The sequence below is a fragment of the Streptomyces sp. CY-1 genome, assembly GCF_047218265.1.
Lineage (GTDB): Bacteria > Actinomycetota > Actinomycetes > Streptomycetales > Streptomycetaceae > Streptomyces > Streptomyces niphimycinicus.
Genome location: NZ_CP178393.1, coordinates 2,404,231 through 2,516,284, shown reverse-complemented (window position 1 = coordinate 2,516,284; position 112,054 = coordinate 2,404,231). Strand labels below are relative to the sequence as shown.

The window sequence follows — 112,054 nt, the reverse complement described above, 5'->3', positions numbered from 1 at the left end:
CGAACCCCAACTGCGCGACAACCGATGGCTGATCGGCCAGAAACAGCGCTTCGACCGCACCACCGCCGAGACCCTCCTCGGACACCCGTTGCGCTCGATCCCTGACGCGATCGAGCAGACCGGACGCAGCCTGGCCGAACGCCAGCTCATCTGAACTCCGGGACGTGACTGCGCACCTGCTCCCCGTTCTACTGACGTTGTTGCCGTGATGTCGTCAAGGTGAGGCCGGTTTCGGCGAGACATCCGTCGACGAGGTTGCTGCGGTACTGGATCTGGCGGAGACCGTGCCGAAGCGCGCTCATGAGGTGGTCGGGGTCGGTGAAGGCGGTGTTGGCCTGGCTGCTGCGTCGCAGCAGTGACCAGATGCCTTCGACGGGGTTGAGGTCGGGTGCATAGGCTGGGAGGAAGTAGCAGGTGATCCAGTCGTGGGTGTCGATGAACTCCCGCAGTCGGTGGTCTCTGTGCACGTTCAGGTTGTCCCACACCAGCACGATCGGTGCGCCGAGTTGCTGGTGGGCGGCGATGAGCAGGTCGCGATAGTCAGTCCTGGTGAAACTGCGTCTGCCGCCGTGCTTGTGGTCGACGTGCCGTTTGGGCCGGTAGATCAGGTGTGAGCGTTCGCCCTGCTTGTAGCAGGCCAGGGCGGCGATGGAGAAGCGGCGCCGGGAGCGTCCCCGCACCCGGATGACGGGTGTGTGTCCGCGCCTGGCCCAGGTGCGGGCGGTGGGCGGCGTCATCGAGAAGCCGGCCTCGTCTTCGAAGCACAGCCAGGCCCCGAGCGCCGCCACGGCGTTTCCACCTGGAGCCATATCTCCTTCACCCACCCGGTGACGGCTTCCTCGTCGCGCTCGGTCGCGCGGCGGGCGGGGACCTGGTGGCTGAAGCCATGCCGGTGCAGCATCTGCGCGATGGCCGACAGCGTCATGCTCTTGTGGAACCGGCGCCCGATCAGCGTCCTGATCCGCGCCGGCGTCCACGTCTGGTCCGGCCAGCCGTGCGCTACCGGCCCCCTGGCCAGCTCCTGCTCGAGCACGGCGAACAGTGCCTCACTCAGCTTGGGCCTGGACGCCTGCCCCTTCGATTCCAGGACCGGTGTTCCGCCGTGCTCCCATGCCTGGTGCCACCGCTGTACCGACCGCACGCTGACACGTAACTCCCTGGCCATCGCGGCGTTGTCGTCTCCCAAGGCGAATAACTCGGCCGCCTGCATCCGGATGTGCTCGCGAAACGCCCGTCGCTCTGTGGTCAGCCCGCCCCCTTGCGGATACCTCATGTGACCGGCCTACTGCGACAACCTCAGCTTGTCGATCCCCACGACATCACGCCAGCAAGGTCAGTAGCGGGTTCCGCCTGAGCTGTCCACCCCCATGCATTGGCGCCCATGGCGATGGCATAGGGCGACCGGCCCGGACACAACGGGCCTGGTCGGTACTGCTGACGGGCGGCGCCTCACCGCAGGTCAGGCGCCGGATTCCGGGTGAGGGGACGAGGAGTGCCGTTCTGTGTGACGAGGGGCAGCAGGCGATGGCGGACGCGCTCGCTGAGGGCGACTTCCGTCTTGGTGCGAACGACGCCCGGCATCTTGATCAACTGCTGGATCACGTCTTCCAGATGGTGGTTCTCGCGCGCCACGACCCGGCACAGGAGATCCCCCTCGCCCGCTATGGTGTGCGCCTCGATCACCTCGGGTATCAGGATCAGCCGTCCTGTGACCTCGTCCAGATGGCCCTGTGCCAGGTGGAGGTGGACGAAGGCGAGCACGGGATAGCCCATCCGCGCGGGGCTCAGATGCGGAGCCAGATCAGCGATCACGCCCTCGCGCTGCAGGCGTGTGAGACGGGCCTGCACAGTGCCCCGTGCCACTCCGAGGATCCGCGCGTACTCGCGCATGCCGGCGCGCGGCTCTTCCAGCAGAAGGCGGAGGAGTGCGGTGTCGAGGTCGTCCATGGCTGTACCGATGGCCTTTCCGCTGTCGGCTCGATGAGCCTCCGATGAGCTATTGGCTCAACCTACTCCCGGCTCTATTGACATTTCTAGATACCGCTTGCCTACTCTTTGGTCCACTTGCGCAGTCATTCAAGGCGGGGAGAGTGCCGGTCTGCCATACTGGGAGCGCGGCGTGCGGGCGCTTACCGGCCGGCTTGAGGACCGAAGTGGGGACGGAAGGCCAGATCCAGTGGATTAGAGGCGTCCGCGTCCAGTCGTACCCGCATTCCCCGGCGCACGGCTGAGGGGGTTACGCCGATGACACGAGCACGCAGCGAAAAGCCCTCCTGCATATGGATCACCGAGTAGGTCCGTCGAGCATTGTCGTGGAAGACCGATGTGGCGTGCAGGACATCCCCGATGCCCTCGCTCAACACCCATCCCAGGCGGGACGACCTGCATATAGGGCACAACATGCGGCGGAACGCGGGCGCTGGCACCAGAGGCAGCGTTGGAAGTAGAGATTCCCCTCGCTGAAGCCGTTGAAGCGTGCGCCCTCCGCTGACCGGGGAAGCTCTGATGGCCAACTCGTCGCTGTGGTTCTTATGTCGAACATGATGATATCTCCCGGCCGTGAATGGAAATCAACGAGAGTCCCTTGTTTCACTGATTACCATCTTGGTCTTTCTGCGGGCAACCCCCGGCAGCAGCCACTGCTCGGCCACACACTTCACACGACAGCGAGCTGAACTCGGTCGAGGTCGACTTGGATGTGCCAATGGCCTTTTGAGGCCAAGAGATGTCCATCGCTCACTGGGCCGGTGGCCCAGTGACGAGACTTTCTCGTTGACGCACGTCCATAGGCGGCCCATAGCATCAGTTCAATTGGCCCCAGCCTTAATGTCCGAGGTCCTTGAGAGTCAGGTGATGTTTGGATGTCCGCAGCGGTTGTCCAGGCGGCGACGGATGGTGGTTTCACGCTCGACGACCGTTATCTGAGGGAGCGGGGGACGGTCTATCTCACCGGCGTCCAGGCTCTGGTGCGTGTCCTCTTCGACCGGATCAGGCATGACCGGCGGTTGGGACGGGATACGGCGGCCTTCGTTTCGGGGTACGAGGGCTCGCCCTTGGCCGGCTTCGATCTGGAGTTGGCGCGACGCTCCGCGTTGCTGACCGAGCATGCCATCTCCCATCAGCCGGGGCTGAATGAGGAGCTGGCGGCGACATCGGTGATGGGCAGCCAACTGGCGGGCGAGGCGGGCCGTATGGGGCCGGACGGGGTGGTCGGGCTCTGGTATGGCAAGTCCCCGGGGCTGGACCGCGCGGCCGACGCCTTCCGGCACGCCAACCTGGTGGGTGTCCCGGGCATCAGCGGTGTGCTCGCGCTCGTCGGTGATGATCCGGTGGCCAAGTCCTCGACGGTGCCGTGCGCGTCCGAACGCGCCTTGGCGGATCTGGCGTTGCCGGTGTTCTACCCGGCGGATACGCAGGACATCCTGGATTACGGGCTTCATGCCGTGGAACTGTCCCGGGCCAGTGGCGTCTGGGCCGCGATGAAGGTGGTCACCAACGTGGCGGACGCGGCCGGCACCGCGACCGTCGACCCCGGCTGGCGCCCTCCGGTCCTGGCCCCACGCGGCGGCGCCAGTCCGTACGGCCATCGTCCGAGCGCCCATCTGCTGGGCAGCAGCCTCGCCGCGCTGGAACGCAGCCTGTACACCGTGCGGCTGCCGCTCGCCGCCGAATACATCCGTGCCAGCGGCGTCAACCGTTTGATCAGCGGCACCTCCGCCGACCGGGTCGGCATCGTGGCGGCGGGGAAGCCGTACCTGGATCTCCGGCAGGCGCTGCGCGACCTGGGACTCGACGAGAGGGACCTGGCGCGTTACGGGATCCGGTTGCTCAAGCTCGGTGCGATCCACCCCTTGGAGCCCACCATCATCAGGGAGTTCGCCGGTGGACTCACCGAGATCATCGTGGTGGAGGAGAAGCGGTCCTTCATCGAGGCGGCCATCAAGGACATCCTCTACGGAGTGCCCGGCGCGCCCGCCGTGTACGGCAAGGCCGGTCCGGACGGTGCGACGCTCTTCAGCGAGATCGGGGAACTGGGTCCCGAGGTGATCGCGGCCGGGCTCGCCCGCCGCCTGACCGCGCACGGGGAGATCGGCTCCGTCAGCGCCTGGCGGACGAGGCGCCGCGGGGAACGGATCTCCCTGCCCCTGCTGACCCGGACGCCGTATTTCTGCTCCGGCTGTCCACACAACTCATCGACGAAGGTTCCCGGCGGCTCGCTGGTGGGAGCCGGTATCGGCTGCCACACCATGGCCGTGTTCATGGATCCCGCGCAGGTGGGGAACGTGGTCGGGCTGACCCAGATGGGCGGTGAGGGCGCCCAGTGGATCGGGATGGCCCCGTTCGTCGGCGACGAGCACTTCGTGCAGAACATCGGCGACGGCACGTTCACGCACTCCGGCAGCCTCGCGGTACGGGCGGCCGTCGCCGCCGGGGTCAATATCACCTTCAAGCTCTTGTACAACTCGGCCGTCGCGATGACCGGCGGTCAGGAGGCGGTCGGCGGTCTCCCCGTCGACCGGCTGGCCGCGCTGCTGCTCCTGGAGGGGGTGGCGAAGGTGGTCATCACCAGCGACGCCCCGGAGCGGCTGCGCAGGGCCGGGCTTCCGAAGGGAGTTGAGGTACGCCATCGCGACCGGCTCCTGGGCACACAGGAGGAACTGGCCGCCATACCCGGGGTCACCGTGCTCATCCACGATCAGGAGTGCGCGGCCGAGAAGCGGCGGAAGCGCCGCCGCGGCAAGGCGGCCACCCCCGACACCAAGGTGGTGATCAACGAGCGGGTCTGCGAGGGGTGCGGGGACTGCGGTACGAAGTCCAACTGCCTGTCCGTCCATCCGGTGACCACGGAATTCGGCCGTAAGACGGAGATCAACCAGTCCTCGTGCAACCTGGATTACTCCTGCCTCGACGGTGACTGCCCGTCCTTCCTGACCGTCGTCCCCGGGCGCCCCGGGCGCCCCGGGCGTCCCGGGCGCCGCCGGGAGCTGCCCGACCTGGCCGCCGAAGCGCTGCCGGCGCCTGAGCGGCGGTCCGTCCGCGAGGACTTCACGGTGCGCATCACGGGCGTGGGCGGCACCGGCGTGGTCACCGTCGCCCAGGTCCTCGCCACCGCCGCGGTGATCGATGGCAAGCAGGTGCGCACCCTCGACCAGACGGGGCTGGCGCAGAAGGGCGGCGCCGTGGTGTCGGACATCAAGATCACATCAGAGGTGGTGGAGCAGGCGGCGAAACTCGCCACCGCCGAATGCGATCTCTACCTGGCCTGCGACGCTCTCGTGGGCGCCGATGCGCAGTACCTGGCGGCGGCCGACCCCGGCCGGACGACCGCGGTGGTCTGCACGACCGAGATCCCCACCGGCCGGATGATCATCGACCCCACGGTCACCTTCCCCGAGGAGGGCCGTATCCGCTCGGCCATCGACGCGGCCAGCGCGCATGCCGTGTATCTGGACGCCCGCGCGCTGGCGGAGGCGCTGTTCGACGACGACCAGTACGCCAACGTCCTCCAGCTCGGCGCCGCCTTCCAGACCGGAGCGCTCCCGCTGACCGCGGAGGCCATCGAGCGCGCCATCACGCTGAACGGCACGGCTGTGCGACGCAACCTTCAGGCATTCCGGCGGGGCCGTCAGCTCATCGACGACCCCGAGGCGTTCACAGCCGCCGCCACGCCCGGCCCGTCCGCCACGGCTACGGCCGCAGCCGGGCGGGTTCACCCGGCCGCCGGGCGGGTGCGGGCGATGGTCGGCGCGGAGCCCGGCTCCGAACTGGCACGTCTGCTGGACATCCGGGTGCCGGACCTCATCGCCTACCAGGATGTGCGGTACGCGGGCCAGTACGCGGAGTTCGTCGAGCGGGTCCGCCGCCACGAGCGGACCTCCACCGCGGTCACCGAGGCGGTGGCCCGCAACCTCTACAAGCTCATGGCCTACAAGGACGAGTACGAGGTCGCCAGACTCTCCCTCGAGCAGACGCTGACCCAGGACATCGAGGCCCGGTTCGGTAGCGGGGCACGGTACTCCTACCGGCTGCATCCTCCGGTGCTCAGGGCACTCGGCATGAAACGGAAGATCAGCCTGGGCCCCTGGTTCCGCCCGGTGTTCCGGACCCTCCGCGCGATGCGCAAGGTCCGCGGAACACGCCTGGACCTCTTCGGCTACGCGCACCTGCGCCGCGTCGAGCGCGCGCTGATCCAGCAGTACCGCGACACCATCCTGGAAGCCCTGTCCACCGCACGGCCCGCCGCAGATCTCGACGCCGTGGTGGAACTGGCGGAACTCCCCGACCTGGTGCGCGGCTACGAGCAGATCAAGCTGGACAACATCAACACCTACCACCGGCGGCGGTCCGACCTCCTGGAGAAGCTGCGGCCGACCCCCGTACACCCCTTCCCCTGAGAGCCGGTCGTCGTCGTAGCGTCGTAGGACGAGGATGTCCTCGTAGGGACGACAACGGAACCGAGGCTGAGAACTTCTATTCCTTGAATAGAAGTTCTCAGCCTCGACGTATGCGAGCTCTCGTTCACTCCGTTATGCATGTCGCTCTGGGGGACGCGCTGGACGCGCGGTGCGCCGTACCGTCACGCGCTCCGGCGCCCGAAACGACAGCAGGCCCGGCATGGGGGGCGGCTCCGCCTCCGCCAGCTCCACGTCCGGGAGCAGGGACGCGGCCATGCGCAGCGCCACGACTGCTTCGGTAAGGGCCATGAGAGCTCCCGGGCAGCGGTGCCGGCCGACGCCGAACGACAAATGCCGTCGGCTGTTCGGCCGATGCGGGCAGAGCCTCGCGGCATCGGGGAAGACCTCGGAATCGGAACCCGTACCCATCAGCATCAAGAGAAGCTCGCCCCCAGAGGGAATCCGGACACCCGACAGATGCACATCCCGCGTGGCCACTCTCCGCCAGGTCGTGACCGGTGGCTCACGGCGTATGACTTCCTCCACCCAGGCTTCACCGAAACCGTCGTCCGTCGCCAGCCGTGACCAGACGCCCGGGTCGGCTGCCGCTCTGCGCAGCACGGTGGAGATCAGTTGGGCGGTCGTGGACTGGCCGGCGATCAGAACGAAGAAGCACACGGCCACCGCGGTCTTCCGGTCGAGCGCAGCGCCGTTCGGCTGGCGATGCTCGCGCAGCGCGCCGAACAGACCGTCTACGCAGCGACCATCAGTGAACCGTGTCATCAGCCAGCGGTAGAAGTCTCCCACCTGCTCGGCCAGGTGCACCTGGCGCTCCACTCGGGGGCGCCCGTAGAACAGTTCCAGCGCCGCGTCGCTCCAGGCCACCAGTCGCTGCGGGCTCACGCCCTCTATACCGAGCACCCGCATCATCACCCTGCACGGCAGCCGCCGTGCGTACCCGGCGGAGAGGTCGTACACGGAACCCGCGGCGATATCGGCTTGTGCCTCGGCCAGCAGCTCCCGTGCACACTGCTCGATCAGGGGTGCTGTGGCGGCCACTTTGTGCGTGGTGAAGAACCGCGTCACCAGCCGTCGTAGCCCCGCGTGACTGGGGCCGCCATTGTTGGCGAGGGCCGGCGGCAGTGCGAACCCGGCCTTGGCGAGAGCGCGCAGGGCGGGCACCGATAGACATGTGATCGCCTTCTGAGTGTTGTCCGGCAGGTAGGACTCCGGGTCCAGAAGCACCCGTCGCACATCGTCGTACCGACTGACCAGCCACAGGCCCGTGCCCGGGTCGTGGTGAACCGGCGCGGAGTCCCGCAGAACCTCGAGCGTGGGAAACGGGTCGGCGACGAAGGGCTCCCCGAAGAGATCCAAAGACGCGAGCCCGTTTCCATTATCGACGTTTGGGGCAGAGCCACCGGCCATCCCGTACTCCAGAGTTAGTTAACGTTAACTAGCGTAAGATTATCGGGCCGCCGTTTGGGCTGTCCAGATTCGCCTCGGGCGGACCGCCGTTCCAGGATCTGGCGGACGCCGAGGTGCCCCGTGGACCTTGATCGGCCCTGGAGGGTCGCAGCCACGATGAGGGCGCTGGTGAGCGGAAGCGGGGCGGCGGCGAAACCGGCCGAGCAGCGCGACCACTGTCCAGCGCGTCCTGCATAAAATAGTGTGCCAAGCTGTTCATATCGACTCGGCTACTGCCGGACGTCCGATCCGCCGACCGGATGACGGTGAACGGGGATGTTCATGACGTGGCGTTCGACCGTCTTGGTCGCAGCGAAGAGGCTCTGACCGAAGTCCGCGTTCGTTCGCCCGGCGGCTATCAGCGCGAGGATCGCGGACTCGTGCGAAGTCAAGAGTGGTGTGGCACAGGCAGAGCCGGGGTGCTCGATGCGGGAAGTCACCGACTTGTCGCGGGCGAGGCGCACGAGCAGCCCCACGACTTCCTCCGCAGCGAGATTCTTGGCGACGGCGCCGGCCGCTCCGTGTTCCGCCGTGTGTGCTGAGGCGTTCACTCCCAGATCCGACATGCCGACGACCGTCGTGTTCGGCGACATTCGCCTGATCTGCCGCATCGACGCACTCGCCCCTTCGGGATCCGCGTCGATGTCGATGAGCACGACATCGGGACGCGTTTCCACCGAGCAACTGCGCGCGCTCGCGCACGAATCGCAGCCCGAGGCCACCGTGGTTGCGCAGGTGGGCCGGGTCGAAGCCGACACCGCCACCACCCACGAGTTCGCCGAGGCCCTGATTGCCTTCCTGTGAACGGCGAGCGCGGGCATCGGAGCGAGTGCATGGAAATGACCGTAGTCAATGTCATAGACTAACTTCGTGAGGTGAGCTTTGGGGGTGGGCTCTGTCGAGAGGGCCGGCAGCCTCGGCGCGCCCCCTCCCGCAGGATCCCACCTCGTCCCCAGGCCCCCGCGCGAAGGATCTGCTGTGAAACCAGCCACAGGACACAAACCCGAGCTGTTCCTCACCCGGCTACATCAACTGGTCGACATCGAGACCCCGACAGGCCACTCACCGGGACTGGACGCGACCTATGAGCTGCTGACGGAGTGGTCCGACGGTCTACTCGGAACGCTCCACCGTGAGGTCCGCGAGGGCGTACCCCACTTGTACCGGGAGGAGAAGGACCGCTCCGGGGCCCCACCGGTCCTTCTCCTCGGGCACGCCGACACCGTGTGGCCGCTCGGTACTCTCGCCGACTGGCCGTTCCACGTCGACGGCGCGCGGGTCACCGGACCTGGGGCGTTCGACATGAAGTCCGGGCTGGTGCTCGCTCTCGAGGCGCTGGAGCTCGCGGGCGAAACCGACCACGTCCGGCTGCTGGTGACGGGCGATGAGGAGCGCGGCTCCCTCACCTCGCGCGACCTGATCGAGGACGTGGCGCGGGACTGTTCCGCCGTGCTTGTCCTGGAACCCAGCTTGGACGGGGCGCTCAAAACCGCACGCAAGGGCGGCGCCATGTTCGAGGTCACGGTGAAGGGGCGGGCGGCCCACGCCGGCCTGGAACCGGAGCGCGGGGTGAACGCCTTGGTCGAGCTGTCCCACCAGGTGCTTGCGATCGATGCCCTGGGCGACCCCGCTCAAGGGACGACCGTTACGCCGACCGTCAGCAGGTCCGGTAGCACCAGGAATACGATCCCGGAGAGCGCGACGGTCGAGATCGACGTACGGGCATGGCATCGCGAGGAGCTCGTACGGGTGGAGAAGGATCTGCGGACCCTGCGGTCCCGGACCCCCGGTTCGCGGCTCGAACTCGCGGGCGGCATCAATCGCTTCCCCCTGGAACACAGCATGTCCGCCGGCCTGCTGGAACTGGCGCGGGCACTCGCACGGGCGGAGGGGCTGTCACCCGTGACCGAAGTCAAGGTCGGCGGCGCGTCCGACGGGAACTTCACCGCGGCGCTCGGCATCCCCACCCTCGACGGACTGGGGCCGGGCGGCGGCGGGGCGCACGGGCGCGACGAATGGGTGGACGCCGACTCCGTGCGGGAGCGGGCTGCCCTGGTCGCCGCCCTGATCTGCGCCCACGCCTGCCCGAGGTAGGGGGCGGGAGAAAGTCCGTCGGCCGGAGCGGGAGCGACGGCCGACGGACCCTCGGACGGCGTACGGGAGCGAACCCAACGGCGCGTTCGGTACGTCAGGACGCCGACGCGGACAGGACGGCCACCCGTGTTTCGACGGCGTCGAGAAGCATTTCCACCGCCTGGTCGAAAACATGCGGGTCGCCGATGGAGGTCAGGTGGTCGGACATCGAGGCGATGCGCGGATAGACCTCCGGGGAGAGGCTGCGGTACTCGACCTCCCAGGCCAGCGCGTCACCGCGCCGGGTGTTGTCGTCGAGAGCGTGCAGCCCCGACTCCATGCTGGACAGCGCGCGGATGACGTTGCCGAAGACTCGCATCGTCGACGTGGCTTCCTCCGGCGGCAAGCCCGCCCGTACCAGCGCGTCCAGCGCGAACTCCACGTTCTTGAACTCGGCGGGCCGGCGCGTGGTGCGCGCGGCCATTTGGAGAGCGAACTGGGGGTAGCGCAGGTAGTGGTCGTGGATGTGCCGGGCCATGACGCGCAGGTCGTCGCGCCAGGAGTCGGTGGCCTCGAGCTGCCCGCCGTAGGAGCCCGCACGCAGGCTGTCGATCAGTTCGAGAACCAGCTCGTCCTTGTCGCGGAAGTGCCGGTAGATCGAGGTCGGATGGGCTTCGAGTTCCTTACCCAGGGCCTGGAAGGTCAGCCCATCGAGACCGTCCCGCACGGCGATGGTCTCCGCGGCCTCCAGGATCATTTCACGGCTCAGGCTGTGACGGGCCCGCCGCCCGGGCCTCGGCTTCTTCGCTGTCGAGCGCTTCCCGTCCTGGCTCGTGCTCATCAGGGCCTTCCCTCCGTCCGACGGGGCGATGAAACCCCATTAGGGACGACTCTGCCCGAAGCCTGACTCACGAAGCAAGTCATCGTCATTGACTATAGGGTTGTCGACACCTCTTGCTGTGGCTGGATCCGCTCCCTACGATGAGGCCGCACAGCGCCCGCCAGGGCCGTATGGAGGGAAGGTGATGGCGATGGGCCAACACGAGAACGGCCGCCCGCGGACCCTCGTGGGACCCCGGAGGGCTACCGCCGCAGCCGCCCTGTCGCTGGGCGCCGTGCTCGCGGGATGCACGTCCTCGGGCGGCGGGCAGGCCGGGACCACGCAGAACCCGGTGGTGCCGGTCAAGGAGGGCGGGAGCCTGGTCATCGGCGCAGAGCAGGAACCGGACTGCGCCGACTGGATCTCCGTCTGCAGTGGCTCCATCTGGGGTGACTACCTGATGCGGACGACCACGATCCCGAAGGTATTCGACACCCGGCGCTCGGGTGACACCTGGGTACCGGTCGCCTCCCCGCTGATGGCCGACGAACCGACCACGACCACCAGCGGCCCGCAGAGGATCACGTACCGGATCTCGCCCGACGCGGTCTGGTCCGACGGCGAGCCGATCACCTCGGCCGACCTGAAATACACCGCCCTGCAGATCCGCGACGGCAAGGACGTCCTGGACAAGACCGGCTACGACAAGATCAGCAAGATCGAGACGCCGGACGCCAAGACCGCCGTGGTCACCCTCCGTGAGACCTACGGCGGCTGGCGCACCCTGTTCAGCTCGATCTACGGCGTCCTGCCCGAGCATCTGCTCAAGGGCAAGAACCGCAACGCGATCATGAAGGACGGCTACTCCTTCAGCGGCGGGCCGTGGAAGATCCAGTCCTGGAAGAAGGGCACCTCAGTCACTCTCATCCCCAACGACCGCTACTGGGGCCCCAAGCCCAAGCTCGACAAGGTCACCTTCCAGTTCACCACCGACACCGCCGCGGCCTTCCAGGCTTTCAAGAGCGGCCAGCTCGACGCCCTCTTCCCGACGCCGCAGCTCGATGTCGTCGAACAGCTCAACCAGACAGCCGGGGGCACCCGACGGCAGATCGACGCCGAGACGGGCAACCTGGAGGCGATCTGGATGAACAACGAGAAGTTCCCTTTCGACTCCGTCGACGTGCGCCGCGCCGTCGCCTACGCCATCGACCGCACCGCCATCGTCAAGAAGCTCTACGGCTCCCTCGGCGTGGACAAGCCCGCCCAGAGCTTCCTCACCCCGATCCTTTCCTCCTACGCCGGCACCGACTTCTCCCACTACACCCGAGACCTCAAGGCCGTTGACAAGGCAATGCAGGGGGACGGCTGGGCCAAGGGCAGTGACGGCATCTGGGCCAAGGACGGACGCCGGGCAGAGTTCACCATCGTCTCCCTCGCCGGCAACAAGCGGCGCGAACTCACCGAGCAGATCCTCCAGACCCAGCTAAAGCAGGCCGGCTTCCGGATGACCATCAAGAACACCACTCCGGCCAACCTGTTCGGCAAGCAGGCACCAGCCGGCACCTTCCAAATGGGGCTGTGGACGCTCATCGACACCTTCCCCGACCCCACGCAGAGCAACAGTTTCAGCAGCACCTCCATCCCCACTGAGGCCAACGGCCGCTCCGGCCTCAACTTCGTCCGCGCCCGGATCGACGGCCTCGACCCGCTGCTCGCCACCGTCGACCGCGAGACCGACCCGAGGAAACGCGTCGCGGCCTCCCGCCAGGCGGACAAGATCATCGCCGACCAGGTGCCCGCGATCCCGATCGGCACCGTCCCGAACATCCTCCTATGGAACGACCGCGTCGGCGGCCCGCTCAGCAACAACCCAAGCGAAGGCCCTTGGTGGAACCTCGCCGAATGGGGAGTGGCAAAGTGACGGAGGCTCTGCGGGCCGCCCCCGCTCCCGAGGGCCGGCACTCCGAAGGCCGCGGCGCGCAGGGCCGTGGCCGCGTGGGCCGGTCCCGGCAGATGCTCCGCTACGTGGTCCGCCGGTTGGCGTACTCGGTTCCCGTCGTCCTGGTCGCCTCGTTCGTCTTCTTCTGGGCCGTCCGCTCCACCTTCGACCCGCTCACCAAGCTGCGCCAGGCCCGCGACCCCGGCGTCCTCGCCCGCGAATCCGCCCGCCTCGGCCTCGACCGGCCGGTCCTCGAACAGTACGGACTGTGGATGAAGGCGTTCGTCACCGGCGACTGGGGCGTGAGCACCCGCACCGGCGACCGCGCCCAGGCCATGATCGGCTCCGCCCTCGGCACCACCCTCCAACTAATCGGCTGGGCCGTGCTGTTCGCCGTGGTCGTCGCCCTCGCGATCGGCACCTACTCGGCAGCCCGCCAGTACTCGGCGGGCGACCACCTGCTCACCGGGTTGTCCTACCTGGGCGTGGCCATGCCTGCCTTCTGGCTCGGCCTCCTGCTCATCCAGGTGTTCGCCATCTGGCCGCGCGAACAATTCGGGCTCGAACAACCCCCACTGTACTTCGTGGGCCTGCACTCGCCGGGCATGAGCGGTGTCAACGCCGACTACTTCCGGCACCTGGTCCTGCCGGTCATGACCCTCACCGTCGGGCTGATCGCCAGTTGGTCCCGCTTCAGCCGGGCGTCCATGCTTGAAGCTCTGAACAGCGACTACGTCAAGACCGCTCGTGCCAAGGGCGTGCCCCCACGCCGGATCTTCCTCCGGCACGCGCTGCGCAACTCACTGGCGCCCTTCGTCACCGTCGTCGCTGCCGACACAGCCCTGCTCATCGGCGGCCTCGTCGTCACCGAGCAGATCTTCGCCATCTCCGGCATGGGCCGGCTGTTCCTCGACTCCCTGCTGGCCGGCGACGTGTACGTACTCCTTCCTTGGATGCTGATCGTGGCGCTGGCGATGGTCCTGTTCAACCTGGCGGCCGACCTCGGATACGCGCTGCTCGACCCGAGAGTGACCTTGCGATGACCGTACCCAGTCACCACCCCGCGGAGCGGGCGCTCCCGCCGACGCCGCGGCCCGCAGACAAGAGCCGGCGGCGGATCCTCGTCGAACGGTTCCTGCGCCACCGCCTGGCCGTGGTCGGCCTGCTGATCCTGCTGGCGCTCATGATCTGTTGCTACGGAGCGGCGTGGGTGGCGCCCCATCCACGCAACGCCCAGGACATCCTCACCGGAGCCCTGCCCCCCTCCTCGGAGCACTGGCTCGGCACCGACGACCTCGGCCGCGACTATCTCACCGAACTCCTCTACGCAGGACAGGTCTCCTTGACCGTCGGCCTCGGTGTCGCCTTCCTGTCGACCGCCGTCGGCACCCTCGTCGGGGCGGTCTCCGGTCTCCTCGGCGGCTGGATCGACGAGGTGATCATGCGGATCACCGACCTCTTCCTCATCATCCCGGCCATCGCCCTCCTCGCGCTCGCCATGCAGACGCTCAGCCCCTCACCCGTGACCATCGTGCTCGTCCTCGCCGGACTCGGCTGGACCGTGATCGCACGCGTCGTCCGTTCCCAGGTCATCAGCCTCCGGGAGAAGGAGTTCGTGCAAGCCGCACAGGTGCTCGGCTCCTCGCGAACCCAGATTGTCCTGCGGCACCTGCTGCCCAACCTGACCGGTGTGATCATCGTCAACGCCTCCATCGCGGTGGCCGCCGCGATCATCCTGGAATCCACACTCAGCTTCCTCGGCTTCGGCATCCAGCCGCCCCAGTCCAGTTGGGGCAACCTCCTCAACCAGGCCGCCGGGCTCGTCGGCACGCCCAAGGACTACCTCCTGTACGCGCCCGGCGTAGCCATCCTCCTCACCGTCCTCGCAGTCAACTTCCTGGGCGACGGACTGCGAGACGCCTTCGACCAGCAGAGCAGGCAGTCATGACCTCTCTCACTTCCGACACCGGCAACGACCGGCCGGACACCGCCACCGACCTGCTCTCCGTCCGTGATCTGACGGTCGAGTACCGAACCGACACGGGGCACGCCGCCGCCGTGGAACGCCTCTCCTTCGACGTGCACGAACGCGAGACACTCGCCCTCGTCGGGGAGTCGGGCTCCGGTAAGAGCGCGGCGGCCATGGCCCTGATGGGCCTGCTCCCGCCGTCCGCGCGGGTCAGCGGCTCGCTCCGCTTCCGAGGGCGGGAACTCCTCGGACTGCCCGAGCGGGAACTGCGCGCGGTGCGGGGTCGGCAGATCGGCATCATCTTTCAGGACGCACTGGCCGCGCTGAACCCCATGATGACAGTCGGCGACCAGATCACCGAGGCCGTCGCCGTCCACGATCCCGGCCTCGGCCGCGATGCCCTCACCGAGCGTGCCATCGACCTCCTCGGACTCGTCGGCATCCCCGCACCCCGATCCCGGCTGCACGCCTACCCACACGAGTTCTCCGGCGGAATGCGCCAACGCGTCATGATCGCCATTGGCATGGCCAACGAACCCGACCTGCTCATCGCAGACGAACCGACCACTGCCCTCGACGTGACCGTACAGGCTCAGATCCTCGACGTCCTGCGCCACGTGCAGGAACGCACCGGCACCTCGGTGCTGCTGATCACCCACGACCTCGGCGTCGTCGCGGGCGTCGCCGACCGCGTCATGGTCATGTACGGCGGTCGCAACCTGGAGTGCGGCGACGCCGAGTCGGTCTTCTACCGGCCCGCGCACCCGTACACGCAGGCCCTGCTGGACGCGCTCCCGCGAATCGACCGGCGCGTCCCCCGGCTCACTCAGATCCCGGGCCAGCCCGACCCGCCCGGACGCCGCCCGCGCGGCTGCCCGTTCCAGCCCCGCTGCTCCCACGCCCTGCCCGAAGTCTGCGGCACCGAGATCGGGGCCGCAGTCCGGGTTTCCGACCTGCATACCACCGCGTGCGTCCGGACGCACGAGATCGCACTCGCCACCGACAGGGAAGGGGACCCGCGATGAAGACGAAGACGTCGACGGTCGTGGTACCGAAGACGGACGCGCCCGCCGTGCACGTCCAGGCCCTGGTCGCCGAGTACCGCACCGGCCGCCGCGCCGGCACGGTCCAGGCCGTGTCCGGCGTCGACCTCGCCATCGGCCGTGGCCGCACCCTCGGCCTGGTGGGGGAAACCGGCTGCGGCAAGAGCACCCTCGGCCGCTGCCTGGTCCGCCTCGTCCAGCCGGTCGGCGGCCAGGCCCTGATCAACGGCGTCGACATCGCCCGGGCCCGAGGCGACGAAATCACCCGGCTGCGCAAGCAGATCCAGCTCGTCTTCCAGGATCCGTACTCCTCGCTCGACCCCCGGATGACCGTCGAGCAGATCCTCGTCGAACCCCTGCGCATCCACCGCCTGCACCGCACCCGCCGGGCCGAGCGGGTCCGCGAACTCCTCGAACAGGTCGGCCTTGATCCCGACCACGCCCGGCGCTACCCCAGCCAGTTCTCCGGCGGACAACGCCAGCGCATCGGAATCGCCCGCGCCCTCGCCGTCGAACCGGACGTCCTCGTCCTCGACGAACCGGTCAGCGCTCTGGACGTCAGCGTGCAGGCGAGCGTCATCAACCTGCTTCAGGACCTCCAACGGGAGCTGGCACTCACCTACCTCTTCATCGCCCACGACCTGTCGGTGGTGCGTCAGATCAGCGACGAGGTCGCCGTCATGTACCTCGGCCGGATCGCCGAGAGCGGTCCCGCCGACGCACTGTACGGCACCCCGCACCACCCCTACACCCAGGCGCTGCTGTCGGCGGTCCCGATCCCGGACCCACGCGCCGAGCGGGCCCGCCGCCGCATCGTGCTCCAGGGTGACGCCCCCAGCCCGCAGAGCCCGCCGTCCGGCTGCCGGTTCCGCACCCGCTGCTGGAAGGCACAGGAAATCTGCGGTCAGCAGACGCCCGTCCTCCGGCACACTGCCACGGGCCACCGGGTCGCCTGCCACTTCCCCGAGCCCGCGACGCCTGTGGTTTCCGTCGGCCGCCCGCCCACTGAAACGTGACACCGGCGAACCGCTCGATCCTCTGACGGCACGATCCCCGACTTGTACGCCCCTACCCGTACGACCTCCGGCGTACGGCGATATCCAAGGAGTCTGGCAGTGACTCACGACTGGCAGCGGTTCTTCGACGCCCGGCAGTGCGTATCCTCCCGCCGGGGACGCGGCATGGGGGACGACCTCGAACTCATGGTGCACGACGGCCCCGACGGAGCCTTCCTCACCGTCTGGGACGTCGTCCGCGACGTCACCCGGCCCGTGGCGGGCGCCTACGGCGACCCCCGCAACGCGGTCCTGTCCGGCGACGGACGAGCCGTCCTCAACCTCCTCGACGACAACGGTTCGGAGGTGGGCCACCTGTGGTCCGTGCCGATCGACGGCGGCTCCGGCACCGACCTGACGCCTGGCCTCCCGCCGTACACGCTGCGAGGCATCGACGTCGCCCGTACCGGCGCCCTCGCCGTGCTGTCCGCGGTGGCCGAAGACGGCTTTACGCTCTGGCTGGTCGACACTGACGGAGGCCGCTCGCCCCGGCGCCTGTTCGGCTCGACGGCAGAGGCATGGAACGCACGTGTCTCCGCCGACGGCCGCTGGGCGAGCATCGACACCACGGACCACAACCCCGGCCTGCGGCGCTTCGCCGCGACGGTCCTCAGCACCACCGCCGATACCCCGCGGGAGACGATCCGCACCCTGTCCGACGGACCTGAGGCCCCCGTCCGCGGCATCCGGTTCTCACCCGTGCCCGGTGACAGCCGACTGCTCGTCTCCACCGAGCGATCCGGTCACCAGCGGCCTTGCGTCTGGTCTTTTACCGACGGCTCCCGCATCGACCTGGACGCCGAGCACCTGGACGGCGACGTCGTGCCGCTCGACTGGTCCGATGACGCCGCGTACGTACTGCTGGTCCATGTCGACCACGGAGTGCACCGCGTCCTGGAGTGGGAGCCGGACAGCGGGCGGCTCCGCGCTGTCGACCACCCGGCAGGCGCCTTCTTCGAAGCCGACATCGGCGACGCCCACCCCGACTACTGGGCGTCCCACTACGGCGCCGACGGTCAACTGCGACTACTCCACCAGCGCTTCGACCTTCCCCTCACCCTCCTGCGCGAGGACAGGGGCCGCGCCACCGTCACACCCGTCTGGACACCGCCCCTGCGCCCGGCCGGCGTCGCCCTGACCTCCCACATCGTGCGCTCCATCGACGGCACACCCGTACAACTGTGGGCGGGCCGCCCTCCGGGCCTCGAAGGGCCCGCGCCCACCCTGCTCAGCGTCCATGGCGGCCCCCAACTGGTCACCGTCGACCGTTACACCCCCGAGGCCCAGGCCTGGCTCGCCGAAGGATTCGCCTACGCCGCCGTCAACTACCGCGGCTCGCAGACCTTCGGCCGCCGCTTCCGCGAGGGGTTCTGGCACACGATCGGCGAGCGGGAACTGGAGGACATCGAGGCATCCGTTCACTGGCTGGTCCACGAAGGCATCGCCGACCCCAGGCAGATCTTCATCACCGGTGCCTCCTACGGCGGATACCTGTCCCTTCTATCTCTCGGCCGCCTGCCCGATCTCTTCGCCGGAGCGCTTGCCTTCGTCCCGATGGCGGACTGGCTCGCCGCATACGCGGACATGAACCCCGCACTGCGCAGCGCCTGGCGCTCCTTCTTCCACGCCGATCCCGACGACGACCCCGAGGTTTTCCATCGCGCGTCGCCCATCTCTTACGTCGACGGGGTGCGCGCCCCCGTATGGATCTCGACCGGCACGCACGACACGAGGACACCACCGCGCCAGGTCCACAGGTACGCGCAGGCCCTGGAGAAGGCGGGCGGGGATGTCACCGTGGAGTGGTTCAGCGGCGGGCACGAGACCTATAGCCGCACCTCCGAACTCGCGGATCAGCGGCGGATGATGGAGCTGATCACGAAGGCGGTGCACGGCGAGCGCTGGGCCGAAGGGCCGATCACTCCGCCGCCACCAGGCTCAATCGGCTACATGTGATCCTCGCCCGCAGAGCCCTCCGTCCGCCACGGGCTCACCTCGTGGCCTCACCCGTCGGTTGTACGACCTGTCCGTACCGACTACCGAGCACGCCGTTGCGCCTGTAGGCGCCAAGAACTACGTCCGTACTGGTCACGCAGCATGTCGGTACTCGTGCGGGAGGCATGAAGGGCGCGTCCATGTCCCGGGCGTCACCGCCCGCCCCACCGGCGCGTGGGTAACCCACGCCGTCCGCAACCTGCTCATGGACCTGGGCGACAGAGCCAGGTGCTTCCGGTTCCTCATCCGCGACCGGGACAGCAAGTTCACCGCCGCATTCGACGCCGTCTTCGCCGGTAACGGCACAGCCGTCATCCCGACGCCACCGCAAAGCCCACGATCCAACGCGTTCGCCGAACGATGGATACGCACAGCCCGCGCCGAATGCACCGACCGGGTCCTCATCACCGGCGAACGACCCCTGCGTACGGCCCAGCTCAGCAGCCTGATCGGAATATTGACACCCTTCAGGCCGGGGAACTTCCGCATGTCTGGAGCAAACCGGTCGCGCGCGGAAGGTTCAGGTCACGCCCGCAATCCGTCCACCGCCGTGTCGATCGCCGTCAGCGCCGAGCTCTGGTCGAGCCCCGCCCTCGATACCAGTGACAGGCCCTGGACGATGTAGAGCAGGAGCTGCGCCTGGGCCTCGGGGGAGGAGTCGGTCGTGACCTCTCCGGCGGCCTGTGCGCGGCGGAGTGCGCCGGCGACGATGTCGGTGAAGCGGCGGTACGAGCGGGCGACGATCTCCGTGGCTTCGCTGTCCTGGGGGACGAGTTCGGCGGTCGTGTTGCCGACCAGGCAGCCCTGCGGCACGCCCCTGTCGGAGATCAGCTCGTCCAGTCGCGCCGGATGGGTCAGGATCTCGCGCAGGGCGGGCAGCACCGGGGTGGTGTCGAGCGCGGCGGTCAGGTGCCGCTCGTACACCTCCCAGTAGAGCCTGACGGCCTCCAGGTAGAAGCGGCGCTTGTCGCCGAAGGCCCCGTAGAGGCTGCCGCGCTCGACGGCCAGCGCGTCGACCAGGTCCTGGATCGACGTCGCCCCGTATCCCCGGGACCAGAACAGTTCGAGTGCGCGCTCCAGCGTCTGTTGTCTGTCGAACTCGCGGGGGCGTCCGGTTCGTGCCATGCGTCCAAGACTACGACTTCTTGACTCGACGTTCAAAAAGTCGTAGCTTCCGTTGCGGAACTTCTTGAACGGTCACACAGAAATCGGTTGCTCACTGGCCGGCACGAAAGGCGAAACAATGGAATTCGCAGGCAGGACGGCGCTTGTCACCGGATCCGGCGCGATCGGCGGACTCGGGCACGCGACGGCCAGGGTGCTGGCCGAGGGAGGAGCCGACCTGATCCTGACCGGCACCGATCCGCAGCGCGGAGCCCAGGTCGTGGAAGACCTCCGCGCGGCCGATGGCGAGTCCACCGGGGCGGTGCGCTTCGTCGCGGCCGACGTGTCCGACCCGGCGAGCGTGCGGCAACTGGCCGAGGACGCCGGAGCCGTCGACATCCTGATCAACAACGCGAGCGCGATGACGTTCTCCCCGACCACCGAGCAGGGCCTCGCGGGCTACGACGCCGCCTTCGCGGTCAATGTGCGTGCCCCGTTCCTGCTCACCGCGCTGCTCGCGGTGAAGATGGCCGCGGGCGGCGGCAGCATCGTCAATGTCAGCTCCACCGCGGCCGGCCTCGGCATGCCGGGCATGGCCGTCTACGGCGCCACCAAGGCGGCGCTCGAATCACTGACCCGCACCTGGGCGGCGGAGTTCGCCGAGTCGAACGTGCGGGTCAACGCCGTCTCCCCGGGCCCGATGCGCACCTCGAAGGTGGTCGCGGCGATGGGCCCGGACATGGGCGGCATGGGCCTGACCACCGCGCTCAAGCGCACCTCCGACCCGGCCGAGGTGGCCCACGTGATCGCCTTTCTCGCCAGTGGCCGGGCCAGTTACATGACCGGGGCGATCGTCGCCGCCGACGGTGGCCGCACCGCAATCTGAGGAGAGACGGAACAATGGACCGCCTTACGGGAAAGCACGCACTGATCACTGGGGGAACGAGCGGCATCGGCCTGGAGGCGGCCCGCGAGTTCCTCGCCGAGGGAGCGACCGTCGCCATCACCGGCCGGTCACAGGAGAAGCTCGACGAGGCAGCCCGGCAGTTGGAGGGCCCGCTGCTGACCATCGCCAGCGACGCCGGCGACGTGCCCGGCCAGGCGGCGCTCGCGACGCGGCTCCGGCAGGAGTGGCCGAAGCTCGACATCCTGATGAGCAACGCTGCCGACATCACCCACCTCCCCATCGAGGCATGGACCGAGGAGGCGTTCGACAGGCTCCTCGCGACCAATCTCAAGTCGCCGTTCTTCCTGATCAAGGACCTGCTGCCGCTCTTCTCGCAGCAGTCCTCGGTCATCCTCGTCGGCTCGGTCTCCGCGTACATCGGACACGAGAACGCGACGGTCTACGGCGCGGCCAAGGCGGGCCTGCTCTCCTACACCCGCGGGCTGACCTACGAGCTGAAGGACCGGGGCATCCGTGTCAACGGACTGAGCCCGGGCCCGACGATCACCAACGCGTTCGCGCCCCTCGGCCCCGAGCGCCAGGCAGCCCTCTACGAGGAACTCCGGCAGACCGTGCCTCTCCATCGCCTGGGAACCGCTACCGAGCTGGCGAAGGCGGCGGTCTATCTCGCCTCGGACGAGTCCGCCTATACCGCGGGGACCGTGCTGCGCGTTGACGGGGGCATCGGGCAGCTCGCGTACTAACAGGATAGACCGGCCTGCCTGGTGCCACCGGCCGTCAGCATTATGCGTCGCTGAACGCCCATCACTATTCCAACGTTCCCCCGGACCGGTCACGCCGCCGTGACGAGTTCGGCGGGCCGGGGCGGTGCTGCAACCGCGGCATGCCCTTGGTTCCTCCGGGCCGTTCAGGGCCGCGGATCCCTGGACGGCCCGGCGAGCGCAGGGGTGTCAGCCGGCAGTGGTACTGGGCTTGCCGTCCCATGCCACCGGCAGGCCGGCCGGTCGGATGAAGGCCACGTCGTACTCCCACGGGGTGTCGCGTTCGTTCATCCCGAGGATGAGGCTCGGGAAGCGGTCGAACAGTGCCTGATGGGCGACGCGGAGGAACGGATGCAGTGCGTCTTCCTGCACCGCCGGATGTTCGGCGATGCAGGATGCGTGAGCAGTTGCGCGCATCCCAGGCGGATCAGAGGTCGGCACCCTGCGCCAAATGCGGGTAGTCGGTGTAGCCACGGTGGTCACCGCCGTAGAAGGTGGTGCTGTCGGGCTGGTTGAGCGGGGCTCCGGTCTGCCAGCGCTGTACCAGGTCGGGGTTGGCGATGAAGGCACGCCCGACCGCGACAAGGTCGGCCTGTCCGGTGGTGACCAGTTCCTGTGCGGCGGTGACGTCGGTGACGGGGTCCCAGCCGTTGCTGACGATGTGGGAGCCGCCGAAGCGCTCTGCGAGGTCGGTGAGCAGCGGGGAGGCGGGGTCGCCGATGGCGTGCAGGTAGGCCAGGCCCATCCCGGACAGCACGTCGACGAGGGTGCGGTACGTGGCCGCGGTGAGGTGGGGGTCGGTCTCCAGCGCGCCGTGGAGGTTGATGGCGGGGGAGATGCGGATGCCGACGCGTTCGCTGCCGATGGCGTCGCTGACGGCCTGTGCCACTTCGATGACGAAGCGGGCACGGGCCTGGGGGGAACCGCCGTAGTGGTCGGTGCGCTGGTTGGTGGAGGGAGCGAGGAATTGGTGCAGGAGGTAGCCATTGGCGCTGTGCAGTTCGATGCCGTCCAGGCCGGCGGCAATGGCGGCAGTGGCGGCGCGGGTGAATTCCTCGATGACGGCAGGAATGTCCTCGGTGGCCAGGGCGCGCGGGGTGGGGTGGGGCTGGGGGCCGGCCGGGGTGAACATCTCGCCCGGTGCGGCGATGGCGCTGGGGGCTATGGTTTCGGCCTGGTGCTTGTTGTCGGGGTGGGAGATGCGTCCGGCGTGCATGAGCTGGGCCACGATTCGGCCGCCTGCCCGGTGCACGTCGGCTGCGAGGGTGCGCCAGGCTTCGATCTGTTCGCTGGTGTGCAGGCCGGGCGAGTTCATGTAGCCCTGTCCGACCGCGCTGGGCTGCACCCCCTCGGTGACGATCAGCCCGGCGGTGGCCCGCTGGGTGTAGTAGGTCGCCATGAGGCTGGTGGGGACACCGTCGGGGGTGGCCCGGTTGCGGGTCATGGGGGCCATGACGATGCGGTTGTTCAGCGTCCACTTGCCCACCGTGACGGGCGCGAAGAGGTCAGTCATGAAGGTAACTCCTGAAGCGGGGTTGTGCAGTGTGCGTGGGGTGCGGAAGGTCAGGCGAGGCGGCGTACGGCAACGACCGTGTCGGTGACGGTCGCGGTCTGACCACCGGGGCCCTGTGGCCACCCGCTGCGGGGTGGCCAGGCGCTGGGGTGTCCACCGCGCCGTGTCGAGGGCGAGTTCGTCGTAGATGTCTTCCGGGCTGGGGAAGCGGGTGTCGGCATCGGTGTTCCGGGCCCAGGGGCGGTACCGAGCCGTGGTCGACGATCAGGAGGATCCCGCCGGGAGTGAGCGCGTGTGCGGCGCGGCGCAGGACGCTGGCACGCGGGAAGGCGTAGGGGGTCTGCAGGTACTGGGCCGAGATGAGGTCGAAAGTGCCGGAGCGGAAGGTCTCTGCCAGGTCGTGCTGTTCGGTGCGCACACTGCTCTCGAGGCCGTTTCGGGCGGCGAGCCGGCTGGTGCGCTGCGGGGCGGTGGGGGCGATATCGACGTGACGTGCCATTCGTGGGTGGCGAGCCAGCGGGTGTCTCCGCCTTCGCCGCAGCCCAGGTCGAGGGCGTGGCCGGGTGTGAGGTGCCGGGCCGTCTCGGCGAGCAGAGGATTCGCGGTGTCCTTCCAGGCGCTGCCCTTGCCGCGGTAGAACTGCTCCCAGAAGCTGGCAGCATCGTTGGCGGCATGGATTTCGCGGATGCACTCGTCCATCGCGTGTGCCTCTCCTTCGGATGACTTCGGGGCGGATTGGAGCCCGGGCTCGGGTCGGCTCAGTGGCCCGGGTCGGGTGCGGCCGCGTCGCCGGCCGTGCTCTTGGGCGTCTTCACCAGGGCGAGTAGTGCGACAACGGCGGCGGCCAGGAGAGCGCCCGCCACGATGAACGCGATGCGGTAGCCGTGGAGGTAGGCATCCAACTGCACGGCCTGGGGGGCCTGCCCGGGGCTTTCGCTGCGGGAGGTGAGGTAGCCGGTGACGGCGGAGACGTAGAGGGTGTTGAGCAGGGCGGGGCCCAGGGCAGCGCCGATCTGCTGGCTGGTGCTCAGGGCGGCGCTGGCGACACCGGCGTCGTGTGGATCAACGCCGGACAGGGCCACGTTGGGGCCGGCCAGGAAGAACAGGCCGACGCCGACACTGACGAGGATCTGGGTCGGGAGGACTTCGCCCGCGTAGCCGGACGCGGTGTCGAGTCGGGTGAGCCAGAACAGTCCCACCGTGGCCAGCGTGCTTCCTGCCGCCATCAGGGTCTTGGGGCCGAGGCGGGTGACCAGCGGGGCACTGAGGGTGGTGGTGGCGATGATGCCGACGCTGAAGGGCAGGAAGGCGCATCCGGCCCGCAGGGGTGTGTAGTGGAGGTTGACCTGCAGGAAGTAGGTCATGAAGAGGTTCATGCCGAACATGCCGGCACCGATGAGGAGGTTGGCCAGGAACACGCCGGCACGGGAGCGGTCGAGGATCACGCGCAGCGGGAGGAGCGGGTGGGTGCTGCGGTGCTCGACCACGACGAACGCAGTCAGAAGAACCACGGCGGCGGCCAGGAGCAGCAGTGTTGCCGGGGCGGTCCAGCCAACGCCGTCGGCGGCCTGGGCGAAGCCGTAGACGAGGGCGACGAGTCCGCCGGTCACCAGCACGGCTCCGAGGACGTCGTAGTGACGGTCACCCGCGGCGCGGCTTTCACGGATGTAGGGGAGGGTGGCGAGGGCTGTAGTCAGGGCGATGGGGACGTTGATGTACATGCACCAGCGCCAGCCCGCGTATTGCGTCAGCACACCGCCCAGCAGCAGCCCGACGGCACCGCCCCCGCCCTGGAACGCGCCGAAGACGCCGAAAGCCTTCGCGCGTTCCTTGGGGTCGGTGAAGGCCACGGTGATCAGGGAGAGGGCGGCCGGGGCCAGGAGGGCGGCGAAGGTTCCCTGTAGGGCGCGGGCTGCGAACAGCATGCTCGGGTTGAGAGCGAGGCCGCCGAGCATGGAGGCGGCGGCGAAGCCGAGCAGGCCGATGAGGAGGATCTTCTTGCGACCGGCGAAGTCGGCGATGCGGCCGCCGAGCAGGAGCAGGCCGCCGGAGGCCAGTGCGTAGGCGGTGATCATCCACTGGCGGCTGGCGTCACTCATGCCGAGATCGCTCTGGGCCTGGGGCAGAGCGATGTTCACGATGGACACGTCGAGGACGACCATCAGGGTCGCCACGGAGGCCACGATGAGCGTCATCCACCGATGGGGGTCCGGCGTGGTGGGGTCGGGCGCCCTATGGGCGCGGTGGGCGGGGCTGGTCATTGAAATCTCTCCTGAGCCGGAACCGAAGATGGGGCGACGAGGTGGCGTGCGCCGTTGCATGGCCAGGAGGCTGAAACAAGTCGTGCCGAAGGTGCAAACTCTCATGCTCTTTTGGCAAGGTGGATGTCATGACGAATATCGATCGGGTCCTGACGGCGATCGGACCGAGACTGCGGGCGCTGCGCCTGGAGCGCGGTATCACGCTGGCCGCCCTCTCTCAGACCACAGGGATCTCCGAAAGCACGCTCTCCCGGTTGGAGAGCGGCGGCCGCAAAGCGAACCTGGAGCTCCTGCTCCCCCTGGCCCACGTCTACCAGGTCCCCCTGGACGAGTTGGTCGGGGCGCCCGAGACAGGCGATCCGCGCGTGCATCTGCGGCCCGTCACCCGCGACGGCATGACCTATGTGCCACTGAGCCGCCGCCCCGGCGGGCTGCACGCCCACAAACTCGTCATCAGCCCCAGCAGTGGCGAGCCTGAGCTGAACATCCACGAGGGCTACGAGTGGATCTACGTGCTGGACGGCCGGCTGCGCCTGCTCCTCGGCGAGCGCTCCCTGCTCCTCACACCAGGTGAAGTGGCGGAATTCGACACCCATGTGCCGCACTGGCTAGGCGCCGATGACGATCAGCCGGTGGAGCTGTTGGTCATCTTCGGCAAGCAGGGCGAGCGGGCCCACCTCAGGGCCCGCCCGACCTGACCGCATCGCGGTCACCCCGTACCGGGCAGCAGGGAGTCGAGGCCATACCGCCGTTCGCCCAGCACATGCTCGGTGACCTGCGCCTCGATTGCGGCACTGAAGTCCTCACGCGGGGCAGCGCGCCGGCGTACAAGGGCCTCGTCAGTGTCGGCGTTGACGAGGTCGGCGTTGATGGCCGCCGCGGCCGTCGCACCGCCGGCCTGCGCCTGGACGAGCCCGGCCAGCACATCGGCGACATTGCCGGCCACCCAGACGCCGGGGACATCCGTTGCGCCGCCGGGATCGGATGGCACATAGGTGCCGACGCCCATTGGGTGCGGCGCCGGGCCTAGGCCGAGGCCGGCCAGGACTTCGCCCTGCGCGAGGAACCGCGGGGCCACCGCCAGAGAATGCACGGGGACCACCAGCTTCGAGGAGAGCCGGACGCCTCGGAGCGTGTCGTCCACGACCTCCAGGCCGGTCACCTCTCCCTGCACAACCTCGATGCCACGGGCCGCCAAACGCTCCCACTGCTCCTCTTCAGGCTCCGGCCCCGTGTGCAGGAAGAGCGTCACCAGGCTGGACCACTGGCGAAACAACAGCGCCTGATGCACTGAGGCCGCACTTGTGCTGAGCACGCCGATCGGCGTGTCCCGCACTTCCCACCCATGGCAGTAGGGACAGTGCAGCACGTCTCTTCCCCACCGCTCGCGTAGCCCCGGCACTTGCGGCAACTCGTCCACCAGGCCCGTGGTCACCAGCAGCCGCCGGGCCCGGAAGCTTGCACCGCTCTGCGTGCCGACGACGAAGAGCCCTTCCACGCGCATGGCGTGCGTGGCACGGTCGGAGAGCATCTGCCCGCCGTACCGGCTCACCTCGGCCCGCCCAGCGCGCAGCAGGTCCAGCGGCGCCACCCCGTCACGCGAAAGCAGGCCGTGAGCCGCAGCGGCGGGGGCGTTGCGGGGCTCCCCCGCATCCAGCACCAGCACCGAACGTCGGGCCCGCGACAGGGTCAGCGCCCCTGACAGACCGGCCACACCGCCGCCAATCACGACTACATCGAAAACGCCAGAATCCAGTTTGTCGTTCATGCGGCACACGGTGCGGCGCTCCGGCAGAGGAAGCAATCCCTCTTGCCGATCTGGCAAGGCAAGAGCCTGCGCTTGCCGGAAATCTCATCCGTGCAGGTCATGCAGCATGTCGGTATTCGTGGAGGATGCCGCCGAGGCGCTCGCGTCTTCGTATGTCGAGGCTGGAGGTCTGGTCCGGATCGGTGATCGGCGCGGGTAACGGGTGCAGCGGCCGGGCGTTCGCGAGGCCGTGGTGTGGCCGATGAGCGTTGTAGACCTGCTCGAACTCCCGCAGCGCGTAGAGCAGGTGCCGCTGGTTCCAGATCAACGTTCGGTCCAGCAGCTCACGCCGGCAAGTCTGCACCCAACGCTCCATAATCGAGTTCATTCTCGGCATCCGAACACCGCTGAGCACGACCACAATCCCCGCATCCGTAAGGACGGCATCAAACAAGGCGGGGAACTTCCCGTCCCTGTCCCGGATCATGAATCGTGCCCGGAAGCCGAGGTCTTCGAGGGCCATGACGAGGTTCTTCGCCGCTTGCGCTACATCGCGAACGCGTTCGTCACACCAGGTAAGCCAGTCGCAGCAGCACGGTCGATCATCATGTGCTGCGACCGCGCACCATCGTCGGCGGTGCCTACGGCGCCGCCGACGATGGATTTGCGATGGGGCTGCTGCTCGGCTCATGTGGGGCAGGCGGGAGCCGGGTCAGACTGCGGAACGGCCGCCGTCGGCGGCGACGATCGCCCCGGTTGTGAAGCTGGCCCGGTCACTGGCCAGGAAGGCGACCACCTCGGCGACTTCGGTCGGGTCGGCCACCCGGGCCAGCGGCACCGTGTCGCCGTATCCGCCGACATCTTGGCCGAGTGACTCGACCGCCTTCGCCGAGCGCATCGGACCCGGCGAGACGGCGTTGACGCGGACGTTCGCCTGGGCGAACTGGGCGGCCCAGGCACGGGTCAGGGACTCCAGCGCCGCCTTGGTCGCGCCGTAGGCGGCCATGGCGGGCATGCCGATGCCTGCGGCGGTGGAGGAGATGTTGACGATGCTGCCGCCCCCGTTCGCGGCCATCCGCGGTGCCAGGACCGTGGTGAGCACGAAGGGAGCCCGCACGTTGACAGCGAACGCATCGTCGAAGGCGGCGAGTTCCTGTGTCGCGCCGAGCAGGACCGCGGCGTTGTTGATAAGAATATTGACGGGGCCGACCGCGTCGGCGAGCCGCCGCACGTCCTCGACCTTGCTCAGATCAGCCGACAGGAAGCGGAGTCGCCCGCCGAGATTCTCAACCACCTGGGCACCGCGCCGCGGGTCGCGTCCGGTGACCGTGACATCAGCACCGCCGGAGGCGAGGATCCGCGCCACCGCGTACCCCAGCCCACCGATGGCACCGGCGCCGGTGACCAGTGCGTTCTTTCCCTTGAAATCCATGGGTGTGGCCTTCGTCGGGTCAGCGCGCCGCAGCGGCCGCGTTACGGATCCAGCCGCGGAATTCGATCGCCAGGTGCTCGCAGTGACCCTCGATCATCGAGTCCGGGGCGGCCGACGGATAGACGACGCGCACCACCACGTTCGCGCCGGTCTCGGTGTCCCGCGCCTGGTGCAGGCAGTACGCGAAGGGAGTAGCGTCGTCCAGGCTGAGCAGGGCGTTCATCAGCGTCACCGGGTAGGACGCGTCGAGGAATGCGCTGACAGCGGCGGGCAGTTCGCGCACTACCGAGACCTTGAACCGGGTGAGGTGGCCGCCGATCGTCTCCACCATGCCGCCCGTGTAGGTGGGCGGTTCGACGTAGTGCTCGGGGTGGGCGTTGACGAGCAGTGACTTGTCCTGGAAGCGGCCGGTGCCGGCTTGCGCGGCGAACCAGTTGGCCAGGTCGGTGCCGCTGAGCCCGCGGACGGTGAACTCGGTGCGCGACTCACGGAAAGTGCCTCCCGAGGCCGCGACGAGCTCCTTGTGGTAGCGGTCGCCGGCGTCGATCTGCTCGGCGAGCAGGTCCATCATCACCTGGCCGCCTGCCACGTTCTTCAGGTTCATCAGGGCCCGGCGTGCGGCCTTGAGCTCCCACCGGTCGACTTCGGTCTCGTCGAACGTGCGGCCCATGGTGTGCACATCGACGGTCACGAGGGTGGTCTGCTGTGCTTCGGTGTGGGTGTTCACGTGTGTTTCCTCATCATTGTGGGGAGTTGGCCTTCCGGCAGACTCCAGGTGGTAGCCAGCGACAGGTGAGCACTCCTGGTTCCTGGACTGTTGAGTCCTGATGAAGGACCGTGCCCCTGCCGTTCGGCCCGGAGAGTTGATCGCTGATGGGATGGCGTGCCCGCCTCTGGCCGGCGTGAGCACTGCTTGATCAGGTCGCTGATGGTTCTCCGGCAGGCCGCTGAAGGTGATCGGCATCGAGAGCGGAGGACCGTTGCGACTGTTCGTGGGAGATGACTGGGCCGAGGACCATCACGACATCGAGGTGATGGCCAGCGCCGGCCGACGGCTGGCCCGGGCCCGGCTGCCCGAGGGCGTGACGGGCATGGCCCGGCTGCACCCGATCGTGGGTGAGCCGGCCGGGGAGGACGCCGACAAGGCCGAGGTCCTGGTGGGGATCGAGACCGACCGCGGCCCGTGCGGGCGCCCCCTGGTCGCCGCGGGGTACACGGTGCTGGCCGTCAACCCGTCGCAGGCCGCCCGGTTCCGTGACCGGCTGCGGGTCTCCGGGGCCAAGAGCGACCCCGGGGACGCGCACGTGCCGGCCGACATGGTCCGCACCCACGGCCACGAGCTGCGGCCCGTCGCCGGGGACTCCGCCCAAGTCGAGGCGGTCAAGGTCATCACCCGTACCCACAAGACCCTGATCTGGGAGCGGACCCGGCACACCCAGCGGCGGCGGCATGCACTGCGCGACTACTTCCCCCGCCGCGCTGGACGCCTTCGAGGACCTCGACGCCGCCGACACGCTGGAACTGCTCGGCAAGGCCCCAACCCCGCCACAAGCTGCCCGGCTGACCGTGGCGCAGATCAGCGCCGCGCTCAAACGCGCCCGCCGCAAGAAGGTCGCCCTGGCCCGCTACGTCCACAACGACCGGCTCATCCACGCCCTGCTCACCCAGGCATTCAGCACCCTGCGCGTCTCGCTTAACGCCCACGCCTACTACCAGCGGCAACGCGCCCGCGGAGTCGGCTACAACGCCGCCCTGCGCCAGCTCGCCAATCGGCTCGTGGGCATACTCCACGGATGCCTGAAAACGGGCACCCGCTACGACGAGGCAACCGCCTGGTCGCATCACGCGGAACTGGCTACGGGGTGACATCTACGCTCCTGGGATGTCCTTCATGGCAGGAGGCGGGCAATGCGGCTGCGGCGACGGTCCAGATGCGTACACGGAATGCGCCAGCCCGGTTGCTGCCCGCCCAAATCCACAATAAGATGCAGTCATGCATCTTGCAAGCCCGGGGCCTGCCCCCCGCCGCCGTCGGCGCGGCGCAGAACTGCAGGCCGCTCTACTTGACGCCGCGTGGGAAGAGCTGATGGAACGCGGCTACGCGGGCCTCACCTTCGCCGCGGTAGCGGACGGCGCCGGCACCAGTCGCCCGGTCGTCAACCGTCACTGGGCGACCAAGGCCATGCTGGTCCGTGATGCCATCGGCCATGCCAGCGACAAGTTCCCGCTCACCGATCCCGACACCGGATCGCTGCGCGATGACACGATCGGGCTGCTCGAACAGCTCAACGGGGCGTTCACTGTGTTCGCTGTCGCCATGACCGCACAGTTGGCCGCCTACTTCGAAGAGACGGGAACAACACCCGCCGAGCTGCGTGCGTCCCTGATCGATGAGAGGTGGGAGCTGATCGAGTCCGTCGCGCAGCGCGCCGTCGAGCGAGGAGAGATCGATGGTTCGAAGCTGACTCCGCGAATCACACGGTTGCCCTTCGACCTGCTCCGACACGAAGTGCTCATGGACCTGGCGCCAATGTCCGCGCACGCCATCCAGGAGATCGTTGACACGATCTACATCCCCCTGCTCACATAAGACCCTGCTCAGGGCGTGCAGATCTTTAACTCGTGGCTTTCCATTCGGTGGTTCGTTGGTCTGGCATGAGCGGGTTGGATGGGCAACGGGCCGTGCTGGCAGCCAATTGAGGGCGATTCTGCCGAACCTCGACGAGGGGCAGCGTCGCCTGCTGATAGGGGCGGAGGCCCAGTCCCTCGGCCACGGCGGGATCAGAGCAGTCGTCCGTGCCGCCGGTGTCCGTGAGGCCACTTTGTCTGGCGGAATACGGGAACTCGACTCCGGAGAAGCCCCGTTGTTGACACACCTGGTCGGTGTTGACCTTCTTTTTGGTTGAAGCTCGACGATAGCGGGGTGCCAAACTCCGAGCTGATGCCGATCAGGGTCTTCGCCCAACGCGCCGGGCCGACCCACAGCTCGCCCTGGCCCGACAGCCAGAACTCGCCGTTCTCGCGGTCGGAGCGAGGCAGGAGGTAGATCGTCGCCTGGTGGCCCTCGCCCGCGGGCTCCAGCACGAGGACCCCGCCCTCGGTCTGGTTGCCGGTGAGGTACGCGTACTCGACCGACGCGCGGAAAGGGTAGTCGGTGTCGTTGGAGCGGGTCTTCAGGTTGCCCGCGGCGACGACCAGGCGCTCGCCCGGGAAGCGCGCGGACAGCGCGGCGCGGCGGGCGGCGGTCTCCGCGGCCTGGGGAATTGGCTCCAGATCCCGCAGCTCCGTGTCCGACCAGCCATCGGCCGAGGGGGAGCCGAACGACGTCCCCTCACAGGAGCGTTGAAGCACCAGACACCGGCACCCTCACTCGGCCCGCAGCCGTAATGTCCGGCCTTCATCTCCCGCTCGTACGAGCGCCCCCGGCAGGGCGACCCTGACCTGGCCGACCGCGATTCCAACTGGCCGCGGTCCGCGTGACATCCGCCGGCCGGTCGTCGTACGACGGGGTGCGCCGGGTCGCTGATGTTCCGTAGTCGGCTTGCCGATCGGACCGGGAGTGTGGCCGGTCGGCCGACGCGGTGTCGCGGGGGGCACGTCTAGCGTCGTTCTGACCAAGCCACCGCGCTTCGAGGGGAATGTTCGATGGATCAGCGAAGGGCGGCCGGAGCACACGCCGACGCCACGGCCTTGATCGGAGCGACCACAGAGTTCGAGCCGGACGTCATGGACCTGCTCGTGGAGACACTGCGCCGTGCGGTCAGGCGCGAGTTGCCGGCCGTGGGGACGGACACTCTGCTGGACGCGCTCGTGATGGGGGACTCGGACGCCGGTGCGACGATCGCCCCGGGGATGCGGAAGGCCGGTGCGCTCGGCGGCATGATCTCCGGACATGCGGGCCGCGGTTGGGCGAGCGACGACGAGGTGCACGGTGCGCCGGTCGCAGCCGGCGCGGAAGCCGATGGGGTGGAAGCCGACGGGGTGGAGGTCGATGCGGCCTGGCGTGAAGCACGGTGGCGCTTCGGCCTCGGTTCGCGCGGATCGGCTTCGGAGAGCGGCCCGGTGCTGCCCGGGATGACCGGGGCGATGCGCGCGTGCCTGCTGCTCGCGCTCAGGTCGGCCCGCGCCGAGGGGACGACAGCGGTGCGCTGCCGGCATGTGGCCCGTGCCCTGCTGGACCTGCCGGACAGCAGGGCACGGGAAGCCCTGCTGCTGCAGCGGCTGGATCCGGCCGCCGCGGCAACCGCGCTCGACCGACTGGACGCGGGCGCCCCGGCGGAGACCGAGGTACCGGAATCCCGCGGCGTCACCCTTCTTCGCCGGGCCGGAACGTTGGGCAAGAGCGGTAACCGCCTGACCCGCGCGCTGACTTCGTGGACCTCCGGGGCCGCCGTGAACGGCTCACCGGTTCTGTTCGCGGTGTCCGTCGAGGCCGTGCGGCAAGCAGTACGGTGCGGGCGCGCGGCGGCGGAGCCGGTGGATCTCCTGCTGGGGATACTGGCCCTGGACCGGGCACTGTCCGTTGCCGGGCACTCGCTTCCCGGGAGTCTGTCGGACGCCAACGCTGCTCCGGCTCTGCTGCGCCGGCACGGCGTGCGGCAGGTTTCCCTGGTCTCTTCGGCTTCGGCGATCCCGTCTGCCGCTGTTCCCGGCGGCGACGGTGTGCGGCTGTCCGCTGCCGCCGACCGGACCGTGGCGGTCGCGCGGCTGTCCGCCGCCGAGCACGGTTCGCCCACGGTCGGTACGGTCCACCTGCTGTCCGCAATGCTCGACGAGTCGGCGACGGATGCGGACGCCGGGGCTGGTGGCGTGGTCGTACGGCTGCTGGCTGCCGGCCAGGTGGACGTGGCCGCGTTGCGGGCGGAGCTGAGCCTCCGGCTGGGCGCATGACACCCGGGCCCGCCGTGCGCAGACCGCCGCCGTAGCAGCTACCGTTCCTCCCGGAGATCCACGGTGGCGGGGCAGAGGTGATCATGAGTCAGGTGCCCGAAGACACACAGCCGCCGCCCCCGTCCGTACGGCTGGGACGCACGCTGACCGGGGTGCCTCGGTGGGTGCGCCGCGAGGCGGTCGAGAGCTGGGCCGCGATGCGTGCCGCTGAGCGCCGTACGGTCGTCGGCGAGGTGCTGGTCTGTGCCCTGGCGACAGCCTTCTGCCTGCTACCGCTGTTGCTGGCGCCCCCGGAACGGCCGACGGCGGTGCTGGAGGGGGTGTGGGCGGCGCTGATCGTCCCCGCTCGGCGCGTCCGGCCGGTCGCCGCGGTCCTCTGCGCCTCTTTGCTGCTCGTGGGTGACAACGTGTGGACGCTGGCGGTGGTGCCGCTGGTCGTGCTGTCCGCCACCCGTCGTATCGCACCGCAGCGGCGTGCGTGGCAGGCCGTCGGGGTGGCCTGCGCCACCGTCGGTGCCCTGACCGTCGCCCGTGCCCTGGTCCGGTCCGATGCCTTGCCGTTGGAACTGGCCGGCAACGCGGTCTCCGCGGTGCTGCTTCTGCTGCTCCCCACCCTGGCCGGGACCCTGTTGGGGCGGCGGCGGCCCCTGGTCAGCCTGCTGCGGGAACGCAACGCCTATCTGGAACAGAGCCGCACGCTGACCGCCGCGGCGGCCCGAACGGAGGAACGGGCCCGGATCGCGGGAGAGATGCACGATCTCCTGGGCCACCGGCTGAGCCTGATCTCGGTGCACGCCGGGGCGCTTGAACTCGCCGCCGCGCGACAGGCACCCGCCCTCGTCGGACAGGCCGAGCTGCTGCGCACGACCGCCGGTACGGCCATGGGGGAACTGCGCGAAATCCTCGGTGTCCTGCGGCACGTGGACATCCCGGACCTGACGGACAGGACCGGGGACGAGAGGGGAACGCGTGAGGACATCACCGCTCTGGTGACGGAATCCCGGCAGACAGGCAGCATCGTCGAGCTGGACTGGTCCGTTCCCGACACGGCCGAGGTGGGCCTCCGTACGCGTCAGGCGATCCACCGGGTGGTCCGCGAAGGGCTGACGAACGTGCTGAAACACGCATCCGGCGCGCCCGCCAAGGTGGAGGTCAAAGGCATGGACAAGGGGATCGAGGTGTCCGTCACCAACGAGGCATCGCGCGCCCCGGACCACTCCCAGGGGGGAAGCCGCAGCGGGCTGGCCGGCTGCCAGGAACGGGTCTCGTTGCTCGGCGGCACGTTCGAAGCGGGCGCCTTGGCGAACGGCGGTTTCCACATGGCGGCTTGGCTGCCCACCCACGGGAAGCCCCTTGAATTCGCCGCGCTTGAGGGGGCCTTTACTGAAAACCCTCCGGACACGATCCGACTTCCCTTTGGCGGCATCGGGCAGGAAGGGGCCCGTGCGCCGCTGTCGGAGGAGATCCTGACCTGGCCGCGAGTCCTGGGATCGGGCTGCGTGGCGCTGCTCGTGGTCCTACCGACGGTGGGCTTCCTCGTCGTACTGCTGACGACGGCAGTCCTAAGATGAGCTGATGATCCGAGTCCTGATCGCCGACGACGAGGCACTGATGCGTACGGGAATCCGGCTGATCCTGGAGAACGCCGAGGACATCGAGGTGGTCGCCGAGGCGGGCGACGGTCGGGAAGCCGCCGCGGCATGCCGCGCCCAGGACGTCGACGTCGCCCTCCTCGACATCCAGATGCCGACCCGGGACGGAATCGCGGCCGCCGAGGACATCGCCCGTCTCTCGCCCCGCACCTGTGTCGTGATGCTGACCGCGTTCGGCGAGGGAGCGAGCGTGACGCGCGCCCTGCGGGCCGGGGCGAGCGGTTTCCTCCTCAAGGACACCGGTCCTGCCGAGCTGATCCGCGCCGTGCAACTCGCCGCGAGGGGTGAACCGGTCCTGGCACCCAAGATCACCCGGCAGTTGCTGGAACGGCACGTACGGTCCGGCCGGGACACCGAGGCCGCTCTGCGCAGGACCGAAGCGCTGACCCCGGCCGAACGGGATGTCCTGCGGCTGCTCGGCACGGGCCTGTCCAACGCGGAGATCGCCGATCAGATGTATCTGAGCGCCGGCACGGTCAAGGCGCACATCAGCCGGATCCTCACCCGCACCGGCTGCGCCAACCGCGTACAGGCCGCCGTCCTCGCACATGACGCCGGGCTGCTCACCGACCGTTGAGCCTGTGGGGTTCCGAACCAGGGCCGCCGCACTGACCTGCGAACTTATCCGGCCGGGTCCCGCACCAGGACCGTGAACTCGGATGCTCGGTCTCCCGTTCCATGAGGAGGTTGCGTGCCTGCTGGGTGGTCCAGTCTGTTTGCGCGCAGCTTTCTCGGCAGAAGTCGGACGAGGGCGGTGAGGATCGCGCGGTCCGCCCAGGTCAAGCGCGGCCTCGGGGTGCTGCGGCGTAGCACGGCTACCTCATGGCGGAGCACGAGTAGCTCGACGACCGTCCGGCGACCGTCGGATCATGCTGGACCAGTTCCGCCGCGCCCTTGGCCAACAGGCATCCGCGGCCGCTGTCGGCTCGGCGGTCCGTCGACGACCTGCCCGGCCGTCCGCCCCGCGGCCGGCGACGACATGGCTCGGCCGCGCTCGTCCAGGTGGTCGGTCCGGGCAGGCGTGAGCGTTTGCGCAGGCTCAGGGGGACGTGGTCCAGCGTGGCGCGGTCTCGGCCCACTTGGCGTCCCACTGGGCGAGATTGCGCCGACGAAGGACCACGACGACGCCGCGATAGGCGGCGGCACCGGCGAGGGTCACGGTCAGGAAGCCGACGAGCGCCCAGCCCATGGTCCGGCTGCGGATCTGCTCGGCGGGCATGGGCGGCTCGGCGATCGCTCCGTCCGCGTCGACCCACACGTCGACGGAGTTGCCCGCGCCGAGCCCGGGCAGGACGTCGGTCTCGGCGGTGCGGATCCGTCCGTCCGGGTCGGTGTAGCGGACCGTGGCCGGATAGCGGTTCTCTCTCGCCTCCGCCGATCCGGGCTCCGGATGGTCCGGGGCGTCGTGGGTGAGGACGGCGGTGGTGAGGCGCAGGGTCTGCCTCTGGTGCTCGGCGGCCGCGCGGTAGTGCCGGTGGGCGGCGTCACCGATGGCGAACATGGCACCGAGCCCCAGGATCGGTACGAGCAGCAACATCGCCAGGGCGATCCGGCCCTGGAGGCGGTCGGTGCGCCGGTACAGCGGATTGTGCCGCCAGCGCCACAGCGACATGGGGTGCACGAGCCCGTGGTGCGGGGGATCCGGGGGCTGTGCGGGTGGTGGCACGCCGGACACAGGTTCTCCTTTCCGGGGCAGGGGGTGGCGTACAGCAGACCCCGGCCGGTGAGGTGGCGGGGTCAGGGGGCAGCGAGGTCAGCGGAAGAGCGGGCCAGGCCCGGGTGGGGACGTGCCCCTGGCCGACGGATGTCCGTGCGCGGCCCGCAACATCGTGGCGGCGCCGCGGACCGCCGCGGTATGCGGTGTGGGAACCGCCCGCAAGGGCGCGTGCGTGCCGCCGGCGAGCCGGTGAGTGAGGTCGGGCCGCAGTGCGCCGCCACCGGCCAGGAGGGCACCCCGGCTCAGGGCCTCGGCGGTGAGGGACGTGCGGTCCTGCCGGAGCATGGAGGTGAACATGGTGCTGATGGCTTCGCTGATCTCCGCCGTGGCGTCGGCGTCTGCGAGGTCGGTGGTGCCCAGGGCGGTGCGGCGGGCGTCGAAGACCAGGCCGTCGACGAGGAGGACCACCTCGGTGAGATGGGCGCCGATGTCCACCACGAGCAGCGGCAGGGAGAGGTCGGCGCCCGCGGCCAGGGCGATGGCGCGCGCGGTGGGGACGGTCAGGACCGCGCGGGGGCGGAGCACTTCCACGGCGGCGCGGGCCCGTTCCCGGTAGGCGGGGCCGTCCAGCACCGGCGCGGTGACCACCACCAGCGGGCGGGTGAGGCGGGGCAGGCGGTGGCTGAGGAGCCGGTCGAGCATCCGGGCCGTTCCCGGAACGTCGACGATGGCGCCGCGCTGGACCGGATACACCGCCCCAGCACCGGGGAAGGTGATGGTGGGTACGTCGAGGACCATCCCGCGGCCGGCTATCCAGGCGCGGGTGCGGGCGCTGCCCAGGTCCAGGGCGAGGCCGCAGCAGTGCCGGCACAACGGCCAGGGCCGGTGCCGGTGCCCGGCGGGGGAGCCGGGCCGGAAGCGGCGGCGGACGGTCATCGTCCGGCCTCCCGTACCTGCTGGCACCGTGCGCAGTAGCGGGCCTGTGGAACGATCATCAGCCGGTCGCGCTCGACAGGGCGACGGCACAGGTGGCACGTGCCGTAGCGGCCCTCGGCGATGCGTCGCAGCGCCGCCTCCACGTCGGCGAGGACCATGCGCGCGGAGGCGGCGACTTTGACGTGCACTTCGGCCTGTGCCGCGGAGCGGCGCCGGAGCAGGTCCTCGGCGCGGGGCGGCGCGGCGATCTGCCGCAACTGTTCCTGGCGGAACAGGCGCTGTTCGTGGAGGTTCTCCCGCAGCGCGGCGAGGTCCTCGGGCGACAGGTGCGCGGCACGGTCGCCGATGGTCTGGTGGTTCACCACTTCACCCCTTTGAGCAGGGCGGAGACGAAAACAGGAGGCGGACGGGGCGGGTCAGGCGGTGGCGCGGCCCTGGCAGGCGACGCAGTACCGGGTGTAGGGGAGGATCTCCAGGCGTTCGGCGGGGACGGGCTTGGCGCAGCCCTGGCAGATGCCGTAGGTGTCGTCCTCCACGCGGGCGAACGCCTCGTCGATCTCGGTGAGGACTCGCTGGATCGCCTCCGTCTGCGCGGACACCAGATGGGCGTCCGTGCTCTGGGCGCTCTCGTCGAGGGCACGTAGCTGAGCCAGGCGGCTGTTGCGGGCGTGTTCGAGGCGCTGACGGGTTTCATGAGAGGTCAGCCGCCCGGGGCGGGGGCCGGTCTGGGCGGTGTCGAGCGGCACGATGAGGTCCTTTCGCGAAAGCGCGCCAGGCGCGGCAGTAGCCGCCCGGTTCCGCCGCCCGCGGTCTCCACGACCGCGCGCACTGGCCGTACCGGACGGCTCGGGCACCTTCGACTCTGCTCGACCCGGCGTCGGAAGCCCATCGGGCGCGGACCCCATTTGCCCGGGGCAGCGGTGACCACGGGGCGATGGCGGGGAAGGGCGCGTGGGTACCCGATGACCTCGGATATGGGTGACGGGCCCCATCGACCGCGCGCGGTGCGGGAGGCAGGCTGTGTCAGGCTCGGTCGTGATCAGTTGTGGCGGCTCCGCCGGGGTGCGATGGGCGACAGTAGAGCTGATCACACGCGGAGCGCAGAAGGAGGAACTTCCCCGGTGTCACTGTTCTGGCGGATCTTCGGGCTCAACGCCCTGGTGCTGGGCACCGCTACGGCGCTGCTGCTGTGGGCGCCGGTGACCGTCTCCGTGCCGGTGCTGCTGACCGAGGCGGTCATCCTGGTCGGCGGTCTCGCCGTCATGCTGGTCGCCAACGGCACCCTGCTGCGCTGGGGCCTGGCCCCGCTGGACCGGCTGACCAGGCTGATGACCACCGTCGACCTGCTGCGCCCGGGCCAGCGGCTGCCCGTGCCCGGCGCCGGCGGCGGTAGCGAGGTGTCCGAGCTGATCCGCACCTTCAACGCCATGCTCGACCGGCTGGAGCACGAACGCGCCACGTCCAGCGCCCGGGCGCTGCTGGCCCAGGAGGCGGAACGCCGCCGCATCGCCCAGGAACTGCACGACGAGGTCGGGCAGAGCATGACCGCGATCCTGCTGGTGCTCAAGCGCGCCGCGGACGACGCCCCCGAACCGCTGCGCGAGGACCTCCAGCAGGCCCAGGAGATCACCAGGGAGAGCCTGGACGAGGTCCGCCGCCTGGTGCGCCGCCTGCGGCCCGGCGTCCTGGACGACCTGGGCCTGGTCAGCGCACTGACCTCGCTCACGCAGGACTTCGCCACCCACACCGGGATGCGGGTCGTGCGCCGCCTCGATTCCGATCCGCCCACCCTCGACCGGGAGAGCGAGCTCGTGCTGTACCGGGTGGCTCAGGAGAGCCTGACCAACGCGGCCCGCCATGCGGACGCGCGGCAGGTCGAGGTGAGCCTGCACCGGGTGGGCGAGGCGGTGGTGCTGGAGATCGCCGACGACGGCCGCGGCATCGAGGCCGCCTGCGAAGGCGCCGGGATCCGCGGCATGCGCGAACGGGCCCTGCTCGCCGGGGCCACCCTCGACATCACCTCGACGCCTGGCACCGGTACCCGGATCCGCCTCATCACACCCGCTCCCAGGAAGCAGCTCTGACCATGCCCGATCCGACCCCGCCCGGACCCACCACGGCCTCGGCACCGTCCGCCACGGCCGCGAAGCCGATCCGCATCCTGCTCGCCGACGACCACGCTCTCGTACGCCGCGGCGTACGCCTGATCCTCGACAGGGAACCCGACCTGGAGGTCGTCGCCGAGGCCGGGGACGGTGCCGAGGCCATCGAGGCGGCCCGGAGCCAGGAGATCGACCTGGCCGTGCTGGACATCGCCATGCCGCGCCTGACCGGTCTTCAGGCCACCCGGGAGCTGGCGGCGCTCAAGCCGGGTCTGCGCATCCTGATGCTGACGATGCACGACAACGAGCAGTACCTGTTCCAGGCACTCAAGGCCGGGGCCTGTGGCTATGTGCTGAAGTCGGTTGCCGACCGCGACCTGGTCGCCGCCTGCCGGGCCGCGATGCGCAACGAGCCGTTCCTCTACCCCGGCGCGGTCACCGCCCTCATCCGCAACTACCTGGAGCGCGTCCGCCACGGCGAGGAAGACCCCGACCAGCTCCTCACCCCTCGTGAGGAGGAGGTCCTCAAACTCGTCGCCGAAGGGCACTCCTCCAAGGAGATCGCCGAGATCCTGTTCATCAGCGTCAAGACCGTGCACCGCCACCGGGCCAACCTCCTGCACAAGCTCGGTCTGCACGACCGGCTGGAGCTGACCCGCTACGCCATCCGCGCAGGTCTCATCGAACCCTGACGCCCGCCCCGCACCGACGTCCGGGGCTCTGGTCGTCCACTCCCCGGCCGGAGCCCCGGACCGGCACCCCACGCCGAGCACACGGCAGGAGTCGAGCACCTCGCAGGAAGGGGACGGTGCATGCGCCCAGCACCTCGCAGCACCCCGACCGCGGTTCACCCGCTCGCGGGGACGCTCATCGCGCTCCTCGCCGTCCTGCTGGCGTTGGTTCCCGCCGATGCCGCGCGCGCGGCTTCCGTTCCGGTGCCCGCGGCTTCCGTTCCGGTGCTCGATCCGGCCCCGGCGGCCACGGGCGCCGAGCGCCCCGACACCGGTCCCCACGCGGACGACCCGTGTGCCGTCGGCTGCGCGGCCCAGGCCAGGGTCCGCCACGACCACCTCGGCGAGCGCCCGTGCCCACCGGATCACCACGCCACCGACCCCCCTGACGCGGATGCCGGCCCGGCTGTCGGCACCCGTGCTTCAGCGCCTTCCGCGTGCGCGCCCGCCTCTCCCGGCCGGTCGGCCCACGACCGCGGCCGGGCCCCTCCGGCACCCGCAGGTACCTGACGCGACCCATCACCCTTTTCTCCGTCGCGGCCGCGCGGGCCGCTGCCGCGGCGTGCCTGCCGGAGGCTCGTGTTGAAACGCCGGAACAACCGCCAGAACAACCGCCGGAACAACCGCACCAAGTCCTTGCGCGTGCGTGCGCTACTCGCCCTCGCCGTGATCGTAGGATCGCTGGCCATCGCCCTCACCACGCCCGTCCGCCTCGGCCTCGACCTGCGCGGCGGCACCCAGATCATGCTGGAAACCCGCTCCACCCCCACCACCGACGCCGACGCCGCGGCCACCGACCGCACCGTGGAAGTGCTGCGCGCCCGCATCGACGCGCTCGGCGTCGCCGAACCGACCCTCGTCCGCTCCGGCGACCACCGCATCCTCGTCGAGCTGCCCGGCGTATCTGACCCGAAGAAAGCCGCCGACGTGCTGGGCCGCACCGCGCAGCTCACCGTCCACGCGGTCCTCGGCCCGGCCCGGACCGCCGACGGCGCCACCGCCCCGGCGACCGATCCGGCCAAGGAGCGCGTTCTGCCGGACGAGTCCGGACAGCCCCTGCGCCTGCGGGCCGCCGATCTGACCGGACGGGACGTCGAAGGCGCCGACGCCCGCTTCGACCAGCAGGGCGGTGTCGGATGGCACGTCGCGGTCGACTTCTCCAAGACCGGCCAGGACCAATGGCGGCAGATCACCGCACGGGCCGCCTGTCACCCGGCCGGTGACCCGCAGCGCCGGGTCGCCATCGTCCTCGACAACAAGATCATCTCCTCGCCGCAGGTCGACCCCTCCGTACCGTGCGGGACCGGCATCCCGGGCGGCACCACCCAGATCACCGGCTCCTTCGACGACACCGAAGCCCGCGAACTGGCCCTGCTCGTCTCCGGCGGAGCCCTGCCCGTACCGGTCGAGACCGTGGAACAGCGCACCATCGGCGCCACGCTCGGCGATGCGGCCATCGAGGCCGCGGCCTGGGCCGCCGGCATCGGCACCGCGCTGACCGCGCTGTTCATCATCGCCGTCTACCGGCTCATGGGCCTGCTCGCGACCGCGGCCCTGGCCTGCTACGCCCTCGTCTCCTACGCCGCCCTGGCCGCGCTCGGCGCCACACTGACCCTGCCGGGCCTCGCCGGGTTCGTCCTGGCGATCGGCATGGCCGTGGACGCCAACGTCCTGGTCTTCGAACGGACCCGCGAAGAGTACGCGGCCCGCAGCCGCTCCACCCCCCGATCGGCACTGACGGCCGGGTTCCGCGGAGCCCTCAGCGCGATCGCCGACTCCAACATCACCACATTGATCGCCGCGGCTCTCCTGTTCGCCTTCGCCTCCGGCCCGGTGCGCGGCTTCGGCATCACCCTCGCCGTCGGCGTCCTCGCCTCGATGGTCAGCGCCCTGGTGATCAGCCGGGTGCTCGCCGAGTACGCGGCCAACCGCCCCGCGGTCTTCCGCCGACCCCGCGTCACCGGCATCGCGAGCACCGGCTGGGTCCGCGACCGGCTGCTGCGCCGCGACCCGTTCCTGATGCGCCGTCCGCGCCGCTGGCTGGCCGCCTCCGCCGCACTCGCCGTCATGGCCGCGTCGGGCATCCTCGTCCGCGGCCTGGACTTCGGCATCGAGTTCACCGGCGGCCGGCTGATCGAGTACGCCACCAGCACCTCCGTCGACCCCGACCGGGCCCGCACCGCCCTCACCGACGCCGGGTTCCCCCGCGCGGTGGTGCAGTCCTCCGGTGACACCGGGCTCACGGTGCGCGCCGAGAACCTGACCAACGCCGACGAGGCCACCGTCACCGAAACCATCAGCAACCTCGGCGGCGAGACGAAGAAGATCCGCGACGAGCTGATCGGCCCCAGCATGGGCGACGAACTGCGCCGCAACGCCCTCATCGCACTCTCCCTCGCACTGGGCGCCCAACTGCTGTACCTCGCGGTGCGCTTCCGCTGGTTCTTCGGGACCGCGGCCGTCGTCGCGCTCGCCCACGACGTGGTGATCGTCATCGGCGCCTTCGCCTGGCTCGGCAAGCCCATCGACGGGGTCTTCCTGGCCGCCCTGCTGACCGTCATCGGCTACTCGGTCAACGACTCCGTCGTCCTCTTCGACCGCGTCCGCGAACTGCTCGACCACGACCGCACCACACCGCTTCCCCGCCTGACGAACCGGGCGATCCTGCAGACCCTGCCCCGTACCGTCAACACGGGCATGGGCGCGGCACTCATCCTCACCGCCCTCGCCGTCCTCGCCGACGACACCCTCGCCGACTTCGCCCTCGCCCTGCTCATCGGCCTGGCGGCCGGCACCTACTCCTCCGTCTTCACCGCCGCCTCACTCACCATCGAGCTGCACCCGCCCCGGAAGACGTCGCGGCCGCGGCCGTCGCGGTTCACCCGGCGGCACTCCTCCTCGGGGCAGAACGTGGTGTCGACTTCCGAGGAGACCCCTCGATAGGGGCACCGTCGTTTCCGAGCTCACGTCCTTCCCCACGACGCTTCCCCACGACGCCCGCCGCACCGACCACGTGCCACACCTTCGCGTCCTACCCCACACCCGTCGCAACCCCGGTCCTGGTGACCAGCGGTGACTGGTCCGGAGACGCCGACGGGCTCGTGTTCCAGAACACCGGGTCCCGCGCCGTCGACGTGGAATACACCACGTACACGAACGACGGGACCGTCCCGGTGGACGGCACGGTGTGCGTCACGACGAGCAAGGCGAGCAGACAGTTCTTCTACAACCCGACCACCGTGCACACGGTCACCTGGCGCGCCGACAACACGGGCTGACATGACCGCACCGCGGGCGCTTCCGGGCCGGAGGCGCCCGCCTTTCCGTCAGCCCCGGCCGCCCGGCCACTGTGGTGCCTCATCGATTTCCGCTGCTCAGGGGGCCGGGCTGAGTTCTGGAACCCCACAGGCCCCGGACGCTTGCTCGGCCTATGTCATGACGACGTGCCGGTCGTAGCGCTGTCGCGCAGGAAGCCCGCGAAGGCCCCAGCGGCGGGGGTGAGGGCATGGTCGGCCATGCGGACCAGGAGGATGCGGCGTACCGGGGCGGGGGGTTGCAGTGGCAGGACGCTGACGCCGCCTCGGGTGCCTTCCAGCGCCAGGGTGGGGGCGAGGGCGACGCCGATGCCGGCGGCGACCATGGCCTGTGCCTCCTGGTAGTCGTGGGCCTCGTAGGCGATCTGCGGCTCGAAACCGGCTGTGTGGCAGCAGCGGGCGAGAGCCTCGGCCACCGGGTGGTTCTCGGCGCGGGTGATCCAGGGGTCGTTCGCGAAGTCGGCGAGGGCGGCCGAAGGGCGGCCGGCGAGGGGGTGGTCCTTGCTGACGAGGAGGGCCGGAGGGTCGTCGACGAGTGAGGTGACGACGATGTCCTCGCGGTCGATGCGGTTCCAGTCGTAGTCCCACATCAGGGACATCTCGATTTCCCGGTTCTCCAGCATCGCCCACAGGCCCGCGATGCGGGCGCTGCGCACCGTCAGCCGTACGTCGGGGTGGGCTTTCCGGAAGGCGATCACGGCCCGGGGGAGGAGGGAAGCGCCGACGGTGGGGAAGGTTCCGATGCGGAGGATGCCCGCGCGTAGTCCCGCGAAGTCGGCGAGCTCGTTCTCGGCGGCCGTCAGTTCCCGCTCGATCCGCTCCCCGCGCTCGGCCAGGGCGCGTCCCGCGTCAGTGAGCGTGACACCCCGCGCATGGCGCTCCAACAGCGGCTGCCCAGCCTCCGCCTCCAAGCGGCTGACCTGCTGGGACACCGCTGAAGGCGTGTAGTTGAGAGCCCGCGCGGTCGCGGTGACCGAGCCCCGGCGGGCGACCTCGGTGAAGAGCAGGATGCGCCGCACATCGAGCACCGCGCCACCTCCAGCATTAATTCCAACTTAATACCCATGCAGATTTCCGAGATTGTACTTCATGCTCTCCGCGCCCACCGTGGATCACACCACGCACGGAAGTGCCGGCGGGGTTTCCACGAGGAGTCTGTTGTGTTGCGTCTGCAGGGCGAGATGATCCGCGGAGGAACCAGCAAGTGCTGGATCTTCGACCACCACGATGTGGTCGCGACCGGCGTGGACGCCGACACCCTGCTGCTCGCCGCCTACAACGCCGCCGACCCCCGCCAGATCGACGGCGTCGGCGGTGCCTCCTCCACCACCTCCAAGGCCGCGATCGTCCGGACACCGGCCGAGCCGGGCATCGACGTCGAGTACGCCTTCGCGCAGGTCGGCATCGGTGACGAGCGCGTGGAATGGACCAGCAACTGCGGCAACTGCGCCACCGCCGTCGCCCTGTACGCCGTCCACAACGGCCTGGTACCGATCACATCGGACTCCACCACGGTGCGGATGCTCAACGTCAACACCGGGGCCCGCCTCACCGGCACCATCCCCACCCCGGGCGGTACGGCCCCCGACGAGGGCACGGCCGCGGTGCCCGGCACCGCGGCGCTCGGAGTGCCGGTCCTTCTCGGCTTCGAGGACCCGGCGGGTACGACCACGGGGCGCGCCCTGCCGACCGGCCGAGCCCTGGACACCCTGATCGGGCCCGCCGGTCCGGCCGAGGTGTCCCTGGTCGACGCCGGCGCCCCGGCCGCGCTGTTCGAGGCCAAGGCGTTCGGCCTCGACGGCACCGAGTCGCTCACCGAGTTCGCCGAGGCGGTGCCCGCGCTCACCATGCTGCGCCGCGAGGCCGCCCTGGCCATGGGCCTGGCCGACCGGAACGACCCGGTCAGCCACGCTGTGCCGAAAGTCGGCGTCGTTGCCCGGGCCGCCTCATATCGCACCACTCATGGCACTCTGGTCAGTCAGGACGAGTACGACCTGGCCATACGCATGGTCTCCATGCACGCACCCCACCCGGCGATCGGCCTCACCTCGGCCGTCGCCCTGGCCACCGCGGCCGCCATCCCCGGCACGCTCGCCCACCGCGTCGCCCGGCAGACCGCCGACGGCACGCTGCGCCTGGGCACCCCGGCAGGTGTCATCACCGCCCAAGCCGTCCCCGCACCGGACGGCGCGTCCCCCACGGTGCTGCTGCACCGCGCCGCCCGCCGCATCGCCCGAGCCGAACTTCTCGTTCCCGTCCTGGAAGGACGCCCCGCATGAGCCGCAACGATGCCGCCCCGGGTACCGTCACCGCTCCACCACGCCGCACCCGTCGGCTGCTGTCCCTGCTCTACGTCCAATGCCTGATCGGTGTTCTCGCCGGTGCCGTCGTCGGCTGGCTGTGGCCTTCCTTCGGCGCCGAGCTGAAGCCCCTGGGCGACGGCTTCATCGCGCTGGTGCGCATGATGATCGCGCCGGTCATCTTCTGTACCGTCGTCCACGGCATCGCCTCCATGGGCAACGCGCGTGCCGTCGGCAGGGTCAGCCTCAAGGCGCTGCTCTACTTCGAGGTGCTGACCACCGTCGCCATGGTGATCGGCCTGGTCGTCGTCAACGTCGTCCAGCCCGGCAGCGGACTGCACGTCGATCCCTCCACCCTCTCCACCAAGGGGTTGCCGCCCGAGGCGACCGCGAGCCATGAGAGCTTCTCCGCCTTCGTCCTCGCCATGATTCCGGACACCCTGCTCAGCGCCATGACCGGCCACGAGATCCTGCCGGTGCTGGTGGTCTCGGTGTTGTTCGGCTTCGGCCTCAACGCCGGCGGCGAGGCGGGCGCGGGGATCGCCCAGGGCATCGAGAAGCTGTCCAGGATCCTGTTCACACTCATCCGCTGGATCATGCGGCTGGCCCCGATCGGCGCCTTCGGCTCCATGGCCTTCACCATCGGCAACTACGGCCTGGACACCCTGCGGCACCTCTTCCTGCTGGTCGGCTCCTTCTGGCTCACCGCCCTGTTCTTCGTCCTGGTCGTCCTCGGTACGGTCATGCGCGTCAACGGCCTGCGCCTGCTGCCCTTCCTCCGCTACATCAAGGAAGAGCTGCTGATCGTCCTGGGCACCTCGTCCAGCGAGCCAGTGCTGCCGCGCATGATGGCCAAGCTCGAGCACGTGGGCGCCTCCAAACCGGTCGTCGGTATCACGCTGCCCGCCGGGTACTCCTTCAACCTCGACGGCACCGCGATCTACCTCACCATGGGCTCGGTCTTCCTCGCCCAGGCCCTCGGCATCGACCTCAGCCTCACCCAGCAGATGTCGATGCTCGCCATCATGCTGCTCACCTCCAAGGGTGCCGCCGGGGTCACCGGGTCCGGCTTCGTAGCGCTGGCCGCCACCCTCAGCGCCGTTCCCCACGTACCCGTCGCCGCCCTGGCGCTCATCTTCGGCATCGACCGCTTCATGTCCGAGGCCCGCGCCCTGACCAGCGTGGTCGGCAACGGCGTCGCCACTCTGGCGGTGGCCAAATGGGAGGGACAGCTCGACGAGGACCGTGCCAAGGCCGTCCTCCGTGGCGATATCCCGTACACCTCCGCTCCCGAGGCCGGCCACACCCCCGAGCCGCAGGTCGATCCCGCACCTGGCGAGAAGCCCGCGGAAGCCGACCCGAAAGCAGCGGCCGGAGCGGACCGTGACCCCGTGCCCGCCGTCGGCTGACGCACCGCACACAGCCGGTCCGGAGCCCGTGCTCCGGACCGGCCCTTCCCGTGATCAGGACCGGCCCTTCCCGTGATCAGGAGCACCCGCACTCATGGCAGCACCCTGGGACGTCATCGTGGTCGGCGGCGGAAACGCCGGCTTCTGCGCAGCGCAGTCCGCCCGGCAAGCGGGCGCCCGAGTCCTCGTACTGGAAAAGGCGCCACGGCAGTGGGCCGGTGGCAACTCCTACTTCACCGCCGGCGCCATGCGCACCAGCCACGGCGGACTCGCCGACCTCGAGAACCTCCTGGAACCGACCGCGCGGGACCGCTTCCCGCTCACCGACCTCGCCCCGTACACCGACGACGACTTCCTCGACGACATGGTCAGGGTGACGCGCGGGCGTACCGATGCCGACCTCGCACGGATCCTGGCCGACGAGTCCCGCGCGACGATTCAGCCGTCCCAGATCAAGCCGCGCTTGACCGCGCAGCGCGCCTCCGGATCATGCGGGCTGACCAGCCGGAGGCTGCCCGGCGGGAGGTCTTTGCCCTCCCGCCGGCGCACCCCCTCACCGTGTTCGCCGCCCCGGTGGTACTGCTGGGCCCATGCCCGAGGATCTCGGGAGCGGGGACAGGACGCAGCGACACCGCCGATCCTCCTCACTTCCCCGCGAACAGACCGATCCCCAACACCATCCCACCCCGAGAACCCACAGGTCAGCCGATTCTCGAGAATCGGGCGACAGAGTCGCACAGGCTGGATCGTTGACTCGTACTACGGGGTTGTGAGGGTGTCGAGCCGGGCGGCGAGGTCGGGGTGGGCGGCGACCAGGTGGGGGCGGGCGGCGGTCAGGGGGGCGATGAGGTCGGCGGGGTCGTCGTGGGCGAGGGCCGCGTGGAGCTCGCTGACAGGGCGACGGGCGGCGGGGGGAAGGTCGGTGAGTGCGGTGATCTGGCCGGCGAGGCGGCGCAGGTCGGCGGCGTTACGGCGGGCCCAGGTGGCGGTGCTCCGTTCGGCGGCCCGGGCCTGGCGGGTGGCCGTTACGCGCTGCTCGCCGGTGGTCCCGGCGGCTCCGGGGCGGCCGCGCAGGTAGCGGCGCTCGGCGGCTTGACGGCTGGCGACACCGAGGGGCTGAGCGAGGTCGGCCCAGCTTGCTCCCGCGTCGCGGGCCGTTTCGATCAGGCCGGTCTCCCATCCGGCGAGCTGCTCGCGGACCTGCCGCAGCAGCATCAGGGAGGCCAGGGCCTGCTCTGGGCCCGGCCCGGTATCGGGGGCGCTCGGGGCCTCGTGCTGAGCATTGCGCAAGGCGTCGTCTATGGCGTTAAGGGCCGCCGAGGCGGCGAGGAATGACGCCGGGCTGTGGTTGTCGGTGCTGATCGTGGGCGGCTGGTCGGCTGCGGTCACGGGCACCTCACTCGGGTTGTCATCACGTTGATGACATCATGTTTGTCATCCATTGGATGACATGTTACAACGGTGTCAGTGAAGCGCATTGGCAGTAACTGCCAGAACCTGCTGGAGGTGTTTTCACGATGTTGATGCGCACTGACCCCTTCCGTGAGCTGGACCGGCTGACGCAGCATCTGATGGGCCCGGGTACGTGGTCGAGGCCGTCGGCGATGCCGATGGACGCCTACCGCGAGGGCGACGAGTACGTCGTGGCCTTCGACCTGCCTGGCGTCACTGCGGACGCGATCGACATCGACGTCGAACGGAACATGCTCACCGTCAAGGCCGAGCGACGGCCGGTGGCGAAGGCCGACGACGTGCAGATGGAACTGTCCGAGCGGCCGCTGGGCGCCTTCTCCCGCCAGCTCGTGCTCGCCGACACCCTCGACACTGAGCGCATCAAGGCCGACTACGACGCGGGCGTGCTCACTCTGCGCATCCCGATCGCCGAGCGCGCCAAGCCCCGCAAGATCTCCATCGGCGTCGGGACCGGCCACAAGGAGATCTCCGGCTGACACCGGCCGGACAGGTGCGGAGGACGGGCACCTGATCTCCCCCTCTCCCCGCCCTCCGCACCCCCGTGGGCAGTCCGAAGAAGAAGGGGTGGCGGCCGAGATGACTCTGCGACGCGAAGCGTTCCTCGACCACGTGAAGGAGCGCGGCGAGTACGGCACTGCGGAGGAAGCCGAGCGAGCGGCCCGCGTGGTGCTCGCCCTGCTCGGCGCGCACCTGGTCGGCGAGGTCCGCGCCCTGCTCGCGGCACGCCTGTCGGAGGACTTCGCCCTGATCCTGCTCAACCCGCTGCAGAGAGCCGGGCCGCTGCCGCCGGAGCGCTTCGTGCGGGCGACCGCGGCCTGGACGAGGGTGCCACCGAGCGGACCGCGACGTGGGACGTCAGCGCCGTGCTGTCCACGGTCGCCGACACGGCCGGCGAGGACCTGATGGGGCAGATCCTGCTCCAGCACCCCGCTGGCTACGACCTGCACTTCGGCCGCCCCCAGCCCACCTGACCACCGGTGCCGCACACCGGCACCACCCAATCCTGACTCCACGAAAGGCACGCACCGCAGTGATCACCGACGTGCGCATACCGCTTGAGCAGCAGCAGCCGTACGGGACGGCGTATGGGCAGATGCTGGAGAAGGTCCGCTACGAAGGCGCCTACCCCACCCGTGAGAGGGCCGAGGAAGCCGTCCGCCTGGTCCTGGCGGGGTTGGGACGTCAGTTGACCGGCGACGAGCGCGTCGACCTGGCCGCCTGCCTGCCCGTGGAGGCCGCACGTGTCCTGACCGCGCAGATCCCTGACACGCAGCCGCTGACCGGATGGGCCTTCGTCAAGGATCTCGCCGCCCGCTCCGGCGCCTCCCTGGCCACCACCCGCTGGGACACCGGCTCCGTCTTCTCGGCCGTCACCGCCCACGCCGGCCCCGACCTCATCACCCGCATCCTCCAGCAACTCCCCACCGGCTACGCGCTGCTGTTCGGCCGCGCCCAACTCACCCCGGCCGCGTAAACGGGCCGTATCCGGGCGACGCGTGCACGGGCCGTCAAGACCCCCCTCGGCACTCGTGCCGTCGCCCCCGGTACGCACCGGCACCCGGGGCCGTAACAGGGGCCGCTCGTACTGATCCCCTCCGGCCGGGCTCGTAATGGTGAAGTCCCCGATCCGCGCGATCGGAGACTTCACCTTTGCTGGTCACCGTCCCGGCCACACCAGCCATTCCTCGACGCGCTCCCCCGAACGAGCCAGGCGTACCACTGATGCGCGAGCTCGGGGAGAATGGAGCGCTGGTCTGGCCGGCGGAGCCGAGGAAGCCGAAGCGCTGGAACAACAGCGCCTGGAGGAAGCCGAAGCGCTGGAACAACAGCGCCTGACGGTCCCGGTTCCCGGGATCTCCAGCAGCCACGGCTCCATCCCCGACATGGCAGCTTCCATCAGGCCGTGGGCCGGCCACGCCACCGGGATCGGCGTGCCGGACGCAGGACACTTCATCCCCGATGAACAGCCCGATGCCGTCGCTGCCGCGCTGACCGACTTCATGTGGTCCCACACGTTCCGGTAACGACAGATACGGCATCACGTCACATACCGCTCTCTCGAGGGCGCCCTGATTATTTTCGCTCGCTCCGCGTCACTCGCCTCGGAGGGGGAACCCGGAGATGAGCCCTGAGGGGGGAACTTAACTCCCTAAGGAACCACTGCCATGATCAAGAAGCTGCACGACGTGGGCCTGCGCAGCGAGCACGCCTACACCGCCGCTGTCGCCTCCATCGGGCTCTCCATACTCACCTGGGCCACCTCCCTGCGCGCCGAACCCGGTGCCGGGCTCGACCGTGCCGACCGCTGGGGCATCTACGTCGGCGAGTGGGCGCCCACATTCTTCGGCCTCGGCCTCGCCCTGTCGCACTACGAGCAGGAAGAAGGCTCGCTGATGGGAGAGGCGCACACGAATGGAGAGCGGAAGCGGCAGATGACAGGCACTGCGTAGCAGGGCCCCTCGGCTACACCAGAGCCAAGGCGGCAGGAGGCCGGTCACCGCGGCGACAACGTGTGGCCGACGCGAAGCGGCGACCTCGGACGCACCGGACAGCACAGGCATCCCCTCCGGCCCGGCCCGTCGGCCACGGCAGCAGATGCCCCGAACCGGTCGGTGTTCTCCGAGACGCCGGCGGCGATGATATACACCGCTAGAGCAGACCGGGGGCATCGCCGCCGGTGACGCCGATGTGGTGGCGCCTATGGTCTTCTGCGATCAGCGAGGCTCTGCCACAAACTGTCCGTGGAGGGGCTGCTCACGTTGGGCGTCAACGGCGGCTGGCCCGCACGGCCGTCAGCCGAGCGGCTCATGCTGTGGCGGGCGTTCAGGCGTCGAGGGTGTCAGTGGTGTCCGTGGGCGGTGTCCGAAGCGCCCCCGAAGAGCCGCGCCACGGCGCGGAAGGGCAGGGTGACGACGGTGGCGATGGCGCCACCAACGGACCGGAAGACATCTGCCAATGCGCGGAGCATGAGGGCCTCCATTGTGGTCAGAACCGCTCACCATGCGGTGGCCACGGCTGCGGCCGGCACAGCTTGTCACCGCCCGAGTTCCCGGGCGATGGCCGGGGAGACGGGCCATGCCACCGAGGAGGGTCCGCCGCCGTGCTCGTGGCCGAAGTGATCTTTGTACCCACCGGCAGGCGGGCCGTACCCATGGCCTCGACACGGTGATCGAAAGCTGGCCGATATGCGGCGTGACGTGCAGCAACGACGTTTCGAACGGTACACCGCTCTGGAGCGGTAGCCGATTGATATGGGGGCACCCGGATCGGGACCGCAAGCCACAGGAGCAGAGCGGGAGAGGAGCTGGCGATGACGAGTCTTCCCACCGGGTACGCGCCCTCGTCGTACTGGATGTCATCGGCACCGGGACCGTCCCACCCAGCCCTGGATCCCGGCGGGGAAGGCAGCGCTCCTGATGTCGAGGTCGCCGTGGTCGGCGGGGGCATCGCGGGTATCTGCACGGCCTGGGAACTGGCCCGTGCCGGGCGCCGGGTGGCATTGGTGGAAGCGGCCCGGCTGGCCGCCGGGATTACGGGGCACACGACAGCCAAGCTCTCCGCCCTCCAGGGCCTGGCGTACCAGGAGATCCGTGGCGTGCGCGGGGAGGAGGCCGCCCGGCTCTATGCCAGGTCACAGGCCGACGCCGTGGACCGGGTACGGCAGGTGGCTGACGAGCTGGGAATCGACTGCGATCTGGAGGAGTGCCCCGCCTTCACCTATGCCGAAGGCGAGCAGGCCCTGGAGAAGGTGCGGGCCGAGGCGGAGGCCGCGTCGTCGGCCGGGCTGGACGCCTCGTTCACGACCGGGACCGATCTGCCCTTCCCGGTCGCGGGAGCGATAGAGGTGGCGGGGCAGGCGCAGTTCCACCCCCGGAAATACCTGCTGGCGCTGGTGGAGGACCTGGTCGCGCGAGGCGGTCTGGTCTTCGAGCACTCGCGCGTGGTGAGCCTCGACGAGGGCCATCCGTGCCGCCTGACCACCGACCGCGGAGCGCGGTTGCGGGCCCGCGACGTGGTGGTGGCGACGGCCTACCCGATCTTCGACCGGGCCCTGCTCTTTCCCCGTCTGGAAGTGAAGCGGGAGCTGGTCGTCGCAGCCGTGCTCCCCTCCGACCGTGCTCCGCACGGCATGTATCTCACGCCCGAGAACGGCACCCGCTCGGTGCGCACCGCGCCGTACCGGCCTGGGCAGCGGTTGCTCATCGTCACCGGGGAGAAGTTCACCCCCGGTGTCGATGGCGTCGAGCAGCGCTACGCGCGGCTGATCGACTGGACACACGACCGTTTTCCCGGCGCCGAACCTGCCTTCCGCTGGGCGGCGCAGGACAACTGGACCACCGATCACGTGCCCTATGTGGGCCCGCTGCACCCCGCCTCCCGCCATGCCTTCGTGGCCACGGGGTTCGCCGGGTGGGGCATGACCGGCGGCGCGCTGACCGGCAGGCTGCTGGCCGGGCGGCTCACGGGGCGGCCTGTGCCGTGGGAGCGCCTGTACGATCCGCGGCGGCTGAATCCGGTACGCGAGGCACCCGCACTGCTGAAGGTTCAGGCCACTGTCGCACGCCATTTCATCGGCGACCGGCTGTCCGGGGACGGCACCGACGCGGTACGGGACATCCCGCCCGGTGGCGGGGCGGTCGTCCGCCTCGGCGGGCGGCAGCGGGCGGTCCACCGTGATGAGGGGGGTGAGTTGCACACGCTGTCGGCCTGCTGCACTCACCTGGGCTGCCTGGTGCGGTTCAACGACGCCGAGCGGACCTGGGAATGCCCCTGTCATGGCTCGCGGTTCGCCATCGACGGCAGTGTGCTTCAGGGCCCGGCGGTACGCCCGCTGAAATGGATCGGGGACCACGGGCCCGGAGCGTGCGAGCCCGGGGACGACATGGAAGACACGGGTTGAGTTCGGCTCCGCCCTCCGGAACCCTGTCCCGTCCGCTCACCTGTGCGGAATCCGTGTCAGGCCGGCGGTCTGCCACTGAGCATGGGGGTGGTGCTGAGCCATTCGCCGAACAGGACGGTGGCATCGTCCTGCGGTTCTCCGCGGTACACCGCTCTGGCGTGGCAGCAGCGGCTTGACCTTCGCCTTCCGCCGCGCGAGCGCGGGCAGCTTCTTCACCGCCGCCAGCACCCGCTGGCTCCCGGACGCCGGCCCCAGCGCCGACGACTCCCCGAGCAGGGACAGGAACGGGCGCACGGCGTTGTATCGGGTGGCCGGCAGACGCCGCATCTCCGCCTCGGCCTCCTCGTCCGCGGGCCCGAGCAGCTCCCCCAGCGTGGAGGCGGCCATGACCTTGTGGGTGCCGGAAACTGTGTCCCCCGATGCGACCTGCGTGTATTCGTGGATGAGGCCGCCGAGTCGATCGCGTCGAGAGATGGGAGTGTTGTCCGTGGCGGTGGGCGGATCGGGGTCGGTGAGTCGGTCTGGTGCCCGTTGTCGGAGGGATCGGTGCGGCCGGTGTCTGTTGTGGTGCTTCGCGTACTCGCCGATGACGAGGTGGAGGGTGGCGCTGGCCGGTGATCCGTTGATCCCGGGCTTCTGTACCACCTGCCCAAAGACAGACTGCGGCACCTTCTGCTGCTGGTCCGCCCTGAGACGGTCCTGCGCTGGCATCGTGGCCCGCTCAGGCGGCGCGATGCCGCAATCTGCGTACCCAAGAGACGCGGACGGACGAGACGGCCGATGCCCAACTCTACGAGCACGTCGATCGCCCCAAGGGGCGGCCGACTTCGTCTGCCCGGTGCTTGTGCCCCGGCCTGCGGCGCGTTAACCGCTCGAAGCCCCGGCTGTGGAGGGTGCCTGGCCGATCATCCACGCAGTCGGGCGGGGAAGCTGTGGGGTTCGCGGCATCAAGGCCGGCGCAACGGCGCTGCTCAAAGCGGGTGTCCCCGGCTGGAGTGGGGCCACCGCACGCCCTTCTGTGATCGAGGACGACTATCTCTCTGACTGGCACGCGGAAATCTGTGTCGGCCGGAGTAGACATTGGGCGGTGGTGTGGTTATGGTTTCTCTCGTAGCCGAGATCAAGCAGGGCCCGGCAGAGACGAACTGCCGGGCAGCAGTACACGCGAGTGCAGTTCGTAGGACGGTGCGGTGGTGGAGTTCGAAGCCAGAGTTGTTGCAGGACGGCGACGAGGCTGACGACCGGACCGGGTGGCCCGCAGTGATCAGGGGCCGCCGTGAGCGGTACCGCAGTAGCAGTTCAGCAAGCGCAGTTCGCAGTACCAGCAGTACGTAGTTCCCGTTCGGTAAGTAGTTCATCCAGAGGGAAAGAACGGAGGGGCCCCGCGCCATCAGGATCGCCCGGGCGGAAGTCTTGAGCCCGGGTACCGCAGGACATCGATAGTGAGGTGGTCTCCGGTCAAGCAACCGCGATCCCCGCACCCCCGACAGCATTCAGGTCGGGTCCGCGGAAACAGAAGGCCGGCGCAGTACCAAGGTCGGCAGATGGTGTAGCAGTTCCTTCGGGGCCCTGGTGCCATATGGCACCAGGGCCCCTCCACGCGTTCCACAGAGAGGTGCAATGACAGCAGAGGGCTCGTACAGCCGTCTCGACGACGACGACTACCCCGCCTACACCATCGGCCGGGCCGCCGAGATGCTCGGCACCACCCAGGGCTTCCTCCGCGCCGTCGGGGAAGCCCGCCTGATCACCCCGCTCCGCTCCGAGGGCGGCCACCGCCGCTACTCCCGCTACCAGCTGCGCATCGCGGCCCGCGCGCGTGAACTCGTCGACCAGGGCACCCCCATCGAGGCCGCCTGCCGCATCATCATCCTCGAAGACCAGCTCGAAGAAGCCCAGCGCATCAACGCCGAATACCGCCGTGGCGCTGAATCTGTGAATTCACCGCCCGAGGTCTGAGGTGGTGCACGCCCGCCGGGTACCGGCGGCCCCGCACATGCGGGGCGTGGCGCATGGGCCGTTTCCTGTGGTGACAGGGCGTTTCCTGTGGTGACAGGGGGCGCGGACTGTAGCGTCTGACGGCGACGGTGGCGGGATCTGGGCGGCGCACGGGATCTGGGCCGCGCAGCACAACAGATGCGCGGCCCTGATCCGTGTTGGGACCGGCATACGGGCCGATGAGGCCGGCGCCGGGCTGAACGGTACGGATCGTGCCACCGGAATAGTCGTGCCCTCCGAGCCGTGATCGGCGACCGCTCTTCCTGAAACCTTGCGCTCCCGGCGGATCAATATCTATGACCACGACGTGAGGGTTTAACGCGCCATGCGGAGAATGTTTTTACTGCAACGAACAGAGTGGAATCATTTAACGTGCACAGACCGCTACGGCATGCTACTGTCGATCTCGGTTGCAGTTTGATTCCCAAACTTGAAGCTCCCTCGTCGGTATTTTCAGCCGCTGGAAGCATTTTGTATTTCCGGTCATTTTCCGGGTGGGGCATCATCGCGGCGACCCGGTATCCGCGCATTGCGGATCCCGGCGTACTGCCCCAAAGGAGATATGACATGGCGTCTGGCACCGTGAAGTGGTTCAACGCGGCCAAGGGATTCGGCTTCATCGAGCAGGACGGTGGCGGCGCTGACGTGTTCGCCCACTTCTCGAACATCGCCGCCCAGGGCTTCCGTGAGCTGCTCGAAGGCCAGAGGGTCACCTTCGACATCGCGCAGGGCCAGAAGGGCCCGACGGCCGAGAACATCGTTCCCGTCTGATACTGACGTAGCTGGGGCCCGCATCCCTCGGGTGCGCGGGCCCCAGCTACGGGCATTTCCCGCAGTGGTATCACCTGTGGGACAACACCGCCCGCAGACCCTTCCCCAGGGATGCGCGTCACTTCGGAGCTACACCCGTCGACGTCGCGGATTTCACGTCCACATGACGTCACCCCTTTCATCGCCTGCGCCCGCGCCAGATTCACTGCAAGTCAGATTGACTTTCGCATTCTATTCGGCCCGTTCTCGTGATTCCCCGCGCTGCTCTTCCGCTGCGGGAATTCCTTGATACGTGCCGTATCAAGGAAGGTTCTCGATGAACCCCACCCGTACGAACGGCCGCTCCTCCCGCACCCGCACCCGCACCGACGGCCCCGCTTTCCGCTCCGGCGCCGGTTCGGGCCGGGGCAGCCGTTTCGGCTCGCCCGCCCCGAGCCGTTCAGGGGGTCCGCGCCGCTCGGGCGGCCACGGTCGGCGGCCCGCAGCGGCCCAGGGCGAGTTCGCCCTGCCGAAGACGATCACTCCCGCGCTGCCTGCCGTCGAGGCGTTCGCCGACCTCGACATGCCCGAGCAGTTGCTGGCCGCGCTCACCGCACAAGACGTGAACGTCCCGTTCCCGATCCAGGGCGCGACCCTGCCCAACACCCTCGCGGGCCGCGACGTCCTCGGTCGCGGACGCACCGGTTCCGGCAAGACCCTCGCCTTCGGCCTGGCCCTGCTGGCCCGCACCGTCGGAGAGCGCGCCGAGCCCCGTCAGCCGCTGGCCCTGATCCTCGTGCCGACGCGTGAGCTGGCCCAGCAGGTGACCGACGCACTAACCCCCTACGCCCGCTCGGTGAAGCTGCGCCTGGCCACCGTCGTCGGCGGAATGTCGATCGGCCGTCAGGCCAGTGCGCTGCGCGGTGGCGTCGAGGTCGTCGTCGCTACGCCGGGCCGCCTCAAGGACCTCATCAACCGGGGTGACTGCCGGCTGAACCAGGTCGCGATCACCGTCCTGGACGAGGCCGATCAGATGGCCGACATGGGCTTCATGCCCCAGGTCACCGCGCTCCTGGACCAGGTCCGCCCCGAGGGCCAGCGGATGCTGTTCTCCGCCACCCTCGACCGCAACGTCGACCTCCTGGTCCGCCGCTACCTCACCGATCCGGTCGTCCACTCCGTCGACCCGTCCGCAGGCGCGGTCACCACGATGGAGCACCACGTGCTGCATGTCCACGGCGCCGACAAGCAGCGGACGACGACGGAGATCGCGGCGCGCGAGGGCCGGGTCATCATGTTCCTGGACACCAAGCACGCCGTCGACCGGCTGACGCGGGATTTGCTGAACAGCGGTGTCCGGGCCGCCGCCCTGCATGGCGGGAAGTCGCAGCCGCAGCGCACCCGGACCCTGTCCCAGTTCAAGACCGGGCACGTCACCGTGCTCGTGGCGACGAACGTCGCGGCGCGCGGCATCCACGTCGACAGCCTCGACCTCGTCGTCAACGTCGACCCGCCGACCGACCACAAGGACTACCTCCACCGCGGTGGCCGTACCGCGCGGGCCGGCGAGACCGGCAGCGTCGTCACCCTGGTCACCCCCAACCAGCGCCGCGACATGACCCGCCTCATGACGGCCGCCGGCATCGTGCCCCAGACCACCCAGGTCCGCTCCGGCGAAGCGGCACTCAGCCAGATCACCGGTGCCCAGACCCCCTCCGGCATCCCGGTGACGATCACCGCGCCGGTGGCCGAGCGGCGTAAGCGCAGCGCGGCCTCACGCGGCCGACGCAGCCCCGCCTCGGCTGCCCGGCGCGTGACCGTGCGGCAGTCCTCCTTCGATGCGAAGGCGGCCTAGGACCTTCGTGATCAGAAAACTGACCCATCTCTGTAGGAGATACGTTTTGACGCTGGTTCACATGCAGCTCCGCTCGGCGAATGCCACCCCCGTGCCCATGACGGAGGCCGACGCCATGGACACAGCCGGACCGCAGGTCTGCGACGACATGACCATCGAGGTCGCCCTGTCCGTCATGGCAAGCGCCGGCACCGGGCACCTGCTCGTCTGCGACAACGACGGCCTGTGCACCGGACTGGTCACCCAGGTCCAGCTCGCCGCAGTCCGCGACAGGTCCACGTACACGGACCGGGTTCAGTTGCGCGACATCCTCGGCGACCGCGGGCCGTTCACCTCGCCCGTGACCACGATGACCGAAGCCGAGCACGCGATGTGCTGCCGCCAGCACGCCGCCCTGCCTGTCGTCGACAAACAAGGCAGCGCTCCGGGTGTCCTCGCCCACTGAACCGCCTCACCGCGGTAGAACTACCCCCTTCTTCTCTCTGTGAGGCATCATGCGCTGTGTCATCGCCCGCTTCCCGTTCGACCTCACCAAAAGCGGCGTCCTGGAATCTATGAAGGGCGTTAAGCCCGAACAGGTCACCGGCGAGTCCGTGATCATCGGCCGCCGCACCTACCCGGTCAAGCAGGTCGGCCAGGTCATCACACGCCAGGACCGCCGCGATTTCAGCGCCGGCGAAGTCCTCCGGGCCATGACCCAGCTCGGGTTCACCTGCCGCGGCCTTCCCCAGGCCGCCGCGCCCGCGCGCGTCCTCAACCCGTTGGAGCAGGCTTCCGCGATGCTCGGCGCCCCTGCGGCCGTCTGACCGACGGGCAGGCGCGAGCCACCACCAAAACAGCGGTGAGGGCCCGACCGGGATGCGCCGGTTCGGGCCCTCACCGCGTACCGGGGGTTTCTCGGTGCGAGGGTGGGTCAGTGGTCGGAGTAGCTGAAGTCGCCCATGGTCCAGGCGCTGACGTCCTCGATCGCCACGCGGTACATCCCGCCCGTCTCCGGGATCCCCACCGTGCCCTGCAGAATCCGCGCCACATGGAAATGCAGATGCGTGGGCGGCCCCTCCTTGCACGTCGTAGCGGTGAAGACGGCGGAGAAACCGCTCAGGCGGGCCGAGTCCGCCAGGACCTCCGACACCCGCTGCCTCCAGACGGCTTCGGGAGCCAGCCGGCCCGTGATGACAGCGCCACCGGCGACCACGGTCAGAGACATCTGATTGCTGTGCCCGGACTCCACCAGGGCGGCGACGTCAACGAGCAGTTCGTCAGGCTTCGACATGAGAGGCGATTCTAATTGCCGGCCTGAAGGGTTATTGCCGTACGGTGGTTGACCTGGAGCTTTTCGATCGCTCAAGTGTGGGCATGATCAGTGGTCGTGGGTCTGCGATGGCTCTGCCTGATCTTCTGCCGGCTGCTGGGCTGCTTCCTTTTGCTGGGTCGCTCGACTGCCGTGAACAACGCCGAGGTCCTCGCGCTTCGTCATGAGGTCGCTGTGCTTCGCCGACAGGTCGAGCGGCCGCGGCTCTCATGGGCTGATCGTGCCGTGCTCTCCGCTCGAGCGGGACTGGCCGATGGTGGTCCTGATGCCCGGGTATGCACCCGACCTCAACCCGGTGCAGGGCCTGTGGGCGCACATCAAGCGAAGCCTGGCCAACCTGGCCGCCCGCACCCTCAGCCAACTGGAGACTCAGCTCCGCAAGCGGCTCAAGGCGCTGCAGTACCGGCGCAGCATCCTCGACGGATTCCTCGCCTTTACCGCGGATCAGTGCCGGAAGGCGTCCTTGATCTTCGAACCGGACTGCTTGGCGTTGCCCTTCACCTTGCCGCCGTGCCCTTCCGCCTGCATACGGCGGTTACCGGTGACCCGGCCGAGCGCCTTTTTGGCGCTGCCTCGGACCGCTTCGGCCGTGTGGGCCATCTTCTTCCCGACATTCATGAGTCACTGCCTTCCTATCGATGGGCGGTGCGGTGCCCGAATAGATGCGGTCGGCCATGGCGTCGAGTGCCGCGGGCGGACTCGTCGTCCGCGGGCTCGTGTCTGCCGGCCACCTCATCGCGATCCCGGTCGACCGGCGCGGGCTCCCGGCGGTGCTGTGTGAGCCCTTGGCGCGCGGCGTGCCTACGGCGCACGGCGGCCATCATCAGACCCAGCCCGAGCAGGGCGGCGGCCCCGATCACGATCCCGGAGAGGAACACCGTTCCGGTGTAGCCGTCGCCGTTGAAACCGAACACGGAGAAGTCCCCGGTGAGCGCGTGCCCACCGCCAAGGTTGCCCAGCACGCCTACCACGCCGATGACAGCCGCCGCGGCCAGGATGATGAGCCCTATGAACAGCATGTCGCCCTCCTTGCCTTGAGAAGCCATGTGTCAAATGAAAGGTTGCGGCCCACGCCCGTCTCGCCGTCGTCCGCCGTTCGACCTCGCAAGATCCGCCTGACCTCCGTCACCGAAGCCGCCTGCGAAGCCCCGCCGTCACCGAAGCCGCCTCCGAAGCACGCTGGTTTCAACGTGAGCGGCACCCCCGGCCGTGCGGAGTGTCGCCGCCAGAGGGACGGGTGCGGCCAGCGCGAGCGTGTCCGGACGCCACGGTTTGGTGGTCACGAGGCTCTTTTACCCGGAATCGGGGTGTACCTCACATAACTGTCGATTCCGGTGTGTGTCCGCGCCACCGCCGGCAGGCTGCCCGCGGTGACGTGCTCGGAGCTGGAGGGGGCGGACGTCTTCCACGTCATGGCCACCTGCCCCGGCAGAAGTGGAAGCGCCACTCCTGCGGCGAGGGGCCCACGGCCGGCGGATCTACGACTGGGCCCGCGTCGAGGTGCGGCCCTGGCACCGGGCCGACCGCCGCCACTGGGTCATCGCCCGCCGCAGCGCTGACCGGCCCGAGGAGATCTCCTACTACATCGCCTACCGCCCGGCCGAGACCACTCTGGACGACCTGATCCGCGTCGCCGGCGGAAGAGAGTCGCGTCCAGGCGCGGTCCGTTCGGCCGCTTCGGGGAGTAGCGTGAACTCATCGGGAGTATTTCGCACACCGGCCCCGATGCCGGTGTCGTTCCCGGTGAGCGATGACACCGGCCAACTGCCCACGTGCAGGGGTACGGAGACGGGTTCGCGCGATGTCCGTGACCACCGATCACCCCCCACTCCGGGCCGTGCCCTTCAGGGCCCCGACCGCACGCCTCGCGCTGAAACCCCTGAGTCCTTCACCAGGGCACGACGAGTTGGACGGCGCCTGGTGGCCTCGTTCACGTGACCTGACACACGAACTCGCCGCTCTGGCGGACGTACTGGATCCGCTGTGGGGACGGATCACCCGTATCGCCGTCAACCCGCGCTACTGGTCGACCATCCCGCGCAAGCTCCTTGTCAACGGCCATGTGGTGAAGGTCGGTTGGTCCACGCCGGAGCGGGATCCGCACAAGATCCTGCTGCTGTCCTATACGGCGGGCCGCTGGGACCTCCTGGTGATACCCCCGGAGACCAGTGCCCCCTCGGCGGCCCGGCTGATGGCCGCCGCGAGCGCGAGCACCGGCCCGCCGCTGACCGCGACCGAACAGGCCGGCGACGCCGGCCTCCTCGTCGGTGGGTCCGTAGGCCATCGTCAGGCCCATCGCGCCGTAGCCGATCGCCGAGACCTCAAGGCCCTGGTTTCCGAGTGTCCGGTGCTGCATGGCTCACTCCTCTGAAAGAAACGAGAGGGTAATTTTTGGCGGACCGTTGTGTCAGTGCGTTGCGGCGGTCAGTCCGGCGCGGTGGATGCGGGTGTGCTCGGCGACGCGTCGGCCGAGGTGGCGGGCGGTGTTCAGGTCTGCGTCGTGGACGGCGGGGGTGTCGTTGAAGCTTTGTGCGCCGGCGCCGAGGTAGAAGCCGAGGCGGTTGTCGTCCTGGGGGCTGGATGTGGTGGTGTTCCAGCCTGGCAGGAGGTTCAGGCTCACCCAGAGCATTCCGTGCTGGGCCGCCAGGAGCGCCAGGTACTGCAGGGTGTGCAGCTTGTCGCCGCTCATGGAGCCGGAGTTGGTGAATCCCGCCGCGAGCTTGTCGCTCCAGGCGCGGGTCATCCACCGCTTGCTGGTGGCCTCGGCGAAGGCGTGGAACGCCCCTGACGCGGTGCCCATGTAGGTGGGGGTGCCGAAGATGATGGCGTCCGCGGCGTCCATCAGTTCCCAGTCGGCGTCGCTGAGGGAGGCGACGTCCACGCGGTGGACGTGCGTCCCGGCGACGGAGCGTGCGCCGTCCGTGACGGCCGTGGCGATCTGCGCGGTGTGGCCGTAGCCGGAGTGCGAGGCGATGACGATCGAGATGTCGGACATGGGTGTTCCTCTCCTGCCGTGATGGCGGCGTGTTCGGTGGTGGTGCCGGCGGACGTTGAGCTGCCCGCTGCGGCGGTCGGCCGCACTGCTCCACGAGTGGGGACCGACGGCCCCGGCCGGGGTGCGGCGCATGCCCAGGTCTCGCGGGCCGGCGCCGACAACCATCACCATGGATCGTCGCTCCGCTTTGAACGGTAGCACCGATAAGGCGTCGATACGCAAAATGGGATATCGTTGTTCCATGAATGAGGGGCGACGCACCGCGCGGCGCCAGGTGCTGCAGGTGGCCGCCAAGCTTTTGGAGGAGGGCGGCAGCGAGGCGGTCTCCACGCGCGCTGTCGCCGCAGCCGCGGGCATCACGGCCCCCGCGCTGTACCGGATGTTCGACGACAAGGACGGACTCCTGGCCGAGCTGGCCGCCTACGGATTCGAGATGTACCTGGCCGAGAAACGCGAGGCACTGGCGCTGACCCCCGATGACCCGGTGGCAGACCTCTACCGCGGCTGGGACCTGCACGTCGACTTCGGAGTGCAGCACCCCGCGTTCTACATGCTCATGTACGGCACTGTGCGGCCCGGGCGGCGGCCCCCGGCCGCGGACGAGGCGCACGCCCTGCTGGTGAGGCTGCTGGGCCGGGCGGCCGACGCCGGGCGCCTTCGGGTTCCGGTGGAGCAGGCGACCCGCGTCATCCACGCGGCGACAACGGGTGCCACGCTGGCGCTGATCGGCGAAGCGTCCTCGGAGCGGGACCTGACCACTTCGGCACGGCTGCGGGACACCGTCATCGCCTCGGTCACCACGGACTCGCCCGCCTCGTCCGGGTCGGATCTGGCCTCGCGCGCGCTCGCCCTCGATGCCGCACTTCACACCGCGCTCACCACCGGGCCCCCGGCTGCGGGCGCCGGGGTACCTCTGCGAGACACGGAGACGGCTCTGCTGCGCGAATGGCTGCAGCAGTTGGCAGGCTGAACCCACCGCCTGCTCCGCAGGCGTTACGATCCTCCGTCTTGCGTTCGCTCTGGATCACCCCGGAGACCGTCTACCTGGGTGCCCCGCCCGGCACGACACCCTCGGCCGTCAGTCTCGCCCCCGACGGCCTCACCGCGATCGGGGCCGCGGAACGACTCCTGGCCCTGGCAGCACGTCACCACGGTGACGGTCGAGGACGTCCCCGCGAGAACGACCACGGGCCGGCCGTTCGCGAGGGTCTTAGAAGTCGTCCTCGGACCGCAGAGCCCCATCGAGATGACCGTCCGGGTGGAGACCGCGGACGGATCGCGGTTCGGCATCCCCGTGCACTCGGCCGCCGCGTCCGCGTACTCCGTCCGCGAAGTGGAGTTGTCGCAGCGCCTCTTGGGGTACTTTGTCCAGGGAAAGGCGTCCCCGGCTATGCTCACGGACTGGCTGATGAATTCCCCCAGATCGCGTGCCCCGCGCCTGGTCGAACGAGAGTCCTTGTTGCAGCACTGGACGGAGAACCCGTGACCCACCACGGCGTCAAGCCACCGGCCTCGACACCACAGTCACCAGCCGTCCTCGCCTACGACGGGGACTGCGGCTTCTGTCAGACGTCCGTCGACCGTATCCGGGCCCTCACCGCACCGACACTGGAAGCGGTGCCGTGGCAGTTCCTGCCCGCCGAGTCGACGGCGCTGCACCTCGAACGCCTGGACCGTGAGGTCCTGCTACTGCGCGGCGGTACGGTCCTCGCGGGCGGGTCGGACGCGCTGGCCCGCTACGTGGGCACCTCGCCGTCGCGTACGTACCGCATGCTCGCGGCCGTGATCCGTCTCCCCGGCATCCGCGCCTGCGCCCGCGTGGTCTACCGCTGGGTGTCCCGCAACCGCCATCGTCTACCCGGCGGCACGCCCGCATGCGCGGTGCCGCCGCGCGGCACGTGAGGCCCGGCGTGCGCCTGATACCGACCTGCGTGTTCAGCGACGCCGCTCCGCCGGCCCTCAGCGACGGTCACGCCGTCGACCGCTTCGTCCAGATCGCCTCGCTCACCAAGGTCGTCACCGGCACAGCGCTGACCCGCATGGCCGCGTCCGAGGTGCTGGCGCTCGACGACCCCGTCGAACGATGGCTTCCCGCGGCCCCCACGACCGGGATCACACTCCTGCACCTGGCCCGGCACACCTCCGGCCTCCCCCGCCTGCCACCAGGTCGCCTCTCCCGCCGGGACCCGTACGCTGCGTTCGACCGCCCCGCGCTGGACTGCCTGCTGCCCCGGCTCGACACCCTCGCCACGCGACCCCCCGGCCGGCAAGAGGAGTACTCCAACCTTGGCTACGCCGTGCTCGGCGCGGCCCTGACCGCAGCCTCCGGGACGACGTACGAGGAGCTGGTAACCGAGTACGTCCTGCGGCCGCTCGACATCACGGAAGTAACCGCGAACCCCGAACCCGGCCGAAGTCTGCCGATCCCCGGGCTCCTCGGCCGGCCCCGCAAGCCCTGGACGATGGACGGCGCGATCCTGCCGGCTGGCGGCTTGTGGGCCACTCCCCGTGCGGCAGCCGACCTGGTGGTACGGATCCTGGTGGAGCGCCGACTGGGGGATCCCGCTCCGAGCTGGCAGACGTCCGGCCCCTTGCGCTGGCACAACGGAGCGACACGCCACGCATCACTCTTCGCCGGAGCGATGGACGACGGCCCCTGGGTGCTGATCCACCGCCTCAACGCGGCGCCGGAGGACACGGACCGGGCGGGCATCGAGACCCTCAAGGCAAGCCGAACCGCTCCCTGGCCCACCCCACTCGTCGATGGTGAAGAGGCCGGCCAGGCATGAAGGGTGTGGGAGCCGGAAACGATGTCACCCTATGCGGCCTGCTTGTATTCGTGGATGAGGCCTCGGTGAAGTATGTACCGCGGTCCAGGATGAGGAACCTGGTCGACTGGGCATGGTCTCCCAAGTCCATCAGGTAGTTCCGTGCTTGCTGGGTAACCCATGGGCCGGTGGGGTGTCGCGTGATGCCGGCGATGTGTACACGACGGGTGTCGTGCTCGATGAAGAACAGAACGAACCAGCGCCGCAAGAAGACCGTGTCGATATGGAACAGGTCCGTGTCCACGATCGCAGTGGCCTGAGCTTTGAGGAAGACAGACCAGGAGCGGTCCGTACGCTGCGGTGACGGGTCGATCTCGGCCTCCTTGAGGATCGACCGGACAGTCGAGGCGGCGGTATCGCGTCGCGGGCCGACGAGCTCGCCGTGGATGCGGCGGTATCCCCATCTCGGGTTCTCCCGCGCCGGCCGCACGACCAGTTGCCGCAGCGTCTCTGGTTTCGGTGGCCGACCCGGTCGGCGGGACGGGTAGGTCCATTTCCAGGCGATGAGCCGTGAGTGCCGGCGCAGGACCGATCGCGGAGTGACCAGCAAGGCCATCTGGGTACGCCGCTGCTTGCTGACGAGTCGGAGCAGTGCCGTCATGACGGCCCTGTCGCTCCAGGAGAAGCGGGGTGGTGGCTGCGACCGCCGCGCGATCGCGAGTTGATGGCGGAGCATCAGGATCTCTGCGTGTGGAGCTGAAGGTCACCATCACCGACATCGTCTCCGACCCCGATCTGGCCCGCGCGGTCCAGCTACGCCTCGACGAAGCCCATATCTGCCGAGAACACGGCGCCTACACATCCGCGGTCATCATGCTCGGAAAGTCTCCTCGAAGGCGTGCTCGTCCACGTAGCCGACGTCAGGCCAGCAATCACGCCGCTTCGAAGACCAGCCCGCGATACGCGGCCGCAAGGAACTCATCCAACACGCCTACCCCAACCGGTGGATCGACCAGGACGCGAAAATGGCCTCCGACCTGCTGCGTACCTACCGCAACCTGGTGCACCCCCTCGCCGAGAAGCGAGCCGAACACAGCGCAGACTTCGACACAGCCGACCTGTGCTGGTTTACCGTCAGTGCCGTCCTCAACGACCTGGCGGCGAGTAGCTCCCACTAGTGTCCTGAGTCAGAGGTTCCTAGTTAGATCGACCGCACGCAGTCGGCCTCTGATTCCTCGTGGCCCAGGGGGCTACCTGCGGGAGGCCGACCCGGGGGAAGTCAGGGGCGCCGTAGGAACTACCCAAAAATCTCTGACTCGGGTCACTAGGGCGTGTCTGCCAATTCGGTCGTCTGGTCAGCGGTCTACCCAGTCCGGCGCCCACACGTCGTGCGGGGTTCGCGGACCTGCGGTGTGCAGATGGTCGCGTAGCGCGGTCAGCACGGGGTGCTGGTCTCCGCTGCGGAACAGCAGCACGTGCGGGTAGACCGGGGTCGGGTCGTGCAACGGGATGCGCCGTAGGTCGTGGGTCTGGGGCCACAGGTACCGGTCCCCGCTGCCGACGAGGGTGGCCAGCGAGGCCGAGTCGGCCAGCGCGTCCATCAGGGCCTCGTCACCGAAGTTGGGGCCGAGCGCGTCGATGCTCAGGCCGAAGGCGTCGGACAGCGCCTGGTAGAACGCCGCCCACTCCGTGCCCGGCCTGATCCCGGGGATCCAGATGCGGTGGCCAGCCAGGTCCGCGGGACTGACCCAGGGCGCGTCAGCCAGCGGGTGGCCGGGTCCGACCAGAAACTCCAGGGGTGCGTCCAGGAGTCGTTCGGCGCTGATCCCGGCCGGGACCTGGTCTGCCGGCAGGGCACGGAAAGACGCGTCGACGGTCCCTTCGAGCACCGCCTGGGCGGCCTGGGCGGCGTTCTCCTTGCTCAGCGTGACCGCGTCCAGGTCCGTCTCGGGGTGGGAGCGGTAGAACCGGTAGACGGCCTGGGCCGGGGAGATACGCCGATTGAGGACATCGACGCGCAAGGGGCGGCTGCCGGGGCGCACGGCCTGCTCGGCCTGCTCGAGGGCCGCCAGGACCTTCTTGGCGTGCGGCAGGAAGACCTGCCCGTCCAGGCTCGGCCGGGAGCCTCGAGAGGTCCGCACCAGGAGCGTGACCTCGATGTGCCTCTCCAGGGCCGCGATCCGCTTGGAGACCGCCTGCTGGCTGATCCCCAGCTTGTCGGCAGCAGCCTGGAACTGGCCGGTCTCGGCGACGGCCACGAACGTCCGCAGCGCTTCAACATCCACACTTCCACCCTACTTCCACAACTATTGGTTGTGTCTGGCGTGGTGCAGGGTTGTTTGATCGAGTGTTCTGCGCGGTGGTGGGATAAGCGCATGTCTACCCGCACAGAGCAGGTCATGTATGTCCAGACGCCTGAGTTCGCGCGCCATGCGGAGCGGATCGTGGAGGTGACCGATGCGACGTCTCGACTGAACGTGCTTCCGTTCAGCGACGGCGAAGGTCGCGCGGAACTACTTTCTGTTGTGTTCGGTGGCCCGCTGCCGGAATCGGTGATGATCTACCCGCCGTTCTTCACCGAGTACGGGCTCAACACGACGTTCGGGGAGAACGTCTTCGTCAACCAGGGATGCACCTTCATGGACAAGGGAGGCATCCGTATCGGCAACGGCGTCATGATCGCCCCGAAGGTCAGCCTCATCACCGGAGGCCATCCACTGCCCCTGGCCGAGCGCCGCAAGTACCTCTCCTTCGCCCCGATCGTCATCGAGGACGACGTCTGGATCGGGACGGCTGCCGTGATCACGCAGGGGGTGACCATCGGTGCCGGTGCGGTGGTCGCTGCCGGTGCGGTGGTCACTCGTGATGTTCCTGCCGGCGCCGTGGTCGCGGGAGTGCCCGCCCGGGTGATCAAGACGATCGACTGAGCCCGGCCGGGCTGCCGGCCCGGGTGCGCAGCACCTCCGCGGTCTGATCCTGATGCCTCGTCACGCCCGGCTGACCGACCGGCAGTGGGACCGCATCCGACCTCTGCTGCCCTCCAGTACCGGTCGTCGTGGCAGGCCGTGGGCTGATCACCGCCGCATTGTGGAGGTGATCGTCTACCGGTACCGCACCGGTATTCCTTGGCGAGACCTCCCAGCCACGTTCGGATCCTGGAAGACCGTGTGGACCCGCCACCGCCGCTGGGCCGCCGACGGGACCTGGGACCGCGTGCTCGGCGTCCTGCTCGCCCGCGCGGACGACGATGAGCTGATCGACTGGCGCGGGTGGCGGGTGGCGGGTGGCGGGTGGCGGGTGGCGGTGGACTCCACCATCACCCGGGCCCACCAGCACGCCACCAACACCCGCCGCCCCGAGAAGTGCCGGGCCGCAGCCCGAGAGCAGGGCCTCGCCGCCCACCGAGAGCCCGCCGGGCACGCGATCGGCCGTTCCGCGGCCATCTGACCACGAGGATCCACCACGCCGTGGACGGTCAGGGCCGACCGCTGGCCGTCGTCGTGACGTCCGGGCAGGCGCACGACGGCCAGTCCCTACCGTTGCTGGTGGGCGACCTGCGAGTCCCCAGGACCGGAGCAGGCCGCCCGCGCACGACCCCGACCATGCTGCTCGGGGACGAGGGTCTACTCCTCTCGCGCGATCCGAGCGGCGCTCAAGGCCCGCGGGATCACCGCGGTCATCCCTGAACGGCGTGACCGGCAGGAGCACCGTCGCCGCCGCGGTTCAGCAGACGGGCGTCCGTCGACGTTCGATCCGGCGTGGTTGCGGGCCCGCGACGTGGTGGTGGCCTACAAGAACCGCAACGTGGTCGAGCGGTCCTTCGTCCTGCTCAAGCAGTGGCGGGGCCCGGCCACGAGGTTCGACAAGCTCGCGATCGTCTGCCGCTCGGCCGCGGTCCTCGCCGCGGTGCTGGTCTGGGCTCGCATTTAACGGACACGCCTTAGCTCGAAGACCCGCTTCTTCACCGCGTCAGATGCCTTGGCCAGCGAGCCGGAGTCGAAGGGGGGCTGTGGGTCGTACTCGATCCACAGCTCAATCGCCTGGGCGGTCACTTCGTCGGTCAGCAAGGCCGCCAGAGTGAGGGCCATGTCGATGCCGGAGGATACGCCGGCCGAGGTGATGACCCTGCCCTGCCGGACCGTACGTTGCGGGGTGTAGACAGCGCCGTACGACGCCAGCGCTTCCGCCCCGCTCCAGTGGGTGGTGGCGGTCAGGCCCTTCAGCAGGCCTGCGGCGCCCAGCACCAGGGACCCGGTGCAGACCGAGGTGGTGAACCGGGTGCCGCCGTGCATGCGGCGCACCCAAGCGAGGAAATCGGCATCGGCCACCATAGCCTCGACGCTGCCCCCGCCCGGGATCAGCAGGACGTCACAGTGCTCCACCTCGGAGTACGTGGCCGGGACGTACGTCGGCAGGGACCCCAGCGCATCCTTCACCGGGCCCTTCTCGGCCCCGACGAACCGTACGGAGGCGCCGGGCATGTAGGCGAGGACTTCGTAGGGTCCGACCACGTCGAGCGGCTCGTAGTCGTCGTAGAGCGGGATCACGATGTCCATGGCGGCGTCCTCTTTCCCGGATGACCTCACAGCGCGAATGTCGGATTGCGGCACGGACGCTGCCGCTGCACTGGCGGCGAGCGGCAGCGCAGCCGCAGCGGCCATGCTGGTCCCGAGGACAGTGCGCCTGGACACGGCGGCTGTTCGAGCGCGCTTGGGTTTGCTTGTCATGGCTAGATAGTCGGCCGCGGCCCCACGTCAGTTCCCGTACGCACCTGGCTGAGCCCTCGGATCGCGGAATGGACGATTAGGGGGTGTTCAGCGGGGTGGGGCGGCCGTCCCGGGAGAGCATGCGGATGACGTTGTAGGCGCGGACGGCGCCGGTGTGGATGGAGCCGATGATCCGCAGGATGTCCTCCCAGTGGCGTTCGATCCTCGCGAGGTCGACCCGGCCTCGGGCCGCGTCCTGGAAGGCGCCGTAGTCGGCGCCGCGGTCGATGTGCCACATCTTCTGGTCGGGCGGGTCCGCGAGCTGCGGCGCGTACGTGAACCCGGCCAGAGTGAAAGCCGAAGACGATGTCGCTGTAAGAGGCGGTGTCGGTGACGATCATCTCGGGGCGCCCTGGGCGGCCTGGCAGGGACGCTGCTGGGCAGCCTGGCCGTCCTCGGCTACGCCGGCTACCAGGGCTGGCCGCCGGTCATTCCCCTGAACGCGGTGGGCGGCGGATTCGCAGGTGCGGTCCTGGTGGGCATGGCCGCCGGCGTCTACCCGTCGATCCGCGCCTCCCGGCTGACCCCCACCGAGGCACTGGCCACCACCTGAGCGAAGCCGACCCACGCCGACGTGCAGGCCCGCCGGGGTACGTCCCGCACCTGCGGGCCCGGTGGGAACTGCGCGACCAGCCCCACCGGGCCCGCACCCGACAACCGACCTATTCGCCCTGAGCCCATCTCGTCGTTGTTCAAGACCACATAACGAAGCGGCAGAACCTGCCGGACCCCTTGTGGCTCAAGGTAGCCAAAACCACGTTCAAAGAGCTCAACCCGCTTGTGGCCGTGCTACGCCACGTGGGACCTGGGACCCTGCACCCAGCGGTCAGGAACTCGCGCCAGGTGGGACCTGAGCGACGTGGCGCCGGATCGACGCCCGCGGCATGGAGGATCTCCCAGACCGTCGAGGCGGCGATCCGATGCCCGAGTCGGGTCAACTCACCATGGATCCACCGGTGTCCCCACCTCGGGTTCTCCCCGGCCGGCCGTAGGACGAGCTTCTTGATCTCTGTCCGGGTGGGTGGGCGTCCGGTGCGTCGGCGCGCGGTGTAGTCCCACTTCGCGGCGATGAACCTGCGGTGCCAGGCCAGCAAAGTGCCGGGGGCGACAGGGAACACCTCGCGCCAGTGGCGTCGGGGTATCAGCGCGGACAGGGCGGCAAACCAGAACCGGTCGGCGAGCTCGTAGCGGACTGGCCGTACCACTCCCACCTGCGACGAAGACTTTTCGAGCGACACAGGTTGGCGGAGCCGTAAGGCGTCACCAGAATCTGCATGACGATGACAAAAATCGACGTCGTGTAGAATTTGAGGTGAGGGGGGCAACCAGGCTCCTTCCGAGTCCCAGATGGAGGAACAATGCAGGAACAGAAGTGGCTCATCACCGGCGTCAGCACGGGCCTCGGACGTGCCTTCGCCCAAGCGGCCCTGGCCGCCGGGCACACCGTCGTCGGTACGGTCCGCTCGGAGAAGGACCTGCGGGCCTTCGAAGAGCTCGAACCCGGGCACGCTCACGGCCGCATCCTGGACGTGACGGACGGCGACGCCGTCTCGAATGTGATCACAGAGGTGGAGCAGAGCGTCGGAGCCTTGGATGTCGTCATCGCCAACGCCGGCTACGGCCTGGAGGGCACCTTCGAGGAGACGCCGCTGGCCGAGGTGCGGCGGCAATTCGAGGTCAACGTACTCGGGGCAGTGGCCACCCTGCGGGCAGCACTGCCCCACATGCGCCGGCGTCGCCGCGGACACCTGATGGCCGTCACCTCCATGGGCGGGCTCATGGCCGTGCCCGGCATGTCCGCCTACTGCGGCAGCAAGTTCGCGCTGGAAGGCATCCTCGAGGCGCTGGGCAAGGAGGTCGCGCAGTTCGGGATCCACGTGACGGCGATCGAGCCCGGCTCCTTCCGCACCGACTGGGCCGGGCGGTCCATGACACGCACCGCGCAGTTCATCGACGACTACGACGAGCTGTTCACCCCCATCCGCGAAGCGCGGCAGAAGGCAAGCGGGAACCAACTGGGCAACCCGGCCAAGGCCGGGGAAGCCGTCGTGCACATCACGACGGTGGACCAGCCGCCGGCCCACCTCGTCCTGGGCTCGGACGCGCTACGGCTGGTCACCGCCGCGCGCACGGCCGTGGACGAGGACATCCGCACATGGGAGACACTCTCCCGTACGACCGACTTCGCCGAGGGTGCTCAACTCTGATGCCCGGCCACCACCCCGGGCGAAGCCGACGCGCCGCCGAACGCAAGGGCGATGTCCGGGAGCGGGCCATTCTGGACACCTGCGAAGCTCTGCTGACGCGGAAGGGCTACGACGCCATGACCGTCGGCGACATCGCCCAGGGCGCCGGCATCACACGCGGCGCCCTGTACTTCTACTTCGGCTCCAAGCAAGAAGTGGTCACGGCGCTCGTGGCCCGGACGGTTGAGCACCTGTGGGAGCGGTCCTGGGTCACCGCGCAGGCCGATGAGCCGCGCCAGGCCATCGCGGCAGCCATGCGGCGCACGGTCGAACTGTGGAACGAGCACGGCCTGGTCATGCGCACGGCGATCGACCTGTCCCTGACCGTGCCGGAGATCGGCGAGCTGTGGAGCCGTACAGCCGACTTGTTCATCACAGCCATCACCGCCGTCCTGGAACGAGCCGGCATCCAGGTCGGCATCGAACCGGAACAAGCGTCGGCGATGGCACGCGCCCTGTGCTGGATGATCGAGCGGACCTTCTACCACGCCTCGCAGGAGTCCCGCGAGAATTTGCAGAAGGCATCCTCGACCTGCGAACACATCTGGCTGGTCAGCGCCGGCCTGACCGTCTGATACATCTGGCATGGACGGTGGGGCATAAGAACCGGATGTCGCGATTTCGGCCAAAGCTTTCAACAACCAAATGGGGGGCCGGGGTCCTGCTTGCCTTTTTCCTCGTGCCGCCCGTACTCGTTGAGCAGTAGTTGCGTGGTGATGTTGATGTGCTGGCTGAGTGCCTCGACGACGCCTGGTACATCCCGGGCGATGGCGCGATCGCAGATCATCTTGTGTTCTGCGGCGACATCGCGGTGGCTGTGCTCGGCCGGTGTGCGGGCCCAGCAGCGGTAGACCTCAGCGGCATCGCGTAGCTGTGTGGCGATGTCCCGCAGTTGCCGGTTGGAGCATCCCTCCAGCAGGACGCGGTGGAAGCGGGCGTGGGCGTCCAGCCAGCGTTCGCTGAGGGCTCCGTCGTCGCTGAAGTACGGAGTGCGGGCGAGATGGTGGTGTGCCGCGAGCAGATCGGACTCCCACTCGATGGTGCCGGCGGCGACGGACTCCCGGACCACGTGGGTTTCGATGAATACGCGGGCCTCGGTCAGCTCCTGCAAGCGCTCGGGGGAGACGGTGACGACCCGGAACCCTCGCTGCGGCGCGAAGGTCGCCAGTCCTTGGCCGACCAGCCGGGGCAGTGCCTCCCGTAGTACCCCGCTGCTGGCGCCGTAGCTGTCCTTCAGGGCTTCCACGCGCAGACGTGAACCGGGTTCGTGCCGTCCGTTGAGGATGTCCGCGCGCAGCCGCTTGTAGATCTCCTCGGCGCGTGTCATGGAGCGGGTCGTGGTCATGTCGAAGATACTAACCCCCATAGGTATTTTATAAAAATCTCGAGATTTCATTGACGTATCGACGGGGAGGGCGTTGACTCCAGGCATTCAGTAGCAAGAGCACCGGAGGCAGCGCACCATGAGGACGACGACCCGATCCGGACGGATGTGTCTGGTGACCGGAGAGGCGGTGATCGATGTCGAGCAAGCCAGTGCTGGTCGGTTTTCGGCTGATCCACTGGCAGTGTTCGAGGAGTGGGACGCGTTCCGGTCGTGGGCTGCAAAGCTGGAGCCTGTAGGCGCCCACGGATCGACTGGGCCGGACGGCAGCGTGTCGCCGACGCCGCGGCAGGTGTTCGCGATCGGGTTGAACTACCGCGGCCACGCCGAAGAGGCCAGCCTGGCGGCGCCTGAGTCCCCGTCGGTCTTCACCAAGTTCGCCACGTCCCTCACCGGCCCGGACACGCAGCTTCGGCTGCCCAGCGGCCGCGTCGACTGGGAAGCCGAGCTTGTGGTGGTGATGGGGCGCCGGGCGGAGCACGTGGCCGCCGGGGACGCCTGGTCCTACGTGGCCGGGCTGACCGCGGGGCAGGACTACTCCGAGCGCGAGGTGCAGTCCGTCGGCCCCGTGCCGCAGTTCTCCCTCGGCAAGTCCTTCCCCGGATTCGCGCCGACCGGGCCGGTACTGGTTACGGCCGACGAGTTCGCGGATCCGGACGACCTGGCGATCGAATGCCTCGTCAACGGGGAGAGCGTCCAGAAGTCACGAACCTCTTCGATGATCTTCCCGGTCCCGGAACTGATCGCACGGCTGTCCGCGGTCTGCCCGCTGCTGCCGGGCGACCTGATCTTCACCGGCACTCCCGCAGGAGTCGGACACGCCCGCACCCCTCAGCGCTACCTGCGGCCAGGAGACGAGGTCATCACCCGCATCGAGGGCATAGGGCAGCTCCGGCAGACCTGCGTCGCCGACTGAGAGAAGGGCACCACCATGGCCTTGCACAGACTGCAGTCACTCACCGTCGGCGTGCCGAACGTGGCCGAGGCTGCCGACTACTACGTCGACTTCGGACTGGAACAGGTGGCACCCGGACGGTTCGTCACCGTCGAAGGCGGTGAACAGTTCTTCCTCGAACATTCCCCCGTCCGGCGCCTGCTGGCGATGACGGTCGCCGCCGACGACGGCGACGACCTGGACCGGATCGCCGCTAACCTGGAACGGCTCGAGCTGTCCTGCGAACGCGACGCCAACGCCCTGCGTACCACGGAACCCATCGCCGGTATCTCGGTGGAAGTGCGCATCGCACCCCGGCTGACCCGGATCACCGTTCCGGCCACCCCGTACAACGGTCCCGGACGCCTGGACCGTGCCGGCACCCGAGCACCCGTACTCTCCCGCACCGACCCGGTCCGGCCCCTGGCCCTGGGCCACGTCGTCATCGGTTCGGTGGAACAGGAGTCGACACAGCGGTTCTTCACCGAAGGACTCGGATTCAAGGTCAGCGATGTTGTGCCCGGCTCGGCCGCGTTCCTGCGCTGCTCCACCGACCACCACAACGTCCTGGTGCAGCAGGCGCCGCTCAACTTCCTGCACCACACCTCCTGGCAGGTGACGGATGTCGACGAGGTGGGCCGGGGCGCCACGCGCATGCTCACCGAGCACCCGGAACGCCATGTGTGGGGGCTCGGCCGCCATCACATCGGCTCAAACTTCTTCTGGTACCTCAAGGATCCGGCCGGCAACTTCAGCGAGTACTACGCCGACATGGACTGTATCGTCGACGACCAGCTTTGGACGCCACGATCCTTCGAAGGAATGCAGGCGCTCTACACCTGGGGGCCTCCGCCGCCGCCGTCGTTCCTCGCTCCCGAAGACCTGGCCGCGCTGATGGCCGGGGCCCATAAGGCCAGTAACCGAGAGCGCCCGACACCGTAATCGCGGCGAGGCGCGTTGCCCCGCCCGCATCACACGGATGAGGCACCGAGCCGCATTCCTGCGCCGACCCGCCGTCGACGAGCCGCACAGAGACACCTCCGCCCCTTTCCCGCAGCGCAGCGGTCAGCAGTCGCGACGGGTGAGACTGCTGAAATCGGAGCCGGACCATTGAGCACACCAGCCTTCGTCCGTCGGCGCGGCCAACCGTCCCCGGGCCCTTCATCGCCGTCAGGCACCGCACTCGCCGTGGGCCTGGCTGTGATGACACTGGAGGGCTTCGACCTCGTCGCCTACGGTGCGACCACTCCGCTGCTGCTGGGCTACCGTCCCTGGCACCTCTCCGTCGCCTTCGTCGGCCTGCTCGGCAGCCTCACTCCGATCGGCATGCTCATCGGCTCCCTGCTGGTCGGCCAGTTCACCGACCGGTTTGGCCGGCGCCGCACGACCCTGATCAGCATCGCGGTGGTCAGTGCCGGGATGTTCGCCTGCGCCGTGGCACCCCTTCCATCACTGTTCGGCGCCGGCCGATTCGTCGTCGGGCTCGGGGTCGGTGCGATCTACCCGGCGATGGGCCCACTGATCTTCGAACTGGCCCCGGACAGGCGAAAGAACCTTTACTCGGGCATCGTCCAGTGTGGGACCGCCATCGGCGGTTCGTTCGCGGCCCTCGTCGCCAACACACTGCTGAGTGGGCACAGTTTCCACCAGGAGTACCTGGTCGGCGGCATCGCCGGTCTGCTTCTGCTGCCCATGGCCTTCGTCTGGCTGCCCGAGTCCACGGAGTACCACCAGGCGGTCAGCGCGTCGGCCCCCGACCTCGGCAACCGTGGTGTCCGGCTGGTGCTCAGACCGCCCTACCGCGGCACCACCCTGATGTTCTGCGCCATGGCGGCCCTGTCGTTCTTGCTCATCTTCGGCATGAACACCTGGCTGCCGCGGCTGATGCAGACGGCGGACTATCCGTTGCAGGACTCACAGACCTTCCTCGTGCTGCTGAACCTCGGTGCCACCGTCGGCGGGCTCGCGATGGCGCTGCTGGCCGACCGTGCCGGCTCGAGGGGCCCGATCACGGCCAGTTTCGCCCTCGGAGCCGCCGCGATCGTCGCCATGAGCGCCCAACTGCCGCTGCCGGTGCTCTACGGCATCGTGATAGTCGGCGGCTGCGGCGCGGTCGGCGTCCAGGGACTGATCAACGTGTACATCTCACGTTCCTACCCGGTGACCGCAAGGGCCAGCGCGGTGGGTATCGCGCTCGGGGTGGGCCGCATCGGCGCCATCGCCGGCCCCACGTTCGGCGGCTGGATCCTCGCGGCCGGCCTGGAACCCCGGTGGAACTTCGTCCTCTTCGCCGTCCCCGCCGTCCTCGGCGCAGCCCTCGCCCTGGCTGTCGGCGGACGGACATCCCAGAATCAGGGCCGTCTCGCCCCCGCGCCGCGCGCCAAGGAGCCGACGGCCGGACACACGAAATGAAAGAGCGCATCATGGACACCTACGACATCGCCGTCGTCGGCTGCGGCCCGGTCGGACTGGCTCTCGCACGGCTGTTGGCCATGAAGGGGCTCCGGGTCGCCGCCATCGACCCCAACCGGCTCGTCTGCCAGCATCCGCGCGCCACCCATCTCGACGACGAGACCATGCGCCTTTTGCAGACCCTCGGCGCGCAGGACATGGAACACCAGTTCCTGCGCCAAGCCGCCTGGACACTGCACCGGGAGGACGGGCAGGCATTCCTCCAGCAGACGCTGCCCGAGGAGGAGTCTGACCAGGGCTGGCGCACCGACTACCAGTTCCACCAGCCCGACTTCGAGTCGCGGCTGCGGGGTCTGCTGGCGGCCGACGCGAACGCGGACCTCTGGTTCGGCTGGACGGCCACCGCGATCGAGCAGGACGACAAAGCGGTGCGGCTCACGCTGCTCGACCGGTCGACCGGAGCCGAAACCACTCTCACGGCCGACTACGCCGTCGGCTCGGACGGCGCCAACTCCTTCGTCCGGCAGGCGATGAACGCCGAGGTCGAGGACCTCCACGGCACTCAGCGTTCCCTCATCGTCGACATCCATCCCTTCGAACACCCCGCACAGCTCCCGGCGGACAGCGGATTCATCTGGTGCGAGGGGAAGCGGCCCGTGACCTACGTCCCGATCTTCCCGCCCATGCTCCGCTTCGAGTTCATGCTGCTCGACGAGGACGACGCGGCAGAGCTCGAACGACCGCAGTCGGTGTACGACCTGCTGAGCCGCTGGCTGGAACCGGGCAGCTACCGCATCATGCGTACTGACACCTACGAATGGCACGCCCGGCTCGTGCACGGCTGGCGGTCCGACCGCCTGCTGCTCGCCGGCGACGCCGCGCACGAAATGCCTCCCATGCTCGGCCAGGGCATGTGCTCCGGGCTGCGCGATGCCGCGAACGTGGCGTGGAAGCTCGCCGCCGTGGTCAAGGGCGAAAGTCCCCAAGCCCTGCTCGACACCTACGAAAGCGAGCGGGCTGCGCACGTGCGCCCTTACATTGAGGAATCCGCTCGGCAGTCCAACCTGATCGAAGCCCTCGGAATGGGCGCGTTCCCGGAGCTGAACGGAACGCAGACGATCGAGAGGTACCGGCCGCTGCTAGGGCCAGGCGTGGTTGTCCAGCCCGGCGGAGCCATCGGGCAACTGAGCCCGCAGCCACGCGGCGCGAACGGGGAGAAGCTGGACGATGTGAGCGGATACGGCTTCACCGTCGTGGGGAAGCCGGAGGTGGCCTCCGCCGTGTCCGCGGACGTGCAGCGGCTATGGCGCCAACTCGGCGTAATGGCCGTCCCGGAGACGGGGCCGGTCATCGACCGCTGGCTGGCCGAACACGCGGCGGCAGCGGCAATCATCCGTCCGGATCGCTACACCTTCGCGCTCGTCGCCGACACGGCGGAACTGGAGCGGGCCACCCGCGACCTGGCGCGGACGGTATCGGTACTGGAGGTGGGCGCGTGAAGGAGTACGCGGCCGGAATGACGTGGGGGGAGGGCCCCCGCTGGCAGCGCGGTGCGCTGTGGCTGTCCGACACCCAGGGCGGAAAGCTGTGGACCGACCACGACGGTCCCTGGCGCGGCATCCCGCTGGACGCGGTACCCAATGGCTTGTGGTTCCTGCCGGACGGGCGGCTGGTCGGGGCCATGATGCACCAACGGCGTATCGGCGTGTGGACCGGTGAGCAATTCGACACCTACGCGGACCTGAGCGCGGTGGCCACCGGTCCGCTCGGCGACATGGTCGGCGACCCGCACGGCAACCTCTACGTGGATGACGTCGGCTTCGCCGCGCACGCCGGTGAGCCATTGCGACCGGGTCGGCTGCTGCGCGTTGCAGCAGACGGAGCGGTACACGTGGCCGCCGAAGACGTCGAGTTCCCCAACGGGCTGGCCCTCGTCGACGACGGTCGCACCCTGCTCGTCGCCGAGACCACCCGGCAACGACTGACCGCCTTCACCGTCGCGGACGACGGGGCGCTCACGGACCGTCGCACCTACGCCGACCTCGCCCACCTGATCGGCGACGACGTCCGGCCGGACGGAATCTGGTCGACACAAGACGGAGTCTGGGTGGCCACCACGACCGGACACGCCGTCGCCCTGGTCCGGGAGAACGAGCTGGTCACCTCGATCGGCACCGGGACGCTGCTGCCGATCGCATGCTGCGGCGACGGCGGGAACCGGCTCTTCGTCACCCTCGCCGACACCCATGGCCTCCCCCTGGGCGAGGCCATGGCCACAAAGGCAGTGCACACGACGGTCGCACTGCTCGAAGTGGCGAAGGCGGGGGACACCTCATGAGCACGAAGCCACCGGACTGGACCCCGACGACACAGGCTGTCGAAAACGCCCGGATCACCGACTTCACACGGTTCGCCTCACAGCACGCAGGACGTGACCTGAGCGGTGACTACCACAAGCTGTGGGCGTGGTCGGTTGCCGACGTGAACGGCTTCTGGGCCGCGGTGTGGGACTACTTCCGTCTGCCCGAGCGCCCAGCGGGACCCGCGCTGGCGACCGAGGCCATGCCGGGAGGCGTGTGGTTCCCCGGCAGCACGCTGAACTACACGGCCGAGGTGTTCCGCGACCGGACCGGCACCGACACCGCCGTCATCACGGTGACCGAGGACACCGGCCCGGTGGCCATCACCTGGCACCAACTGCGCCGCCAGGTCGCCTCACTCGCGCAGGCACTCACCGGACTTGGCGTGCGCATGGGTGACCGGGTGGTGGGATACCTCCCCAACGGGGTACAGGCCATCACAGCCTTCCTCGCCACCGCCAGCCTGGGCGCGACCTGGGCGGTGTGCGGGCAGGACTACACCGCGGCCGCGGCCGAAGCACGGTTCGCGCAGCTCCAGCCGACCGTGCTGATCGCCGGGACCGGCGGCCTCCACGGCGGGAAGCACATCGACCGCTGCCCCGACGTACAAGCCCTGCGCGACGCACTGCCGACCCTGGCGGCGACCATCGTTGTGGGGGACGCGACACGGGTGCCCGACGCCCTTGGGTGGTCCGCGCTCACCGAGCACGACGCCGACTTCGCACCCCGCCCCGTCCCGTTCGACCATCCGCTGTGGGTCGTGTTCTCCTCGGGCACGACGGGACGGCCGAAGGGCATCGTGCACGGGCACGGCGGGGTCGTGCTCGAGCAGCTCAAAAACCTGGGCCTGCAGCTCGGCCTGCGCGCCGGGGACCGCCTGCTGTGGCACACCACGCCGAGCTGGATGATGTGGAACGTCTTGGTCGCTGGTCTGCTGCTGGGTGCCACAGCCGTGTGTTACGAGGGCAGCCCGACGTATCCCGGTACCGATGCGCTCTGGCGGCTCGCGGCCGGCCTGGAGGTGAAGGTCCTGGGTACCAGCCCCGGCTACCTGGCGGCGTGTCGCAAGGCCGGCGTGCGGCTCGCCGACCACCATCCGGCCTCGCTCGAGCGCCTGGGGGTCACCGGCTCGGCGTTCCCCGCCGACCTGCAACACTGGGTCGCCGGCGAGCTCGGGCCCCGGGCACAGGTGGTGTGCACCAGCGGCGGCACCGATGTGGTCACCGCGTTCCTCGGCGCCGCACCCACCACTCCCGTCTGGGCCGGGGAGCTGTCCGCCCCCTGCCTGGGCGTGGCCGTGGAAGCCTTCGGCCCGGACGGGAAGCCGGTGCGGGGCGAGGTGGGGGAACTGGTAGTACTCCGGCCAATGCCGTCGATGCCGCTCTTCTTCTGGGACGATCCGGACGGCTCCCGCTACCGCAACGCCTACTTCGACGTATACCCGGGAGTGTGGCGGCACGGCGACTGGATCACCATCACCGATCAGGGCTCGGTGATCATGCATGGCCGGTCCGACGCGACCCTGAACCGCCACGGCATACGCATGGGCAGCAGCGACATCTACGGCCCGGTGGAGGAGCTCAAGGAGATCGCGGAAGCTCTCGTCGTCGGGATCGAGCAGGACGGCGGCGGCTACTGGATGCCGTTGTTCGTCACCACCGCCGACGGCACCGACGTCGACGACGTGCTGCGCGAGAAGATCCGCGACGCCATACGCCACGGCGCCTCCCCCCGCCACGTACCCGACGAGATCATCCAAGCCCCCGGTATCCCGCACACCCGCACCGGCAAGAAACTCGAAGTCCCCGTGAAACGTCTGCTGCGCGGAGACGCTCAGGACACCGTGGTCGACCCCGGCAGCGTCGACAGACCAGAACTCATCGACTGGTACGCACGGATCGGCGCCGCTCGCCGTACGCGAGGTGGCACCGCTCCCGGTTCCGCTCCGTCCCGATCAGCGAACGGCAGACCCTAGAGCATTGAACGCTGCCCCGGGCTGCCACGCCGAGGCCAGCAGCATCGTTCCTGATAGCGGGGCCAGTCCGTCCGAGACCTGCCTACCGCCTCCGATCACCGCCACACCACCACAAGGCACGACGAAGGAGCCCTGCCATGACCTACATCGCGTTGGAAGAAGCTTTCATCATCCCGGAGTTGTTCTCGCGCCAACCCTCGTCGCCCCAGAAGATCCAGGTCAGCGACCAGTACGTCAAGGACTGGGGACGACGCCTGGGTGACTTTGAGGAGCACCGTCTTCCCGACATGGACGCACACGGCATCGACATTCAGATCCTGTCGCTGAGCGTCCCCGGCATCCAAGCCGACACCGATGCCGGCGCCGCCGTCGACAACGCCCAGTTTGCCAACGACTTCCTCGCCCGGACCATCGCCCGCCACCCCACCCGCTTCAGGGGGTTCGCCGCCCTGCCCCTGCAGGACCCTGCCGCCGCCGTGACCGAACTCCAACGCTGCGTCGAGCAGCTCGGATTCAAAGGTGCCTTGGTCAACGACCACACGCAGGGCCGATACCTGGACGATCCCGCATATGAGGAACTGTGGAGCGCGCTGGAAGAGCTCCGTGTGCCGTTGTACCTGCACCCCGGCTCGCTGCCCTGCGACGACTGGCACGTGATGCGCGGACGGCCCGAGATGTACGGGGCGAGCTGGAGCTGGCAGGCCGAAACCGGCGGCCACGCCATGCGGCTGATCTATGCCGGAGTGTTCGACCGGCACCCCGCCGCAACCCTGATCCTCGGGCACCTCGGCGAGTTCCTGCCGTTCCAACGCTCCCGCATCGACTCGCGCTACCGCTCGCTCCGGGTCGACGAACCGCTCCAGCGGATGCCGTCGCAGTACTTCGGGAGCAACATCCTGATCACCACGAGCGGGGTACTGGCCCCGGAGGCCGTACAAGCCGCCGTGCTGACCATCGGGGCCGACGCGGTCATGTTCGCGGTCGACTACCCGTACGAGGTTACGGCCGACGCGGTGGCCTCGATCGAGAAGGCTGACCTTCCATCCCAGGTGAAGGAGAAGGTTGCCCATCTCAACGCCAGACGTGTGCTGCGCATCTGACCGCAGCGCCTCGTCGGCAAGGTCGCCCAGCTCGGGCAGGGGGTCTGGTCCGGAGAAGGCGGCGTGGCGGGCGAGCCGCTCGGCAGCCGTGGGATGCTCGCCGAACAGGAGCGCCGGACCCCGCCGGTGCGACTCCCTGTTCTGCTGCTTCGGCTGGGCATCGGAGTCAGCCGACAGCCGCACCATGCTCTGCCGCCCCCTACTTGTCCTGCTCGCAACCGCCGCGCCGACCTTCGGCGCGACGGCCGGAGCGGCGGCGCCGACGGGAGAGGAGGCGGACACGGGCATCGCACCCTCCCCGGCGCGTGATCAGATGTCAGATGGAGTCCGGGGCCGAGCCCGGGTCATCCCCGCACTGGGGCAGGAGGGCCGCGATCTCGGCTGCCGGGCGGGCTGTGTGCAGGCTGAGCAGGTCGGCGATCAGGTCGTCCAGGGGTGGCCAGGGAATGTTCCCGTGGTCGTTGTAGAGGCTGACCAGGCCGTGCAGCGCGGTCCAGAGCATGAGGCCGGCCTGCCACTGCTGCTCCGCCGAGGGCTGCCTGCGCTCTCCCTCGGCGGCGGCAGCCAGGGAGGTCACGACGGCCTCGAGCAGTTCGGCCCCGGCGCCGTGCGCTGATCCGGGGACAAGGTCGTCCGGCATCCGCCCGCCGAAGAGAGTGCGGTAATGGCCGGGCTGGCCGACTCCCCAGCGCACGTAGGCCGCGCACCGGGCGACGAGGTCGACCAGTGGATCCGGGGCTGACTGCGCGGCCTGGTCCATCAAACGGGCCAGTTCCTCATAGCGCAGCCGCAGCACGTGCTGGATCAATGCGCTCAGGTCGGGGAAGTGGCTGTAAATGCTGGCAGGTGCCACCCCGACCTCACGCGCTACCTGCCGCAGCGTCAGCGTCTCCGGCTGATCAAGGGTGGACAGCAGCTTCGCCGCGGCGTCTACGAGCTGGGCCTTGAGAACCTGCCCCTGCCCGCGCGGATTGCGGCGACGGGGAGCGGAGCGCTCCTGAGACGACATCTTCGCCCCCTTCTGACCAGTGCGAACAGTTGAGCAACAGATGTTCACCGTACAGGCAGCACGCCCTTGACATCACTAACCAACAGTTGTTTACTGAAGTAACCAACAGTTGTTCAGTTAGAGAGTGAATGATCATGCGCATAGCCGTACTCGGAGCCTCGGGCCGGACCGGCGGCACGCTTGTCGACCAGGCGCTGGAGCGCGGACACGAGGTCGTGGCCCTGGTCCGCGCGCCGGCCAAGGTCGCCGTGCCCGCGTCGCGGCAGGTCGAGGTCCGGAAGGCGGATGTCACCGTCCCGCGGAGCTTCCCCGACCTGAGCGACGTCGACGTGGCCGTCTCTGCCATCGGTATCGGCAAGGGTGACGGCCCGGGCGCACTGGTCGCCGGGGCCAGGGTGCTCGCGGCGGCGAACGTTCGCGCGACGGTATGGCTCGGCGCACTGGGCTCGGGTGTGTCGAGTCGATCGGGTGGGCTGATCTATGCGGGGGTGATGCGGATGTTCGTCGGCTCGGAGCTGGCCGAGAAGGTCGAGGCCGACCAGATCGCCCTGGATGCCGGCGCTACGGTGTTCCACGCCCCGGATGTCACCGATGGCCCTCTCAGCCCTACCCGCCACATCGTGCCACTGGCGGACCTGCGGCGTCCGCTGCTGCCGCCCCGAATCTCCCGGGCCACGCTGGCCTCCTTGTTGCTGGACGAGGCGGAGACGGGCCGGCACGGTACCGGGATCGTCGTACCCCTGAGTTAGTCATCGGTTGACGCGACAGCCCCCGTTGTCCACGGGGCGGGAGCGAACCACCATCGGCAACCGCGATCGCGGTTGTGTGGACGGCCGTGCCCGGCATCGACGCGTGACAGGGGGCTGCCCCTCGTCCGGCACGCCGAGGTCAATGAGCACCGGCCGTCGCGGTACCCCGAACAAAATCGCCCGGGCGAATCAGGCATCGCCTGGTGCGAGTAACTGCATCGGAAGGTCATCATGAGCAACTTCTCAGGAAAAATCGGACTCGTGACGGGTGCTGGAAGCGGAATCGGCCGCGCGACGGCGATCGAGCTGGCCCGGCAGGGCGCCACCGTCACCGTCACCGACATCAACGAGGCCACAGCCGTCGAGACCACCGAAATGATCAGGAAGGACGGCGGAGAGGCACTGGCACTCAGCGTCGACATCGCCGACGAGGACGCGGTGCGGACGGCCGTCCAACGCACGGTCGAGACGTACGGCGGCCTCGACTTCGCCGTGAACAACGCCGGCCTGGACTCACACCACCGGCAGCTCGACCAGATGCCCCTGGAGGAGTTCGAGCGCGTGACCCACGTCAACCTGGGCGGGACCTTCCTCTGCATGAAGTACGAGCTACCCGCTCTGCGCAGCCGCGGCGGCGGCGCGATCGTCAACGTCGCCTCCAACGGCGGCCTGTACGCAATCCCGACCGCCCCCGCCTACGTGGCAGCCAAGCACGGCATCGTCGGGCTCACCAAGGTCGCCGCCGTGGACTACGCGCCGCACAACATCCGCGTCAACGCCGTCTGCCCCGGCCCGACCCGTACACCCGGCTTCGAAAGGGTGGCGGCCGGCACCGACTTGATCGCGATGCAGGAGGCGATCACCCCACTCGGCCGGATGGCCACATCGGAAGAGGCCGCCGCAGCCGCGGTCTGGCTCTGCTCGGACGCCGCGTCCTACATCACCGGGATCGCGCTGTCGGTCGACGGGGGACGGCGGGCATGAGGGTCATCGCGGTCGAGGAGTACACGGCCGCCGAAGCCCTCAGCCTGCCCCGGCCTCGGAACATCCGCGCCACACAAGGACGGAGTCGCCGTCAGCGACCCGACGACGGCTCATGAACGATCGAGGCTAACGCTTGTCGCAACATTCCTTGATCATTAGGGGTGTGTTGATGGCGAGGCGGGGGCGTAATCGCAGGCTGGAGTTCGCGGTGGAGTGGCCGCCTGCAAGCAGCTCGGGATCGGGCAGAAGACCGGGCACGGATGAGCGCGTTGGTCACGACCTCAGAGACCAGCAGTTCCATGTCTAACGGACCGATGCGGAATCGGGCCCCGATGTCGACCCCCGAAGGATTTCCGAAGCCGACCACTTACGTCGAGCCGGCCCGGCAGGAGCGGCGCGCTCAGGTGGACGAGGCGGAGAAACAGGTGGCCGAGCGCGAGGGCGCGCCCCGGCCGCCGACGGAGGAGGGCTGAGCCGGCCCCGCGGGGCGGCCGGCACGGTGGCCGCGGACGACGCCGGAAGAGAGCCCGCCGTACAGTTGCTCGTATGGTGGACGCGGATGTGTCGACCTCGGCCGGGGCCGCCGAACAGCTCGAGGAGCTGGTCAGCGCCATCCAGCAAGCCTCCCCTGCGGAGTTCCCGGAGGTCCTGAACCGCTATGCCGGGGCCATGGGCCTGGGCCGTGCCGTCGTCCATCTGATCGATCTCCAGCAGCGGCTGCTGCTGCCGCTGGCCGAGGACGAGACGGAACTCCCGGTGGACGCCTCCCTCGCCGGATGGGCGTACCGCACGGACGCCCTGCGGGTGGAGGAGGACGGCTCGGGCGGGCTGGTCGTATGGCTGCCGCTGGCCAACGGGGCCGAGCGGCTGGGAGTCCTGCGACTGCGGATGGAGTCGCTGGACGGGCTGCGGCTGTGGCGCTCGCGGGCGCTGGCCTCGCTCCTCGGCTTGGTGATCACCTCCAAGCGCACCTACATCGACACGTTCACGCAGCGCACCCGGACCCGGCCCATGCAGATGTCCACGGAGATGGTGCGGGCCTTCCTGCCCCCACGTTCGATCGGCACCGGCCGGGTGATCTCGACGGCCGTTCTGGAGCCCGCGTACGAGCTGGGCGGCGATGCTTTCGACCATTCGTTCACCGAGGACGTGCTGCACGCCACGATCCTCGACGCCATGGGCCACGATCTGGCGTCCGGCCTCGCCACCTCCGTAGCAATGGCGGGGTCACGCAACGCCCGGCGTACGGGCGCCGACCTGGCCTCGCTCGTCGGCGCCGTGGACTCGGCGCTGTCGACCTGGCTCCCGGATCAGTTCTGCACCGGCATCTTCACCCAGTTGCACATGCCCACGGGGGTGCTGCGCTGGTCGAACTGCGGCCATCCGGCCCCCTTGCTCATCCGCCGCCACCGGCTGCTGGAGGAGGAACTGGAGCGGCCTTCCGAACTTCCGCTGGGGCTGCCCGCCGGCCTGGCCGCTGGTCCCCGGCAGATACACGAGGCATCCCTGGAACGCGGTGACCGGATTCTGCTGTACACCGACGGTGTCGTGGAATCGCGCGATGAGGGAGGCGAACAATTCGGCCTGGACCGCTTCACCGACCACATCATCCGGTCGACGGCCGCCGGGCAGAACGCCACGGAGGTGCTCCGCCTGCTTATTCACGCCATCGTCGACCGCCGGCGTAACGAACTCAGCGACGACGCCACGATTCTGATGATCGAATGGTGGCCGCCGGGACCGTAAGACGATGTCCTCCGTGGTGAACGAGCCTCTCGACATGGTGTACCTGGCCACGGCCACGATGGATTCGCACGGCGTCGTGACCGGGTGGAGCGAGGGCGCCCAGCGGCTGCTCGGTTACCGGCCCGAGGAGATCGTGGGGCGAGCGGTGACCGAGCTGTGGGCCGGGGAGACCGCCGCCGAGGCGGTCGGGCGCTGCCTGGCCGGCCGGTCGAGGTGGAGTGGACGGGTGGGGTTGTGCCACCGTGACGGCCATCGTATGGAGGCGGAGGCGCTGGCGCACCGCGTGGTGGCGGACGGCGGTGCCACCGGGTGGCTCCTGGTGTCCGCCGTCGCGCGGGAACCGCGTTCGCCCGAGGCCGACGCGGCTGTGGGGGCGTTCACCCAGGCCCCGTGCGTGCTCGCGGTCTTCGACATGGACCTGCGGCTGGTGCGGGCGAACGCCGAAATGGAGGCGGCGGCCGCCCTCACCGAGGATCGGATGCGCGGTATGCGCCTGGTCGAGCTCCTGTCGCACCCGGAGAGCGATAAGACCGAGGAGGGCATGCGCCGCGTGCTGGAAAGCGGCGAACGGCAGGTCCTGGAGGCTTATCTGCGGGTGCCGGGGGAGAGCCGCGAGCACGCCTGGACGATCTCGCTCGCGCCGCTCAAGGACCGGAGGGGCCGCGTGTACGGCGTGTGCTTCGCCGCGTACGACACGACCCGCCTGCACCAGGCCCAGGAACGGTTGCTGCTGCTGAACGAGGCGGGGAAGCGCATCGGCTCCAGCCTGGACCTCGCGTATGTCGCCCATGAACTGGCCGACGTGGCCGTCCCCCGGGTTGCCGACTTCGTCGGCGTCGACCTGCTCACCTTTCTCGACCAGGGTGAGGAACCCCCCTCGGGCCCGCTGTCCGGTCCCATCACCATGCGCCGCGCAGCCCATCGCTCCGTCCTCCCCGGAACCCCGGAGGCTGTGGTCGGCGTGGGCGAACTGGACACCCACCCGGAGTCCTCACCGTCGGGCGAATGCCTGGCCGAGGGCCGGGCCATCCTCTACCAGGTGAGCGACGAGCTCATGGTCCGGTGGGACGCCCTCGACCCGGTACGGGCCGCCCGGATCCGGGAGTACGGAATCCGCTCGGAGCTGGTGGTGCCGATGCGCACCCGCGGTGTCACCCTTGGCGTGGTGTTCTTCGCGCGCCACCGGACGCCGGTGCCCTTCGACGAGGACGACCTGCTGCTGGCCGAGGAGATCACGGCCCGAGCGGCCGTATGCGTGGACAACGCACGCCGCTACAAGCGCGAGCGCATGACGGCCAGGGCCCTGCAGCGCAATCTGCTGCCGCGGCGCCTGCCCGACCTGGCCGCGGTGGAGGTCACCTCGCGCTATCTGCCCTCGGAAACCTGGGCCGGCGTGGGCGGCGACTGGTTCGACGTGATCCCGCTCTCCGGCGCTCGCGCCGCCCTGGTGGTCGGCGACACCGTGGGCCGTGGCGTCGAGGCGTCCGCCACCATGGGGCGGCTGCGCAGCGCGATACGCACCCTGGCCGATATCGATCTGCCGCCCGGCGAGCTGCTCACCCACCTCGCCGATCTCGTGACCCGGCTGGCGGACGAGGACGATCCCGAACCCCCCGAGGCCACCGGCGCCACCTGCCTGTACGCGGTCTACGACCCCGTCTCCCGCCACTGCACGCTCGCCAGCGCGGGCCACCCCCCGCCCGTCGTGGTCACCCCGGACGGCATCGCCGACATCCTCGACGTCCCCAACGGCCCGCCCCTCGGCCTCGGCACCCTGCCCTTCGAGGCGGTCGAGACCGAACTGTCCGAGGGCAGTGTCCTCGCCCTCTACACCGACGGTCTGGTCGAGGGCCACGACCGCGCGATTGACGAGGGACTGGAGGCGCTGTGCGAGGCCCTGGCCCAGCCGGGCCCGTCCCTGGACGCCCTCGGCGACACCGTCCTGCGGACTCTGCTCTCCGCCCGCCCCGAAGACGATGTCGCCCTGCTCCTCGCCCGCGCCCGGGCCCTCGGCCCCGACCGGGTCGCCACCTGGGAGATCCCCCCGGAACCCGCCGTCGTCTCCCCGATCCGGCAGGAGGTCACCGCCCGACTGATGGACTGGGGACTGGAGAAGCTGGTCTTCACCACCGAGCTGGTCGTCAGCGAACTGGTCACCAACGCGATCCGCTACGGCCGCCCGCCCAGCCGGCTGCGCCTGATCCGCGACCGCGCGCTCATCTGCGAGGTCTCCGACTTCAGCAGCACGGCACCGCATCTGCGCCGGGCCCGCGCGCTCGACGAGGGCGGCCGCGGCCTCTTCCTGGTGGCCCAAGTCGCCCAGCGTTGGGGCACTCGCCTGGAGGCCCACGGCAAGACCATCTGGGCCGAGCAGGACCTCTCCGACGACTGAGCCGGGGCCGAGGGCGCCGCCCCCAGCCCCCGCCGACTGCGGGGGAGGGGGTCGCGTTCGGAGCGCCCGGATGAGACCGTGGAGGACAGGGCGACTCGTCTCTCACAGCAGGCGGCACGTGCCGCCATCGCAGCGGGGCCGCAGGACATGACGGCCGCGCCACCATCCATCCACCATCACTCGCGGCCTCGGGCCGGGTGACGGCAGTGGGCGCATGCGTGTGGTGGTGAGACGAGGAGTGATCATGAAAGCAGCCGTATACGAAGGACCGCGGAACGTCGCGGTCGAGGAGAAGTCCGATCCGAGGATCGAGCACCCCTGCGACGCGATCGTCAAAATCACCACCACCAATATCTGTGGCTCCGATCTGCACATGTACGAAGGGCGTACGTCGTTCGAGAAGGGCCGCATCTTCGGGCACGAGAACCTGGGGCAGGTCGTCGAGGTCGGCCCGGCGGTCAGAAAGCTCAAGGTCGGCATGTATGTGGTGCTGCCGTTCAACATCGCCTGCGGTTTCTGCAAACAGTGCGAGCGCGGCTTGACCAACTACTGCCTGACCATGCAGCCCGAGCCCTCGGCTGCCGGAGCCGCTTACGGCTTCGCGGACATGGGACCGTACCAGGGCGGCCAGGCCGAGTTGCTGCGCGTGCCGTACGCGGACTTCAACGCGCTGCGGCTGGGCGAGGACGCCGAAGAGCGCCAGACGGACTACGTGATGCTGGCCGACATCTTCCCCACCGGCTACCACGCCACCGAGATGGCGGGCGTCAAGCCCGGGGACCAGACCGTCATCTACGGTGCGGGTCCCGTGGGGCTGATGGCGGCCTACTCGGCGGTGATCAAGGGTGCTGGACGGGTGTGGGTGTGCGACTTCCACACCGATCGGCTGCGCAAGGCCGAGGAGATCGGCGCCATGCCGATCGACATGCGCGAGCAGGACCCGGGCGAGGTCATCAAGGAAGCCACCATGGGGCTCGGCGCCGACAACGGCTGCGAGTGCGTCGGCTACCAGGCCCATGACCCATCGGGCCACGAAGACGCCTCCCGCACGATGAACGGCCTGATCGAGAACGTCCGCTTCACCGGCTGCATCGGCGTGGTGGGCGTGTTCGTCCCCGAGGACCCGGGCGGCAGGGAAGCCCAGCCCCAGATCGGCGACTTCGAGGCCAAGGGCAAGGTGCCCATCGACTGGGGCAAACTGTGGTTCAAGGGCCAGAAGGTCGGCACCGGCCAGGCACCGGTGAAGAGGTACAACCGCCGACTGCGCGACCTGATCGCCGGGGGCAAGGCCAAGCCCGGATGGGTGGTCTCCCATGAGCTTCCGCTGGATCAGGCCCCCGACGGCTATGACCACTTCGACCGCCGGGACGAGGGCTGGACCAAGGTCATCCTGCACCCGGACGGTTCCGGCTGACCCGGCGGCCGGGCGCCGCTGTTCCGGTGCCCCGAGGCCCACGACCGGGGCGCATCCTGGCCGCGCGGGGCGGCCATCCTGCCCGGACCCGACCTGGGAAGCGCCGGTCTGCCCGGGTGCGGGTCACCCGGATCGCGCCCGTTCGTACCTGTCCTCGGTGGCGGTCTGGGGCGCCGAAATTAGACCCCACAGGCGCGGGCGTTCATGCGTCCGATTTGTCACCCTTGGAGGAGAGAGAGGGCCTGCTAACCGATCCCGCTTCCGCGGTCGACCGGGCGCTGAGTGCGGCCCGCGGCCGCCCCGGAAGGAGTTGCCATGGCCAAGGCAGTCGGAATCGACCTGGGCACCACCAATTCGGTGATCGCGGTGTGGGAGGGGGGTGAGTCCTCGGTTGTTCCGAATTCCGAGGGGAGCCGTACCACGCCGTCGGTGGTGGCTTTCACGGATACCGGTGAACGGCTGGTGGGGCAGTTGGCGCGGCGTCAGGCGATTCTCAATCCCAAGGGCACCATCTACTCGGCCAAGCGGTTCATCGGCCGGCACTACGACGAGGTGTCGGGTGAGGCCATGGCGGTGGCCTACGACGTCGTTCCGGACGAGCAGGGCCTGGCCCGTTTCAGCGTGCGCGAGAAGCTGTATTCGCCGGAGGAGATCAGCGCCCAGGTGCTGCGCAAGCTGGCCGACGACGCCGGGAAGCAGCTCGGCGGGCGGGTGAGCGAGGCGGTCATCACGGTGCCCGCGTACTTCAACGACGCCCAGCGCAGTGCCACCAAGGACGCCGGTGAGATCGCCGGGCTGAGCGTGCTGCGGATCATCAACGAGCCGACTGCGGCCGCTCTCGCCTACGGTCTGGACAAGAAGGGCCATGAGACCGTCCTGGTCTTCGATCTGGGCGGTGGCACTTTCGACGTGTCGGTCCTGGACGTCGGGGACGGGGTGGTGGAGGTCCGTTCCACCGCGGGTGACAGTCATCTGGGCGGCGATGACTTCGACCGCCGGCTGGTCGATCATCTCGCCGACAAGTTCCATCAGGACAACGGCATCGACCTGCGGCAGGACCCGCAGGCGCTCCAGCGGCTCTTCGAGGCCGCGGAGAAGGCCAAGACCGAGCTGAGTTCGGTGACCCGGACCCAGGTCAGTCTGCCGTTCATCACGGCGGACGCCGCCGGTCCCAAGCATCTGACCGAGACCGTGATGCGGTCCACCTTCGAGCACCTGACCGCCGATCTGGTGGAGCGTTGTCTGGGTCCGGTGCGGCAGGCCATGGCCGACGCCAAGGCGGGCGAGATGGATATCGACGAGGTGATCCTGGTCGGGGGCTCGACCCGGATCCCGGCCGTGCAGGCCCTGGTCCGCCGGCTGACCGGCGGTAAGGAGCCCAATATGAGTGTCAACCCCGACGAGGTCGTGGCCCTGGGCGCCGCGATCCAGGCCGGGGTGCTCAAGGGCGAGGTCAAGGACGTTCTGCTGCTCGATGTCACCCCGCTGTCGCTGGGTGTGGAGACCCGTGGCGGTGTCATGACGAAGATCATCGACCGGAACACCACGATCCCGGTGCGGCGCACCGAGACGTTCTCGACGGCCGAGGACAACCAGCAGGCCGTCGATATCGTGATTCTCCAGGGCGAGCGGGAGCGGGCCGCTGACAACCGGGTGCTCGGCCGCTTCCAGTTGACCGGCATCCGTCCGGCGGCGCGTGGTGAGCCGCAGGTGGAGGTGACCTTCGATATCGACGCCAACGGGATCCTGAACGTCACGGCGCGGGACCAGGACACCGGCAAGGAGCAGTCCGTCCAGATCAGTGAGACCGGCAATCTGGATCGCGGGGAGGTCGAGCGGATGGTCCAGGAGGCCGAGCGCAACCGCGGTGAGGACCAGGCGCTGCGCGAGGCCGTGGACGCGCGCAATGAGCTGGACGCCATCGCCTACCAGGTCGAAAAGCGCCTGACCGGCCTGGGTGAGGCGGTGCCCTCTCATGAGCGGTCGCGTGCCGAGCTGCTGGTCAACGACGCCCGCGAGGCGGTCAGGAACGAGGCCGGTGTCGACCGGACCAGGCCGTTGCTCTCCGAGCTCCAGCAGGTCTACGCGGGGCTGGCCGCCCATGAGACGGCCGGTGCCGGTGCCGGTGCCGGTCCGGGCGCGGGCTCCGGTGGTGCCGGAGGTGGCGGAGGTGATGAGGACGTCATCGACGCCGACTTCGACAAGGGCTGACCGAAGGCCCCGTACGACTGACCCGGCCGATACGACCGACCCGGCGGACTCGGCCGATACGGCGAAGGCAGAGGAAGGCAGAGGAAGGCTGACGGAGAGGCCGCCATGTCCACTCAACCGCAGCAGCCCGAACCGGTGCCGGAGGGCGCCGTGACGGAGCCGGAGCCGGAGCAGGAGCGGGACCTGCCCGCCCCGGGCGCCGTGGAGGCGCCCGGCGCGGGCGGGGAGGGCCCCGGCCCGGACGCGGCCGGCGGCCTCGCCGACACCGAATCCGGCGAGCAGGCGGCCGTGCTGGCGGAGCTGGACGACCGCTGGCGCCGGGCCCTGGCCGATCTGGAGAATCTGCGCAAGCGCCACACCAGGGAGCTGGAGCGGGAGCGGGCCGCCGAGCGGGCCCGTACGGCGGCGGCTCTGCTGCCCGTCATCGACAACCTCGAACTCGCCCTGTCCCACGCCGAGGCGGACCCCGGCTCGATCGTGGAGGGCGTCAAGGCCATCCGCGACCAGGCCGTGAACACTCTGGCCCAGTTGGGCTACGAGCGGCGGGCCGAGACGGGCGTGCCGTTCGACCCGGCCCGGCACGAGGTGGTGGGCGTGGTCGAGGACCCGGAGGCGGAACCGGGCACCGTGGTCCAGGTCCTGCGCCCCGGTTACGGGGATCCCGGCAACCAACTCAGGCCGGTGGCCGTGGCCGTGGCGAAGCGGGAGTGAGCCGGCCATGGCACGGGATTACTACGAGGTGCTCGGTGTCTCACGGGGTGCGGGCCAGGACGAGATCCAGCAGGCGTTCCGCACCCAGGCCCGCCGTCATCATCCCGATGTGAACAAGGACCCGGGCGCGGAGGAGCGGTTCAAGGAGCTCAACGACGCCTACAGTGTGCTCTCCGACCCTGCCACCCGTGTCCGCTATGACCGGTTCGGCGAGGACTTCCGCAAGGTTCCCGAGGACTGGGAGGAGCGGGTCGGTGCCGGTACCGCGGGCGGCGGAGGGGGCGGATTCCGCGGCTGGACGACCTCCGGGGACGGGGACCGGGTGCGGTTCGTCCGTGGCTTCGGCGAGGACGCCGGGGGTGGCGGAGTGGACTTCGAGGATCTGTTCGGCGCGTTCTTCGGCGGCGGCGCGGGGGGCCGAGGCGGAGGCCGGGTGGATATCCCGGGGGCTGATCAGGAGGCGGAGCTGCCGCTCACCGTCGAGGACGCCTTCCACGGTGGCCGCCGCGGCGTCACCCTGGCCGGGGCCTCGGGGCGGCAGCGCACCTTCGAGGTGAACGTCCCGCCGGGCGTCGTCGATGGCCAGCGCATCCGGCTGGCCGGGCAGGGCGGCCGGGGCACCGGTGACGCACCGGCCGGGGATCTGTATCTACGGGTGCGGATTCTGCCGCATCCGCGGTTCCGGCTGGACGGCCGGAACATCCATGTGACGCTCCCGGTGGCCCCCTGGGAGGCCGCGCTCGGCGCGACCGTCCCGGTGCCCACGCCCGGCGGCACGGCCAAGGTGACGGTCCCGCCCGGGTCCTCCAGCGGCCGCCGACTGAGGCTGCGCGGCGAGGGGATGCCCAACCCCCGCGGTCCGAACGGCGACTTCTACGCCGAGATCCGTGTCATGGTGCCGCCCGGCCTCGGCGACCGGGAGCGGGAGCTGTTCGAGGAGCTGGGCCGTACCTCTTCCTTCGACCCCAGGAGGGAGCGATGAGCAGCCACGCACGAGGAACCGTCACGGACACGAGGTACGCGCCCGTCCCGTCCGTCCACTACGACCTGGTGCCCGCCCGCAGGCTCTCGCTGGAGACCGTGGCCCGTCGCACCGGGCTGCACCCCGAACTGATCCGGCGCTTCGTCGCTCTCGGCCTGGTCGACGCGGAGCGTGACCACGCGGGGCGGCTGGTGTTCGCCCCGGGTGCTCCGGCGGCGTTGGGCCGCGTCGAGCGGCTGCACACCGGGCTCTGCCTCAACTACGCCTCCATCGGTCTGGTGCTCGATCTGCTCGACCGCATCAGCCTGCTCGAAGCCGCACTGCGCCGCAGTGGCGCGAGGAGTGAAGAACCGCCATGGACATGAACCGCCTCACCCAGAAGTCCCAGGAAGCCCTCCAGAACGCCCAGACCACTGCGATGCGGTTCGGGCATACCGAGGTCGACGGCGAGCATCTGCTGCTGGCCCTCCTGGACCAGCCCGACGGGCTGACGCCCCGGCTGGTCGGCCAGGTGGGCGCCGATCCGGAGGCGGTGCGCACCATGCTGGAGGCCGAGGTGGCCCGCAAGCCCAGGGTCACCGGCCCCGGGGCCGCACCGGGGCAGGTCTTCGCCACCCAGCGGTTGTCCCAGTTGCTGGATGCCGCCGAGCAGGAGGCCAAGCGGCTGAAGGACGAGTACGTGTCGGTGGAGCATCTGGTGCTGGCGCTCACCGAGGAGGGGTCCGCCACCGCGGCCGGGCGGGTGCTCAAGGAGCACGGCATCACCAAGGAGTCGTTCCTGGGCGCGCTCACCCAGGTCCGTGGCAGTCAGCGGGTCACCTCCGCCAACCCCGAGGTGGCGTACGAGGCGCTGGAGAAGTACGGCCGGGATCTGGTGCTGGAGGCCCGTTCGGGCAAGCTGGACCCGGTGATCGGCCGGGATGCCGAGATCCGCCGGGTGACCCAGATCCTCAGCCGCAAGACGAAGAACAACCCGGTGCTCATCGGCGATCCCGGCGTCGGCAAGACCGCCATCGTGGAGAGCCTGGCCCAGCGCATCGTCCGCGGCGACGTTCCCGAGGGGCTGCGGGAGAAGACCATCTTCGCCCTGGACATGGGCTCCCTGGTGGCCGGCGCGAAGTACCGCGGGGAGTTCGAGGAGCGGCTCAAGGCCGTGCTCACCGAGGTCAACTCCGCCCAGGGCCGGATCCTGCTGTTCGTGGACGAGCTGCACACCGTGGTCGGCGCCGGGGCCGCCGAGGGCGCCATGGACGCCGGGAACATGCTCAAGCCGATGCTGGCCCGCGGTGAGCTGCACATGATCGGCGCCACCACCCTGGACGAGTACCGCAAGCACATCGAGAAGGACGCCGCGCTGGAGCGCCGTTTCCAGATGGTGCTGGTGGACGAGCCCAGCGTGGAGGACACCATCTCCATCCTGCGGGGCCTGCGCGAGCGTCTCGAGGTCTTCCACGGCGTCAAGATCCAGGACACCGCCCTGGTCTCCGCCGCCACCCTCAGCCACCGCTACATCAGCGACCGGTTCCTGCCGGACAAGGCCATCGACCTGGTGGACGAGGCATGCGCCCGGCTGCGTACCGAGATCGACTCCATGCCCGCCGAACTGGACGAGACCACCCGCCGGGTCACCCGGCTGGAGATCGAGGAGGCCGCGCTCTCCAAGGAGACCGACCCGGCCAGCCGCCAGCGCCTGCACGAACTCCGCCGCGAACTGGCCGATCTGCGCGCCGAGGCCGACGCCAAGCACGCCCAGTGGGAAGCCGAGCGGCAGTCCATCCGCCGGGTGCAGGACCTGCGCCGGGAGCTGGAGGAGGTGCGCCGCGAGGCCGAGGAGGCCGAGCGCGCCTACGACCTCAACCGCGCCGCCGAACTGCGCTACGGCAGACTCCAGGAGCTTGAGCGCAAACTGGCCGCCGAAGAGGAGCAACTGGCCGCCAAGCAAGGCGCGCACCGGCTGCTGCGCGAGGTGGTCACCGAGGAGGAGATCGCCGACATCGTCTCCGCCTGGACCGGCATCCCGGTCTCCCGGCTCCAGAGTCGGAGAGGCGGCGTGACCGGCCATGCCAAGCCCAACGATCAAAGCCCGGACCATCAAGTGCCCCACCTGCGGACTCTTCATCGGGACCCGGCCCCGTACGGCGTGGCTCGGCGACGTGGTCGCCTTGGACGACCGGGGCTTCGTGCTCACCGGCGCCTCGGCGCAGGCCCGCGCGAGCGGCACGGTCTGGGAGGGCCAGGGCCGTACCTGTCTGGGACTGGAGACCAGCCTGCCCGGGGTCTTCGCCGCGGGCGACGTGCGCAGCGGCTCCGTCAAGCGGGTGGCCTCCGCCGCCGGCGAAGGGGCGATGGCCATCCACCAGGTCCACGAGCACCTCGGCCACACCACCGTCGACGTCGCGCGCCACCCCGATGACCCAGAAGCTCCGTCCGGTCGGTTCACCGAGCCGGGCGGTGGTCACAACACATCCCCTGCCCACTAACCGACACCGGAGGTGACGGACGATGAACATGCCGGTTCGCCGACAGCAGCGAGGAACGGTGGAGCGTCCCAGGGGCTGGGCGCGCAATCCACTTATGGAATTCGACGACCTCATCAACCAGATGGGCGGTCTGCTCGAATCCACGGTCGGAAGCGCGGCTCCCGCCATAGCGGCGTGGACGCCGTCCGCCGATGTGACCGAAGCCGACGACGCCTATCACATAGAACTCGAGCTCCCCGGCGTGGACCGCAAGGACGTCGACATCGAGATCAATGGTCAGGAACTGGCCGTCACGGGGGAGATCAAGGAACGGGAGCGCAAAGGCATCATGCGGCACAGCAGTCGCCGTACCGGGCGCTTCGAGTACCGGTTGCTGCTTCCGAGCGAAGTGAACACCGAAGACGTCACGGCGAGCATGTCCAGCGGCGTGCTCACGATCACCGTTCCCAAGGCGGCGACCGCCAAGCCCCGTCACATCGAGATAACCGAGAGCAGCGAACGCCAGGGCGGCTGAGACCGCCGGGATCCGGCTCTCTCCCGCGGCGGCCCCGCTCCGCCGGGTGCCGCCGCGGGCATCGGAAGGACTACCTGATGGTTGCGGCAGGCTTTTCCTCGTTCGACACCATGGTCGACAAGGCCAACCATGTCCTGAAGGAGATCGAGCACGCCTATGGGTGGCCCAAGGAGCGCCGGAAGCAGTCGTACGCCGCTCTGCGCGCGGTCCTGCACCACCTGCGGGACCGGCTGACGGTCGATGAGGCCGTGCACTTCGGAGCGCAGCTTCCGACCTTGCTGCGCGGCGTCTACTACGACGGGTGGAAACCCGCGGAGACGCCCGTGAAATTGAACAGCGAGGAATTCTTCCAGCGGGTCCGGCACGACTTTCCGTACGCGATCGAGGGCGACACCGAGCAACTGGTGCGCACGGTCCTGCATGTCCTCGAGAACCACATCAGCGAGGGCGAGTGGAAGGACCTCAAGGCGCGTATGCCCGCCTCGATGTCCGCGGTCATGCCCTCCTAGCCGGTCCGGCGGCCACCGCACCGCTCCCGGCATTCACCCCGGCGTCACAGCAGGAGATTGAAGAGCGGCCAGACCGTCTCCCAGTGCTTGGTCTGCGGATTCTTCAGGTCCGGGTAGATGATTTTGAATGCCTTGGCGAGCGCCAGACTGAGCCCGCCGACGATTTCCGGCAACCTCGCCTCCGTCGCGTCGTCGGGTGCGCGGTCCAGCGGCGGGTGCCTGACGAGCTGATCGAGGATGGGCTTCAACTCGATCTCGTGGTCGAGGTCCCGGAAGCGGTGGATGCTCTCCTGTAGCCCCTTGGTGATCGGCAGATCCCACGGCACGATCACGTCCCGGGCATTGGCCTTCGCGACCGCCTCGGCAATGAGCAGCAGATCGTAGACTTTGGCGTCCACGAAGTCGCTATAGCGCTTGAGGTCGTTCTTGTCGACATCAAGTCCCGCCGCCACCCGGAAGAACCGCTCGAACCTGGGCACGGACATCACCGTCATGGTCACCAACCTCCAGTCGTCCGGCGCTGGGCGTAACCCGGCGCGCCTCGTCAGCGCCACCCTCGCTCGCCGGATGCGCGACCGCATGGGCCCCCAGGAACCAATCGCACGGCCCGGCCTGCTGCCGACAGGTCGGTGACCGCGCCAGGTCATGCTATGGGCGCGGCTCCCATCGCCGCGGCGACACTCGGGGAGCGCCGTGAGGAGCACTCGGTCAGGTCAGGGAGTCACGGAGGCGGCGGACACGTGGCGGCTGTTCGGGCATGCCTCAGGTGGCCGGGCGCCACGGCGGGGCACACTGTCGCGGAACGGCCCCCGACAACCCCGCCCCGAGGTTCCCCATGGCGTTCGGACTGGCACACCGCGCATTGCGGCCACGGGTACCTTTGCGCCACGGGGAGGGCGACAAGCACCACCTCACCAGCCTTGAGGGGTTGGCCGCGCTGTCCCTGGACGCGCTGAGCTCGGTTGCGTACGGTCCCGAGGCCATCGTGGTCGTCCTGGTCGCCGCCGGCACCGGGGCCCTTACCGCCACGCTGCCCATCACCGTCGTCATCACCGTCCTGCTCACCGTGCTGGTGATCTCCTACCGCCAGGTGATCGCCGTCCATCCGGACGGCGGCGGCGCCTACGCGGTGGCGAAGAAGAGCCTCGGGCAACGGGTGAGCCTGCTCGCCGCGGCGAGCCTGACCATCGACTACGTCCTCACCGTCGCCGTCAGCCTGGCCGCCGGCGCCGCCAGCCTCGCATCCGCCTTCCCGATCCTCTCCTCGCATCTGCTCGCCGTCTGCCTGGTGCTGCTCGCCCTGCTCACAGCCGTGAACCTCTGGGGACTGGCCGAGAGCGCCCGGGTGCTGATGCTGCCGACCGTGCTGTTCATCGTCAGCATGCTCGGCATCGTCGTCATGGGGATCCTGCGCTCGCACCCCGCGGCCGTCGTCGGCGCCGCCCACCCAGTCCGGACCACCGAGGCGCTGGGCGTCCTGCTGATCCTGAAAGCGTTCTCCTCGGGCTGCTCCGCCCTGACCGGGGTGGAGGCCATCGCCAACGGCGTGCCGATGTTCCGCGAGCCGCGCATCAAGCGGGCCCAGCACACCGAGCTGATGCTCGGCATGCTCCTCGGAGTGATGCTGCTCGGGATGGCGTATCTGATCCGCCGCGACCATGTGGCGCCACGCGGTGGTGTGACGGTCCTCGCCCAGCTCGCCGCCGGGTCGTACGGAACCGGATGGGAGTACTACGCGACCAACCTCATCGTCACCCTTGTTCTCGCGCTCGCCGCGAACACCAGCTTCGGCGGCCTCCCGGTCCTGATGAGCCTGCTGGCGCGGGACGACCGGCTGCCCCACCTGTTCGGGCTGCGCGCGGAGCGGCCGGTGTACCGGTACGGCGTGGTGGCGCTGGCAGTGCTGTCGGCCCTGCTGCTCAACGCGGTGGGGGGCGAGACCCATCGGCTGATCCCGCTGTTCGCCATCGGGGTGTTCACCGGCTTCACCATCAGCCAGGTCGGGCTGGTACGGCACTGGACGACCGAGCAGCCGGAAGGGTGGCTGCGCCGCGCGATGCTCAACGGTCTGGGGGCCGTGCTGACCACCGGGGCCGGTCTGGTCCTGCTGACCACCAAGTTCCTCGAGGGGGCCTGGGCGGTCGTCGTCGCGGTGCCGCTGCTGATGCTGCTGTTCACCCGCGTCCAGCGCTATTACACGGCGGCCGGCGAGGAACTCGGGCTCGGGCGGATCCCGCCGCCACCGGTGCGCACCATGAGCCTGGTCATCGTCCCGCTCGGCGAGGTCAGCAGGCTCGCGCAGCGCGCGCTGACGGCGGCGCTCGCCCTGGGCGACGAGGTCGTGGCGGTCAGCGTCCAGGCCGAGCCCGCGAAGGCGCGGGCCCTGCGGGACACCTGGGAGCGCTGGAATCCCGGGGTGCGCCTGGAGATCATCGACAGCCCGCACCGCTCCCTGGTGCAGCCGATGGTCGCGTACGTGCGGCGCGAGGCCGGGGGCGGCCGGGAGATCGCCGTCCTGATCCCCGAGGTCGAGCCCCGGCACCGGCGCTACAAGATGCTCCAGAACCAGCGCGGCCTGCTGCTGGCCACGGTCCTCAGGGCGCGCACCGATGTCGTCGTCTGCATGATGCCGTACGGCCTGAGCGTGTGAGCGGGGCCCGCTCGGCGGGGCTTGTGGTACCTCGCGTGGCGGGTGGCCGCGTGGCAAGGCAGCGGGCCTCCTCGACTCCGGCAAGGAGGCCCGCATGGACGAAAGAGAGTTCTTCCGGACGGCGGCGGACCGTACGCAGCTCGCGCGGCGGGAAGCGGCCGACCTCACTCCGCGCCACGCTCGGTGCTGGCGCTTCGGTTGAGCGACGGTGAGGTGCGCGTGGTCCGGGCTCGGTGAGCCGGTCCGGCGCCCGTTGTCCAAGGGATCGATGCGGCCGGTGTCCGTTGCAGTGCTCCGCATCCTCGCCGACGAGAGGCGTAGGTGGCGCTCTCCCATGATCAGGGTGCGGTCAGTTGCCTCACGTCGGCATGATCCGATCCAGGCGTTCGGCGATCGCGTTCATCCGTGGCACGGCAGGCAGAGTGGGTATCACGCGTATGCCGGTCGCCTGGAAGACGGAGTCGAAGCTGTTGGTGACGTATGCGCCGCGGTCCCGGATGAGGAATGTGATCGACTCGGAGTGGTCGCCCAGGTCGATGAGGTAGTTGCGTGTTTGCTGGGTGATTCAGGGGCCGGTCGGCTTCCGGGTGATGCCGGCGATGTGTACGCGGCGGGTGTCGTGGCCGATGGAGAACAGTACGGACCAGCGCCGTAGGAAGACCGTGTCGACGTGGAACAGGTCGGCTGCCACGATGGCGGAGGCCTGGGCTTTGAGGAAGGCGGGCCAGGAATGGTCCGCGCGCTGGGGCGCGGGGTCGATCCCTGTTTTCTTCAGTATCTCCCAAGCGGTCGAGGCGCCGATCTTGCGTCCCAGGCTGAGTAGTTCGCCGTGGATCCGGCGATATCCCCACGCGGCCTTCTCCCTGGGTCGCTCTCCCTGCCTCACAGCCGGGGCGAAGTGCCGGGGCTGGGCGACGACGCGCCGCAGTCCCGCCTGCTGCTCGCCCTGCACCGTTTCGTCACCGGCACGCTCGCCGCCCTGGCCGCTGCCCTTGGCGTCGCGGTGCAGTACGCCGAGGGGCGCGGCTGCCCGAGCAGACCTGCCGGCTGCCGGCTGCCGGCCACCGCGCTGGGGGCCTGCCTCGTGGTCACCACCGTCCTCACCCACTCGACCCGCCCCGGCAACCTCCCCCGGGTGTTCATGGCGGCCCTGCCGCCCCTGGCCCGGTGCATCGTGTTGGGCCTCATCAACGGTCCGACCGACGCTCGATAGCGTCGGTGTGGCTGCTGGTGGCGGCGCTTGGCTGGTTCTCGGCGAGGACGCTCGGACGAACACGCCGCGCCGCGTCCGGCGGCCGGCCACCGGCTGAACGCACGGACGGCCTGACCGCCCGAACCGGGGCCCGGGTCATGCCAGGCCGGCCGCAATGGCGCGGCGGACGGCGTCGGCGCGGTCCTGGATGCCGGCTTTGGCGAACAGGTTGTTGATGTGGGTCTTGACCGTGGCTTCGCTGATGAAGAGTTTCTCGGCGATGGCCCGGTTGGGCAGACCCTGGCCGATAAGGGTGAGCACCTCGCGTTCGCGGCGGGTGAGGTCCGCAGGGAGCGGCTGCGCGTCGGCCGGCGGGCGCGTGCGGACGGTGGCCAGGAGGCGGTTCTGCACCTCGTGGTCGAGTACGGACTGTCCCGCGGCGGCGGCCCGGATCGCGCGGACGATGTCCTGGCGCCCCGCGTTCTTCGTCAGATAGCCGCGGGCGCCGGCGCTCAGGGCGTTCAGGATCGAGTCGTCGTCGGCGAAGGTGGTCAGCACGACCACGGCCGTTCCCGGGTGTTCCTCGCTCAGCCGGCGGGTGGCCTCGGTGCCGTCCATGACAGGCATGCGCAGGTCCATCAGGACGACGTCGACCGGTGTGGCGGCCACGGCGGCGAGCACCTCGGTACCGTCCGCGGCGGCGGCCACGACGTCGATGTCCTCGGTCATGTCGAGCACCGCGGCCAAGGGCTCGCGGACGGTGGCCTGGTCGTCGGCGACGATCACCTTCAGCGAGCGCTCGGTCAGCGGGTCCTGCGGGTTCCGTGGCTCCTGGGCCGGTTCGTTCGTCGTCATCCTCGGATCACTGCCTCCACCTGCCAGCCGCCCCGGTCCGGTCCCTCGGTGAGCGGACCCGCGGTGAGGGTGCCGCCCAGCAGGGCGACGCGTTCGCGCATTCCTATCAGTCCCATGCCGCTGCCGACACCCGCGGTCGCCTCACCGGTCGCGGGCCCGTTGCGGACGGCAAGGCTGGTCGAGGCGGCGTCGAACGTCAGCTCCACCGCGATCTCGGCCCCGGGAGCGTGCCGGGCCGCGTTGGTCAGCGCCTCCTGCGCGATGCGCAGCACGTTCTGGGTGACCTGTGCCGGCAGCTCTCGCACGGCCCCGGTGACGGTGAGCACCTCGCGGTGGCCGGACGACTCGATCATGGCGGTCAGGCTCTCGAGCAGCGGAAGGGATTCCTCGCGCAGCGCGTGCACGGTCCACTGGGCCTGCTTCAGGCTCTCCCTGACAAGGCGCTGCGCCTTGTTGTGCGCCGCGCGGACCTTCTCCAGGTCGCCGGTGTCTATCAAGGCGTCCGCCAGCTCCAGGTGCATGTTGATCCCGGCCAGCGAGTGCGCCAGCACATCGTGGACGTCGCGGGCGATGCGGCCGCGTTCGGTGAGCACGGCCGTGCGCGCCTCGGCCCGCGCGGCTCGCTCGGCGGACTCGGCGGCCTGGAGCCTCGCCTCCACTGCCTGTTGCCTGCCGCGACCCAGGATTCCGGCCACGACCGGGATGCCGGTGCTGAGGCCGAAGGTCCAGGTGAGCACCTGGTGATCGGGGCCGACGTAGAAATAGAAGACAGCGCCGCACAGCAGACTGGACAGGGCCGCGACCGCCAGGGCCGGCTTGAGGGCGAGGCGGTAGCCGGCGTGGCCGACGAGGAAGTAGGCGAAGAGGTAGCCGGAGCCGCTGCTGCTCACCTCCAGCAGGCCGGCGGACGCCACGACACCGGCGGTCAGCCAGACCAGCGCGGCCCGGCGTGGGAAGGCGGGCGGCAGGTGTCTGGCCAGCAGGGCGACGGAGTTGACCACCAGCAGGGCGACCACGGCCAGGCCGCGACCGCTGACGCCCACCGGCCGGACGGTGATGACCGCGATGGCGATGATCAGCAGGGTGACGGCCCACTGGAGGGCGTCGTGCCGGAGCACGACCCGAGGGCCGGGCTCCCGTTCGGAAGCCGGCCCGGAGGCTGGGGGATTGTCGGAAGCGGACACGGCGCGACGATAACCCGTACTCAGACCGTCCGGTCCGCGGCGACCGCCGCGACCCGTCCGTCCACGGTCGGCTGCGGCTGCTCCCGGGTGGTCATGCGGCCGCGGAGAAATATGGTGCCCAGCCGCGTGACCACCTCGGTGAGTGCCATCAGCACGAACGCGGCCACCCACGCGTCCCCCGTGGTGATCTGGTGGGCCAGGCTGAAGCGGGCCACGTCGTCGGCGCCGCCGTGGTCGACCCATAGCTGGAAGCCCATCCGCGCCCCCATGCCCAGCACCCACAGGGTCGCGGAGACCGCGCCCGCCTTGATGAAGAGATGCGCGCCGACCTTGCGTATACGGGTGTAGACGCCGCCCGCGACGCCGAGGGCCGCGCCGACGGCGACGAGTGCGCCGATCAGCACCAGGTCGTTGCCGGCCGTGGGCACGGTGTTCAGGTAGCTGTGCGCGACGAAGGCCACGATCCCCAGGGGGATCACGTACGACTTGGCGTCGAGGCGGCCCTCCCGCATCTGCCGGAAGACGACGAGGAGGAGGGCGATGTCGGTGATCCAGTCAGTCGTTGTCATGCCTCAAGCCTGCTGGCACGGGCCCGTACGCGCCTGGACCCACGGGTGGAACTATGGGTGGAGTCCGGTCAGCCGGTGATCTCCCGGACTCACGGGAGCAGCAGTCGTTCCAGCAGGACGACGAGGTGGAAGAGCAGCACGCTCATGACGCTGAGCAGGGCCATCGCCGCGAAGGCGAGAGGGGTGTCGGCACTGCCGCCCGAGGCGACGATCACATGGCCGAGCCCGCACTTCGCCATCAACACCGCCTGGCTGGAGTTGTCCCTGACCGCCCTCGACCTTGCGCTTGCCGAAAATATCATCCGCCCAGGTGGGATGCGGTGTGCGCGGTGTACGGGAGGTCGGCCGGCGTAGTTGCCCGAGCGGGCGCTCTCGCGAGGTTGGCGCGGCTGCGCTGGCACCGCGACCTTCTCGGACACCGGCCGCACCAGGGCATTGCCAACGCCCGCCCGCTGCACCCGTTGCCGCCGGCGATCGCCGATCCGGGGAAGATCACCCGTCTCAACGTACGACGTCGTGATCGCCTCGGCGGCATCCTCCACGAATACCGCCATGCCGCATGACCCGGGCGGATGAGGTTTCCGGCAAGCGCACCCGAAACCTGCTGGGTGTCCAGCACCACCGCGCTTGGATCCTCCGTGCGGCCAGCGCTCTCCCGCGCCTGGCAGCGCAGCAACTCGTGGATGGTTTTGTCGGTGCCGTCGTCACGCTACAACGCGAAGTAGTAGTACGTCGCGGACTTCGGCGGCAGATCGTGTGGCAGGTACGCCCACTGACAGCCGGTCCGGTTCTGGTAGAAGGTCGCGTTCACGATCTCCCGCAGCTCATAGCAGCCCCGATGACCCGATACCGACGGATGTCGATCCTTCCACGCCTGCATGTCCGGGTGCTCATCAGCCCTGACGGGCCGGCGATCGGACTCTCCTCACCGACCTCGTCCGCGACGAGGTTGCCCGCCGCCACCCATCACCCCATATCGCCCTGACCCTGCACCTCGGCAACGCCCCCGGAGACGAACCCGTCCTCGTATACGGGCACAGGTCGCTGCTCGCCAGGGTGCTGGGCAATCTCCTCGACAACGCTGAACGGCACGCCACCAGCACCACCACCCTCCACCACGGCACCCTCCGCATAACCGACAGCCCCCATGGAGCACACCTGACCGTCTGCCTCCCCACCGCTGCGGATACCTGACGCGTGAACCGCCGACTGCGCGAGAGCGCCTACCCGAGTGGCGAGGCCGACGACCGCCGGTCCCGATACAGGGCTCCGACCAGGGCGGATGACATTCTCGGCACCCACAGGGTCGGGAATTCGGTGCGGATGGTGAGGCCGCCACCCAAGGGATTGGGATGGGCGGTGAGGATCCCGTGATGTGTGTGGGTGACGGCGCGGGCGACGGTGAGGCCGAGACCGGATCCGGTGCGGTGGGAGTCAACCGCTCGGTGGAAGGGTTCGAAGAGGGTCGGAATGTCGTGCGCGTTCACCAAGGGGCCTGTGTTGCGTACCTCGATCCAGGAGCGGCCGTTCGCAGTGCCGGTCGTGACGTGGACGGTGCCACCAGAGTGGTTGTGACGGATGGCGTTGATCACGAGGTTGAGGACCAATTGGTCCAGGAGGGTGGCGTCGCCGGTGACCGGAGCGGGGCCCAGTTTGGTCTGGAGGGTCACCTTCAGGTGTTCGACCTCGTCGCGAACGTCGGCGAGGGCGGTACGGACGTGATCGGCGAGGTCGCTTTCGCGCACGTGGGCGAGGCCGCTCTCGCCGCGGGCGAGAGCGAGGAGAGAGGCGATGAGACGTTCGCTGCGTTCGGTGGCGGCCAGAGCGCGACGGAGGGCAGGTTCGAGGTCGTCGGGAACGCGGCGCTGGGCGAGGGGGATTTCCAGGGCGGTGCGGGTGATCGTGAGGGGTGTGCGCAGTTCGTGGGAGGCGAGGGCGGTGAATTCGCGTTGAGCGGTGAAGGAGCGTTCCAGGCGGTCCAGCATGGTGTCAAAGGTGTCGCCGAGTTTTTTGACCTCATCGTGGGGTCCGGTGAGGGCGAGGCGGTCGCAGAGATTGGTTTCGCCGATGTATTGGGCGGCCTCTGTGACTTGAGTGATGCGGGTGAGGGAGCGGCGGGCGATCCACCAGCCGGCGAGGAGGGACAGCGCGGCGATGACCACAATAAGGAGTACGGAGCGGGCGAGGAGCTCCCGCATTACGGTGTTCCGGAACGCCTCGAAGGCTTGCGAGGGCACGGATGGCCAGGGAGCGGGCGGCAGTTGTGAGGGAGTGGTCGGAGAGCCGGTCGTAGGGGGCTGAAGCTCGGCGGGGAGGGTGGGGACGACGGCGAGCAGGGAGCGATTGGCGTTGAGGAGATCGCGGACGCTGAGCCAGTTGAGTGTGAGCAGGACGAGGCCGCCGGTGGCGAGGACGGCCGAGTTCGAGAGTGTGAGGCGGGCGCCGATGGTGAGTTTGCCCCGTTGGTTGCGGGTCACAGGCGATACCCGAAGCCGGGGACCGTCTCGATAAGGGGTGGGGTGCCGAGTTTGCGACGTAGCTGGTGGACGGTGACTTTCACGGCGCTGCGAGATTCGGGTGGGGTGTCCCAGACGGCGTTGAGGAGGTCGGTGGCGCTGAGGATGCCGCCGTCGGCTTCGAGGAGGGCCTCAAGGATTCCGAATTCCTTCGGGGTCACTGCCAGGAAGCGACCGTCGCGTTCGGCCAGGCGCCGGACGGTGTCGAGACGGACACCGTGGCGTTCCAGGACGGTGGGGGCGCCGGAGGGGCCACGGCGGGCCAGCGCGTACAGGCGGGCGATGAGTTCGAGGTAGGCGAAGGGCTTGGACAGGTAGTCGTCGGCGCCCTGGCCGAGGCCGTCGACGATGTCTTCAAGGGTTCCAGCGGCAGTGAGCATGAGGATCCGGGCCGGGTAGCCGCTGGTGGTGAGGGTGCGGCAGACAGCGTCCCCGCTCATCACGGGCAGGTCCCGGTCGAGCATGATCACGTTGTAGTCGGTTGCCGCGGTCATCTGCAGCGCGGTGGATCCGTCGTGGGCGATGTCGGCTTCCATGCCCTCGTCGCGCAGCCCGTCCGCGATCATCTCGGCGAGTTCCTTCTCGTCCTCCACCACCAGCACCCGCATCCGCGCCGCTCCTTCTCGTCGGGGTTGCCGCTCGTGTCCCATTGTGGCCGGGCCGTGGTTATGCGCGGGTTGGCGCACCATAACCGGCGCATAACCACGGGGCGCGTACCTCTAGTGACCGCCGGGATGCCAGTGGGGCGCCCAGAGACCATCGGCCTGCCCGCCACAAACCGCCCCCGGGGCCCACCCGGCTCCCGCCGCACCCCGACACACCATCGGACGACCACACACCCAACAACGTGACAGTGCTCCAGAAAAGGAAACGAGGAGTTCGCGTGCGCAAGACCTCCAGCATGACCATGCCCCGTGCCGGTATGCGTCGTTCGGCGATGGTGGCCGGTACCGCGGTCGCGGCGACGGCCCTGCTCGCCACCGGGCTGACCACCAGCGCCGCCGGTGCCGCCCCGGCCTCCGAGACCGGGGCCCGGCCCGCGGCCCTCACCGCCTCGGCCCGCGCCGAAATGCTGCGCGAGGCCAACGCGACCAAGGCGAACATCGCCACATCGATCGGCCTCGGAGCCAAGGAGAAGCTGGTCGTCACGGACGTCATCAAGGACGTCGACGGCACTACCCACACCCGATACGACCGCACCTACGACGGACTGCCCGTCCTCGGCGGCGACCTGATCGTCCACCAGACCAAGAGCGGTGACATCACGAGCGTCACCAAGGCCACCAACGCCACCGTCAAGGTCGCCTCCACCACCGCCGGAGTCGCCCCGAGCACCGCCGTCAAGGCCGCCATCAAGCTGGCCGAAGCCGACCACACCACCGGAGCGTCGGCCGACCGGGCCCCCCGCAAGGTGATCTGGGCCGCCACCGGCAAGCCCGTCCTCGCCTATGAGACCGTCGTCGGCGGGACGCAGAAGGACGGTACACCCAGCAAGCTGCACGTCATCACCGACGCCGCCACCAGCAAGAAGCTCTACCAGTACCAGGACGTCAAGACCTTCACCGGCACTGGCCGGCACAACGGCAAGGTCACCCCCGGCACCGGCACCGGCACCGGGACTGGCACCGGGACTGGCACCGGGACTGGCACCGGCACCGGCCAGTACAACGGCAAGGTCCCCCTCGGCAGCGTCAAGAGCGGCAGCCGGTGGCTGCTGAAGGACACCGCCCGCGGCGGACACCAGACGTACAACGCCAAGCACTCGACAGACCAGACCAAGCAGGGGTCGCCCTTCTACGACGCCGACAACGTCTGGGGCAACGGCAAGCCCACCGTCGCACAGACCGCCGCCGTGGACGCCCACTACGGCGCCGCCATGACCTGGGACTACTACAAGAACGTCTTCGGCCGCAACGGCATCAGGGGCGACGGCAAGGCCGCCTACTCCCGGGTCCACTTCGGTGACCAGTTCGGGAACGCCGCCTGGAACGACGACTGCTTCTGCATGACCTACGGCGACGGCGCGGGCAACAAGAAGCCCCTCACCGCGCTCGACGTGGTGGGCCACGAGATGACCCACGGCGTCACCTCGGCCACCGCTAAGCTGAAGTACGGCGAGGCCCTCGGGCTCGACGAGGCCACCTCCGACATCTTCAGCACCGCCGTGGAGTTCTACGCCAAGAACGCCCAGGACCCCGGTGACTACCTCCTCGGCGACAAGATAGACCTCAACGGAGACGGCACGGCGGCGCGTTACATGGACAAGCCCAGCAAGGACGGTCTTTCCTACGACTACTGGGAGAGCGGCATGGGCAACGTCGACCCGCACGCCACCTCCGGTGTCGGCAACCACTTCTTCTACCTGCTGTCCGAGGGCAGCGGCGCGAAGGAGATCGACGGTGTGAAGTACGACAGCCCCACCAAGGACGGCTCCACCGTCAAGGGCATCGGCCGCGCCAAGGCCGAGAAGATCTGGTACAAGGCCCTGACCACATACATGACCTCCAACACCGACTACCACGCCGCCCGTAAGGCCACGCTGAAGGCCGCCACGGACCTCTTCGGCGCCGACAGCGCCGAGTACAAGGGCGTGGCCGCCGCCTGGGCCGGAGTCAACGTCAAGTAGCGGCAACCGGCTCGGCCGAACCACACGACACACCGGAGGTCACGCCGCCGCAGCCACCCCGTCGGCCTCCGGGGGCGATGCCACCGCCGTCCCGCTCTCCCCCTCGGCCCGCGCCGAACTGCTCCAGAAGGCAGAGGCGACGACGGTGGCCGCCGCCTGGCCGGCACAACGGCAAGGTCACCCCCGGCCCCGGGCCCCGGCACCGGTCCTGGCGCTGTCACGTTGGCTGAGCGGGTGGGATGATTTTCGGGTTGATCATGCTGGGAGGGGCACGTACGCCATCGGCCCCCGGTCCGCGTTCGGGCCGGGAGACACAGGAGAGAGACACCATGCACCCCAGTACACTCCCGAACGTCGGTCAGCCTCCGGCCACTGTGGGCCGGCGCCGGCTGCTCCTCGGAGTTCTCCCGGCCGCCGCTGCGCTGGCCGGCTGTGGCTGGTCGAGTGCCGACGAGCGAAGCGACCAGCCGCCCCTCGCGCTGGTCTACCGCGGTCCCCAGGGCTGCCCCGACTGCGCGCCGACGATCGCCGCCCTGCTGCGCCAGGCGCCGCAGCCCTTCCGGGTCTCGTACGTGGGCCCCGGCACCAGGGTCCCCCTGACCGCCGACGCTCTGGCCGACGCGCAGTTGTACGTCCAGCCCGGCGGCGGCTCCGACCTCGACGGAGCCTGGCGGGACCTGCGTGGCTCGGCGAAGATGATGCGCGACTGGGTCCGGGAGGGCGGCAGCTACCTGGGCCTGTGCTTCGGCGCCTATCTCGCCGGACGTAACCCCGGCTTCGACCTGTTGCCCGGCGACACCGACGGATACATCGACCTCCAGGACACCACGGTCCACGACCAGCGAGACACCGTGGTGCCGGTGAAGTGGCGCGGCAGGCAGCGGCACATGTACTTCCAGGATGGGCCCGCCTTCCTCCTCGACAACGGCGCCGACGCCGACGTCCTGGCGACCTACCCCAACGGAGCCGCCGCAGTCGTCGTTGCCCCGTACGGCAAGGGCCGGGTCGGGGTCAGCGGCCCGCACCCGGAAGCCGACCGCTCCTGGTACGAGGACGCAGGGCTGAAGAACCCCGACGGCGTCCGCCCCGACCTGGCCCACGAACTGATCGACAGGACCGTGGGACGAGACTGAGAGGGCATCTCATTCGGCGTGTTCGGTAGTCCGCGGTCGTGGACCTTGTGGAGCGTCTGGTGCCGGATGAACTGTGGGAGCTGTTCGTGCGGGGTATCCCGCCGATCCGCTCATGACGCGGGCCGCGCCGCCGCAGGCCCGGCAAGGCAACTTTCCGGCAGGACGACAGTCGGCGACAGTGCCATCGATAGGTTCTGACGCATGGCCGTGCCCTCGCCGGGCACGGCCGTCCGTCCGTGCGGAAAACGTCTACGACTGCGCGGCGCAGAAGGCGTTGCCCATGGCCTGATAACTGTCGGTCTGTCCCTTGGTGGGGGACAGCATGTGGTATTCGTTGTTCGCGTGGACGACCTGTGTGCTGCCGTCGTCGCTGATCAGCCACTCGCTGAAGTAACCGAGCACGGCACCGTTGTGTCCCCAGGCCCACGTGCCGCAGGGCGTCTTCATGTGGGCGATGCCCAGCCCCCAGGTCTCGTCCGCACTTCCCGTCGGCACCGTGGTCTTGAGTTCCTTGAGCTGCTCCGGGGCGAGGAGTTTCCCGGTCATGAGTGCCCGCTGGAACGTGGCCATGTCGTCCAGGGTGGAGACGATGGCCCCGGCGGTGCCGCCGATCTGCACGTTGGAGATGGTGACGTCACGCGTGACGATGGTGAGCGGGTGCACGTAACCGTGCAGGTAATTTCCCGATATGGAGGAATCGGTGGGGAAATTCGTGTCGTTCAGCCTGAGCGGTTCGATGATGCGCTTCTGGATCTCGTCACCGGGTTCGTTGCCGGTGACCGCCTTGATCACCATGCCGGCCAGGATGTAGTTGGTGTTCGCGTAGCCGAACTTCTCACCCGGTGCGGACTGCGGCGCGTGCTGGCGCAGGGCGATGTTCACCAACTGCTGCGGCGCCCACGCCTTGTCGGGGGTGGTGTTGAGGAAG

General features: G+C 69.3%; 103 protein-coding genes and 14 pseudogenes (2 of these 117 running past the window's edge). 74 read left to right on the top strand and 43 right to left on the bottom strand.

All coding sequences use genetic code 11. The annotated features are described in order from the left end of the window. On the top strand, positions 1–154 hold the 3' end of the coding sequence (locus ACK1X7_RS10630) for an NAD-dependent epimerase/dehydratase family protein (RefSeq protein ID WP_413115005.1). Its footprint begins 866 nt before the window's first position; the window shows 154 of its 1,020 coding nt (coding positions 867–1,020); its start codon lies off the left edge, out of view; the stop codon is at positions 152–154. A 34-nt stretch (positions 155–188) separates the two neighbouring features. On the opposite strand, the gene ACK1X7_RS48300 is transcribed toward ACK1X7_RS10630, so the two are convergent. Both ACK1X7_RS48300 and ACK1X7_RS10615 read right to left on the bottom strand, forming a co-directional pair. Further along, a protein-coding gene (locus ACK1X7_RS48300; protein ID WP_423247793.1) for an IS630 family transposase occupies positions 189–1,273 on the bottom strand; the annotation gives its coding sequence in 2 pieces (ribosomal slippage) (positions 189–748 and positions 748–1,273; 1,086 coding nt in all). 176 nt (positions 1,274–1,449) lie between these two features. Then, positions 1,450–1,947 carry an Lrp/AsnC family transcriptional regulator gene (locus ACK1X7_RS10615; protein WP_361493827.1) on the bottom strand — a complete coding sequence of 166 codons (498 nt, stop codon included), beginning with the start codon at positions 1,945–1,947 and terminating at the stop codon, positions 1,450–1,452. A 914-nt stretch (positions 1,948–2,861) separates the two neighbouring features. Between ACK1X7_RS10615 and ACK1X7_RS10610 the strand changes: the two genes are divergently transcribed. Continuing rightward, positions 2,862–6,395, top strand: coding sequence for an indolepyruvate ferredoxin oxidoreductase family protein (locus tag ACK1X7_RS10610; protein ID WP_413115004.1), 3,534 nt, complete (start codon positions 2,862–2,864; stop codon positions 6,393–6,395). 132 nt (positions 6,396–6,527) lie between these two features. Here ACK1X7_RS10610 and ACK1X7_RS10605 read toward each other — a convergent pair whose 3' ends face one another. After that, entirely contained in the window at positions 6,528–7,823 is a 1,296-nt protein-coding gene (locus tag ACK1X7_RS10605; protein ID WP_413115003.1) for a cytochrome P450, read from the bottom strand. Positions 7,824–8,092: 269 nt separating this feature from the next. Further along, on the bottom strand, positions 8,093–8,428 hold the full coding sequence (locus tag ACK1X7_RS10600) for a LuxR C-terminal-related transcriptional regulator (protein ID WP_413115002.1): 336 nt from the start codon (positions 8,426–8,428) through the stop codon (positions 8,093–8,095). On the opposite strand from ACK1X7_RS10600, the gene ACK1X7_RS10595 reads away from it, so the two are divergent. Both ACK1X7_RS10595 and ACK1X7_RS10590 read left to right on the top strand, forming a co-directional pair. Further along, positions 8,427–8,666: a hypothetical protein gene (locus tag ACK1X7_RS10595; RefSeq protein WP_385150466.1), complete on the top strand. Its 240-nt coding sequence runs from the start codon at positions 8,427–8,429 to the stop codon at positions 8,664–8,666. The genes ACK1X7_RS10600 and ACK1X7_RS10595 overlap by 2 nt on opposite strands. 174 nt (positions 8,667–8,840) lie before the next feature. Continuing rightward, positions 8,841–9,956: a M20/M25/M40 family metallo-hydrolase gene (locus tag ACK1X7_RS10590; RefSeq protein ID WP_385150463.1), complete on the top strand. Its 1,116-nt coding sequence runs from the start codon at positions 8,841–8,843 to the stop codon at positions 9,954–9,956. Positions 9,957–10,050: 94 nt separating this feature from the next. On the opposite strand, the gene ACK1X7_RS10585 is transcribed toward ACK1X7_RS10590, so the two are convergent. Then, complete coding sequence (locus tag ACK1X7_RS10585; protein ID WP_385150460.1) at positions 10,051–10,776, bottom strand: TetR/AcrR family transcriptional regulator; 726 nt, start codon at positions 10,774–10,776, stop codon at positions 10,051–10,053. Between the two features lie 190 nt (positions 10,777–10,966). Between ACK1X7_RS10585 and ACK1X7_RS10580 the strand changes: the two genes are divergently transcribed. The 7 genes and pseudogenes from ACK1X7_RS10580 to ACK1X7_RS10550 all read left to right on the top strand — a co-directional run. Further along, positions 10,967–12,676 carry a peptide ABC transporter substrate-binding protein gene (locus ACK1X7_RS10580; RefSeq protein WP_398161553.1) on the top strand — a complete coding sequence of 570 codons (1,710 nt, stop codon included), beginning with the start codon at positions 10,967–10,969 and terminating at the stop codon, positions 12,674–12,676. Continuing rightward, positions 12,673–13,737 (top strand): ABC transporter permease, encoded by a 1,065-nt coding sequence (locus tag ACK1X7_RS10575; protein ID WP_385150454.1) that lies wholly within the window; start codon positions 12,673–12,675, stop codon positions 13,735–13,737. Before ACK1X7_RS10580 ends, ACK1X7_RS10575 begins: the two co-directional genes overlap by 4 nt. Further along, positions 13,734–14,642, top strand: a complete 909-nt coding sequence (locus ACK1X7_RS10570) for an ABC transporter permease (protein ID WP_119986383.1) — start codon at positions 13,734–13,736, stop codon at positions 14,640–14,642. Before ACK1X7_RS10575 ends, ACK1X7_RS10570 begins: the two co-directional genes overlap by 4 nt. Continuing rightward, entirely contained in the window at positions 14,639–15,688 is a 1,050-nt protein-coding gene (locus ACK1X7_RS10565) for an ABC transporter ATP-binding protein (RefSeq protein WP_385150451.1), read from the top strand. Before ACK1X7_RS10570 ends, ACK1X7_RS10565 begins: the two co-directional genes overlap by 4 nt. Beyond that, positions 15,685–16,722, top strand: a complete 1,038-nt coding sequence (locus tag ACK1X7_RS10560; RefSeq protein ID WP_385150449.1) for an ABC transporter ATP-binding protein — start codon at positions 15,685–15,687, stop codon at positions 16,720–16,722. Before ACK1X7_RS10565 ends, ACK1X7_RS10560 begins: the two co-directional genes overlap by 4 nt. A gap of 99 nt (positions 16,723–16,821) precedes the next feature. Beyond that, positions 16,822–18,717, top strand: a complete 1,896-nt coding sequence (locus ACK1X7_RS10555) for a prolyl oligopeptidase family serine peptidase (protein ID WP_413115001.1) — start codon at positions 16,822–16,824, stop codon at positions 18,715–18,717. Between the two features lie 172 nt (positions 18,718–18,889). Next, positions 18,890–19,381: pseudogene (locus tag ACK1X7_RS10550) on the top strand (hypothetical protein); the annotation flags it as partial. Here ACK1X7_RS10550 and ACK1X7_RS10545 read toward each other — a convergent pair. Then, entirely contained in the window at positions 19,282–19,881 is a 600-nt protein-coding gene (locus tag ACK1X7_RS10545) for a TetR/AcrR family transcriptional regulator (protein WP_385150443.1), read from the bottom strand. The pseudogene ACK1X7_RS10550 and the gene ACK1X7_RS10545 sit on opposite strands and share 100 nt — an antisense overlap. Positions 19,882–19,999: 118 nt before the next feature. Between ACK1X7_RS10545 and ACK1X7_RS10540 the strand changes: the two genes are divergently transcribed. Then, positions 20,000–20,746, top strand: a complete 747-nt coding sequence (locus ACK1X7_RS10540) for an SDR family NAD(P)-dependent oxidoreductase (RefSeq protein WP_413115000.1) — start codon at positions 20,000–20,002, stop codon at positions 20,744–20,746. Between the two features lie 14 nt (positions 20,747–20,760). Then, positions 20,761–21,510: an SDR family oxidoreductase gene (locus ACK1X7_RS10535; protein WP_390795316.1), complete on the top strand. Its 750-nt coding sequence runs from the start codon at positions 20,761–20,763 to the stop codon at positions 21,508–21,510. A 207-nt stretch (positions 21,511–21,717) separates the two neighbouring features. Here ACK1X7_RS10535 and ACK1X7_RS10530 read toward each other — a convergent pair whose 3' ends face one another. The 3 genes from ACK1X7_RS10530 to ACK1X7_RS10520 form a co-directional block, all read right to left on the bottom strand. Further along, complete coding sequence (locus ACK1X7_RS10530) at positions 21,718–21,945, bottom strand: hypothetical protein (RefSeq protein ID WP_385150434.1); 228 nt, start codon at positions 21,943–21,945, stop codon at positions 21,718–21,720. Between the two features lie 10 nt (positions 21,946–21,955). Beyond that, positions 21,956–23,041, bottom strand: a complete 1,086-nt coding sequence (locus ACK1X7_RS10525; protein ID WP_385150431.1) for an alkene reductase — start codon at positions 23,039–23,041, stop codon at positions 21,956–21,958. A 758-nt stretch (positions 23,042–23,799) separates the two neighbouring features. Continuing rightward, the gene (locus tag ACK1X7_RS10520) at positions 23,800–25,302 is read right to left on the bottom strand and encodes an MFS transporter (RefSeq protein WP_413114999.1); all 1,503 of its coding nucleotides are present in this window, start codon (positions 25,300–25,302) and stop codon (positions 23,800–23,802) included. Between the two features lie 128 nt (positions 25,303–25,430). Between ACK1X7_RS10520 and ACK1X7_RS10515 the strand changes: the two genes are divergently transcribed. Continuing rightward, positions 25,431–26,000, top strand: a complete 570-nt coding sequence (locus ACK1X7_RS10515; protein WP_390795311.1) for a cupin domain-containing protein — start codon at positions 25,431–25,433, stop codon at positions 25,998–26,000. A gap of 11 nt (positions 26,001–26,011) precedes the next feature. On the opposite strand, the gene ACK1X7_RS10510 is transcribed toward ACK1X7_RS10515, so the two are convergent. From ACK1X7_RS10510 to ACK1X7_RS10495, 4 genes are all read right to left on the bottom strand, one after another. Then, the gene (locus ACK1X7_RS10510; protein WP_413114998.1) at positions 26,012–27,070 is read right to left on the bottom strand and encodes an NAD(P)/FAD-dependent oxidoreductase; all 1,059 of its coding nucleotides are present in this window, start codon (positions 27,068–27,070) and stop codon (positions 26,012–26,014) included. A gap of 97 nt (positions 27,071–27,167) precedes the next feature. Beyond that, positions 27,168–27,572 carry an integrase core domain-containing protein gene (locus ACK1X7_RS10505; RefSeq protein ID WP_385150419.1) on the bottom strand — a complete coding sequence of 135 codons (405 nt, stop codon included), beginning with the start codon at positions 27,570–27,572 and terminating at the stop codon, positions 27,168–27,170. A 189-nt stretch (positions 27,573–27,761) separates the two neighbouring features. Beyond that, complete coding sequence (locus ACK1X7_RS10500) at positions 27,762–28,481, bottom strand: SDR family NAD(P)-dependent oxidoreductase (protein WP_390795310.1); 720 nt, start codon at positions 28,479–28,481, stop codon at positions 27,762–27,764. A gap of 19 nt (positions 28,482–28,500) precedes the next feature. Continuing rightward, complete coding sequence (locus tag ACK1X7_RS10495; RefSeq protein WP_390795309.1) at positions 28,501–29,208, bottom strand: hypothetical protein; 708 nt, start codon at positions 29,206–29,208, stop codon at positions 28,501–28,503. A 307-nt stretch (positions 29,209–29,515) separates the two neighbouring features. On the opposite strand from ACK1X7_RS10495, the pseudogene ACK1X7_RS10490 reads away from it, so the two are divergent. The 3 genes and pseudogenes from ACK1X7_RS10490 to ACK1X7_RS48295 all read left to right on the top strand — a co-directional run. After that, positions 29,516–30,347, top strand: a pseudogene (locus ACK1X7_RS10490) (IS110 family transposase). Between the two features lie 127 nt (positions 30,348–30,474). Continuing rightward, positions 30,475–31,071, top strand: coding sequence for a TetR/AcrR family transcriptional regulator (locus ACK1X7_RS10485; RefSeq protein ID WP_413114997.1), 597 nt, complete (start codon positions 30,475–30,477; stop codon positions 31,069–31,071). Positions 31,072–31,136: 65 nt separating this feature from the next. Next, positions 31,137–31,348: pseudogene (locus ACK1X7_RS48295) on the top strand (ISAzo13 family transposase); the annotation flags it as partial. Between the two features lie 106 nt (positions 31,349–31,454). Here the strand turns inward: ACK1X7_RS48295 and ACK1X7_RS10480 are convergent. Beyond that, positions 31,455–31,781: pseudogene (locus tag ACK1X7_RS10480) on the bottom strand (aminopeptidase P N-terminal domain-containing protein); the annotation flags it as partial. 345 nt (positions 31,782–32,126) lie between these two features. Between ACK1X7_RS10480 and ACK1X7_RS10475 the strand changes: the two are divergent. From ACK1X7_RS10475 to ACK1X7_RS10465, 3 genes are all read left to right on the top strand, one after another. Continuing rightward, a complete protein-coding gene (locus tag ACK1X7_RS10475; protein ID WP_413114996.1) occupies positions 32,127–33,371 on the top strand; it encodes a Clp protease N-terminal domain-containing protein in 1,245 nt (414 codons plus the stop codon). 92 nt (positions 33,372–33,463) lie between these two features. After that, the gene (locus ACK1X7_RS10470) at positions 33,464–34,942 is read left to right on the top strand and encodes a histidine kinase (protein WP_385143638.1); all 1,479 of its coding nucleotides are present in this window, start codon (positions 33,464–33,466) and stop codon (positions 34,940–34,942) included. 4 nt (positions 34,943–34,946) lie between these two features. Next, the gene (locus ACK1X7_RS10465) at positions 34,947–35,600 is read left to right on the top strand and encodes a response regulator (protein ID WP_413114995.1); all 654 of its coding nucleotides are present in this window, start codon (positions 34,947–34,949) and stop codon (positions 35,598–35,600) included. Between the two features lie 462 nt (positions 35,601–36,062). Here ACK1X7_RS10465 and ACK1X7_RS10460 read toward each other — a convergent pair whose 3' ends face one another. The 4 genes from ACK1X7_RS10460 to ACK1X7_RS10445 form a co-directional block, all read right to left on the bottom strand. Next, on the bottom strand, positions 36,063–36,698 hold the full coding sequence (locus ACK1X7_RS10460; RefSeq protein ID WP_413114994.1) for an Rv1733c family protein: 636 nt from the start codon (positions 36,696–36,698) through the stop codon (positions 36,063–36,065). A gap of 78 nt (positions 36,699–36,776) precedes the next feature. Beyond that, positions 36,777–37,616, bottom strand: coding sequence for a rod shape-determining protein (locus ACK1X7_RS10455; RefSeq protein ID WP_385143632.1), 840 nt, complete (start codon positions 37,614–37,616; stop codon positions 36,777–36,779). Continuing rightward, entirely contained in the window at positions 37,613–37,981 is a 369-nt protein-coding gene (locus ACK1X7_RS10450; protein WP_351901317.1) for a TraR/DksA family transcriptional regulator, read from the bottom strand. Before ACK1X7_RS10450 ends, ACK1X7_RS10455 begins: the two co-directional genes overlap by 4 nt. Before the next feature lie 51 nt (positions 37,982–38,032). Further along, positions 38,033–38,362, bottom strand: a complete 330-nt coding sequence (locus tag ACK1X7_RS10445; RefSeq protein ID WP_208522184.1) for a TraR/DksA family transcriptional regulator — start codon at positions 38,360–38,362, stop codon at positions 38,033–38,035. Positions 38,363–38,737: 375 nt separating this feature from the next. Between ACK1X7_RS10445 and ACK1X7_RS10440 the strand changes: the two genes are divergently transcribed. The 4 genes from ACK1X7_RS10440 (at position 38,738) to ACK1X7_RS10425 (ending at position 43,727) form a co-directional block, all read left to right on the top strand. Beyond that, complete coding sequence (locus ACK1X7_RS10440) at positions 38,738–39,700, top strand: HAMP domain-containing sensor histidine kinase (RefSeq protein WP_385143630.1); 963 nt, start codon at positions 38,738–38,740, stop codon at positions 39,698–39,700. 2 nt (positions 39,701–39,702) lie between these two features. Next, complete coding sequence (locus ACK1X7_RS10435) at positions 39,703–40,410, top strand: response regulator (RefSeq protein WP_385143628.1); 708 nt, start codon at positions 39,703–39,705, stop codon at positions 40,408–40,410. Between the two features lie 621 nt (positions 40,411–41,031). Further along, on the top strand, positions 41,032–43,392 hold the full coding sequence (gene secD / locus ACK1X7_RS10430) for a protein translocase subunit SecD (RefSeq protein WP_413114993.1): 2,361 nt from the start codon (positions 41,032–41,034) through the stop codon (positions 43,390–43,392). A 119-nt stretch (positions 43,393–43,511) separates the two neighbouring features. Then, positions 43,512–43,727: a hypothetical protein gene (locus ACK1X7_RS10425; RefSeq protein ID WP_385118181.1), complete on the top strand. Its 216-nt coding sequence runs from the start codon at positions 43,512–43,514 to the stop codon at positions 43,725–43,727. A gap of 155 nt (positions 43,728–43,882) precedes the next feature. Here the strand turns inward: ACK1X7_RS10425 and ACK1X7_RS10420 are convergent, their stop codons facing one another. Next, positions 43,883–44,791 carry a LysR family transcriptional regulator gene (locus tag ACK1X7_RS10420; protein WP_361496760.1) on the bottom strand — a complete coding sequence of 303 codons (909 nt, stop codon included), beginning with the start codon at positions 44,789–44,791 and terminating at the stop codon, positions 43,883–43,885. Between the two features lie 132 nt (positions 44,792–44,923). Here ACK1X7_RS10420 and ACK1X7_RS10415 point away from each other — a divergent pair, with 132 nt between their 5' ends. From ACK1X7_RS10415 to ACK1X7_RS10405, 3 genes and pseudogenes are all read left to right on the top strand, one after another. Further along, positions 44,924–46,042 (top strand): PrpF domain-containing protein, encoded by a 1,119-nt coding sequence (locus ACK1X7_RS10415; RefSeq protein ID WP_385143624.1) that lies wholly within the window; start codon positions 44,924–44,926, stop codon positions 46,040–46,042. Next, a complete protein-coding gene (dctA, locus tag ACK1X7_RS10410) occupies positions 46,039–47,472 on the top strand; it encodes a C4-dicarboxylate transporter DctA (protein ID WP_385143622.1) in 1,434 nt (477 codons plus the stop codon). Before ACK1X7_RS10415 ends, dctA begins: the two co-directional genes overlap by 4 nt. Before the next feature lie 94 nt (positions 47,473–47,566). After that, positions 47,567–47,746 (top strand): annotated as a pseudogene (locus ACK1X7_RS10405) (FAD-dependent oxidoreductase); the annotation flags it as partial. A 485-nt stretch (positions 47,747–48,231) separates the two neighbouring features. Here the strand turns inward: ACK1X7_RS10405 and ACK1X7_RS10400 are convergent. Further along, entirely contained in the window at positions 48,232–48,861 is a 630-nt protein-coding gene (locus ACK1X7_RS10400; protein WP_385143620.1) for a type III effector protein, read from the bottom strand. Positions 48,862–48,989: 128 nt separating this feature from the next. Between ACK1X7_RS10400 and ACK1X7_RS10395 the strand changes: the two genes are divergently transcribed. The 5 genes and pseudogenes from ACK1X7_RS10395 (at position 48,990) to ACK1X7_RS10375 (ending at position 51,395) form a co-directional block, all read left to right on the top strand. Continuing rightward, positions 48,990–49,421, top strand: coding sequence for an Hsp20/alpha crystallin family protein (locus ACK1X7_RS10395; RefSeq protein ID WP_385143618.1), 432 nt, complete (start codon positions 48,990–48,992; stop codon positions 49,419–49,421). A 100-nt stretch (positions 49,422–49,521) separates the two neighbouring features. Beyond that, positions 49,522–49,916, top strand: a pseudogene (locus ACK1X7_RS10390) (DUF2267 domain-containing protein). A gap of 59 nt (positions 49,917–49,975) precedes the next feature. After that, positions 49,976–50,419, top strand: coding sequence for a DUF2267 domain-containing protein (locus ACK1X7_RS10385; RefSeq protein ID WP_361496739.1), 444 nt, complete (start codon positions 49,976–49,978; stop codon positions 50,417–50,419). Between the two features lie 256 nt (positions 50,420–50,675). Then, a pseudogene (locus ACK1X7_RS10380) lies at positions 50,676–50,969 on the top strand (alpha/beta fold hydrolase); the annotation flags it as partial. Positions 50,970–51,110: 141 nt separating this feature from the next. Next, positions 51,111–51,395: a hypothetical protein gene (locus ACK1X7_RS10375; protein ID WP_385143614.1), complete on the top strand. Its 285-nt coding sequence runs from the start codon at positions 51,111–51,113 to the stop codon at positions 51,393–51,395. A 389-nt stretch (positions 51,396–51,784) separates the two neighbouring features. On the opposite strand, the gene ACK1X7_RS10370 is transcribed toward ACK1X7_RS10375, so the two are convergent. After that, complete coding sequence (locus ACK1X7_RS10370) at positions 51,785–51,913, bottom strand: LPFR motif small protein (protein WP_279595799.1); 129 nt, start codon at positions 51,911–51,913, stop codon at positions 51,785–51,787. 342 nt (positions 51,914–52,255) lie between these two features. Between ACK1X7_RS10370 and ACK1X7_RS10365 the strand changes: the two genes are divergently transcribed. Further along, positions 52,256–53,845 (top strand): FAD-dependent oxidoreductase, encoded by a 1,590-nt coding sequence (locus ACK1X7_RS10365; RefSeq protein WP_413114992.1) that lies wholly within the window; start codon positions 52,256–52,258, stop codon positions 53,843–53,845. 36 nt (positions 53,846–53,881) lie between these two features. Here ACK1X7_RS10365 and ACK1X7_RS10360 read toward each other — a convergent pair whose 3' ends face one another. Then, positions 53,882–54,232: a hypothetical protein gene (locus ACK1X7_RS10360; protein ID WP_385143610.1), complete on the bottom strand. Its 351-nt coding sequence runs from the start codon at positions 54,230–54,232 to the stop codon at positions 53,882–53,884. A 1,233-nt stretch (positions 54,233–55,465) separates the two neighbouring features. Here ACK1X7_RS10360 and ACK1X7_RS10355 point away from each other — a divergent pair. The 5 genes from ACK1X7_RS10355 to ACK1X7_RS10335 all read left to right on the top strand — a co-directional run bounded on the left by ACK1X7_RS10355 (position 55,466) and on the right by ACK1X7_RS10335 (position 59,254). After that, positions 55,466–55,804: a MerR family transcriptional regulator gene (locus ACK1X7_RS10355; protein WP_385143608.1), complete on the top strand. Its 339-nt coding sequence runs from the start codon at positions 55,466–55,468 to the stop codon at positions 55,802–55,804. A gap of 606 nt (positions 55,805–56,410) precedes the next feature. Next, entirely contained in the window at positions 56,411–56,614 is a 204-nt protein-coding gene (locus tag ACK1X7_RS10350) for a cold-shock protein (protein WP_137964988.1), read from the top strand. A gap of 316 nt (positions 56,615–56,930) precedes the next feature. Next, complete coding sequence (locus ACK1X7_RS10345; RefSeq protein ID WP_385143606.1) at positions 56,931–58,448, top strand: DEAD/DEAH box helicase; 1,518 nt, start codon at positions 56,931–56,933, stop codon at positions 58,446–58,448. A gap of 61 nt (positions 58,449–58,509) precedes the next feature. Continuing rightward, the gene (locus ACK1X7_RS10340; RefSeq protein WP_385143604.1) at positions 58,510–58,893 is read left to right on the top strand and encodes a CBS domain-containing protein; all 384 of its coding nucleotides are present in this window, start codon (positions 58,510–58,512) and stop codon (positions 58,891–58,893) included. Between the two features lie 49 nt (positions 58,894–58,942). Beyond that, positions 58,943–59,254, top strand: a complete 312-nt coding sequence (locus ACK1X7_RS10335) for an SCO5918 family protein (protein WP_078644780.1) — start codon at positions 58,943–58,945, stop codon at positions 59,252–59,254. Between the two features lie 107 nt (positions 59,255–59,361). Here ACK1X7_RS10335 and ACK1X7_RS10330 read toward each other — a convergent pair whose 3' ends face one another. Beyond that, positions 59,362–59,721, bottom strand: coding sequence for a hypothetical protein (locus tag ACK1X7_RS10330; RefSeq protein WP_385143602.1), 360 nt, complete (start codon positions 59,719–59,721; stop codon positions 59,362–59,364). A gap of 280 nt (positions 59,722–60,001) precedes the next feature. On the opposite strand from ACK1X7_RS10330, the pseudogene ACK1X7_RS48290 reads away from it, so the two are divergent. Next, positions 60,002–60,199: pseudogene (locus tag ACK1X7_RS48290) on the top strand (IS630 family transposase); the annotation flags it as partial. 5 nt (positions 60,200–60,204) lie between these two features. Here ACK1X7_RS48290 and ACK1X7_RS10325 read toward each other — a convergent pair. Together ACK1X7_RS10325 and ACK1X7_RS10320 are read right to left on the bottom strand one after the other, a co-directional pair. Then, a complete protein-coding gene (locus ACK1X7_RS10325; protein WP_382956723.1) occupies positions 60,205–60,378 on the bottom strand; it encodes a CsbD family protein in 174 nt (57 codons plus the stop codon). A 14-nt stretch (positions 60,379–60,392) separates the two neighbouring features. Further along, positions 60,393–60,779, bottom strand: coding sequence for a hypothetical protein (locus ACK1X7_RS10320; RefSeq protein ID WP_413114991.1), 387 nt, complete (start codon positions 60,777–60,779; stop codon positions 60,393–60,395). A 401-nt stretch (positions 60,780–61,180) separates the two neighbouring features. Between ACK1X7_RS10320 and ACK1X7_RS10315 the strand changes: the two are divergent. Next, positions 61,181–61,405, top strand: a pseudogene (locus ACK1X7_RS10315) (IS701 family transposase); the annotation flags it as partial. Positions 61,406–61,597: 192 nt separating this feature from the next. After that, the gene (locus tag ACK1X7_RS10310; RefSeq protein WP_385143600.1) at positions 61,598–62,131 is read left to right on the top strand and encodes a DUF5994 family protein; all 534 of its coding nucleotides are present in this window, start codon (positions 61,598–61,600) and stop codon (positions 62,129–62,131) included. 36 nt (positions 62,132–62,167) lie between these two features. Here ACK1X7_RS10310 and ACK1X7_RS10305 read toward each other — a convergent pair whose 3' ends face one another. Further along, positions 62,168–62,755: a flavodoxin family protein gene (locus tag ACK1X7_RS10305; RefSeq protein ID WP_385143598.1), complete on the bottom strand. Its 588-nt coding sequence runs from the start codon at positions 62,753–62,755 to the stop codon at positions 62,168–62,170. Between the two features lie 241 nt (positions 62,756–62,996). Here ACK1X7_RS10305 and ACK1X7_RS10300 point away from each other — a divergent pair, with 241 nt between their 5' ends. The 3 genes from ACK1X7_RS10300 to ACK1X7_RS10290 all read left to right on the top strand — a co-directional run bounded on the left by ACK1X7_RS10300 (position 62,997) and on the right by ACK1X7_RS10290 (position 65,544). Then, the gene (locus ACK1X7_RS10300) at positions 62,997–63,725 is read left to right on the top strand and encodes a TetR/AcrR family transcriptional regulator (RefSeq protein ID WP_390795297.1); all 729 of its coding nucleotides are present in this window, start codon (positions 62,997–62,999) and stop codon (positions 63,723–63,725) included. Between the two features lie 512 nt (positions 63,726–64,237). Beyond that, complete coding sequence (locus tag ACK1X7_RS10295) at positions 64,238–64,657, top strand: thiol-disulfide oxidoreductase DCC family protein (protein ID WP_385143592.1); 420 nt, start codon at positions 64,238–64,240, stop codon at positions 64,655–64,657. Between the two features lie 8 nt (positions 64,658–64,665). Next, the gene (locus ACK1X7_RS10290; RefSeq protein ID WP_385114266.1) at positions 64,666–65,544 is read left to right on the top strand and encodes a serine hydrolase domain-containing protein; all 879 of its coding nucleotides are present in this window, start codon (positions 64,666–64,668) and stop codon (positions 65,542–65,544) included. Here ACK1X7_RS10290 and ACK1X7_RS10285 read toward each other — a convergent pair. Next, on the bottom strand, positions 65,477–66,184 hold the full coding sequence (locus ACK1X7_RS10285) for an integrase (RefSeq protein WP_413114990.1): 708 nt from the start codon (positions 66,182–66,184) through the stop codon (positions 65,477–65,479). The genes ACK1X7_RS10290 and ACK1X7_RS10285 overlap by 68 nt on opposite strands. A 364-nt stretch (positions 66,185–66,548) precedes the next feature. Here ACK1X7_RS10285 and ACK1X7_RS10280 point away from each other — a divergent pair, with 364 nt between their 5' ends. Beyond that, positions 66,549–66,701, top strand: coding sequence for a hypothetical protein (locus ACK1X7_RS10280; RefSeq protein ID WP_413114989.1), 153 nt, complete (start codon positions 66,549–66,551; stop codon positions 66,699–66,701). Positions 66,702–66,878: 177 nt separating this feature from the next. Here the strand turns inward: ACK1X7_RS10280 and ACK1X7_RS10275 are convergent, their stop codons facing one another. Next, positions 66,879–67,808, bottom strand: coding sequence for a LysR family transcriptional regulator (locus ACK1X7_RS10275; protein WP_385143588.1), 930 nt, complete (start codon positions 67,806–67,808; stop codon positions 66,879–66,881). A 114-nt stretch (positions 67,809–67,922) separates the two neighbouring features. On the opposite strand from ACK1X7_RS10275, the gene ACK1X7_RS10270 reads away from it, so the two are divergent. Both ACK1X7_RS10270 and ACK1X7_RS10265 read left to right on the top strand, forming a co-directional pair. Then, positions 67,923–68,450 (top strand): DapH/DapD/GlmU-related protein, encoded by a 528-nt coding sequence (locus tag ACK1X7_RS10270; protein WP_398161576.1) that lies wholly within the window; start codon positions 67,923–67,925, stop codon positions 68,448–68,450. A gap of 52 nt (positions 68,451–68,502) precedes the next feature. Next, positions 68,503–69,453 (top strand): annotated as a pseudogene (locus ACK1X7_RS10265) (IS5 family transposase). On the opposite strand, the gene ACK1X7_RS10260 reads toward ACK1X7_RS10265, so the two are convergent. The 3 genes and pseudogenes from ACK1X7_RS10260 to ACK1X7_RS10250 form a co-directional block, all read right to left on the bottom strand. Next, complete coding sequence (locus tag ACK1X7_RS10260) at positions 69,450–70,079, bottom strand: DJ-1/PfpI family protein (protein ID WP_385143586.1); 630 nt, start codon at positions 70,077–70,079, stop codon at positions 69,450–69,452. The pseudogene ACK1X7_RS10265 and the gene ACK1X7_RS10260 overlap by 4 nt on opposite strands. A 259-nt stretch (positions 70,080–70,338) precedes the next feature. Further along, a pseudogene (locus tag ACK1X7_RS10255) lies at positions 70,339–70,639 on the bottom strand (Tn3 family transposase); the annotation flags it as partial. A gap of 471 nt (positions 70,640–71,110) precedes the next feature. Continuing rightward, positions 71,111–71,527, bottom strand: a pseudogene (locus ACK1X7_RS10250) (integrase core domain-containing protein); the annotation flags it as partial. A gap of 120 nt (positions 71,528–71,647) precedes the next feature. On the opposite strand from ACK1X7_RS10250, the gene ACK1X7_RS10245 reads away from it, so the two are divergent. Beyond that, positions 71,648–72,496, top strand: coding sequence for an oxidoreductase (locus tag ACK1X7_RS10245; RefSeq protein ID WP_385151002.1), 849 nt, complete (start codon positions 71,648–71,650; stop codon positions 72,494–72,496). Next, entirely contained in the window at positions 72,496–73,110 is a 615-nt protein-coding gene (locus ACK1X7_RS10240) for a TetR/AcrR family transcriptional regulator (RefSeq protein WP_390795294.1), read from the top strand. Before ACK1X7_RS10245 ends, ACK1X7_RS10240 begins: the two co-directional genes overlap by 1 nt. Before the next feature lie 59 nt (positions 73,111–73,169). Here the strand turns inward: ACK1X7_RS10240 and ACK1X7_RS10235 are convergent, their stop codons facing one another. Next, on the bottom strand, positions 73,170–73,880 hold the full coding sequence (locus ACK1X7_RS10235; protein WP_385151008.1) for a GntR family transcriptional regulator: 711 nt from the start codon (positions 73,878–73,880) through the stop codon (positions 73,170–73,172). 118 nt (positions 73,881–73,998) lie between these two features. Here ACK1X7_RS10235 and ACK1X7_RS10230 point away from each other — a divergent pair, with 118 nt between their 5' ends. From ACK1X7_RS10230 to ACK1X7_RS10200, 7 genes are all read left to right on the top strand, one after another. After that, on the top strand, positions 73,999–74,835 hold the full coding sequence (locus ACK1X7_RS10230) for a fumarylacetoacetate hydrolase family protein (protein WP_385151011.1): 837 nt from the start codon (positions 73,999–74,001) through the stop codon (positions 74,833–74,835). Positions 74,836–74,850: 15 nt separating this feature from the next. Further along, a complete protein-coding gene (locus ACK1X7_RS10225; RefSeq protein ID WP_385151014.1) occupies positions 74,851–75,795 on the top strand; it encodes a VOC family protein in 945 nt (314 codons plus the stop codon). A 246-nt stretch (positions 75,796–76,041) separates the two neighbouring features. Then, positions 76,042–77,265, top strand: a complete 1,224-nt coding sequence (locus tag ACK1X7_RS10220; RefSeq protein ID WP_385151018.1) for an MFS transporter — start codon at positions 76,042–76,044, stop codon at positions 77,263–77,265. An 11-nt stretch (positions 77,266–77,276) separates the two neighbouring features. After that, on the top strand, positions 77,277–78,764 hold the full coding sequence (locus ACK1X7_RS10215; RefSeq protein WP_390795292.1) for a bifunctional 3-(3-hydroxy-phenyl)propionate/3-hydroxycinnamic acid hydroxylase: 1,488 nt from the start codon (positions 77,277–77,279) through the stop codon (positions 78,762–78,764). Further along, on the top strand, positions 78,761–79,603 hold the full coding sequence (locus ACK1X7_RS10210; protein WP_385151024.1) for an SMP-30/gluconolactonase/LRE family protein: 843 nt from the start codon (positions 78,761–78,763) through the stop codon (positions 79,601–79,603). Before ACK1X7_RS10215 ends, ACK1X7_RS10210 begins: the two co-directional genes overlap by 4 nt. Continuing rightward, a complete protein-coding gene (locus ACK1X7_RS10205) occupies positions 79,600–81,600 on the top strand; it encodes an acetoacetate--CoA ligase (protein ID WP_390795291.1) in 2,001 nt (666 codons plus the stop codon). The genes ACK1X7_RS10210 and ACK1X7_RS10205 overlap by 4 nt, the downstream gene beginning before the upstream one ends. A 137-nt stretch (positions 81,601–81,737) precedes the next feature. Then, complete coding sequence (locus ACK1X7_RS10200) at positions 81,738–82,700, top strand: amidohydrolase family protein (protein WP_390795290.1); 963 nt, start codon at positions 81,738–81,740, stop codon at positions 82,698–82,700. A 316-nt stretch (positions 82,701–83,016) separates the two neighbouring features. Here ACK1X7_RS10200 and ACK1X7_RS10195 read toward each other — a convergent pair whose 3' ends face one another. Continuing rightward, positions 83,017–83,709: a TetR/AcrR family transcriptional regulator gene (locus ACK1X7_RS10195; protein ID WP_385151033.1), complete on the bottom strand. Its 693-nt coding sequence runs from the start codon at positions 83,707–83,709 to the stop codon at positions 83,017–83,019. A 134-nt stretch (positions 83,710–83,843) separates the two neighbouring features. Here ACK1X7_RS10195 and ACK1X7_RS10190 point away from each other — a divergent pair, with 134 nt between their 5' ends. From ACK1X7_RS10190 to ACK1X7_RS10130, 13 genes and pseudogenes are all read left to right on the top strand, one after another. Further along, on the top strand, positions 83,844–84,458 hold the full coding sequence (locus ACK1X7_RS10190; protein WP_413114988.1) for an NAD(P)-dependent oxidoreductase: 615 nt from the start codon (positions 83,844–83,846) through the stop codon (positions 84,456–84,458). A gap of 231 nt (positions 84,459–84,689) precedes the next feature. Further along, positions 84,690–85,442, top strand: a complete 753-nt coding sequence (locus ACK1X7_RS10185) for an SDR family NAD(P)-dependent oxidoreductase (protein ID WP_385151039.1) — start codon at positions 84,690–84,692, stop codon at positions 85,440–85,442. A 332-nt stretch (positions 85,443–85,774) separates the two neighbouring features. After that, positions 85,775–85,915, top strand: a complete 141-nt coding sequence (locus tag ACK1X7_RS10180; protein ID WP_385151045.1) for a hypothetical protein — start codon at positions 85,775–85,777, stop codon at positions 85,913–85,915. A 73-nt stretch (positions 85,916–85,988) separates the two neighbouring features. Further along, positions 85,989–87,188 carry a PP2C family protein-serine/threonine phosphatase gene (locus tag ACK1X7_RS10175; RefSeq protein ID WP_390795287.1) on the top strand — a complete coding sequence of 400 codons (1,200 nt, stop codon included), beginning with the start codon at positions 85,989–85,991 and terminating at the stop codon, positions 87,186–87,188. A gap of 4 nt (positions 87,189–87,192) precedes the next feature. Beyond that, positions 87,193–89,580 (top strand): ATP-binding SpoIIE family protein phosphatase, encoded by a 2,388-nt coding sequence (locus tag ACK1X7_RS10170; protein ID WP_385151051.1) that lies wholly within the window; start codon positions 87,193–87,195, stop codon positions 89,578–89,580. 244 nt (positions 89,581–89,824) lie between these two features. Then, on the top strand, positions 89,825–90,994 hold the full coding sequence (locus tag ACK1X7_RS10165; protein ID WP_413114987.1) for a glutathione-independent formaldehyde dehydrogenase: 1,170 nt from the start codon (positions 89,825–89,827) through the stop codon (positions 90,992–90,994). Positions 90,995–91,309: 315 nt separating this feature from the next. After that, the gene (gene dnaK / locus ACK1X7_RS10160; protein ID WP_413114986.1) at positions 91,310–93,205 is read left to right on the top strand and encodes a molecular chaperone DnaK; all 1,896 of its coding nucleotides are present in this window, start codon (positions 91,310–91,312) and stop codon (positions 93,203–93,205) included. A gap of 105 nt (positions 93,206–93,310) precedes the next feature. Further along, on the top strand, positions 93,311–93,916 hold the full coding sequence (locus tag ACK1X7_RS10155) for a nucleotide exchange factor GrpE (protein WP_413114985.1): 606 nt from the start codon (positions 93,311–93,313) through the stop codon (positions 93,914–93,916). A 7-nt stretch (positions 93,917–93,923) separates the two neighbouring features. Continuing rightward, complete coding sequence (locus tag ACK1X7_RS10150) at positions 93,924–94,898, top strand: DnaJ C-terminal domain-containing protein (protein ID WP_413114984.1); 975 nt, start codon at positions 93,924–93,926, stop codon at positions 94,896–94,898. Next, positions 94,895–95,263 (top strand): chaperone modulator CbpM, encoded by a 369-nt coding sequence (locus tag ACK1X7_RS10145; RefSeq protein WP_385157371.1) that lies wholly within the window; start codon positions 94,895–94,897, stop codon positions 95,261–95,263. Before ACK1X7_RS10150 ends, ACK1X7_RS10145 begins: the two co-directional genes overlap by 4 nt. After that, positions 95,254–96,933: pseudogene (locus ACK1X7_RS10140) on the top strand (ATP-dependent Clp protease ATP-binding subunit); the annotation flags it as partial. The gene ACK1X7_RS10145 and the pseudogene ACK1X7_RS10140, both read left to right, overlap by 10 nt. A 467-nt stretch (positions 96,934–97,400) precedes the next feature. Next, entirely contained in the window at positions 97,401–97,892 is a 492-nt protein-coding gene (locus ACK1X7_RS10135) for an Hsp20/alpha crystallin family protein (protein ID WP_385158468.1), read from the top strand. 77 nt (positions 97,893–97,969) lie between these two features. Beyond that, positions 97,970–98,401 (top strand): DUF2267 domain-containing protein, encoded by a 432-nt coding sequence (locus ACK1X7_RS10130; RefSeq protein WP_385158466.1) that lies wholly within the window; start codon positions 97,970–97,972, stop codon positions 98,399–98,401. 44 nt (positions 98,402–98,445) lie between these two features. Here ACK1X7_RS10130 and ACK1X7_RS10125 read toward each other — a convergent pair whose 3' ends face one another. Next, the gene (locus ACK1X7_RS10125) at positions 98,446–98,895 is read right to left on the bottom strand and encodes a DUF1931 family protein (protein WP_137964925.1); all 450 of its coding nucleotides are present in this window, start codon (positions 98,893–98,895) and stop codon (positions 98,446–98,448) included. Between the two features lie 341 nt (positions 98,896–99,236). On the opposite strand from ACK1X7_RS10125, the gene ACK1X7_RS10120 reads away from it, so the two are divergent. Further along, complete coding sequence (locus ACK1X7_RS10120) at positions 99,237–101,051, top strand: APC family permease (protein WP_398162539.1); 1,815 nt, start codon at positions 99,237–99,239, stop codon at positions 101,049–101,051. A gap of 565 nt (positions 101,052–101,616) precedes the next feature. Here ACK1X7_RS10120 and ACK1X7_RS10115 read toward each other — a convergent pair. Continuing rightward, complete coding sequence (locus tag ACK1X7_RS10115; protein ID WP_413114983.1) at positions 101,617–101,937, bottom strand: hypothetical protein; 321 nt, start codon at positions 101,935–101,937, stop codon at positions 101,617–101,619. 12 nt (positions 101,938–101,949) lie between these two features. On the opposite strand from ACK1X7_RS10115, the gene ACK1X7_RS10110 reads away from it, so the two are divergent. Continuing rightward, positions 101,950–102,264 (top strand): hypothetical protein, encoded by a 315-nt coding sequence (locus tag ACK1X7_RS10110; protein ID WP_385156896.1) that lies wholly within the window; start codon positions 101,950–101,952, stop codon positions 102,262–102,264. Between the two features lie 135 nt (positions 102,265–102,399). Here the strand turns inward: ACK1X7_RS10110 and ACK1X7_RS10105 are convergent, their stop codons facing one another. From ACK1X7_RS10105 to ACK1X7_RS10090, 4 genes are all read right to left on the bottom strand, one after another. Beyond that, entirely contained in the window at positions 102,400–103,098 is a 699-nt protein-coding gene (locus ACK1X7_RS10105; RefSeq protein WP_413114982.1) for a response regulator, read from the bottom strand. Next, positions 103,095–104,282 (bottom strand): sensor histidine kinase, encoded by a 1,188-nt coding sequence (locus tag ACK1X7_RS10100; protein WP_413114981.1) that lies wholly within the window; start codon positions 104,280–104,282, stop codon positions 103,095–103,097. The genes ACK1X7_RS10105 and ACK1X7_RS10100 overlap by 4 nt, the downstream gene beginning before the upstream one ends. Positions 104,283–104,302: 20 nt before the next feature. Next, a complete protein-coding gene (locus ACK1X7_RS10095) occupies positions 104,303–104,851 on the bottom strand; it encodes a hypothetical protein (protein ID WP_390796073.1) in 549 nt (182 codons plus the stop codon). Between the two features lie 89 nt (positions 104,852–104,940). Further along, on the bottom strand, positions 104,941–105,090 hold the full coding sequence (locus ACK1X7_RS10090) for a hypothetical protein (protein WP_385156908.1): 150 nt from the start codon (positions 105,088–105,090) through the stop codon (positions 104,941–104,943). A 141-nt stretch (positions 105,091–105,231) separates the two neighbouring features. On the opposite strand from ACK1X7_RS10090, the gene ACK1X7_RS10085 reads away from it, so the two are divergent. Further along, complete coding sequence (locus tag ACK1X7_RS10085; protein WP_385156913.1) at positions 105,232–105,414, top strand: hypothetical protein; 183 nt, start codon at positions 105,232–105,234, stop codon at positions 105,412–105,414. Positions 105,415–105,440: 26 nt separating this feature from the next. Here the strand turns inward: ACK1X7_RS10085 and ACK1X7_RS10080 are convergent. The 3 genes and pseudogenes from ACK1X7_RS10080 to ACK1X7_RS10070 form a co-directional block, all read right to left on the bottom strand. Further along, positions 105,441–105,731: pseudogene (locus tag ACK1X7_RS10080) on the bottom strand (transposase); the annotation flags it as partial. Between the two features lie 343 nt (positions 105,732–106,074). Then, positions 106,075–107,328 (bottom strand): sensor histidine kinase, encoded by a 1,254-nt coding sequence (locus ACK1X7_RS10075; protein ID WP_413114980.1) that lies wholly within the window; start codon positions 107,326–107,328, stop codon positions 106,075–106,077. After that, positions 107,325–107,975 (bottom strand): response regulator transcription factor, encoded by a 651-nt coding sequence (locus tag ACK1X7_RS10070; protein ID WP_413114979.1) that lies wholly within the window; start codon positions 107,973–107,975, stop codon positions 107,325–107,327. The genes ACK1X7_RS10075 and ACK1X7_RS10070 overlap by 4 nt, the downstream gene beginning before the upstream one ends. A gap of 293 nt (positions 107,976–108,268) precedes the next feature. Here ACK1X7_RS10070 and ACK1X7_RS10065 point away from each other — a divergent pair, with 293 nt between their 5' ends. Then, entirely contained in the window at positions 108,269–109,993 is a 1,725-nt protein-coding gene (locus ACK1X7_RS10065; RefSeq protein WP_390796003.1) for a M4 family metallopeptidase, read from the top strand. A 329-nt stretch (positions 109,994–110,322) separates the two neighbouring features. Next, positions 110,323–111,126, top strand: coding sequence for a BPL-N domain-containing protein (locus ACK1X7_RS10060; RefSeq protein ID WP_385143088.1), 804 nt, complete (start codon positions 110,323–110,325; stop codon positions 111,124–111,126). A gap of 249 nt (positions 111,127–111,375) precedes the next feature. Here the strand turns inward: ACK1X7_RS10060 and ACK1X7_RS10055 are convergent, their stop codons facing one another. Further along, positions 111,376–112,054: the 3' portion of a serine hydrolase domain-containing protein gene (locus ACK1X7_RS10055; RefSeq protein ID WP_385143091.1), read on the bottom strand. Its footprint extends 545 nt past the window's final position; the window shows 679 of its 1,224 coding nt (coding positions 546–1,224); its start codon lies off the right edge, out of view; its stop codon occupies positions 111,376–111,378.

Coding starts and splice junctions, on each gene's coding strand:
- ACK1X7_RS10615 (WP_361493827.1), bottom strand. CDS start 1,947: ATGGACGACCTCGACACCGCACTCCTCCGCCTTCTGCTGGAAGAGCCG.
- ACK1X7_RS10610 (WP_413115004.1), top strand. CDS start 2,862: ATGTCCGCAGCGGTTGTCCAGGCGGCGACGGATGGTGGTTTCACGCTC.
- ACK1X7_RS10605 (WP_413115003.1), bottom strand. CDS start 7,823: ATGGCCGGTGGCTCTGCCCCAAACGTCGATAATGGAAACGGGCTCGCG.
- ACK1X7_RS10595 (WP_385150466.1), top strand. CDS start 8,427: ATGCCGACGACCGTCGTGTTCGGCGACATTCGCCTGATCTGCCGCATC.
- ACK1X7_RS10600 (WP_413115002.1), bottom strand. CDS start 8,428: ATGTCGGATCTGGGAGTGAACGCCTCAGCACACACGGCGGAACACGGA.
- ACK1X7_RS10585 (WP_385150460.1), bottom strand. CDS start 10,776: ATGAGCACGAGCCAGGACGGGAAGCGCTCGACAGCGAAGAAGCCGAGG.
- ACK1X7_RS10580 (WP_398161553.1), top strand. CDS start 10,967: ATGGGCCAACACGAGAACGGCCGCCCGCGGACCCTCGTGGGACCCCGG.
- ACK1X7_RS10570 (WP_119986383.1), top strand. CDS start 13,734: ATGACCGTACCCAGTCACCACCCCGCGGAGCGGGCGCTCCCGCCGACG.
- ACK1X7_RS10565 (WP_385150451.1), top strand. CDS start 14,639: ATGACCTCTCTCACTTCCGACACCGGCAACGACCGGCCGGACACCGCC.
- ACK1X7_RS10560 (WP_385150449.1), top strand. CDS start 15,685: ATGAAGACGAAGACGTCGACGGTCGTGGTACCGAAGACGGACGCGCCC.
- ACK1X7_RS10545 (WP_385150443.1), bottom strand. CDS start 19,881: ATGGCACGAACCGGACGCCCCCGCGAGTTCGACAGACAACAGACGCTG.
- ACK1X7_RS10540 (WP_413115000.1), top strand. CDS start 20,000: ATGGAATTCGCAGGCAGGACGGCGCTTGTCACCGGATCCGGCGCGATC.
- ACK1X7_RS10535 (WP_390795316.1), top strand. CDS start 20,761: ATGGACCGCCTTACGGGAAAGCACGCACTGATCACTGGGGGAACGAGC.
- ACK1X7_RS10530 (WP_385150434.1), bottom strand. CDS start 21,945: ATGCGCGCAACTGCTCACGCATCCTGCATCGCCGAACATCCGGCGGTG.
- ACK1X7_RS10525 (WP_385150431.1), bottom strand. CDS start 23,041: ATGACTGACCTCTTCGCGCCCGTCACGGTGGGCAAGTGGACGCTGAAC.
- ACK1X7_RS10520 (WP_413114999.1), bottom strand. CDS start 25,302: ATGACCAGCCCCGCCCACCGCGCCCATAGGGCGCCCGACCCCACCACG.
- ACK1X7_RS10515 (WP_390795311.1), top strand. CDS start 25,431: ATGACGAATATCGATCGGGTCCTGACGGCGATCGGACCGAGACTGCGG.
- ACK1X7_RS10510 (WP_413114998.1), bottom strand. CDS start 27,070: ATGAACGACAAACTGGATTCTGGCGTTTTCGATGTAGTCGTGATTGGC.
- ACK1X7_RS10505 (WP_385150419.1), bottom strand. CDS start 27,572: ATGGCCCTCGAAGACCTCGGCTTCCGGGCACGATTCATGATCCGGGAC.
- ACK1X7_RS10500 (WP_390795310.1), bottom strand. CDS start 28,481: ATGGATTTCAAGGGAAAGAACGCACTGGTCACCGGCGCCGGTGCCATC.
- ACK1X7_RS10485 (WP_413114997.1), top strand. CDS start 30,475: ATGCATCTTGCAAGCCCGGGGCCTGCCCCCCGCCGCCGTCGGCGCGGC.
- ACK1X7_RS10475 (WP_413114996.1), top strand. CDS start 32,127: ATGGATCAGCGAAGGGCGGCCGGAGCACACGCCGACGCCACGGCCTTG.
- ACK1X7_RS10465 (WP_413114995.1), top strand. CDS start 34,947: ATGATCCGAGTCCTGATCGCCGACGACGAGGCACTGATGCGTACGGGA.
- ACK1X7_RS10455 (WP_385143632.1), bottom strand. CDS start 37,616: ATGACCGTCCGCCGCCGCTTCCGGCCCGGCTCCCCCGCCGGGCACCGG.
- ACK1X7_RS10435 (WP_385143628.1), top strand. CDS start 39,703: ATGCCCGATCCGACCCCGCCCGGACCCACCACGGCCTCGGCACCGTCC.
- dctA (WP_385143622.1), top strand. CDS start 46,039: ATGAGCCGCAACGATGCCGCCCCGGGTACCGTCACCGCTCCACCACGC.
- ACK1X7_RS10395 (WP_385143618.1), top strand. CDS start 48,990: ATGTTGATGCGCACTGACCCCTTCCGTGAGCTGGACCGGCTGACGCAG.
- ACK1X7_RS10375 (WP_385143614.1), top strand. CDS start 51,111: ATGATCAAGAAGCTGCACGACGTGGGCCTGCGCAGCGAGCACGCCTAC.
- ACK1X7_RS10370 (WP_279595799.1), bottom strand. CDS start 51,913: ATGCTCCGCGCATTGGCAGATGTCTTCCGGTCCGTTGGTGGCGCCATC.
- ACK1X7_RS10365 (WP_413114992.1), top strand. CDS start 52,256: ATGACGAGTCTTCCCACCGGGTACGCGCCCTCGTCGTACTGGATGTCA.
- ACK1X7_RS10360 (WP_385143610.1), bottom strand. CDS start 54,232: ATGGCCGCCTCCACGCTGGGGGAGCTGCTCGGGCCCGCGGACGAGGAG.
- ACK1X7_RS10355 (WP_385143608.1), top strand. CDS start 55,466: ATGACAGCAGAGGGCTCGTACAGCCGTCTCGACGACGACGACTACCCC.
- ACK1X7_RS10350 (WP_137964988.1), top strand. CDS start 56,411: ATGGCGTCTGGCACCGTGAAGTGGTTCAACGCGGCCAAGGGATTCGGC.
- ACK1X7_RS10345 (WP_385143606.1), top strand. CDS start 56,931: ATGAACCCCACCCGTACGAACGGCCGCTCCTCCCGCACCCGCACCCGC.
- ACK1X7_RS10340 (WP_385143604.1), top strand. CDS start 58,510: ATGCAGCTCCGCTCGGCGAATGCCACCCCCGTGCCCATGACGGAGGCC.
- ACK1X7_RS10335 (WP_078644780.1), top strand. CDS start 58,943: ATGCGCTGTGTCATCGCCCGCTTCCCGTTCGACCTCACCAAAAGCGGC.
- ACK1X7_RS10330 (WP_385143602.1), bottom strand. CDS start 59,721: ATGTCGAAGCCTGACGAACTGCTCGTTGACGTCGCCGCCCTGGTGGAG.
- ACK1X7_RS10325 (WP_382956723.1), bottom strand. CDS start 60,378: ATGAATGTCGGGAAGAAGATGGCCCACACGGCCGAAGCGGTCCGAGGC.
- ACK1X7_RS10320 (WP_413114991.1), bottom strand. CDS start 60,779: ATGCTGTTCATAGGGCTCATCATCCTGGCCGCGGCGGCTGTCATCGGC.
- ACK1X7_RS10305 (WP_385143598.1), bottom strand. CDS start 62,755: ATGTCCGACATCTCGATCGTCATCGCCTCGCACTCCGGCTACGGCCAC.
- ACK1X7_RS10300 (WP_390795297.1), top strand. CDS start 62,997: ATGAATGAGGGGCGACGCACCGCGCGGCGCCAGGTGCTGCAGGTGGCC.
- ACK1X7_RS10285 (WP_413114990.1), bottom strand. CDS start 66,184: ATGACGGCACTGCTCCGACTCGTCAGCAAGCAGCGGCGTACCCAGATG.
- ACK1X7_RS10280 (WP_413114989.1), top strand. CDS start 66,549: ATGGCCTCCGACCTGCTGCGTACCTACCGCAACCTGGTGCACCCCCTC.
- ACK1X7_RS10270 (WP_398161576.1), top strand. CDS start 67,923: ATGTATGTCCAGACGCCTGAGTTCGCGCGCCATGCGGAGCGGATCGTG.
- ACK1X7_RS10260 (WP_385143586.1), bottom strand. CDS start 70,079: ATGGACATCGTGATCCCGCTCTACGACGACTACGAGCCGCTCGACGTG.
- ACK1X7_RS10245 (WP_385151002.1), top strand. CDS start 71,648: ATGCAGGAACAGAAGTGGCTCATCACCGGCGTCAGCACGGGCCTCGGA.
- ACK1X7_RS10240 (WP_390795294.1), top strand. CDS start 72,496: ATGCCCGGCCACCACCCCGGGCGAAGCCGACGCGCCGCCGAACGCAAG.
- ACK1X7_RS10235 (WP_385151008.1), bottom strand. CDS start 73,880: ATGACCACGACCCGCTCCATGACACGCGCCGAGGAGATCTACAAGCGG.
- ACK1X7_RS10230 (WP_385151011.1), top strand. CDS start 73,999: ATGAGGACGACGACCCGATCCGGACGGATGTGTCTGGTGACCGGAGAG.
- ACK1X7_RS10225 (WP_385151014.1), top strand. CDS start 74,851: ATGGCCTTGCACAGACTGCAGTCACTCACCGTCGGCGTGCCGAACGTG.
- ACK1X7_RS10215 (WP_390795292.1), top strand. CDS start 77,277: ATGGACACCTACGACATCGCCGTCGTCGGCTGCGGCCCGGTCGGACTG.
- ACK1X7_RS10205 (WP_390795291.1), top strand. CDS start 79,600: ATGAGCACGAAGCCACCGGACTGGACCCCGACGACACAGGCTGTCGAA.
- ACK1X7_RS10200 (WP_390795290.1), top strand. CDS start 81,738: ATGACCTACATCGCGTTGGAAGAAGCTTTCATCATCCCGGAGTTGTTC.
- ACK1X7_RS10195 (WP_385151033.1), bottom strand. CDS start 83,709: ATGTCGTCTCAGGAGCGCTCCGCTCCCCGTCGCCGCAATCCGCGCGGG.
- ACK1X7_RS10190 (WP_413114988.1), top strand. CDS start 83,844: ATGCGCATAGCCGTACTCGGAGCCTCGGGCCGGACCGGCGGCACGCTT.
- ACK1X7_RS10185 (WP_385151039.1), top strand. CDS start 84,690: ATGAGCAACTTCTCAGGAAAAATCGGACTCGTGACGGGTGCTGGAAGC.
- ACK1X7_RS10180 (WP_385151045.1), top strand. CDS start 85,775: ATGTCGACCCCCGAAGGATTTCCGAAGCCGACCACTTACGTCGAGCCG.
- ACK1X7_RS10175 (WP_390795287.1), top strand. CDS start 85,989: ATGGTGGACGCGGATGTGTCGACCTCGGCCGGGGCCGCCGAACAGCTC.
- ACK1X7_RS10170 (WP_385151051.1), top strand. CDS start 87,193: ATGTCCTCCGTGGTGAACGAGCCTCTCGACATGGTGTACCTGGCCACG.
- ACK1X7_RS10165 (WP_413114987.1), top strand. CDS start 89,825: ATGAAAGCAGCCGTATACGAAGGACCGCGGAACGTCGCGGTCGAGGAG.
- dnaK (WP_413114986.1), top strand. CDS start 91,310: ATGGCCAAGGCAGTCGGAATCGACCTGGGCACCACCAATTCGGTGATC.
- ACK1X7_RS10155 (WP_413114985.1), top strand. CDS start 93,311: ATGTCCACTCAACCGCAGCAGCCCGAACCGGTGCCGGAGGGCGCCGTG.
- ACK1X7_RS10150 (WP_413114984.1), top strand. CDS start 93,924: ATGGCACGGGATTACTACGAGGTGCTCGGTGTCTCACGGGGTGCGGGC.
- ACK1X7_RS10145 (WP_385157371.1), top strand. CDS start 94,895: ATGAGCAGCCACGCACGAGGAACCGTCACGGACACGAGGTACGCGCCC.
- ACK1X7_RS10135 (WP_385158468.1), top strand. CDS start 97,401: ATGAACATGCCGGTTCGCCGACAGCAGCGAGGAACGGTGGAGCGTCCC.
- ACK1X7_RS10130 (WP_385158466.1), top strand. CDS start 97,970: ATGGTTGCGGCAGGCTTTTCCTCGTTCGACACCATGGTCGACAAGGCC.
- ACK1X7_RS10125 (WP_137964925.1), bottom strand. CDS start 98,895: ATGACGGTGATGTCCGTGCCCAGGTTCGAGCGGTTCTTCCGGGTGGCG.
- ACK1X7_RS10120 (WP_398162539.1), top strand. CDS start 99,237: ATGGCGTTCGGACTGGCACACCGCGCATTGCGGCCACGGGTACCTTTG.
- ACK1X7_RS10105 (WP_413114982.1), bottom strand. CDS start 103,098: ATGACGACGAACGAACCGGCCCAGGAGCCACGGAACCCGCAGGACCCG.
- ACK1X7_RS10095 (WP_390796073.1), bottom strand. CDS start 104,851: ATGACAACGACTGACTGGATCACCGACATCGCCCTCCTCCTCGTCGTC.
- ACK1X7_RS10090 (WP_385156908.1), bottom strand. CDS start 105,090: ATGGCGAAGTGCGGGCTCGGCCATGTGATCGTCGCCTCGGGCGGCAGT.
- ACK1X7_RS10070 (WP_413114979.1), bottom strand. CDS start 107,975: ATGCGGGTGCTGGTGGTGGAGGACGAGAAGGAACTCGCCGAGATGATC.
- ACK1X7_RS10065 (WP_390796003.1), top strand. CDS start 108,269: ATGACCATGCCCCGTGCCGGTATGCGTCGTTCGGCGATGGTGGCCGGT.
- ACK1X7_RS10060 (WP_385143088.1), top strand. CDS start 110,323: ATGCACCCCAGTACACTCCCGAACGTCGGTCAGCCTCCGGCCACTGTG.